Annotated in this window: 112 protein-coding genes, 2 pseudogenes and 6 other annotated features (2 of these 120 only partly in view); of the genes and pseudogenes, 95 read left to right on the forward strand and 19 right to left on the reverse strand. The window is 37.0% G+C overall.

From position 1 onward, the window contains the following. A protein-coding gene (locus AC1Q8N_RS09085; protein ID WP_098642471.1) for a MarR family winged helix-turn-helix transcriptional regulator crosses the window boundary here: on the reverse strand, positions 1-282 show its 5' portion. It extends 171 nt beyond the left edge of the window; 282 of the gene's 453 nt are visible here — the first part of the coding sequence; the start codon lies at positions 280-282; the stop codon falls past the left edge of the window. 415 nt (positions 283-697) lie between these two features. On the opposite strand from AC1Q8N_RS09085, the gene hemA reads away from it, so the two are divergent. From hemA to pheA, 32 genes are all read left to right on the forward strand, one after another. After that, complete coding sequence (gene hemA / locus AC1Q8N_RS09090; protein WP_048541348.1) at positions 698-2,032, forward strand: glutamyl-tRNA reductase; 1,335 nt, start codon at positions 698-700, stop codon at positions 2,030-2,032. Between the two features lie 17 nt (positions 2,033-2,049). Continuing rightward, complete coding sequence (locus tag AC1Q8N_RS09095) at positions 2,050-2,883, forward strand: cytochrome c biogenesis protein (RefSeq protein WP_000008998.1); 834 nt, start codon at positions 2,050-2,052, stop codon at positions 2,881-2,883. Between the two features lie 15 nt (positions 2,884-2,898). Further along, the gene (hemC, locus tag AC1Q8N_RS09100) at positions 2,899-3,828 is read left to right on the forward strand and encodes a hydroxymethylbilane synthase (RefSeq protein WP_048541350.1); all 930 of its coding nucleotides are present in this window, start codon (positions 2,899-2,901) and stop codon (positions 3,826-3,828) included. A gap of 2 nt (positions 3,829-3,830) precedes the next feature. Further along, on the forward strand, positions 3,831-4,583 hold the full coding sequence (gene hemD, locus AC1Q8N_RS09105; protein ID WP_048541352.1) for a uroporphyrinogen-III synthase: 753 nt from the start codon (positions 3,831-3,833) through the stop codon (positions 4,581-4,583). A gap of 20 nt (positions 4,584-4,603) precedes the next feature. Then, positions 4,604-5,593, forward strand: coding sequence for a porphobilinogen synthase (gene hemB / locus AC1Q8N_RS09110; protein WP_046958800.1), 990 nt, complete (start codon positions 4,604-4,606; stop codon positions 5,591-5,593). After that, complete coding sequence (hemL, locus tag AC1Q8N_RS09115; RefSeq protein WP_048541355.1) at positions 5,593-6,882, forward strand: glutamate-1-semialdehyde 2,1-aminomutase; 1,290 nt, start codon at positions 5,593-5,595, stop codon at positions 6,880-6,882. Before hemB ends, hemL begins: the two co-directional genes overlap by 1 nt. 109 nt (positions 6,883-6,991) lie before the next feature. Further along, on the forward strand, positions 6,992-7,969 hold the full coding sequence (spoVID, locus tag AC1Q8N_RS09120; protein ID WP_048541357.1) for a stage VI sporulation protein D: 978 nt from the start codon (positions 6,992-6,994) through the stop codon (positions 7,967-7,969). A gap of 62 nt (positions 7,970-8,031) precedes the next feature. After that, positions 8,032-9,057, forward strand: coding sequence for a spore coat protein YsxE (ysxE, locus tag AC1Q8N_RS09125; protein WP_048541358.1), 1,026 nt, complete (start codon positions 8,032-8,034; stop codon positions 9,055-9,057). A gap of 171 nt (positions 9,058-9,228) precedes the next feature. Beyond that, positions 9,229-9,461, forward strand: a binding site (T-box leader). A gap of 37 nt (positions 9,462-9,498) precedes the next feature. Then, positions 9,499-12,144, forward strand: coding sequence for a valine--tRNA ligase (locus AC1Q8N_RS09130; protein ID WP_493521170.1), 2,646 nt, complete (start codon positions 9,499-9,501; stop codon positions 12,142-12,144). A 92-nt stretch (positions 12,145-12,236) separates the two neighbouring features. Beyond that, complete coding sequence (locus tag AC1Q8N_RS09135; protein ID WP_048541360.1) at positions 12,237-13,538, forward strand: bifunctional folylpolyglutamate synthase/dihydrofolate synthase; 1,302 nt, start codon at positions 12,237-12,239, stop codon at positions 13,536-13,538. A gap of 165 nt (positions 13,539-13,703) precedes the next feature. After that, a complete protein-coding gene (locus tag AC1Q8N_RS09140) occupies positions 13,704-14,666 on the forward strand; it encodes a stage II sporulation protein B (protein WP_098642472.1) in 963 nt (320 codons plus the stop codon). A 220-nt stretch (positions 14,667-14,886) separates the two neighbouring features. Continuing rightward, the gene (locus AC1Q8N_RS09145) at positions 14,887-15,462 is read left to right on the forward strand and encodes a Maf family protein (protein WP_048541366.1); all 576 of its coding nucleotides are present in this window, start codon (positions 14,887-14,889) and stop codon (positions 15,460-15,462) included. Positions 15,463-15,509: 47 nt separating this feature from the next. Next, positions 15,510-16,187: a DNA repair protein RadC gene (gene radC, locus AC1Q8N_RS09150; RefSeq protein WP_046958808.1), complete on the forward strand. Its 678-nt coding sequence runs from the start codon at positions 15,510-15,512 to the stop codon at positions 16,185-16,187. A gap of 157 nt (positions 16,188-16,344) precedes the next feature. Further along, positions 16,345-17,364 carry a cell shape-determining protein MreB gene (mreB, locus tag AC1Q8N_RS09155; RefSeq protein WP_000466737.1) on the forward strand — a complete coding sequence of 340 codons (1,020 nt, stop codon included), beginning with the start codon at positions 16,345-16,347 and terminating at the stop codon, positions 17,362-17,364. A 41-nt stretch (positions 17,365-17,405) separates the two neighbouring features. After that, positions 17,406-18,257: a rod shape-determining protein MreC gene (gene mreC, locus AC1Q8N_RS09160; RefSeq protein ID WP_493521171.1), complete on the forward strand. Its 852-nt coding sequence runs from the start codon at positions 17,406-17,408 to the stop codon at positions 18,255-18,257. Positions 18,258-18,271: 14 nt separating this feature from the next. Then, positions 18,272-18,817: a rod shape-determining protein MreD gene (gene mreD / locus AC1Q8N_RS09165; protein WP_000975755.1), complete on the forward strand. Its 546-nt coding sequence runs from the start codon at positions 18,272-18,274 to the stop codon at positions 18,815-18,817. A gap of 35 nt (positions 18,818-18,852) precedes the next feature. Further along, entirely contained in the window at positions 18,853-19,539 is a 687-nt protein-coding gene (gene minC / locus AC1Q8N_RS09170; protein ID WP_000391511.1) for a septum site-determining protein MinC, read from the forward strand. Positions 19,540-19,541: 2 nt separating this feature from the next. Continuing rightward, entirely contained in the window at positions 19,542-20,339 is a 798-nt protein-coding gene (minD, locus tag AC1Q8N_RS09175; protein ID WP_000503312.1) for a septum site-determining protein MinD, read from the forward strand. 133 nt (positions 20,340-20,472) lie between these two features. Further along, positions 20,473-21,219: a stage IV sporulation protein SpoIVFA gene (gene spoIVFA, locus AC1Q8N_RS09180; protein ID WP_048541370.1), complete on the forward strand. Its 747-nt coding sequence runs from the start codon at positions 20,473-20,475 to the stop codon at positions 21,217-21,219. Next, positions 21,212-22,072, forward strand: coding sequence for a stage IV sporulation intramembrane metalloprotease SpoIVFB (spoIVFB, locus tag AC1Q8N_RS09185; protein ID WP_000599080.1), 861 nt, complete (start codon positions 21,212-21,214; stop codon positions 22,070-22,072). The genes spoIVFA and spoIVFB overlap by 8 nt, the downstream gene beginning before the upstream one ends. Positions 22,073-22,139: 67 nt before the next feature. Then, positions 22,140-23,528, forward strand: coding sequence for an Rne/Rng family ribonuclease (locus AC1Q8N_RS09190; RefSeq protein ID WP_098642473.1), 1,389 nt, complete (start codon positions 22,140-22,142; stop codon positions 23,526-23,528). Positions 23,529-23,605: 77 nt separating this feature from the next. Further along, positions 23,606-23,683 (forward strand) — a sequence feature (ribosomal protein L21 leader region). Between the two features lie 14 nt (positions 23,684-23,697). Next, positions 23,698-24,006 (forward strand): 50S ribosomal protein L21, encoded by a 309-nt coding sequence (rplU, locus tag AC1Q8N_RS09195; protein ID WP_000270907.1) that lies wholly within the window; start codon positions 23,698-23,700, stop codon positions 24,004-24,006. An 11-nt stretch (positions 24,007-24,017) separates the two neighbouring features. Further along, entirely contained in the window at positions 24,018-24,362 is a 345-nt protein-coding gene (locus AC1Q8N_RS09200) for a ribosomal-processing cysteine protease Prp (protein ID WP_001973720.1), read from the forward strand. A 3-nt stretch (positions 24,363-24,365) separates the two neighbouring features. Beyond that, positions 24,366-24,656: a 50S ribosomal protein L27 gene (rpmA, locus tag AC1Q8N_RS09205; protein ID WP_000944957.1), complete on the forward strand. Its 291-nt coding sequence runs from the start codon at positions 24,366-24,368 to the stop codon at positions 24,654-24,656. 63 nt (positions 24,657-24,719) lie between these two features. Next, positions 24,720-25,268, forward strand: coding sequence for a sporulation initiation phosphotransferase B (locus tag AC1Q8N_RS09210; protein ID WP_001003578.1), 549 nt, complete (start codon positions 24,720-24,722; stop codon positions 25,266-25,268). Further along, the gene (gene obgE / locus AC1Q8N_RS09215) at positions 25,268-26,551 is read left to right on the forward strand and encodes a GTPase ObgE (RefSeq protein WP_000497119.1); all 1,284 of its coding nucleotides are present in this window, start codon (positions 25,268-25,270) and stop codon (positions 26,549-26,551) included. The genes AC1Q8N_RS09210 and obgE overlap by 1 nt, the downstream gene beginning before the upstream one ends. Before the next feature lie 137 nt (positions 26,552-26,688). Then, a complete protein-coding gene (locus tag AC1Q8N_RS09220; RefSeq protein WP_000276710.1) occupies positions 26,689-27,396 on the forward strand; it encodes a response regulator transcription factor in 708 nt (235 codons plus the stop codon). Continuing rightward, positions 27,386-28,468 carry a HAMP domain-containing histidine kinase gene (locus tag AC1Q8N_RS09225; protein WP_098079535.1) on the forward strand — a complete coding sequence of 361 codons (1,083 nt, stop codon included), beginning with the start codon at positions 27,386-27,388 and terminating at the stop codon, positions 28,466-28,468. Before AC1Q8N_RS09220 ends, AC1Q8N_RS09225 begins: the two co-directional genes overlap by 11 nt. Before the next feature lie 93 nt (positions 28,469-28,561). Continuing rightward, a complete protein-coding gene (locus AC1Q8N_RS09230; RefSeq protein ID WP_000114530.1) occupies positions 28,562-29,338 on the forward strand; it encodes an ABC transporter ATP-binding protein in 777 nt (258 codons plus the stop codon). Further along, positions 29,313-31,235, forward strand: a complete 1,923-nt coding sequence (locus AC1Q8N_RS09235; protein WP_098681302.1) for an ABC transporter permease — start codon at positions 29,313-29,315, stop codon at positions 31,233-31,235. The genes AC1Q8N_RS09230 and AC1Q8N_RS09235 overlap by 26 nt, the downstream gene beginning before the upstream one ends. Positions 31,236-31,284: 49 nt before the next feature. Next, the gene (locus AC1Q8N_RS09240) at positions 31,285-33,195 is read left to right on the forward strand and encodes an ABC transporter permease (protein ID WP_048541379.1); all 1,911 of its coding nucleotides are present in this window, start codon (positions 31,285-31,287) and stop codon (positions 33,193-33,195) included. A 96-nt stretch (positions 33,196-33,291) separates the two neighbouring features. After that, positions 33,292-34,143, forward strand: coding sequence for a prephenate dehydratase (gene pheA / locus AC1Q8N_RS09245; RefSeq protein ID WP_048541381.1), 852 nt, complete (start codon positions 33,292-33,294; stop codon positions 34,141-34,143). 112 nt (positions 34,144-34,255) lie between these two features. On the opposite strand, the gene AC1Q8N_RS09250 is transcribed toward pheA, so the two are convergent. The 3 genes from AC1Q8N_RS09250 to AC1Q8N_RS09260 form a co-directional block, all read right to left on the reverse strand. Then, positions 34,256-34,903, reverse strand: a complete 648-nt coding sequence (locus tag AC1Q8N_RS09250) for an MOSC domain-containing protein (RefSeq protein WP_048541383.1) — start codon at positions 34,901-34,903, stop codon at positions 34,256-34,258. A gap of 83 nt (positions 34,904-34,986) precedes the next feature. Next, positions 34,987-35,529, reverse strand: coding sequence for a transcription repressor NadR (locus tag AC1Q8N_RS09255; RefSeq protein WP_000812272.1), 543 nt, complete (start codon positions 35,527-35,529; stop codon positions 34,987-34,989). Further along, positions 35,529-36,671, reverse strand: coding sequence for an IscS subfamily cysteine desulfurase (locus AC1Q8N_RS09260; RefSeq protein WP_088064471.1), 1,143 nt, complete (start codon positions 36,669-36,671; stop codon positions 35,529-35,531). The genes AC1Q8N_RS09255 and AC1Q8N_RS09260 overlap by 1 nt, the downstream gene beginning before the upstream one ends. 151 nt (positions 36,672-36,822) lie before the next feature. Here AC1Q8N_RS09260 and nadB point away from each other — a divergent pair, with 151 nt between their 5' ends. From nadB to AC1Q8N_RS09285, 5 genes and pseudogenes are all read left to right on the forward strand, one after another. Beyond that, positions 36,823-38,352 (forward strand): L-aspartate oxidase, encoded by a 1,530-nt coding sequence (gene nadB / locus AC1Q8N_RS09265; RefSeq protein ID WP_098079539.1) that lies wholly within the window; start codon positions 36,823-36,825, stop codon positions 38,350-38,352. A 19-nt stretch (positions 38,353-38,371) separates the two neighbouring features. Beyond that, positions 38,372-39,205 (forward strand): carboxylating nicotinate-nucleotide diphosphorylase, encoded by an 834-nt coding sequence (gene nadC, locus AC1Q8N_RS09270; protein ID WP_048541389.1) that lies wholly within the window; start codon positions 38,372-38,374, stop codon positions 39,203-39,205. Between the two features lie 30 nt (positions 39,206-39,235). Then, entirely contained in the window at positions 39,236-40,342 is a 1,107-nt protein-coding gene (gene nadA / locus AC1Q8N_RS09275; RefSeq protein ID WP_098079541.1) for a quinolinate synthase NadA, read from the forward strand. A gap of 226 nt (positions 40,343-40,568) precedes the next feature. Then, a pseudogene (gene safA, locus AC1Q8N_RS09280) lies at positions 40,569-40,725 on the forward strand (SafA/ExsA family spore coat assembly protein); the annotation flags it as partial. A gap of 1,966 nt (positions 40,726-42,691) precedes the next feature. Beyond that, positions 42,692-43,348: a YhcN/YlaJ family sporulation lipoprotein gene (locus AC1Q8N_RS09285; RefSeq protein WP_048541394.1), complete on the forward strand. Its 657-nt coding sequence runs from the start codon at positions 42,692-42,694 to the stop codon at positions 43,346-43,348. Between the two features lie 33 nt (positions 43,349-43,381). Here AC1Q8N_RS09285 and AC1Q8N_RS09290 read toward each other — a convergent pair whose 3' ends face one another. Further along, on the reverse strand, positions 43,382-43,825 hold the full coding sequence (locus tag AC1Q8N_RS09290; protein WP_081257175.1) for a branched-chain amino acid ABC transporter substrate-binding protein: 444 nt from the start codon (positions 43,823-43,825) through the stop codon (positions 43,382-43,384). A gap of 433 nt (positions 43,826-44,258) precedes the next feature. Between AC1Q8N_RS09290 and AC1Q8N_RS09295 the strand changes: the two genes are divergently transcribed. Next, a complete protein-coding gene (locus AC1Q8N_RS09295) occupies positions 44,259-44,789 on the forward strand; it encodes a BofC C-terminal domain-containing protein (RefSeq protein ID WP_046956297.1) in 531 nt (176 codons plus the stop codon). Between the two features lie 13 nt (positions 44,790-44,802). On the opposite strand, the gene AC1Q8N_RS09300 is transcribed toward AC1Q8N_RS09295, so the two are convergent. Beyond that, positions 44,803-45,747, reverse strand: coding sequence for an iron-hydroxamate ABC transporter substrate-binding protein (locus AC1Q8N_RS09300; protein ID WP_048541402.1), 945 nt, complete (start codon positions 45,745-45,747; stop codon positions 44,803-44,805). Between the two features lie 188 nt (positions 45,748-45,935). Here AC1Q8N_RS09300 and ruvA point away from each other — a divergent pair, with 188 nt between their 5' ends. Genes ruvA through yajC form a run of 6 tightly spaced genes read left to right on the forward strand, consistent with a single transcriptional unit; the run spans position 45,936 to position 50,269 of the window. Next, positions 45,936-46,553 (forward strand): Holliday junction DNA helicase RuvA, encoded by a 618-nt coding sequence (gene ruvA, locus AC1Q8N_RS09305; protein ID WP_000464511.1) that lies wholly within the window; start codon positions 45,936-45,938, stop codon positions 46,551-46,553. 5 nt (positions 46,554-46,558) lie between these two features. Then, positions 46,559-47,560, forward strand: coding sequence for a Holliday junction branch migration DNA helicase RuvB (gene ruvB / locus AC1Q8N_RS09310; RefSeq protein ID WP_000344467.1), 1,002 nt, complete (start codon positions 46,559-46,561; stop codon positions 47,558-47,560). Further along, the gene (locus AC1Q8N_RS09315; protein ID WP_000138163.1) at positions 47,557-47,757 is read left to right on the forward strand and encodes a DUF2905 domain-containing protein; all 201 of its coding nucleotides are present in this window, start codon (positions 47,557-47,559) and stop codon (positions 47,755-47,757) included. The genes ruvB and AC1Q8N_RS09315 overlap by 4 nt, the downstream gene beginning before the upstream one ends. 19 nt (positions 47,758-47,776) lie before the next feature. Next, a complete protein-coding gene (gene queA / locus AC1Q8N_RS09320; protein ID WP_098079997.1) occupies positions 47,777-48,829 on the forward strand; it encodes a tRNA preQ1(34) S-adenosylmethionine ribosyltransferase-isomerase QueA in 1,053 nt (350 codons plus the stop codon). Positions 48,830-48,841: 12 nt separating this feature from the next. Continuing rightward, positions 48,842-49,981, forward strand: coding sequence for a tRNA guanosine(34) transglycosylase Tgt (gene tgt, locus AC1Q8N_RS09325; protein ID WP_000125362.1), 1,140 nt, complete (start codon positions 48,842-48,844; stop codon positions 49,979-49,981). Between the two features lie 27 nt (positions 49,982-50,008). Further along, complete coding sequence (yajC, locus tag AC1Q8N_RS09330; protein WP_001068064.1) at positions 50,009-50,269, forward strand: preprotein translocase subunit YajC; 261 nt, start codon at positions 50,009-50,011, stop codon at positions 50,267-50,269. A gap of 36 nt (positions 50,270-50,305) precedes the next feature. On the opposite strand, the gene AC1Q8N_RS09335 is transcribed toward yajC, so the two are convergent. Then, on the reverse strand, positions 50,306-50,689 hold the full coding sequence (locus AC1Q8N_RS09335) for a TIGR04086 family membrane protein (protein WP_000349129.1): 384 nt from the start codon (positions 50,687-50,689) through the stop codon (positions 50,306-50,308). Between the two features lie 103 nt (positions 50,690-50,792). On the opposite strand from AC1Q8N_RS09335, the gene AC1Q8N_RS09340 reads away from it, so the two are divergent. Then, positions 50,793-51,440 carry a DUF421 domain-containing protein gene (locus AC1Q8N_RS09340; protein ID WP_048541407.1) on the forward strand — a complete coding sequence of 216 codons (648 nt, stop codon included), beginning with the start codon at positions 50,793-50,795 and terminating at the stop codon, positions 51,438-51,440. Between the two features lie 29 nt (positions 51,441-51,469). Here the strand turns inward: AC1Q8N_RS09340 and spoVB are convergent, their stop codons facing one another. Then, positions 51,470-53,029 (reverse strand): stage V sporulation protein B, encoded by a 1,560-nt coding sequence (gene spoVB / locus AC1Q8N_RS09345; RefSeq protein ID WP_048541409.1) that lies wholly within the window; start codon positions 53,027-53,029, stop codon positions 51,470-51,472. A 186-nt stretch (positions 53,030-53,215) separates the two neighbouring features. Between spoVB and AC1Q8N_RS09350 the strand changes: the two genes are divergently transcribed. From AC1Q8N_RS09350 to AC1Q8N_RS09400, 11 genes are all read left to right on the forward strand, one after another. Next, positions 53,216-53,500 (forward strand): post-transcriptional regulator, encoded by a 285-nt coding sequence (locus tag AC1Q8N_RS09350; protein WP_048541411.1) that lies wholly within the window; start codon positions 53,216-53,218, stop codon positions 53,498-53,500. A gap of 270 nt (positions 53,501-53,770) precedes the next feature. Then, the gene (gene secDF, locus AC1Q8N_RS09355) at positions 53,771-56,035 is read left to right on the forward strand and encodes a protein translocase subunit SecDF (protein ID WP_098079995.1); all 2,265 of its coding nucleotides are present in this window, start codon (positions 53,771-53,773) and stop codon (positions 56,033-56,035) included. A gap of 156 nt (positions 56,036-56,191) precedes the next feature. Beyond that, the gene (locus AC1Q8N_RS09360) at positions 56,192-57,085 is read left to right on the forward strand and encodes a cation diffusion facilitator family transporter (RefSeq protein WP_048541414.1); all 894 of its coding nucleotides are present in this window, start codon (positions 56,192-56,194) and stop codon (positions 57,083-57,085) included. Between the two features lie 101 nt (positions 57,086-57,186). Further along, positions 57,187-59,526, forward strand: coding sequence for a single-stranded-DNA-specific exonuclease RecJ (recJ, locus tag AC1Q8N_RS09365; protein WP_098079993.1), 2,340 nt, complete (start codon positions 57,187-57,189; stop codon positions 59,524-59,526). 47 nt (positions 59,527-59,573) lie between these two features. Continuing rightward, on the forward strand, positions 59,574-60,086 hold the full coding sequence (locus AC1Q8N_RS09370; RefSeq protein ID WP_000346221.1) for an adenine phosphoribosyltransferase: 513 nt from the start codon (positions 59,574-59,576) through the stop codon (positions 60,084-60,086). 210 nt (positions 60,087-60,296) lie between these two features. Next, positions 60,297-62,480 (forward strand): GTP diphosphokinase, encoded by a 2,184-nt coding sequence (relA, locus tag AC1Q8N_RS09375; RefSeq protein ID WP_001262796.1) that lies wholly within the window; start codon positions 60,297-60,299, stop codon positions 62,478-62,480. Positions 62,481-62,497: 17 nt separating this feature from the next. Next, positions 62,498-62,938, forward strand: coding sequence for a D-tyrosyl-tRNA(Tyr) deacylase (locus tag AC1Q8N_RS09380; RefSeq protein WP_001266955.1), 441 nt, complete (start codon positions 62,498-62,500; stop codon positions 62,936-62,938). 269 nt (positions 62,939-63,207) lie between these two features. Then, complete coding sequence (locus tag AC1Q8N_RS09385) at positions 63,208-63,384, forward strand: hypothetical protein (protein WP_001242605.1); 177 nt, start codon at positions 63,208-63,210, stop codon at positions 63,382-63,384. 54 nt (positions 63,385-63,438) lie between these two features. Beyond that, positions 63,439-63,670: a binding site (T-box leader), on the forward strand. Between the two features lie 68 nt (positions 63,671-63,738). Next, the gene (hisS, locus tag AC1Q8N_RS09390) at positions 63,739-65,010 is read left to right on the forward strand and encodes a histidine--tRNA ligase (RefSeq protein WP_048541569.1); all 1,272 of its coding nucleotides are present in this window, start codon (positions 63,739-63,741) and stop codon (positions 65,008-65,010) included. A 12-nt stretch (positions 65,011-65,022) separates the two neighbouring features. After that, complete coding sequence (aspS, locus tag AC1Q8N_RS09395; RefSeq protein WP_046958824.1) at positions 65,023-66,798, forward strand: aspartate--tRNA ligase; 1,776 nt, start codon at positions 65,023-65,025, stop codon at positions 66,796-66,798. Positions 66,799-67,305: 507 nt separating this feature from the next. Beyond that, positions 67,306-68,073 carry a tRNA threonylcarbamoyladenosine dehydratase gene (locus AC1Q8N_RS09400; protein WP_000903181.1) on the forward strand — a complete coding sequence of 256 codons (768 nt, stop codon included), beginning with the start codon at positions 67,306-67,308 and terminating at the stop codon, positions 68,071-68,073. 510 nt (positions 68,074-68,583) lie between these two features. Here AC1Q8N_RS09400 and AC1Q8N_RS09405 read toward each other — a convergent pair. Beyond that, the gene (locus tag AC1Q8N_RS09405) at positions 68,584-69,225 is read right to left on the reverse strand and encodes an RsfA family transcriptional regulator (RefSeq protein WP_048541421.1); all 642 of its coding nucleotides are present in this window, start codon (positions 69,223-69,225) and stop codon (positions 68,584-68,586) included. A 37-nt stretch (positions 69,226-69,262) separates the two neighbouring features. Continuing rightward, on the reverse strand, positions 69,263-70,549 hold the full coding sequence (locus AC1Q8N_RS09410; RefSeq protein WP_000812941.1) for a replication-associated recombination protein A: 1,287 nt from the start codon (positions 70,547-70,549) through the stop codon (positions 69,263-69,265). Positions 70,550-70,841: 292 nt separating this feature from the next. Here AC1Q8N_RS09410 and cymR point away from each other — a divergent pair, with 292 nt between their 5' ends. The 7 genes from cymR (at position 70,842) to AC1Q8N_RS09445 (ending at position 77,237) form a co-directional block, all read left to right on the forward strand. Further along, positions 70,842-71,258 (forward strand): cysteine metabolism transcriptional regulator CymR, encoded by a 417-nt coding sequence (gene cymR / locus AC1Q8N_RS09415; RefSeq protein WP_000704116.1) that lies wholly within the window; start codon positions 70,842-70,844, stop codon positions 71,256-71,258. Between the two features lie 35 nt (positions 71,259-71,293). Beyond that, positions 71,294-72,439, forward strand: coding sequence for a cysteine desulfurase family protein (locus AC1Q8N_RS09420; protein ID WP_048541423.1), 1,146 nt, complete (start codon positions 71,294-71,296; stop codon positions 72,437-72,439). 16 nt (positions 72,440-72,455) lie between these two features. Next, positions 72,456-73,571 (forward strand): tRNA 2-thiouridine(34) synthase MnmA, encoded by a 1,116-nt coding sequence (mnmA, locus tag AC1Q8N_RS09425; protein WP_001038022.1) that lies wholly within the window; start codon positions 72,456-72,458, stop codon positions 73,569-73,571. 110 nt (positions 73,572-73,681) lie between these two features. Then, on the forward strand, positions 73,682-74,341 hold the full coding sequence (locus AC1Q8N_RS09430) for a tetratricopeptide repeat protein (RefSeq protein ID WP_098079989.1): 660 nt from the start codon (positions 73,682-73,684) through the stop codon (positions 74,339-74,341). A gap of 96 nt (positions 74,342-74,437) precedes the next feature. After that, positions 74,438-76,774: an SF1B family DNA helicase RecD2 gene (gene recD2 / locus AC1Q8N_RS09435; RefSeq protein WP_048541427.1), complete on the forward strand. Its 2,337-nt coding sequence runs from the start codon at positions 74,438-74,440 to the stop codon at positions 76,772-76,774. A 127-nt stretch (positions 76,775-76,901) separates the two neighbouring features. Continuing rightward, positions 76,902-77,090, forward strand: coding sequence for a YrzR-like zinc ribbon domain (locus AC1Q8N_RS09440; RefSeq protein WP_000469281.1), 189 nt, complete (start codon positions 76,902-76,904; stop codon positions 77,088-77,090). Positions 77,091-77,108: 18 nt separating this feature from the next. Next, complete coding sequence (locus AC1Q8N_RS09445; protein WP_001053553.1) at positions 77,109-77,237, forward strand: YrzQ family protein; 129 nt, start codon at positions 77,109-77,111, stop codon at positions 77,235-77,237. A gap of 35 nt (positions 77,238-77,272) precedes the next feature. Here AC1Q8N_RS09445 and AC1Q8N_RS09450 read toward each other — a convergent pair whose 3' ends face one another. Further along, on the reverse strand, positions 77,273-77,485 hold the full coding sequence (locus AC1Q8N_RS09450) for a hypothetical protein (RefSeq protein WP_000242555.1): 213 nt from the start codon (positions 77,483-77,485) through the stop codon (positions 77,273-77,275). 176 nt (positions 77,486-77,661) lie between these two features. Here AC1Q8N_RS09450 and AC1Q8N_RS09455 point away from each other — a divergent pair, with 176 nt between their 5' ends. Next, complete coding sequence (locus AC1Q8N_RS09455; RefSeq protein WP_048541428.1) at positions 77,662-78,729, forward strand: AI-2E family transporter; 1,068 nt, start codon at positions 77,662-77,664, stop codon at positions 78,727-78,729. A 38-nt stretch (positions 78,730-78,767) separates the two neighbouring features. On the opposite strand, the gene AC1Q8N_RS09460 is transcribed toward AC1Q8N_RS09455, so the two are convergent. Further along, positions 78,768-79,112, reverse strand: a complete 345-nt coding sequence (locus AC1Q8N_RS09460) for a PH domain-containing protein (RefSeq protein WP_048541430.1) — start codon at positions 79,110-79,112, stop codon at positions 78,768-78,770. A 209-nt stretch (positions 79,113-79,321) separates the two neighbouring features. After that, positions 79,322-79,541 (forward strand) — a binding site (T-box leader). Between the two features lie 40 nt (positions 79,542-79,581). Between AC1Q8N_RS09460 and alaS the strand changes: the two genes are divergently transcribed. The 12 genes from alaS to AC1Q8N_RS09520 all read left to right on the forward strand — a co-directional run bounded on the left by alaS (position 79,582) and on the right by AC1Q8N_RS09520 (position 91,673). Continuing rightward, positions 79,582-82,224, forward strand: a complete 2,643-nt coding sequence (alaS, locus tag AC1Q8N_RS09465; RefSeq protein ID WP_048541432.1) for an alanine--tRNA ligase — start codon at positions 79,582-79,584, stop codon at positions 82,222-82,224. Between the two features lie 76 nt (positions 82,225-82,300). Beyond that, entirely contained in the window at positions 82,301-82,567 is a 267-nt protein-coding gene (locus tag AC1Q8N_RS09470; RefSeq protein WP_000348590.1) for an IreB family regulatory phosphoprotein, read from the forward strand. Between the two features lie 3 nt (positions 82,568-82,570). Then, positions 82,571-82,984 (forward strand): Holliday junction resolvase RuvX, encoded by a 414-nt coding sequence (ruvX, locus tag AC1Q8N_RS09475; RefSeq protein ID WP_001221204.1) that lies wholly within the window; start codon positions 82,571-82,573, stop codon positions 82,982-82,984. 12 nt (positions 82,985-82,996) lie between these two features. Continuing rightward, the gene (locus AC1Q8N_RS09480; protein WP_000392246.1) at positions 82,997-83,275 is read left to right on the forward strand and encodes a DUF1292 domain-containing protein; all 279 of its coding nucleotides are present in this window, start codon (positions 82,997-82,999) and stop codon (positions 83,273-83,275) included. 221 nt (positions 83,276-83,496) lie between these two features. Then, entirely contained in the window at positions 83,497-84,567 is a 1,071-nt protein-coding gene (gene mltG, locus AC1Q8N_RS09485; RefSeq protein WP_087985288.1) for an endolytic transglycosylase MltG, read from the forward strand. Positions 84,568-84,769: 202 nt separating this feature from the next. Beyond that, positions 84,770-85,411, forward strand: a complete 642-nt coding sequence (locus tag AC1Q8N_RS09490; protein ID WP_046956307.1) for an O-methyltransferase — start codon at positions 84,770-84,772, stop codon at positions 85,409-85,411. A gap of 7 nt (positions 85,412-85,418) precedes the next feature. Next, positions 85,419-86,348 carry a peptidase U32 family protein gene (locus AC1Q8N_RS09495; RefSeq protein WP_000742789.1) on the forward strand — a complete coding sequence of 310 codons (930 nt, stop codon included), beginning with the start codon at positions 85,419-85,421 and terminating at the stop codon, positions 86,346-86,348. An 18-nt stretch (positions 86,349-86,366) separates the two neighbouring features. Beyond that, on the forward strand, positions 86,367-87,647 hold the full coding sequence (locus AC1Q8N_RS09500; RefSeq protein WP_000217969.1) for a peptidase U32 family protein: 1,281 nt from the start codon (positions 86,367-86,369) through the stop codon (positions 87,645-87,647). A gap of 18 nt (positions 87,648-87,665) precedes the next feature. Further along, positions 87,666-88,304: a uridine kinase gene (gene udk / locus AC1Q8N_RS09505; RefSeq protein WP_000537082.1), complete on the forward strand. Its 639-nt coding sequence runs from the start codon at positions 87,666-87,668 to the stop codon at positions 88,302-88,304. Positions 88,305-88,583: 279 nt separating this feature from the next. Next, the gene (greA, locus tag AC1Q8N_RS09510; RefSeq protein WP_000179964.1) at positions 88,584-89,060 is read left to right on the forward strand and encodes a transcription elongation factor GreA; all 477 of its coding nucleotides are present in this window, start codon (positions 88,584-88,586) and stop codon (positions 89,058-89,060) included. A gap of 91 nt (positions 89,061-89,151) precedes the next feature. Beyond that, a complete protein-coding gene (locus AC1Q8N_RS09515) occupies positions 89,152-90,906 on the forward strand; it encodes a peptidoglycan D,D-transpeptidase FtsI family protein (RefSeq protein ID WP_098079987.1) in 1,755 nt (584 codons plus the stop codon). A 116-nt stretch (positions 90,907-91,022) separates the two neighbouring features. Next, positions 91,023-91,673 (forward strand): YrrS family protein, encoded by a 651-nt coding sequence (locus AC1Q8N_RS09520; RefSeq protein WP_000897090.1) that lies wholly within the window; start codon positions 91,023-91,025, stop codon positions 91,671-91,673. 35 nt (positions 91,674-91,708) lie between these two features. Here the strand turns inward: AC1Q8N_RS09520 and AC1Q8N_RS09525 are convergent, their stop codons facing one another. Beyond that, entirely contained in the window at positions 91,709-91,924 is a 216-nt protein-coding gene (locus tag AC1Q8N_RS09525) for a YrzA family protein (RefSeq protein ID WP_098079985.1), read from the reverse strand. Positions 91,925-92,060: 136 nt separating this feature from the next. On the opposite strand from AC1Q8N_RS09525, the gene AC1Q8N_RS09530 reads away from it, so the two are divergent. The 13 genes from AC1Q8N_RS09530 (at position 92,061) to AC1Q8N_RS09590 (ending at position 103,892) form a co-directional block, all read left to right on the forward strand. Then, complete coding sequence (locus AC1Q8N_RS09530) at positions 92,061-92,699, forward strand: class I SAM-dependent DNA methyltransferase (RefSeq protein WP_098079983.1); 639 nt, start codon at positions 92,061-92,063, stop codon at positions 92,697-92,699. Positions 92,700-92,713: 14 nt separating this feature from the next. After that, positions 92,714-93,409, forward strand: coding sequence for a 5'-methylthioadenosine/S-adenosylhomocysteine nucleosidase (gene mtnN / locus AC1Q8N_RS09535; RefSeq protein ID WP_493521172.1), 696 nt, complete (start codon positions 92,714-92,716; stop codon positions 93,407-93,409). A gap of 82 nt (positions 93,410-93,491) precedes the next feature. Beyond that, positions 93,492-94,415 (forward strand): O-acetylserine dependent cystathionine beta-synthase, encoded by a 924-nt coding sequence (locus tag AC1Q8N_RS09540; protein ID WP_098079981.1) that lies wholly within the window; start codon positions 93,492-93,494, stop codon positions 94,413-94,415. Between the two features lie 3 nt (positions 94,416-94,418). Beyond that, the gene (locus tag AC1Q8N_RS09545; RefSeq protein ID WP_098079979.1) at positions 94,419-95,552 is read left to right on the forward strand and encodes a bifunctional cystathionine gamma-lyase/homocysteine desulfhydrase; all 1,134 of its coding nucleotides are present in this window, start codon (positions 94,419-94,421) and stop codon (positions 95,550-95,552) included. Positions 95,553-95,812: 260 nt separating this feature from the next. Further along, positions 95,813-98,416 (forward strand): bifunctional acetaldehyde-CoA/alcohol dehydrogenase, encoded by a 2,604-nt coding sequence (gene adhE / locus AC1Q8N_RS09550; protein ID WP_098079977.1) that lies wholly within the window; start codon positions 95,813-95,815, stop codon positions 98,414-98,416. 126 nt (positions 98,417-98,542) lie between these two features. Continuing rightward, positions 98,543-98,770: a YrhC family protein gene (locus AC1Q8N_RS09555; RefSeq protein ID WP_000661459.1), complete on the forward strand. Its 228-nt coding sequence runs from the start codon at positions 98,543-98,545 to the stop codon at positions 98,768-98,770. A gap of 155 nt (positions 98,771-98,925) precedes the next feature. Further along, positions 98,926-99,873 (forward strand): ABC transporter substrate-binding protein, encoded by a 948-nt coding sequence (locus AC1Q8N_RS09560; protein ID WP_048541454.1) that lies wholly within the window; start codon positions 98,926-98,928, stop codon positions 99,871-99,873. A 5-nt stretch (positions 99,874-99,878) separates the two neighbouring features. Then, on the forward strand, positions 99,879-100,907 hold the full coding sequence (locus AC1Q8N_RS09565; RefSeq protein ID WP_048541456.1) for a FecCD family ABC transporter permease: 1,029 nt from the start codon (positions 99,879-99,881) through the stop codon (positions 100,905-100,907). Next, entirely contained in the window at positions 100,894-101,712 is an 819-nt protein-coding gene (locus tag AC1Q8N_RS09570) for an ABC transporter ATP-binding protein (protein WP_098079975.1), read from the forward strand. Before AC1Q8N_RS09565 ends, AC1Q8N_RS09570 begins: the two co-directional genes overlap by 14 nt. Next, on the forward strand, positions 101,679-102,074 hold the full coding sequence (locus AC1Q8N_RS09575) for an ankyrin repeat domain-containing protein (RefSeq protein WP_087985284.1): 396 nt from the start codon (positions 101,679-101,681) through the stop codon (positions 102,072-102,074). Before AC1Q8N_RS09570 ends, AC1Q8N_RS09575 begins: the two co-directional genes overlap by 34 nt. A 309-nt stretch (positions 102,075-102,383) precedes the next feature. Next, entirely contained in the window at positions 102,384-102,890 is a 507-nt protein-coding gene (locus AC1Q8N_RS09580; protein ID WP_048541460.1) for a GNAT family N-acetyltransferase, read from the forward strand. A 56-nt stretch (positions 102,891-102,946) separates the two neighbouring features. Further along, positions 102,947-103,405 (forward strand): GNAT family N-acetyltransferase, encoded by a 459-nt coding sequence (locus AC1Q8N_RS09585; protein ID WP_048541462.1) that lies wholly within the window; start codon positions 102,947-102,949, stop codon positions 103,403-103,405. A 109-nt stretch (positions 103,406-103,514) separates the two neighbouring features. Beyond that, positions 103,515-103,892: a hotdog family protein gene (locus AC1Q8N_RS09590; RefSeq protein WP_001101451.1), complete on the forward strand. Its 378-nt coding sequence runs from the start codon at positions 103,515-103,517 to the stop codon at positions 103,890-103,892. A 33-nt stretch (positions 103,893-103,925) separates the two neighbouring features. Here the strand turns inward: AC1Q8N_RS09590 and AC1Q8N_RS09595 are convergent, their stop codons facing one another. Then, positions 103,926-104,471: a helix-turn-helix domain-containing protein gene (locus AC1Q8N_RS09595; RefSeq protein ID WP_001020697.1), complete on the reverse strand. Its 546-nt coding sequence runs from the start codon at positions 104,469-104,471 to the stop codon at positions 103,926-103,928. Between the two features lie 156 nt (positions 104,472-104,627). Here AC1Q8N_RS09595 and AC1Q8N_RS09600 point away from each other — a divergent pair, with 156 nt between their 5' ends. Then, positions 104,628-105,032, forward strand: coding sequence for a DoxX family protein (locus AC1Q8N_RS09600; RefSeq protein ID WP_001071551.1), 405 nt, complete (start codon positions 104,628-104,630; stop codon positions 105,030-105,032). 21 nt (positions 105,033-105,053) lie between these two features. Further along, positions 105,054-105,911, forward strand: coding sequence for a VOC family protein (locus AC1Q8N_RS09605; protein WP_000009827.1), 858 nt, complete (start codon positions 105,054-105,056; stop codon positions 105,909-105,911). Between the two features lie 17 nt (positions 105,912-105,928). Here AC1Q8N_RS09605 and AC1Q8N_RS09610 read toward each other — a convergent pair whose 3' ends face one another. The 3 genes from AC1Q8N_RS09610 to AC1Q8N_RS09620 form a co-directional block, all read right to left on the reverse strand. Further along, positions 105,929-106,243, reverse strand: coding sequence for a 4a-hydroxytetrahydrobiopterin dehydratase (locus AC1Q8N_RS09610; protein WP_046957588.1), 315 nt, complete (start codon positions 106,241-106,243; stop codon positions 105,929-105,931). Continuing rightward, on the reverse strand, positions 106,224-107,978 hold the full coding sequence (locus AC1Q8N_RS09615) for an aromatic amino acid hydroxylase (RefSeq protein WP_098077922.1): 1,755 nt from the start codon (positions 107,976-107,978) through the stop codon (positions 106,224-106,226). The genes AC1Q8N_RS09610 and AC1Q8N_RS09615 overlap by 20 nt, the downstream gene beginning before the upstream one ends. Positions 107,979-108,140: 162 nt before the next feature. Then, positions 108,141-108,368, reverse strand: a binding site (T-box leader). Between the two features lie 51 nt (positions 108,369-108,419). Further along, positions 108,420-108,648, reverse strand: a binding site (T-box leader). Positions 108,649-108,717: 69 nt separating this feature from the next. Further along, a complete protein-coding gene (locus AC1Q8N_RS09620) occupies positions 108,718-111,465 on the reverse strand; it encodes a S8 family serine peptidase (RefSeq protein ID WP_098079972.1) in 2,748 nt (915 codons plus the stop codon). A 295-nt stretch (positions 111,466-111,760) separates the two neighbouring features. Between AC1Q8N_RS09620 and AC1Q8N_RS09625 the strand changes: the two genes are divergently transcribed. Then, complete coding sequence (locus AC1Q8N_RS09625; protein ID WP_098079970.1) at positions 111,761-112,999, forward strand: TolB family protein; 1,239 nt, start codon at positions 111,761-111,763, stop codon at positions 112,997-112,999. A 41-nt stretch (positions 113,000-113,040) separates the two neighbouring features. On the opposite strand, the gene AC1Q8N_RS09630 is transcribed toward AC1Q8N_RS09625, so the two are convergent. Together AC1Q8N_RS09630 and AC1Q8N_RS09635 are read right to left on the reverse strand one after the other, a co-directional pair. After that, positions 113,041-113,163: a DUF4023 domain-containing protein gene (locus tag AC1Q8N_RS09630; protein ID WP_000071861.1), complete on the reverse strand. Its 123-nt coding sequence runs from the start codon at positions 113,161-113,163 to the stop codon at positions 113,041-113,043. A 69-nt stretch (positions 113,164-113,232) separates the two neighbouring features. After that, positions 113,233-113,571 (reverse strand): hypothetical protein, encoded by a 339-nt coding sequence (locus AC1Q8N_RS09635; RefSeq protein WP_000871130.1) that lies wholly within the window; start codon positions 113,569-113,571, stop codon positions 113,233-113,235. A gap of 171 nt (positions 113,572-113,742) precedes the next feature. On the opposite strand from AC1Q8N_RS09635, the gene AC1Q8N_RS09640 reads away from it, so the two are divergent. The 3 genes and pseudogenes from AC1Q8N_RS09640 to AC1Q8N_RS09650 form a co-directional block, all read left to right on the forward strand. Next, positions 113,743-114,345 (forward strand): histidine phosphatase family protein, encoded by a 603-nt coding sequence (locus AC1Q8N_RS09640; protein WP_240514593.1) that lies wholly within the window; start codon positions 113,743-113,745, stop codon positions 114,343-114,345. 18 nt (positions 114,346-114,363) lie between these two features. Continuing rightward, a pseudogene (locus AC1Q8N_RS09645) lies at positions 114,364-115,052 on the forward strand (delta-aminolevulinic acid dehydratase). Between the two features lie 263 nt (positions 115,053-115,315). Further along, on the forward strand, positions 115,316-115,343 hold the start of the coding sequence (locus tag AC1Q8N_RS09650; RefSeq protein ID WP_048541475.1) for a DoxX family protein. The gene runs 473 nt beyond the window's last position; only the first 28 of its 501 coding nucleotides appear in the window; its start codon is at positions 115,316-115,318; the stop codon falls past the right edge of the window.

Genomic DNA, 115,343 nt, shown 5'->3' on the forward strand with positions numbered 1-115,343 from the left:
AACTTTGCGCTCATCTTCTTTGGAACGAACGCGTTTTACAAGTTTTAATGATTCCATTCGTTTTAACATAGGTGTTAATGTACCGGAATCTAAAAATAGACGTTCTCCAATTTCTTTTACTGTTAGTCCATCTTGCTCCCATAGTACGAGTAAAGTAATGTACTGAGGGTACGTAATACCCATCTCTTCTAAATATGGTCGATAAAAGCGGGTAACTTCTTTAGAACAGGCGTAAATAGAAAAACAAAGTTGGTTATCTAGATGTAAAGAATTCTCTGTCATACATAACTCCTTTCTAATTAAGTTGTGCACAATTTAATTTTATAAAATCAATATAACGAAAAAGAAATACAATGTCAAATACATTGTATTGAGAAAGTTTGTGCTACAATTTGGAACAATCATACATATTTTTCTTCATGATGAAAGAAGATAGGAAAGATGATGTTATAATTCATATGGAATAGTTTCCATCACTTGATTATGAGTGCTTTTTTTGGTAACGTACAAATAGAGTTATTAATTTATAATCATTATAAAGTAGAAAGTCTTTATTAGTTTTACTGAATCTCCTTTATTACATACGGAGAATAAATAAAAAATAATTGGTTGTTCACACGATTGTCAGATTCATAAGAGGAAAGTTGTATTATGATAGTAGATAAAGTGATAAAACGGGTGAAGGGGGACATGCTGCGTGCATATTCTTGTTGTTAGTGTAAATTATCGAACAGCCCCTGTAGAATTTCGTGAGAAACTCACATTTCAGGCAGCAGAGCTAGAGCAAGCAATGACTACATTACAAAATCAAAAGAGCGTGTTAGAGAATGTCATTGTATCAACTTGTAATCGCACTGAGATTTACGCTGTTGTCGATCAATTACACACGGGACGGTATTATATTAAGAAGTTTTTAGCTGATTGGTTTCAGCTTGAAATAGAAGAAGTCGCACCATATTTAACTATTTTTGAACAAGACGGTGCAATAGATCATTTATTCCGCGTGACGTGCGGTTTAGATTCTATGGTAGTTGGAGAAACACAGATTTTAGGCCAAATAAAAGATAGCTTTTTAGAAGCGCAACAAGTAAAAGCGACAGGCACAATTTTTAATGAGTTGTTTAAGCAGGTGGTTACGTTAGCGAAACGTGCGCACTCAGAAACGACGATTGGTGAAAGTGCGATGTCTGTTAGCTATGCTGCTGTTGAGCTCGGAAAGAAAATATTTGGTGAGTTAACAGATTGTCATGTGCTTATTCTTGGTGCTGGTAAGATGGGTGAACTGGCACTGCAAAACTTATATGGAAGCGGTGCTCGAAAAGTAACCGTCATGAATAGGACGTTTACGAAAGCGGAAGTAATGGCTGAGAAATATATGGGACATGCAAAGCCTTTAAGTGAATTGCAATGTGCATTATTAGAAGCAGATATTTTAATTAGTTCAACTGGTGCATCTGAATATGTCATTACGAAAGAGATGATGACAAAGGTAGAGAGAATGCGCTCTGGTCGTCCGTTATTTATGGTGGATATTGCAGTGCCACGTGATATTGATCCAGCGATTGATGAACTAGAAGGTTCTTTCTTATATGATATTGATGATTTGCAAGGAGTAGTGGAAGCGAATCGTGCTGAGCGTTTGAAAGAAGCAGAGAAAATTCAATTTATGATTGAAGAGGAAATTGTTTTATTTAAAACGTGGTTAAGTACACTTGGTGTTGTTCCGTTAATAGCAGCTCTTCGTGATAAGGCACTTGCTATCCAAAGTGAAACGATGGAAAGCTTGGAACGAAAAATACCGAATCTTAGTGATCGTGAGAGAAAAGTAATTAGTAAGCATACGAAAAGTATTATTAATCAATTATTAAAAGACCCAATTTTAGTAGCGAAAGAAATTGCTGCTGAAGAGGGAGCAGACGAAAAATTAGCGTTATTTGCAAAGATTTTCGACTTAGAAATGGAAGATGTAGAGAGTTGTGCGGAAGAAGTAGAACATAAAAGAGCGTGGACACCATCCGTTCCATCTTTATAATTTGGAAGGATGATCGGATGAGTTTTTTAAATAACAGTATTATTTATCATATTGCAATTATTTTATATGCTTGTAGCATTAGTTTATATTTTATAGATTATTTCCAAAGTAACCGAAAGGCGAACCGATTTGCTTTTTGGTTACTTTCGATTGTATGGGTTCTGCAGTCTATCTTTATGTTACTTAGGGCTACAGATTCAGAAACGAACCCTATATTAACTTTATTATCAGGGATTTATTTTTATGTTTGGCTATTGATTACGATGTCGTTAGTCATTAATCGATTTATGAGAATTGACTTTCTAGTCTTTTTTACAAATGTTGTCGCATTTGGCGTAAGCGCTTTTTCTATTTTTACACCGCTCGGAAAGATGTCGCCGGTACTGGCAGAGCAATTAGTTTCAGAACTTGTATATGTACATGTCGGTATGGCTATTATTTCTTATGCAACTTTCACTGTATCGTTCATTTTTTCTATTATGTATTTATTGCAATATCGCCTATTAAAAAAGAAAAAATGGAATGCGAGATTAAGAAGGTTAGGGAATTTACCGAAGCTAGAATCGATGTCTTACGGATTAAATTTATTTTCTGTTCCATTTTTCTTATTAGCTATTTTATTAGGATGCATATGGGGATATACGAAATTGGACAATTTCCATTGGTATGATACGAAAGTGATTGGGTCTTTTGTCGTTCTATTTGTATATTGTGCTGGCCTATATTTACGAGTGGCAGATGTGTTGCAAGGGAAGAAAATCGTGCAGTGGAACATCGGAGCATTTCTCGTAATGCTAATCAATATTTTTCTATTAAGCAGTTTATCCAACTTCCACTTTTGGTATTTATAATGAGGAGAGAGAATTATGCGCAAAATTATTGTAGGGTCACGAAAGAGTAAATTAGCATTAACGCAAACAAACTGGTTTATTGATCAGTTAAAAGCACTAGGTTTACCATATGAATTTGAAGTGAAAGAAATCGTCACAAAAGGTGATGTTATTTTAGATGTTACTCTTTCAAAAGTAGGCGGAAAAGGCTTGTTTGTTAAAGAGATTGAACATGCGTTACTTACGAAAGAAATTGATATGGCTGTACATAGTATGAAAGATATGCCGGCCGTACTTCCAGAAGGATTAATGATTGGTTGTACACCGAAGCGTGTTGACCCTCGTGATGCTTTTATCTCAAAAAGCGGAGCAGCGTTTGAAGAGTTAGCAGAAGGCGCTATTTTAGGTACGAGTAGTTTAAGACGCAGTGCACAATTATTAGCTGCGAGACCAGATTTACAAGTGAAGTGGATTCGAGGAAATATCGATACACGTTTACGTAAATTACAAGAAGAGGATTACGATGCAATCATTTTAGCAACAGCTGGATTACAAAGAATGGGCTGGGATAATGAAGTTATTACAGAACATTTAGATGAGACGTTATGTGTACCTGCTGTAGGACAAGGTGCATTAGCGATTGAATGCCGTGAGGATGATAAGGATTTACTACAGTTGTTAGCGCATATGAATGATGCAGTAACAGAAAGAACAGTGGCGGCAGAACGAGTATTTCTTCATAAACTTGAAGGTGGCTGCCAAGTTCCGATCGCTGGATATGCAACTCTTACAGAAAATGATGCAATCGAATTAACAGCTCTTGTCGGTTCTATGGACGGTTCTATTTTATTGAAAGAGACAGTAGTAGGAACTAATCCAGAGGAAGTAGGATTAGAGGCTGCGGACCGCTTAATTAAACAAGGCGCCAAAGAACTCATTCTTGCTGCAAATAAGGGGCAACAATAAATATGAACGCTCTCGCTGGCAAAACGGTATTAATTACACGTGCCCAGCATCAAGCGAAACAAATGAGTGTAGCGGTGAAAGAAAAGAGCGGAATTCCATTGGAAATTCCGCTTTTGCGTATGGAAGGTATGTCTCATAGGCAAATTCAACATATAGCAGGGCAACTGCATTCGTATGACTGGGTTATTTTTACGAGTAAAAATGGAGTAGCTTTTTTTCTAGATAGTTTGAGAAAGAAGCTACCCGCAAAGACTAAAATTGCTGCAGTAGGCGTGAAAACAAGGTTAGAGTTAGAAAAGCGGGGCTATCAAGTGGACTTCGTTCCAACTGCATTTGTTGCAGAAGTATTTGCAGAAGAGTTTGTAAAAAGACTAAGTGGAAACGAGTGCATTTTATTTCCGAAAGGGAATTTAGCAAGAGATGTAATTCCAGTTGCACTTCGCGAAATTGGTGTTTCTCTAGATGAGCTAATCGTATATGGTACGAAAGAGAATGTAGGGAAAAGGCAAGAGCTTATAGTAGCGTTAGAAGTAGGGAAAGTAGACATTATTACATTTACAAGCCCTTCAACTGTTACTAGTTTTGTTCGTTTACTTGAGGGTACAAACTGGAGAGAATGGACAAAAAACTGTACAATTGCTTGTATAGGGCCTATTACGGAAAAAGAGGCGATCCTTTATTTTCCACATGTTATTATGCCGAAAGAGTACACTGTAGAAGCATTACTACAATGCATTTGTGAATCTATAAAATAAAAGAATGGGGATAGAAATCTATGAACTCTTTACAATTTAATCGTCATCGTCGCTTAAGACAAAGCGGTAATATGCGTGCGCTTGTGCGTGAAACGTTTTTACATACGGAAGATTTTATTTACCCTATTTTTGTATTAGAAGGAGAAAATGTTCGTAATGAAGTGCCTTCTATGCCAGGCGTATATCAAATATCTTTAGATTTATTGCAAGCTGAAATGCAAGAGGTTGTTGATTTAGGTATTCGTTCTGTTATTGTATTTGGTTTACCTGCTGAAAAAGATGAAGTTGGATCATCAGCATATTGTGATCATGGAATTGTGCAACGTGCAATTAAGCAAATTAAAGGTGAATTCCCTGAGCTAGTAGTAGTTGCAGATACATGTTTATGTCAATTCACAAGCCATGGTCATTGCGGTGTAATTGAAGATGGTATTATTTTAAATGACGAGTCTCTTGCAGTTCTTGCGAAAACAGCTGTAAGCCAAGCGAAAGCAGGAGCGGACATTATTGCGCCATCAAACATGATGGACGGATTCGTAACAGCAATTCGCCATGCATTAGATGAAAATGGTTTTGGACACGTACCAGTAATGTCGTACGCTGTGAAATATTCATCAGCATTTTACGGACCATTCCGTGATGCGGCGCACGGTGCTCCGCAATTTGGTGATCGTAAAACATATCAAATGGATCCAGCGAACCGTATGGAAGCATTCCGTGAAGCAGAATCAGATGTAATGGAAGGGGCAGATTTCTTAATTGTAAAGCCAGCTCTTTCTTACTTAGATATCATTCGTGATGTGAAAAATAACTTTAATTTACCAGTCGTTGCTTATAACGTAAGTGGTGAATATTCGATGATTAAAGCAGCAGCGCAAAATGGTTGGATTAATGAAAAAGAAGTTGTACTTGAAAAATTAATTAGCATGAAACGTGCAGGAGCAGATTTAATTATTACGTATCATGCAAAAGATGCAGCAAGATGGTTACAAGAAGGAGGCGCTAAATAATGAAAAAGTTTGATAAGTCGATTGCGGCGTTTGAAGAGGCGCAAGATTTAATGCCTGGTGGCGTAAATAGTCCCGTTCGTGCTTTTAAGTCTGTTGGTATGAATCCGTTGTTTATGGAGCGCGGAAAAGGCTCTAAAGTATATGATATCGATGGAAATGAATACATCGATTACGTATTATCATGGGGTCCTTTAATTCATGGTCATGCGAATGATCGTGTTGTTGAAGCTTTAAAATCTGTTGCTGAAAGAGGAACAAGCTTCGGTGCCCCAACGGAAATTGAGAATAAATTAGCGAAACTTGTTATTGAGCGCGTACCATCAATTGAGATTGTACGTATGGTTAACTCTGGAACAGAAGCGACAATGAGTGCGCTACGTTTAGCTCGTGGTTATACAGGACGTAATAAAATTTTGAAATTCATCGGTTGTTACCACGGTCATGGTGATTCGTTATTAATTAAAGCGGGTTCTGGTGTGGCGACGCTAGGTTTACCAGATAGCCCAGGTGTACCAGAAGGTGTAGCGAAAAATACGATTACCGTAGCGTATAACGATTTAGAAAGTGTGAAATACGCTTTCGAACAATTTGGTGATGATATTGCTTGTATAATTGTAGAACCAGTAGCAGGAAATATGGGTGTTGTTCCTCCGCAACCAGGATTTTTAGAAGGTCTTCGTGAAGTAACAGAGCAAAATGGTGCATTGCTTATTTTTGATGAAGTCATGACAGGATTCCGAGTTGCTTATAATTGCGGACAAGGTTATTACGGTGTAACACCTGATTTAACTTGTTTAGGTAAAGTAATCGGTGGTGGCTTACCAGTAGGAGCATACGGTGGTAAAGCAGAAATTATGCGCCAAGTTGCACCGAGCGGACCGATTTACCAAGCAGGTACTTTATCAGGTAACCCACTTGCAATGGCAGCAGGTTATGAAACGTTAGTACAGTTAACGCCAGAATCATATGTAGAATTTGAGCGTAAAGCTGAAATGTTAGAAGCTGGCTTACGTAAAGCGGCTGAAAAACATGGCATTCCGCATCATATTAACCGTGCGGGTTCTATGATTGGTATCTTCTTTACAGATGAACAAGTTATTAATTACGATGCAGCAAAATCTTCAAACTTAGAATTCTTTGCGGCTTACTATCGTGAAATGGTAGAACAAGGTGTATTCTTGCCACCATCTCAATTCGAAGGCCTATTCTTATCGACAGCACATAGTGATGCAGATATTGAAGCGACGATTGCAGCAGCTGAAATTGCAATGTCAAAATTAAAAGCTTAATTGTTGAAAGAAAATCGCTCTCCATAAGGGGAGCGATTTTTTTTATTCATAAAGTCAGCTTTCCATACATAAATCTGTAATGACATATAGTTTGGGAGGGGGAAAAGAAGTGGCAACAGATCATTCATTACGTTTTTCATTAAAAGAATCTGTTTGGTTCCAAAAAGGACAGGAAGTCGAAGAACTTTTGTCAATTTCGTTAGATCCAGACGTTGAGATAGAAGAGCTTGATCATGAAGTTATCGTGAGAGGGCAATTAGATTTAACGGGAGAGTACGTTGCGCGGCAAGATGATTCGGCTTATTCATTAAGAGATTTATCGCCAGCGAAGTCGATTGATTATGTAGAAACAAGGGAAGATGGGGTTAATGAACTTGTTCATTCCTTTCCGCTTGAAATATCAATTCCGAGAAACCGTGTGAAAGTAATTGAAGAACTATATGTATCTATTGAGGAGTTTGATTATGAATTAAAGGAAAATGGTTGCTTACAATTATTAGCGGATATATCTATCACTGGTTTATGTGATGAAGAAAGAATCGAGGATGAAGAGGAAGAAACAGCGTATGCTGAGTTAGAGGCTGATTCCGCACAAGAAGATGAAAATAGACCCGCCATGCACGTAGAAGAACCAGTCTATAAGGAATCAGATGAGTGGGAAGATTACGCATTTGAACCGTTTCAACTAGAGGAAAGAAAAGAGCAGGAAGTAGAGGAAGAGGAAATAGAAGAACATGAATTTGTGGAGCGTGAAGAGGAGAAAGAATCAACGCCACAATTTGAATTGTTCGGAAGAAAAGATTTCAAGAAAGAAAAAGCGAAAAAACAAGAAGAGCAAGAAGAAGAAACGTATTCACAGCGAGATGAAAATGCACTTTATTTAACGAAAATATTTACGAAAGAACCGGAAGAAGAATTTACAAAGTTAAGAATGTATTTCGTGCAAGAAGGGGATACAATCGAATCTGTTGCAGACCGTTATGAAACGTCTGTACAAAACTTATATCGTGTCAATCAAACAGAAGATATATATTTAACTGCGGGACAAATTATTTATATTCCTGTTTCAAGGGCAAAAGCGAAATAAGTGAGTGTTTTCACTCACTTATTTTCCTAAAGGCAATGTTTTGAATAGAAAGGGTTATTCGTATGGATATTGAATTACGAAATCGCTATGAACCCATTGTAAGGCAATATAGATTGGATACACAGCATATGGAAGAGCACGGAAGTGTAACGAAAATTTACACGAATCAAGGTCCGTATGCGCTCAAGAAAATAGAAGACGGGAAGTTAGAGCGGAATAACTTTTTGCACCATATTCAATATTTGAAGGAGAACGGTTTTTCAAATTATGTACCTATATACCATGCGACGGATGGAAATTATATTTTAAGTGACGGGACGTATAATTATTATTTAATGCCTTGGTTAGAACGTGCGGAAGGCAATGGCGAGGATAATGATCAATACCATAAAATGTTTCAAACTCTCGGGACGTTACATCAAAAAACGGTGAAAGAAGAAACGTATACAGAAGAAGATTTAGAAAAACATTATACAAATATATCCGATCGCTGGGAGAATGATGGTGAGATGTTAGAAGAGTTTCTCGTAGAATCTGAAGCGAAGTGGTATATGTCTCCGTTTGAATTGCAATATTGTACGTACTATCATCATGTAATGAGGGCGCGTGAGTTTGCAATGAAGCAATTAACTGAGTGGAACGATGCGATGAAAGAAAAAGAAAAAACACGTATTACTTTTGTACATGGTAACGTATCGCTTAATCATTTCTTATTTGATTATGAACGGAATGGCTATTTTATTAGTTTAGAAAAATCGAAGTTTGCCACACCGGTGCAAGATATAGTAGGGTTTTATTCTCGGTCTTTAAATACGTATCCAATTGCGCGAAGTGATCGGTTTGAATGGTATCAAATGTACCAAAAAAATTTCCCTTTTACGAAAGAAGAGCAACTACTCATGTTTGCGTATATGACGTATCCATCGCAATTTATTCGGCAAATCCAGTCTTATAAGAAAAGAAGAGGGAGTCGCAATAAGGAAAATGAACTTCTCGGAGTAAAGAGCTTACAACAATCGCATTGGCTCGTTAGCAATATAGAATATTTCCTTTCGCAATTACAAGCTGCCCAGCAAGGGAACGGATAAAGTGAAACTTTAATCAGTGGGGGTCTTACTGCCCGCAAATAGCGGGATAAAGAAGATAAGTAGAGGATGCTACTTATCTTCTTTTTTTGCCCAAAAAGCCGTAGTATTAAATTTATCTTGACGAATAGGGTTTCGTTTTTTACACTATTGTATATAATAATTAACAATCATATAAATGCCTTGAAGGGGAAGAGTATAACAAGAAACGTCTTCAGAGAGGAGAATCATTAGCTGGGAGATTCTCTAGATAGTTATGTTAGAAGGTAGCCCTGGAGCATCTTTTCTGAACGGAATAGTTCTTATTAGGAAAAGACGGATTTGTCCGTTATCAAATTAAGAGTATAAGCAAATTCCTGAATTTGTTTGTAAATAAAGGTGGTACCGCGATGTCCCTCGTCCTTTTTGGATGAGGGGCATTTTTTATTTTAAGGAGGGAAAATAATGTCAAATACGGAAAAGAATTTACCAACTAAATATGATCATATGTCCGTTGAAGAAGGCCTTTATCAATGGTGGCTTGAAGGCAAATATTTCGAAGCAACAGGAGATGAGAAGAAACAACCATACACAATTGTAATTCCACCTCCGAACGTAACTGGTAAGTTACACTTAGGTCATGCTTGGGATACAACTCTTCAAGATATTTTAACTCGTACGAAGCGTATGCAAGGTTACGATGTATTATGGCTTCCAGGAATGGACCATGCGGGTATCGCAACACAAGCGAAAGTAGAAGGAAAACTTCGTGAAGAAGGTATTTCACGTTACGATCTTGGCCGTGAGAAATTCCTTGAAAAAGCTTGGGAATGGAAAGAGGAATACGCGTCTCACATTCGTCAACAATGGGGGAAAGTTGGTTTAGGACTAGACTATTCTCGCGAACGTTTCACATTAGATGAAGGTTTATCTGATGCGGTTAATAAAGTATTCGTTCAATTATACGAAAAAGGCTTAATTTACCGCGGTGAATATATTATCAACTGGGACCCAGCAACACGCACAGCTCTTTCTGATATTGAAGTAATTCATAAAGAAGTTCAAGGTGCATTCTACCATATGAACTATCCGTTAACAGATGGTTCTGGTCATATTCGTCTTGCGACTACTCGTCCAGAAACGATGCTTGGTGATACAGCAGTAGCGGTTCATCCAGAAGACGATCGTTACAAACATTTAATCGGAAAAACAGTTACACTTCCAATCGTAGGCCGTGAGATTCCGATTATTGCTGATGAGTACGTAGAAAAAGATTTCGGAACAGGCGTTGTAAAAATTACACCAGCTCATGACCCGAATGACTTTGAAGTAGGTAACCGTCATGACTTACCACGTATCTTAGTAATGGACGAAGACGGATCAATGAACGAAAAAGCTGGTAAGTATAACGGTATGGATCGTTTCGAATGCCGTAAAGCGTTAGTGAAGGACTTACAAGAAGCGGGCGTATTAGTAGAAATTGAGCCTCATATGCATTCAGTAGGTCATAGTGAGCGTAGTGGTGCAGTTGTTGAGCCTTACTTATCAACACAATGGTTCGTAAAAATGGCTCCACTTGCTGAGAAGGCAGTAGAGCTTCAACAAAAAGAAGAAGAGAAAGTAACGTTCGTACCAGAGCGTTTCGAAAACACATATTTACGCTGGATGGAAAACATTCACGACTGGTGTATTTCTCGTCAATTATGGTGGGGACACCGCATTCCAGCTTGGTATCATAAAGAAACTGGTGAAGTATACGTAGGTACAGAAGAGCCAGCAGATATTGAAAACTGGAATCAAGATAACGACGTACTGGATACATGGTTCAGTTCAGCGTTATGGCCGTTCTCAACACTTGGCTGGCCGGATGAAGATTCAGCAGACTTCAAACGTTACTATTCAACAGATGCACTAGTAACGGGTTATGACATCATCTTCTTCTGGGTATCTCGTATGATTTTCCAAGGTTTAGAGTTTACAGGCGAGCGTCCGTTTAAAGATGTATTAATTCACGGTTTAGTTCGTGATGAGCAAGGACGTAAAATGAGTAAATCTCTTGGTAACGGTATTGATCCAATGGATGTTATCGAGAAGTACGGTGCAGATGCAATGCGCTATTTCTTATCAACAGGAAGCGCACCAGGTCAAGATTTACGTTTCAGTATGGAAAAAGTAGAGTCTACTTGGAACTTCATTAATAAAATTTGGAACGCATCACGTTTCGTATTAATGAACATGGATGATATGAAGTATGAAGAAATCGATTTAACTGGGGAAAAATCAGTTGCGGATAAGTGGATTTTAACTCGCTTAAACGAAACAATCGAAAGCGTAACGCGTAACATGGATAAATATGAGTTCGGTGAAGCTGGTCGTTCATTATACAACTTCATTTGGGACGATTTCTGTGACTGGTACATTGAAATGGCGAAACTGCCACTATATGGTGAAGATGAAGCAGCTAAGAAAACAACTCGTTCTATTTTAGCTTACGTATTAGACCAAACAATGCGTCTATTACACCCATTCATGCCATTCGTAACAGAGAAGATTTGGCAACATTTACCGCATGAAGGCGAATCTATTACAGTAGCAGCATGGCCAACAGTTCGCGAAGATTTACAAGATACAGAAGCTGCGGCAGAAATGCACCTTCTAGTTGATATCATTCGCTCTGTTCGTAACATCCGTGCAGAAGTTAATACGCCAATGAGCAAAAAAGTTCAAATGCAAATTAAAGCAAAAGATGAGGCTGTACTTGCTCAACTTACGAAAAACAGCTCTTACATTGAGCGTTTCTGTAACCCAAGCGAATTAATAATTCAAACGGATTTACAAGCACCAGAAAAAGCAATGACTGCAATCGTATCAGGTGCAGAGTTATTCTTACCGTTAGCTGATCTTATCAATCTTGATGAAGAGAGAGCACGTCTTGAGAAAGAATTTGAGAAGTTCGACAAAGAAGTAGAACGTGTACAGAAGAAACTTTCAAACCAAGGTTTCGTAGCGAAAGCTCCTGCAGCAGTTATTGACGGAGAGCGTGCGAAAGAGCAAGACTACCTAGAAAAACGTGAAGCAGTTCGCCAACGTCTAGCAGATCTTGAAAAGTAAAATATTTTTTAGAGGCTCACTATATTGGTGAGTCTCTTTTCTTTGCGTATAATAGGAGTATGAAGGTTGTCTTTTGAAAGGGGAAAGCATACGTGATACATACATACGAAGAAGCGATAGGGTGGATTCATAGCCGATTGAAGTTTGGTATTAAACCAGGATTAGAAAGAATGAGATGGATGCTAGAAGAGCTCGGAAATCCAGAGCGTCACATAAAATGTGTTCATCTTGCTGGTACAAATGGAAAAGGTTCAACGTTAACATATATGCGCTACATGTTAGAAGATGCAAAATATAAGGTAGGAACATTTACCTCTCCATATATTGAAACATTTAACGAACGTATTAGTGTGAACGGGACACCAATTGCAGATGAAGAGATTACTGAACTTGTAAAGATGGTAAAGCCAGTCGTTGAAAAACTAGATGGGACAGATTTAGGGGAAGCGACTGAGTTTGAAATTATTACTGTTATGGCAATTTGTTATTTCGGTAAAGTTAATTTCTGTGATGTTGTTTTATTTGAAACAGGGCTTGGAGGGCGTTTTGATTCTACGAATGTTATTCATCCTGTTCTCACGATTATTACAAATATCGGCCACGATCATATGCATATTTTAGGGAATACACTAGGAGAAATTGCATATGAAAAGGCGGGGATTATTAAGTCTGGTGTTCCGGTTATTACTGGTGTACGAGATGAGGAAGCATTGCAAGTCATTCAAAAAGTTGCAAAGGAAAATCATGCAAACTTATACGAGATGGGCAAGCATTTTACAGTGTTACATAAACAGTCTGGCGAAGATGGAGAACAGTTCGATTTCATTTGTCCTTTCGCCACCTTTGAAGATGTGCGAATCTCAATGAAAGGTGTTCACCAAGTAGGAAACGCAGCACTTGCACTTATGGCAGTCATGTATGTCAAAACATACTTATCATTTTTAATTGAGGAAGAAGAAATAAGAACTGGATTACAGGAAGCGTATTGGATTGGGCGATTTGAAAAACTGCAAAGCAATCCAGATATTATTATAGATGGTGCCCATAACCCAGAAGGTATCGAAAGTCTTGTGAAAACAGTAGAATCACATTACAAAAATAAAAATGTAATAGTTTTATTTACTGCCCTAGGTGATAAACAATTGCATAATATGGTAGATCAATTAGAAACCATTGCCGATGAAATTATTTTTACAACATTCGCCTTTGATCGTGCTATTTCTGCTGACAAGCTTGCATCGTATTCAAAGAAAGAGTCAAAACTAGTTTTTGAAAATTGGAAAGAGGCAATTGATACGAAGGTTGAAATGATTGGAGAAAATGATGTTTTTATCATAACAGGTTCTCTTTATTTCATTTCGGAAGTTCGAAAATATATTTGCGAGAAAAACTAGATAGTCTTTGCTATCTAGTTTTTTTGTTCTACAAATGAAGTCAAATGCATACATATAAGATAAATATATAGGGTTATTTGGCGAATTCCTCTGACAAATATCTCGTTTTTTTGTGAAATGAATATGATATGATGCGGACAACGATAAGAGGTGAGGTGTGAGTGTATGGACAAGCAATCACGAACGATCTCAGTGAAAGTGAATGGAACCGAAGCGAAATATGAGGAGAAGAAGAAAGATGAATTTGAATGGATGGTAGTAGAAAGTGAAAGACCGAAAAACGTTGTTCCGTTTCAAAAAGCGAAATTGGTGTCTAAGGAAAAAAAACGAAAGAAGTGGAGCAATACGTTAATTGCAATCGTTGCAACTGCGATTGTTATTGGTACGGCTTTTGGGATGGGAATGCTACAGTTACTTAAAGGACAAGGTGCGACAGGGGGAAGCGAAGTAACAGCTTCGAAGCAGATGCGAAATGAAGAATCAAAGGTGGGCGGAACGGCAGAACAAACACCGGCACCAAAAGAGGAAAAACAAAAAGCACAGACAGGAACGTCATTAGATCCAATGAAATTATTTTTTGTGCAAGGAGGGATTTATTCTTCCGAAGAAAAGGGACAGGCCGCTCTTGAAGAGTGGAAAGGTAATGGAGGCGTTGCAGCTTTAAAACTGAGCGGTGATAAGTATGCATTAGTTGTTGGTATTGCTAGCGATGAACAAGGCATAAATCAATTAATGATGCAGTATAAAAATGATAATGTCTCCGTATTGAAAAAGAACTGGGATATAACAGATAAAGCATTACTTAAAGATGATAAAGAAGTTGGGGCATTTTTAACAAAAGTACAGCCATTATATACTCATTTAGCAAAATATGCTTCCAGCGTACAAGCTAGTGGAAAAAGTAATGCAAAAGATATAGGTGCGATTGAAAAAGAGTGGAAAGCAATTGAAAAAGAAGGGAAAAGTATGAAGCAGGAAGAAGCAAAGAAATTGTATATGTATACGTCAATAGCTGTGCAAACAGTGAAGGATGGAAAAGGTGATAAGGAATCTTTGGCGAAATTAAATCAAGTTATTATTGATGGTATACTTTCATATGAAAAAATTGTTTCCCAAAAGGTGAAATAATAGGATAATGAAGTGACGAAGGAAGAAGTATAGGTACTTCTTTCTTTTCTTTTGAATTTAGAGCAAAGTGCTTTCTCTATGGTAGGAATATAATCGTATTTTAGTAAAAAGTATTATTTTATTTAGAGAAAATAATACTTCTTTCATTTGTGGACAAACTATTCCTTTGATACGATTGATGTAAATGATTCTGCTTCATGTGAGAAAGGAAGGAGAAAATATGAGAAAAATTATTTTAGCATCAGGATCACCTCGCAGGAAGGAACTGCTTGAGTTAGCGGATGTACCATTTGAAATCATTGTAAGTGAAGTAGAAGAGACGATTGGTGCGTACTCATCACCTTCTGATATCGTTATGTCCCTCGCCCTGCAAAAAGCATCTGCGGTAGCAGAAAAGAATAGTGATTACATTGTGTTAGGTGCAGACACAATTGTTACATATGAATCGCGTATTCTTGGAAAGCCTTCTAATGAGGCTGAGGCGAAAGAAATGTTGCAATTATTATCAGGGAAAACACATGAAGTGTATACTGGTGTTGCAATTATAGCAAAAGACAAAACAGTCACTTTTTACGAGCGTACAGAAGTTACGTTTTGGGAATTAACAGAAGAGGAAATTGACGTATATGTTGCATCAAAAGAACCTCTTGATAAAGCAGGAAGTTATGGAATTCAAGGTAAAGGATCTATTTTTGTTCAACATATTCAAGGGGACTACTATAGTGTAGTCGGGTTACCAATTTCACGTCTTGTTCGGGAATTAAAACAATTTAATATTGATGTAACCCATGCGTAAAATTGCATGGGATTTTCTTTGAGAGAACAAATAAAAGGGGTGGAGAAATGAACGGTATTCGTGATGTTGTCAAAGAAGAACAGCCACGGGAGCGTTTATTGTTAGAAGGAGCTGGAAGTTTATCGAATCGGGAGCTTCTTGCTGTGTTACTTAGAACAGGTTCTAAAGAAGAAACAGTTTTAAAGTTATCAGATAAAATTTTACATCACTTTGATGGTTTACGTATGTTGAAAGATGCAACGTTAGAAGAGCTTGTCAGTATACATGGTGTTGGGATTGCAAAGGCAGCCCAGCTTATAGCTGCTTTTGAACTTGGTAGAAGAATGGTACGTTTAGAATATCAAAATAGATACAGCATTCGAAGCCCAGAAGATTGTGCGAGATATATGATGGAAGAAATGCGCTTCCTGCAACAGGAGCATTTTGTATGTTTATATTTGAACACAAAAAATCAAGTTATACATAGGCAAACGGTTTTCATTGGAAGTTTAAACACATCAATTGTACATCCAAGAGAAGTTTTTAAAGAAGCGTTCCGCCGCGCAGCAGCCTCTATCATATGTCTTCATAACCACCCTTCAGGAGACCCCACGCCGAGCCGAGAGGATATTGAAGTAACGAAACGCTTAGTAGAATGCGGCCAGATTATCGGAATTGAAGTGCTTGACCATATTATAATAGGTGACCATAAATTCGTGAGTTTAAAGGAAAAAGGTCATATTTAAGACTATGCTTTTTACTTATTTTGTTTTATAATGTGATTTATGAGTTTTTTGTAGAAATTTATCTACAAAAAGGATAAAGATATAAAAAACGTACTGTTTTTATAATATAAAGTAAGAAAAAATGAGTCCGTGAAAACAAGAAAGGAAGATAAATAATATGTTTGGATTTGGTGGCTTTACTCGCGATCTTGGAATAGATTTAGGAACTGCGAACACGCTTGTATATGTAAAAGGAAAAGGTGTAGTTTTACGTGAACCTTCAGTAGTAGCGTTACAAACTGATACGAAACAAATCGTTGCTGTAGGTAGCGATGCAAAACAAATGATTGGTCGTACACCAGGAAACGTTGTGGCACTTCGCCCGATGAAAGACGGTGTAATTGCTGATTACGAAACGACAGCAACAATGATGAAATATTACATTCAACAAGCTCAAAAATCAAATGGATTCTTCTCACGTAAGCCTTACGTAATGGTATGTGTACCTTCTGGTATTACAGCTGTAGAAAGACGTGCAGTAATCGATGCGACTCGTCAAGCGGGTGCTCGTGATGCTTATCCAATCGAAGAACCATTTGCAGCAGCAATTGGTGCGAACTTACCTGTTTGGGAACCAACTGGTAGTATGGTTGTTGATATCGGTGGCGGTACAACAGAAGTTGCAATCATTTCTTTAGGTGGTATTGTAACAAGTCAATCAGTTCGTGTTGCTGGTGATGATATGGACGATTCAATCATTCAGTACATTAAGAAAAGCTATAACTTAATGATTGGTGAAAGAACGGCTGAAGCATTAAAATTAGAAATCGGTTCTGCAGGCGAGCCAGAAGGTATCGAGCCTATGGAAATTCGCGGTCGTGATTTAGTAAGTGGTTTACCAAAAACAGTACTAATTCAGCCAGAAGAAATTGCAGATGCATTAAAAGATACAGTAGATGCAATTGTAGAATCTGTTAAAAATACGTTAGAGAAAACTCCACCTGAATTAGCGGCAGACATTATGGACCGTGGTATCGTATTAACAGGTGGCGGAGCATTACTACGTAATTTAGATAAAGTGATTAGTGAAGAAACAAATATGCCAGTCCTTGTTGCAGAAGACCCATTAGATTGCGTAGCAATTGGAACGGGTAAAGCATTAGACAATATCGATCTTTTCAAAACTGCTGCTCGATAATATTGCAAAATAAAAATCAATGAAATTAAGAGGGTGTGAACGTGCCACAGTTTTTCTTAAACAAAAGATTAATTGTTTTGTTAGTTAGTATTATTCTTCTCGTGGCATTGATTGGAATCTCATTGAAAGAACGGAACAGTTTAACATGGCCAGAGCAGTTTGTTAAAGACACTGTCGGTGTTGTAGAACGTGTATTCCAAAAGCCAGCGAAATACGTAGCTGGATTCTTCGAAAATGTAGAGGATGTAAAGCGCACGTATGAAGAGAATAAAGAATTAAAAGCAAAATTAGATAATTATGCAGGTCTATCAGGGAAAGTAAAACAATTAGAAGATGATAAAAAGAAGTTACAAGAGTTAACGGGTAAAAAAGAGTTGCCTAGTGATTATACTGAAATTCCAGCTACTGTCGGTTCTCGTAACCCGGATAAATGGTACGATCTAGTTGGAATTGATAAAGGGGCACAGCAAGGAATTAAAAAAGATATGGCTGTAGTAACTTCACAAGGTTTAGTTGGACGAGTGAAAAGTGTATCTCAGTTTACATCATCAGTAGAATTGCTAAGCTCTATGAGCCGAACAAATCGTGTTTCTGCTATCGTACAAGGTGATGAGAAAATCTTCGGATTGATTGAAGGTTACGACAAAGAAAAGCACTTACTTCTTTTTACAAAGATCGGCTCTGATGCTCAGGTAGCGAAAGATCAATTAGTTGTAACATCTGGACTGGGTGATATTTTCCCGAAAGGTCTTGTAATTGGAACAATCGTTGATGTTCAGCCGGATCCATACGGTTTAACAAAAACAGCTTATGTAAAACCTGCCGCTGATTTGAATGACGTAGAGCATGTTATGGTTGCGAAACGTGCAATACCTTCAGCGCCATTAGATTAGGAGGGGGAGAAGAGATGATGAAGATTTTAAAAAGAGCAGCTCTTCCTCTTTTGCTCCTTTTTGTTTTTCTATTTGAAAATATGTTTGCTACTATTGTTCCGACAGAGGTTTTTTGGAAAGACGGTATAGCAGCACCTCATTTCTTTATAATTGTATTATGTTTTATTACTGTGTACTATAGTCCGGTTCAAGGGATTTATTACGGACTCTTATTTGGTTTCTTATTTGATACCGTATACACAGAACTTGTCGGTATATATATATTTGCGTATCCGATTTTAGCTTATTTAGTTTATAGTGTGATGAAGATACTACAATTGAATTTATTTATTGTTGCTTCTATTGTACTAGCTAGCATTGTAGCACTAGAGTATTATGTGTATGGATTTTTAACTTTGTTAGGACGTACTCATATGTCAGCGTATGTCTTTTTCACAGATCGTCTCCTGTCTACTTTATTGCTAAATGCAATTTTCTTATTGATAGTTTGTTTCCCACTGAGACGATATTTAGTGCGTCTTTCAAAAGCGATGGAAGAAAAAGAAAAAAGGATTTTCTAATTTTATGTCGAATTGAATCGGTGGGGTGAACTTTAGTGGAAGAAAAAAAGCAACAAAATGTAACAATAAAAGGGACAAAAGACGGAATAACGCTTCATTTAGATGATTGTTGTTCATTCTCTGAATTACTGGAGGAACTGGATGAAAAGCTTTCTACACATTACTATGATGGTGATGGGCGCTCTTTAATTGAAGTGCATGTGAAAGTGGGAAATCGTTATTTAACAGAAGTCCAACAAGAAGAGATTCGTACGTTAATTCGTAATAAAAAGAATCTTGTTGTGGATTCAATTGAAAGTGATGTTATAACGAAAGCAGAAGCAATAGCTTGGAAAGAAGAAACAGAAATTGTCCCTATTTCCAAAATTGTTCGCTCTGGACAAGTTTTACATGTAAAAGGAAATTTATTGTTAATTGGAGATGTTAATCCAGGCGGAACGGTTATCGCTGGGGGGAATATTTTTGTCGTAGGATCATTAAGAGGAATTGCGCATGCTGGGTATTATGGGGATTCGGATGCCGTAATCGCTGCATCTGATATGAACCCGATGCAACTTCGAATTAGTGATGTGGCAATGCGGGCTCCGGAAGAGAAAGAAGACGGAGCGGAGGCGGCAGAATGTGCGTATATTAATGAGAACAATCACATTGTTGTCGATCGACTGCAACTTCTCACTCATCTTAGACCTAATTTAACAAAGTTAGAAAGGGGAATTGTATAGCTGTGGGAGAGGCAATAGTAATTACATCTGGAAAAGGCGGAGTAGGTAAAACTACAACGTCTGCGAACATTGGTACAGCCCTGGCGTTATCTGGAAAGAAAGTGTGCTTAATTGACACAGATATCGGTCTTCGAAACTTAGACGTAGTAATGGGGCTGGAAAATCGTATTGTATTTGATCTTGTTGATGTCGTTGAAGGGCGTTGCCGTTTACCTCAGGCGCTTATTAAAGATAAGCGTTTTGATGATCTTTATTTATTACCTGCAGCACAAACGAGTGATAAATCAGCGGTAACACCTGAACAAATGGATGAATTAATACAAGTATTACGTCAAGATTATGATTACATATTAATTGATTGTCCTGCGGGGATTGAGCAGGGATTTAAAAATGCGGTAGCTGGTGCGGATAAAGCAATCGTTGTTACGACGCCAGAAGTATCCTCAATGCGCGATGCGGATCGTATTATCGGGCTTTTAGAAAAAGAGGATATTGAACCACCAAAACTTGTTATTAATCGTGTGCGTAGTCATATGCTTCATGAGCAGGATATGTTAGATGTTGATGAAATCGTACGTACATTGTCAATCGAGCTTCTTGGTGTTGTCGAGGATGATGATGAAGTTATTCGTGCTACAAATACAGGTGAACCTGTAGCGTTGCAACCGAGCGGAAAAGCAGCGTTAGCTTATCGTAATATTGCAAGACGCTTGTTGGGTGAGAATGTACCATTGCAAGCATTTGGACAAGAAAAGGTATCGGTATTTACAAAGATGAAAAACTTCTTTGGAATCCGTTAAAAGCACTTCGCACATATGCGAAGTGCTTTCTTTTTTCTTCACACGAATATCTTCCTTTCTTAGCTCATACATATGTACAAACTGTATACAACTGTTTCTATTTAAATTAGCTTAACGAAAGAAAGGAGACAGTATGAAGAATAGTCGTGTAGAAGAAATTAAAAAACGGATTGCGAAAAGGAAGGCAGAGCAAGAAAGGATGGAGGAAGAGCAGTATTTTGCTGGAGGGAATTTTGATAGTGAAACAGTATTTATTGAAGAAGGAGAAAAGGAAATTCATCCTTTATTTCGAAAAGAAGTATTTTTCTTCAAATTTTTGTTATCAGCAATATTAGTTCTTTCTGTCGCTATTTTATATAAGAATGCACCCTCTTCTTTCGACGGTGCTAAAGCTGTTACAGAAAAAGTGATGAAAGAAGAATTTCAGTTTGCTACTGTAGCGAAATGGTACGAAAAGCAGTTTGGAAAACCGCTCGTATTTTATTCACCTACTGAGAAAAAAGAAGGAACTATTCAGCAAAAAGATTATGCCATCCCTGCTTCTGGAAAGGTGATGCAAGGGTTTCAAAAAAATGGCCAAGGTGTATTTGTTCAAACAGCTATAAATGCAACTGTTGAGTCAGTGAATGAAGGGCTAGTTGTTTTTGCAGGCAAGAAAGAGGAACTTGGTAATACGGTTCAAATTCAGCATGCAGATGGAACAGAATCGTGGTATGCGAATTTAAATGACATGACAGTGAAATTATATGATTACGTTTCAAAGAAACAAAAAATTGGAACGGTGAATAATGATGCGAATAATAAAAATGGTAAGTTTTATTTCGCGATAAAAAAGAATGAAAAATTTATTGACCCGATTCAGGTGATTTCATTTGATTAAATATAGAGAAGTTTTAACGAAGATTTCAGTGCATCCGTTGTTTTGGGTTATTATTGTCATTGGTATTTTTACGGCACGTTTTAAAGAGTTACTACTGTTATTTTGTATCGTTCTTATCCATGAACTTGGGCATGCCTTTGCGGCGGCACACTACAATTGGCGTATTAAAAAGATTCAACTTTTACCGTTTGGTGGTGTGGCTGAGCTTGAGGAGCATGGGAATAAGTCATTGAAAGAGGAGCTTGTTGTTGTAATTGCAGGGCCTATACAACATATTTGGATGATGGTGGTAGGTTATATAGTCTTTGAAGCTGGTTGGCTGGGTGCGGATTTATATTATTTCTTTATATGGAATAATATAATTATTTTAGCATTTAATTTACTACCTATTTGGCCGCTTGATGGTGGAAAAGTATTGTTTAACGTATTATCATATCGTTTTCCTTATTTACAAGCACATGAAAAGATGATGAAATTATCATGTGTTTTTTTTAGTGTAATACTAGTGTGGCAGTTACTTTGGAATAGTAACAATATTATGATGTGGGTACTACTCATATTTTTAGCGGTGTCGTTATATCAAGAGTGGAAACAAAGACAGTATGCCTTTATGCGTTTTTTATTAGAACGTTATTATGGGAACAAAAGAGGAATTGAAAAGATTGCACCTATTGAAGTGCAATCAGAAGATCATTTATATAAGATATTCACAAAATTTCGTAGAGGGTATAAGCACTCTATTATCGTCCATGGAAAATATAAAGAACATTACACATTGGATGAAAATGAATTACTCTATGCGTATTTTACTGAAAAACGAACAACTTCATCTGTTGAAGAATTAATCGGTTAGTGTTGACGATAGCACTAACCTTTTATTATTGTAAAAGCAAAGAAGATTATAAAGTGAGGAAAGAATTTTGAAAACGTTATATATGAACTATGCAGGATCGGAAAAACGCGTTGCAATTGAAGAGAAGAAAAAAATTGTTGAGTTTTTATGGAAACGAAATGAAGAACAAGAGATTGTTGGGCATATTTATGTTGGACGTATCGTAAGAACGATTGCTGGAATGAACGCAGCTTTTGTAAACATCGGTTTAGAAAAACATGCGTACCTTTCATACGATGATGTACCATCTTCTTATCGTATACATGAAGGGCAAGCAGTACTCGTGCAAGTTGTGAAAGAGGCAATTGATACGAAAGGGCCGAAATTGACGGCGAACGTAGAATTTACCGGGAAATATGTCGTTTATATGCCATATGATGAAATGCGTGCGGTTTCTCGGAAAATAAAAAACAATAAAAGAAGGCAACAGCTACTCCAAATTGAGGTAGAAGGGACAGGAGGTTATATTTTCCGCTCTGCTTCTGAAAAAGGAGAAATTGAAGAAATACAAGCTGAAATGCAAAGTTTACAGCAGTTATATGAAGAGCTAAAAAGAAAAGAGGGCCAAGGAAAGGCACCGTTACTACTTCATCGACCGGCGACCTTTTTAGATCGTGTATTCCAAGAGAATCCGATTGAAACGATTGAAAAAGTAGTTGTAGATACAAGAAGTATAGTAAAAGAATTAGAAGAAAAGGTCGGAAAAGAAAAAGTATCTTTTTATAATGAAAGATCTTCAATGTTTAACCATTTTGGAATAGAGCGTGAGATCGAGAAAGCACTTCAAAAAATTGTGTGGCTCCCGAATGGTGCTTATTTAATTGTGGAACAAATGGAGACGATGACTGTAATTGATGTGAATACGGGCAAGTTTACTGGAAAACAGAATTTACAAGATACAGTCCTTCGTACAAATGAAGTGGCAGCTGAAGAGATTGCACGTCAATTAAGACTGCGTGATATCGGTGGTATGATATTAATTGATTTTATTAATATGAAAAGAAGAGAAGATAAAGAAAAGGTAAGAGAATGTCTGATGGCTGCTATGCAAAATGATCGCACATATACAAGAGTGCTCGGTTTTACAGAGTTAGGGATTTTGGAGATGACACGTAAACGTAAGAAACATTCTTTACGCGACGTATTACTAGAAGAGTGTGTACCTTGCAAAGCGACGGGGTATGTAATGTCATATGAAACAATTGCGTATGAGTTAGAGAGAGAGCTAATCACATATGGAAATATAGAGGATGAGGCAGTATTAATCGCTGCGCCTAAAAAGTTGCAAAAACAATTTTTGCAAAAAGAATTACAAAAAAATATTCCATTTGAAATTTATTTCAAAGATGATATGATCGAAAAGTACGCAATTATTCGTTTTGGAAGTAAAACAGAAATTGTAGAACGGAAAAAATAGTTAGCAGAACATTTATTGACAACCGTCTATGATTCATGATAACATCTTTATGTTATAGTTTATAGCACCTAAACGGCTATATGCTACAACCGCACAAGACAGGTTCCCTAAAGACATTTATGTCTACCTCGTTTTTGGCGAGTCTTAGTAATTAAGAGGAGGTGCAAGTATGTACGCAATTATCGAAACAGGTGGAAAACAAATTAAAGTTGAAGCTGGTCAAGCAATCTACATTGAAAAATTAGATGTTGAAGCTGGTGAAACTGTTACTTTTGACAAAGTTCTTTTCGTTGGTGGCGAAAACGTTAAAGTTGGTAGCCCAGTTGTAGAAGGTGCAACAGTTACTGCGAAAGTTGAAAAACAAGGTCGCGCTAAGAAAATTATCGTTTTCAAATACAAAGCGAAAAAGAACAATCGTAAGAAACAAGGTCATCGTCAACCTTACACTAAGCTAGTTGTTGAAGCTATCAACGCTTAATCCAGGTTAACATGATTAAAATTACGATAAGTCGCACGAAATTAGGAAGTATCCAATCATTTAAAATGACTGGACATGCCGATTATGCGCCACATGGACAAGATCTTGTCTGTGCTGGAACTACAGCGGTTGTGTTTGGTTCTATAAATGCAGTGGAAGAACTTTGTAATGTGCAGGCAACTATTGAACTCGGAAGTGATGGCGGATTCTTAACGTATGAATTGCCTAATGATTTAGACGTTCATGCAGCAGAAAAAGCACAAACGCTTTTAGAAGGATTGGTTGTTTCGCTTAAGACGATCGAACTTGATTACGGAAAGTATATCCGTTTAATAGAAAAAGTGCAGGAGGTGTAACGTATGTTAAGATTAGATCTTCAGTTTTTCGCATCTAAGAAAGGTGTAGGTAGTACAAAGAACGGTCGTGACTCTCAGTCAAAACGTCTTGGTGCTAAACGCGCAGATGGTCAAACGGTTTCAGGTGGTTCAATTCTTTACCGTCAACGCGGTACAAAAATTTATCCAGGTGTTAACGTTGGTCGTGGTGGCGATGACACTTTATACGCGAAAGTTGACGGCGTAGTACGCTTTGAGCGTCTTGGCCGTGACCGCAAACAAGTGAGCGTATATCCTGTTGCTCAAGAAGCATAAGAACTCACGGAAAACTCTAACCTGAGTGCAGGTTAGAGTTTTTCTATATTAAGGGGTATCTAAATGAATGAAAAATGGACAATTATAGATGCATTGCGTCATTCAAGACATGATTGGCTCAATCGTATGCAGATGGTGAAAGGAAACCTTTCCCTTGGAAAAGTGGAAGAGATTCATAGTCTCATCGATCGTTTTGTCCAAGAAGCGAGACAAGAATCCAATCTGATAGGGCTATCAATGCCTTTATTTTCAGAGTGGATTTTAACATATAATTGGAAACAGCAGCCGTGCTTATTGGAGTACGAAGTATTAGGGAAATTACATAACTTATCTCACTTAGATGAGACTGTATGTATATGGACGAATCAATTTTTCTCAATACTTCAGCATAGTTTAGACGTATATGTTGAAAATTATGTTTGTATCACAATTGAATGTGACGCGGAGAATGCTCGTTTCTTTTTTGATTTTCGTGGTAAGCTAACGAGTGTAGAAGAACTACAGAATTGGCTTGCGAACCAAAACAATAAATGGTATTCCATTTCTTATACAGTACGAGACGAAGAAGTCTCAGTTATATTACAACCAATCGAAAAAAGTGTGGTGAAATAATGTTTGTAGATCAGGTCAAGATATATGTAAAAGGCGGCGACGGTGGTAACGGAATGGTTGCGTATCGTCGTGAGAAGTATGTACCTAAAGGTGGCCCAGCAGGTGGCGACGGTGGTAAAGGTGCAGATGTTGTTTTTGTTGTTGAGGAAGGCTTACGTACATTAATGGACTTCCGCTACCAACGTCATTTCAAAGCTGATCGTGGTCAGCATGGAATGAGTAAAGGTCAGCATGGTCGTAAATCTGAAGATTTAATCGTAAAGGTTCCACCGGGAACAATAGTAAAAGATGAAAAAACAGGTGAAATTCTTGCCGATTTAGTAACGCATGGACAAACAGCTGTAATCGCAAAGGGTGGCCGCGGTGGTCGTGGTAACTCACGTTTCGCAACACCGACGAACCCAGCGCCAGAAATCGCTGAGAACGGTGAACCAGGTCAAGAACGTGATGTCACGCTAGAACTTAAAGTGCTAGCAGATGTTGGACTTGTTGGATTCCCAAGTGTAGGTAAATCTACATTATTATCTGTTGTATCATCAGCGCGTCCGAAAATTGCAGAGTATCACTTTACAACAATCGTTCCGAATCTTGGTGTTGTTGAAACTGGTGATAACCGCAGCTTCGTTATGGCTGACCTTCCTGGACTAATTGAAGGTGCACATGCCGGCGTCGGACTTGGACACCAATTCTTACGTCATATTGAGCGTACACGTGTAATCGTGCATGTTATCGATATGTCTGGTTTAGAAGGCCGTGAGCCATATGAAGATTATGTAACAATCAATAGTGAACTAAAAGAATACAATATGCGTTTAACTGAGCGTCCACAAGTTGTTGTCGCAAACAAAATGGATATGCCAGGTGCAGAAGAAAACTTACAAGCATTTAAAGAAAAATTGGGAGACGAAGTGAAAATTTTCCCAATCTCAGCTGTAACGAAACAAGGTGTTCGTGACTTACTATTTGAAGTAGCGAACTTATTAGAAACAACACCAGAATTCCCAATGTACGATGATGTAGAAGAATCTGAAGCAAGTGTAATGTACAAATTTGAATCTGAATCTAATTTTGAAATTACACGCGAAAGTGATGGCACATTTGTTATTTCTGGTTATGATATTGAGAAAACATTCAAAATGACAGACTTCTCACGTGATGAATCTGTACGCCGATTTGCTCGTCAAATGCGTGGAATGGGTATTGATGAAGCCCTTCGTGCACGTGGTGCAGTAGACGGAGATATTGTAAAAATTCTTGAATATCAATTTGAATTTATCGATTAAGACTGCCGAAATATGGCAGTCTTTTTTTATTGTAAATGTCTGATTCATATAGGGAAAAATACCCACTAATTAAATTTTCAATTTATAATAGAACAAGGAGTAGCTTTGGAAGAATTTTTTATGGGGAGAAAACGAACATGTATAAAATATTAATTGTAGAAGACGATGAAAAAATAGCGGGAATATTAGAGGAGCATTTAGAAAGGTATGGCTATCAATCATTTAGAGCAAGTGATTTACGTCATATAAAAGATGAGTTCGTGAAAATAAATCCTCATCTCGTATTACTGGATATTAATTTACCATATTTTGATGGTTTTTATTGGTGTCGTCAAATTCGTACTGTATCGAATGCGCCGATTATTTTTGTTTCTGCAAGAACAGGGGAAATGGATCAAGTAATGGCGATCGAGAATGGCGGAGATGATTACATTACGAAGCCATTCCATTTAGATATTGTAATGGCTAAGGTGAAAAGTGCACTTCGCCGTGGCTATGGTGAGTATGCCTCTGTTGCTGAGAGTGATTGTTTAGGTGTAAATGGACTGTTGTTATTTCCGTCCCAGCACATTGTTGAGTGGCAGGGGCAACAAACGGAGCTGACAAAAAATGAATTTTACTTATTAGAATGTTTAATGAAACAAGCAAATCAATATGTAACGCGTGAAGAACTGTTAGAAGCCCTGTGGGACGAGGTAGCTTTTGTTGATGATAATACATTAACCGTAAATGTAAAACGCGTAAGGAAGAAACTAGAGGAGCTAGGCATTCAAAATGCAATTGTAACGAAACGCGGATATGGTTATGCGCTTCTTACAGAGTGGGGCGAAGGGCATGAAGGTTAAAAATTACCTCATGGACCGTTTTTCTTTACTTCTTTCTTATATTATTAGCCTTTGTTTATTTGGGCTCGTTTTGCAGTTGCAAAGTTTTTTAGAAAAAAGATCCATTGATTGGAGTACGTGGTTATATGGGCTTTTATTAGGGACAGTTGTATTTACTGTATACCTCATTTACGATTATCGAAAAAGAAGTGTATTTTTAAAAAGAATCGAAAAATATGTTGCTAGCGGAAATACATTACACGACTCTTTACTTATTGATACTTCTTATACGTCAGAGCAAGAGATGGTTGTTGAATCGTTTACGCTATTAAGACAGCAATATATGAATGAAGTTCATAAACAATATGCGAAAGAACAACAGCAAATGATATTTATGAACCAATGGATTCATCAAATGAAAACACCAGTATCGGTTATAGAATTGCTATTACAAAAGTTTGGTAAAGAGCATCGTGAAGCAAGAGCAACAGTTGAAAGTATTCGTGAAGAAAATAACCGCATACTAAATGGTTTAGATTTAGCGTTACATATGGCAAGGTTAGAGCAGTTTGCGAAAGATTATAAAGTAGAAGTAGTAAATGTGATAGATATCATTAGGGGTATTATTAATGAAAATAGAAAATCTTTCATTCAATCGTCTGTATTTCCGAAAGTGATGTTTGAGGAAGATACTTGTATGGTTGCATCTGATAGAAAATGGCTCAGTATTGCTATAGGTCAAATTGTTGTAAATGCAATTAAGTATACGAAAATTTCAGAAGCAGAGAAAAAGGAAATCCAATTTCAAATTGAAGAGAAAGATCAAAAAGTGTTACTACATATTATGGACAATGGAATCGGTATTCCAGAGCAAGATGTAAAGCGTATATTTGATCCATTTTTTACGGGGATAAATGGCCGTAAAACGAGAGAAGCGACTGGAATGGGTTTATATATTACGAAGGAAATTTGCGATAATTTACATCATGGAATGTATGTGCAATCGGCTGAAGGGGAAGGGACAACATTCACGTTCCAATTTGCAAAAGATGAAGAATATCATACATTAATGAGAAAAATGACAAAACTGTAAGATAATAAAACGTTTTGTAAGGGAAATCACTCGTTTCTTTTTCTTATTTTTCTTATAGTAAGTGTAAGAAGAAAACACATAGGGGGACTAGAAATGAGTGTTCTTGAAGTAAAAGGATTAACAAAAGTGTACCAATCAAAAGGTTCAGTAGCGACGACTGCTTTAAACGATATAAATTTTAAAATAGAAGAAGGCGAATTTGTAGGAATTATGGGGCCTTCAGGGAGCGGGAAAACAACGCTTTTAAACTTATTAGCAACAATTGATAAGCAAACTTCAGGTCATGTGCTTGTAAATGGTGAAGAAATTAATCAAATGCGTGCTGCAAAATTAGCGGAGTTTCGTCGTACACATTTAGGATTCATCTTCCAGGATTTTAACTTACTTGATACGTTATCGATTAAAGAAAATATCATTTTACCACTTGTAATGGCGAAGAAATCTGTAAATGAAATCGATGCGAAAGTGCTTGAGATTGCAAAGTTTTTAAACATCGAAGAAATTTTAAATAAAAAAGTATATGAAGTGTCAGGCGGACAACAACAACGTGCAGCAGCAGCGAGAGCGATCATTCATGAACCTACGCTAATTTTAGCGGATGAGCCAACTGGAAACTTAGATTCGAAGTCAGCAAAATCATTAATGAGTGCGTTGCAAGATTTACATGAACAAAAGAAAGTGACAATTGCAATGGTAACGCATGATCCAGTGGCGGCGAGTTATTGTGAACGTATTCTTTTCATTCGCGACGGAGAAATTTTCTCGGAAATACATAAAGGAAGAACGAAACAAGCCTTTTTCCAAGAAATTCTGGACGTACTTGCGATGCTAGGAGGAGAATATCATGAACTTTCGCCAGCTCGCGCTTAATAACGTAAAAGGAAATTGGCGTAATTATAAAGCTTTCCTTATTAGTAGCTGTTTATCGATTGTCGTATTTTTCATGTATGCTTCCTTTATTTATCATCCAGATGTCGTAAGTGGTAATATTAGTATGAGGGAGATGATCTCAAAAGGGCTAGAATCGATGAATTATATTGTAGTCATCTTCTCAGCACTCTTTATTTTATATGCAAATTCAACATTTTTACGAGCAAGAAAAAAAGAGTTTGGTCTATTAACATTAATAGGTGGAACAAAATCTCAACTTGGCCGAATGATTATATTAGAACAGCTTATGTTAGGTAGCATTGCAATTGTAGTAGGTATTGGGCTTGGCATGCTTTGTTCAAAGTTATTTTTCCAAGCATTAAGCGTAATATTGAAAATAGATAAAACACTTCCACTCGTATGGAATAGTAAAGCAGTTTTGATTACAGCAGGTGTATACTTTATTCTATTTTTAATCTTATCATTGTTTAGTGTTTGGACAGTAGGGCGCTTGCAAATTATTGATTTATTAAGAGAAGCAAGAAAACAAAAAGTAGAACCTTTTGCATTTACATCGTTATGTGTAGTTGGTATAGGATGTATTATTGTTGCATATGTACTGAGCTTCCAAGTGACATTTATGAATTTTATCATTCTGTTTTTACCGATTGTAGGGCTGACGATAGGCGGAACTTATTTACTGTTTACACAAGGTAGTACAGTCGTATTAAAAGCATTGCAAAAAAGAAAAAGATCTTTTTATACATATCCAAATATGTTCGTACTTAGCAATCTTATTTATAAAATGAAAGATAATGCTCGTTTTCTATTTGTAATTTCTATCATTACGGCCGTTGTATCTTCAGCAGTTGGTACACTGTACGTATTTTTTGAGGATATGAGTTATAAGGCAGTAACTAGTACCCCGCATGCTATTTCGTATGAGGAAAAGGGAATAAATACGCATAATGTCATAAAAGAAGGAAAGGCAAAAGAATTAATAAAAAAACACGGATTTGAAGAAGCGCGAGAAGTAATGTACGTAAAACTTCCTGGAACTCAAAAAATCACGATGTTTAACAGTGAACATGAAGTACCGATGGCGATTGTTTCAGAAAAAGAATATAATGCTGAAGTACGTAAACAAAAGAGAGAGCAAGTTAGAGAAGTTCATAATGCACCAGGTAGTGCAACGATGGTCGTAATGGATATGGCGAACGATATGATGAAGATAGATCGTACGAAACCGTATGAAATTAAAATTAACGGACAAACGCAGTCTGTTCAATTAAATGATCCAACTTCATTTTCTGTTTTTAATGATAGTGAATATCTCATTGTGAATGATCAAGATTTTGAGAAATACGCAAAGCTCGTACCAGATGAAGAAAAGACGAAATATTACGGTTATTATATAGAAGACTGGAAAAGTACGGAAGACCTTGTGTTAGATTTGAAAAAGGAAATTGCACCAGATAAGCAAGGGGAATTAAATAACTCGGTGTTTGCTTATAAAAATATAAGGGAATCAGGAGCAATTACGATGTTTATCGGTTTCTTCGTAGCTGTACTGTTCTTCTTTTTCGCTTGTAGTATGACATACTTTAAATGGTTTAACGATAAAGAACAAGATCGTATTCAATTTAAATCGTTAAAGAGAATCGGTATGACAGATAAAGAAATTCGTAAAATTGCGATTCGACAAATGGGCGTTATCTTCTTTATCCCAATTTTGATCGGTGCAATTCATAGTGGATTTGCTCTTCATACGTTAGGGAAAATGCTTTATATTGATTTATGGAAATCAGGTGCGATTGTAATTGGAGCATACATTGTAGCTTCTGCGATTTACTTTATGATCGCGCAAAGGGGATATTTGAAACACGTGCAAAGCTAGAGAAACCTCTAGCTTTTTGCCTATGTAGTAAGTTATAGGGGGACGATAGATGAACATTCGGCAACTAGCGCTGCAAAATATAAAAGGAAATTGGCGTAATTATAAAGTGTTTTTCTTAAGTAGTTGTTTTGCGATATTTGCGTCTTTTGCATACATGTCTGTCATTGTACATCCGTATATGCAAGAGACGATGTGGTATCAAAACGTACGCTGGGGACTTATCATATGTAATGTTATAATTATTTCTTTTTTCGTCATATTTATTTTGTACGCTACTTCTATTTTCATAGAGGCACGTAAGAAAGAATTAGGATTATATATGTTAATGGGAGCAACGAAATCTAACGTAATAGGAGTGATTATGACCGAGCAAATATTGATCGGGGTATTTGCTAATATTTTCGGTATTGGGCTTGGTATGATCTTCTTAAAGCTCTTTTTCATGGTGTTTAGTATGTTATTGGGGCTTCCGAAAGAACTCCCTGTCATATTTGATGTGAGAGCAATTGGGGGAACGTTTATTACGTATATGTTCGTATTTGTTGTTTTATCTTTTATAAGTGCTTTACGAATATGGAATATAAAAATCATTCGGTTATTGAAAGAATTTCGAGCAGATAAAAAAGAGAAGAAAACATCAATGTGGCTTTGTATATTCGGCTTTATTTGTTTAGGGATAGGATATGCGTTAGCGTTACAAGCGACGGTGACAACGATAGCATTCTATTTTTTCCCTGTGTCTATACTTGTCTTTTTCGGAACGTATTTTTCTTTTACACACGGCACTGCTCAAATATTAGAAATGATAAAACGAAATAAAAAGATTATGTATACATACCCGTATTTATTTATAGTGAATCAATTGTCACATCGAATGAAGGAAAATGGTCGTTTTTTCTTTCTAATGTCAATGGCAACGACGTTTGTAGTTACGGCAACAGGTACGGTATTTTTATATTTTTCTGGTATGCAAGATATGTGGCGGGGCGGGGGAGTACACTCATTTTCTTACATAGAAAAAGGTACTTCTTCTCATGAAGTCTTTGCGGAAGGTGCGGTTGAACAATTATTGCATCAATATGGGTATAATGATTTTCAAACTATGAGTTTTGTTGGAGTGTATGCATCTTTTCAGTCCAATAAGGGAGAAACAGAAGTAGCGCCGCTCATTAAAGAAAGTGAATACAATCAAGAGGCAAGAAAACAAAAACAGAAAACGTATCATCCTAAAAAAGGAACAGTTACACTCGTTTATTATAGTAAATACAATTATCCGTATATGTATGATCAAAAAGAAATCCAACTACAAGTAATAAATCAAACATATTCATTCGTATTTAACGGGCAGAAGGAAGGAGTTCAATTTAACCATCATCCTTCGCACATTAATGGTCTGTTCTTCGTCATGCATGATGAAGACTTTGACAGTATAGCAAATCAGGTTCCTGATTCTGAAAAAATGATATATAGAGGCTATACATTACCAAATATCGAAAATACGAAGAAATTAAATGAAGATTTACGGAAACATATGAAACAAGATAATAATGCATTTCGAAGCAATATGGAGTTATATGTAAATATGAAAGAAGGCGGCGATATTACTCTATTTTTAGGCTCATTTATTAGTATATTATTCTTTCTTACTTCATGTAGCATCGTATATTTTAAATGGTTTCATAACATTTCATCGGATCGTAAAGGGTACGGGGCGCTCTCTAAGCTTGGAATGACGAAAGAAGAAGTGTGGAAAATTTCCCGTTGGCAATTGTGTATGCTATTTTTTACGCCAATTATAGTAGGAAGTATGCATAGTGCAGTTGCGCTATATACGTTTCATAATACGATCTTTATGGATGGTTCATTAAGAAAAGTAGGCTTGTTTATTCTGTGTTATATCGCTGCATGCATCGTTTATTTCTTTTTCGCTCAAAGAGAATATAGGAAACATTTAGACTAGCGAATGCTAGTCTTTTTTAAATATTCGAAATTTACATAGAAGAATATAAAAAAGTATGGTATAACAGTAAGAAAACGAAAAAGAGGGGAAAAGACGATGATTCGAGTAGGATATTTAGGACCGGAAGCAACATTTACAAATATGGCGGTGAGTCGTTTTTTTCCGGAAGCAGAGCATGTACCGTATCGCACGATTCCAGACTGTATTGATGCAGCTGCAAATGGAAATGTAGACTTCGCAGTTGTACCGTTAGAAAATGCCATAGAAGGTTCAGTGAATATAACGGTTGATTATCTTGTACATGAGCAGCCGCTCTCCATTGTAGGAGAAATTACAGTACCGATTCAGCAACATTTACTTGTACATCCGCAGTATGCAGAAGTGTGGGAAGAAGTATATGCAGTGCATTCTCATCCGCACGCTATTGCACAATGTCATAAGTTTTTAAATGAAGAATTAAAAGGGGTAACCGTCCGAGATATGACATCAACAAGTGCCGCTGCGCAATATGTGAAAGAACACCCTGAAGAAAAAATCGCTGCCATTGCAAATGAAGCAGCCGCAGAAAAATACGGATTAACGATCGTAAGAAGTAGCATTCATACGCATAAAAATAATCATACACGCTTCCTCGTTCTCCATAAGAAAAAGAGAGCAATACTCCCGGATAACGGAGAAAACCGAGGAGAGAAAACGACGCTTATGATAACGTTACCTGCTGATTATGCAGGGGCGCTATATCAAGTGTTATCAGCTTTCGCATGGAGAAAATTAAACTTATCAAAAATCGAATCGCGTCCGATGAAAACAGGTCTTGGAAATTACTTTTTCTTAATCGATGTCGATAAAGCATACGATGATGTATTATTACCAGGCGTAACGATGGAACTTGAAGCACTCGGCTTTTCTGTGACTGTGCTTGGGAGTTATTCTTCTTATTGGTTGTAAGAGAGGTGGATGAACTGTCGACATTTCCCTTCTAATCGCTGGTATAATTTCATCAGATAATACATTTTGTGATAGATAAATAGAATCCCACCTATAAATGGTGGGATTCTATTTATTTTAACTTCGCAAGACGATCCTCTAACTGCCCACGCCAAATATCGGCTAGTTCTGGAACAGCAAGAATCTTTTCGATGCCATCTTTATCTTTTCTATTATGAAAATAAATTTCGTTAGAGAACAATACAGAAACATTGCGCGGTTGACGTTCTAGTAATGTAATTTTAGAATCTTTACGTACAGTACCTTCTTGAAGAACGCGACATAGATAACCAGTAAATCCAGTTGCTACAATGCGCGGCAGTATGCCAGGAATACCAAGGCGTTTTGAAATTGTGCTACAAGGTACTCTCGCTTGTGTCACTTGAATGATTGCTTCACCTAGTTGATATGTATCTCCGATGCAAACATCACGCTCTAACATATTTGTTACGGTAATGTTTTCGCCAAATGTGGAAGCTGGAAGCGTAGTTTGAAATTCTTCTTCCCATAGTGCGTAATGTTCGTGTGGGTACACACAAACTGCGCGGTCAGGTCCTCCGTGGTGTTTTAAATCCGCCACATCATCACCACGAAATCCATCTTTTGAGAGAAAAGCTTCTTCTGCAAGTTCTTTACATATACCAGTAATCATTTCTTTATCTTCGCTATATTTCATTTGTTTTGGTTTGCCAATGCTAAAGTGAACGAGTTCAATTCCCATGTTTGATCCCCTTTACAATTGATTACAATATTATATCACTAAAAAAGCACAGAGAATGATAAAAACTCTGTGCTTTACATGAATTAATAAACGAGAAATCCTGCTTTATCTAGTGCCTCGCAAGCAGCGTCTAATTTCTCTTTTGAATCTGCCTCAATTGTATGTAAGTGAATACCATCTGTTAGTTGCGAAAGATAGGAAGCATTCGTGTTTTCAATTTTTTGTAAATATTGCTCTACATCAAAGCGATTACTTACCATGATGGACGCTGTTAAGTCACCGTATACAGGATGCTCAACTTTTACATCTTTAATCGTAACGCCGTGGTCAACAAGCATTGTAAGTTCTTGACGTACTTCCGCTGGTTTATGTTGGCATACAATTACGCGTTCGAAAGCTTGTTGTTTCTCTTGTGGTTTTAAATATAAATACCCTTGAGCAGTCGCAATAATTGGTTCGTTTCGTGCTTTAAGCAAGGAAATATCTTGCACGATAACTTGTCTACTTACATTTGTCTTTTTCGATAGTTCATTCCCAGATAACGGTTCATTTGCAGCGAGAAGCCACTGAAGGATAAGTTGTCGTCTTTCTTCACCTAAAATCTTTTTTTGTTCATTTTGTTTCATTATGATTTAACACCTCTATAAAATTGATTTCCAATTGTGTGTAGTGCATGAATAGTAGTATCAATTTGATCTTTCGTTGTTTGTTGTCCGAAAGAGAAGCGAACATATTGTTTTGCCTCTTCATACGTTTTTCCAATTGCAAGCATTGTTTTCGAAGGTTCTTGTTTACCGACTTGGCAAGCACTTCCAGTGGAAATGGCAATACCATGGCGATTACATTCTAGCATTGTATATTGACCTTCTATTCCTTTTATTGTAACCCCAACAATATGTGGTAAACAAGAAGTAGAATGACCTTCTACTTGAATTTCTAGAGGAAGCGCTTGTAAATGTCTTAAAAAGTAGGATCGTAACTCTTTAAAACGTAAGCTCTCTTCTTGTTGATTTTTTAATATATTCTCAGCAGCTGTTAAAAAAGATGCGATGCCAGGAACGTTTACTGTACCTGGGCGAAATCCTTTTTCATGAGAAGTTCCCGGAAATATTTGTGCCCAGCGAACTTGGGGATTTATATAGCAAGCGCCAACACCCTTTGGTCCGTATATTTTATGTGCTGAAACAGAGAGACTATCAATTCCCATCTCAAAAACATTGATAGGAAGTTTACCAAATGTTTGTACACAATCTGAATGAAATAAAACGTTATATTTTTTTAAAAGTGCCCCGATCTCTGTGATGTTTTGAACGGTTCCGATTTCAGAGTTTCCATGCTGTATGCTTGCTAGAACAGTATTTTCTGTAATGGCTGTTTCTAAATCATCTAAATGAATTAGCCCACCTTCATCAACAGGAATTTCAGTAATGGTATACCCTTCTGATTGTAAGGATTGAAAATAACTTCGAATGGATGCATGTTCCATAGGTGTCGTAATAATGTGCTTCTTATTTCGAGCATTGAGAAGGGATTGAATCGCAAGGTAGTTGGATTCCGAGCCGCCGCTTGTGAAGAATACCCCTTGTTCCTTTCCGCCAATCATTTCAGCAAATGTTTTTCGGCAAACTTGTAATAAAGAAGAGGCTGTTCCTCCAATATCATGTAAACTTTGTTCATTTCCGAAGTATTGCGATGCTGCTTTCATATATGTGTGTAATGCTTCTTCACTCATAGGTGTAGTAGCTGCATAGTCAAGATATATCATCATGTAAGTTCCTCTCCCTAGTAAGAGTTACATTTCTTGTATTTTTTAAATGGTAGTGAAAATAAGAATTATAAAAAACTCTTGTCATTATTTTAAAACTATGTAAATATAGGTGTCAAGACAGTTGAAAAGTGTAAAGTAGGAGGCAACAATTATGCCAAGTGCAGATGTCTTAATTATTGGAAGTGGCGTTGCGGCACTTCGTGTTGCGAAAGAGATTTGTCACGAAAAGAATGTGATTATTATCACAAAGGAAACAAATCGTAATAATAATACATATTTAGCGCAAGGTGGAATTGCCGCAGCAGTTGCAACATATGACAATCCAAATGATCATTTTGAAGATACGTTAGTAGCAGGATGTCATTATAACAATGAAGATGTGGTCCGTTATTTAGTCGAGGAAGGACCGAAAGAAATGAATAATCTCATTGAAAATGGAATGAAATTTGATGGAGATGAAACGGGTCCTCATCTTGGAAAAGAAGGCGCACATCGAAAGTGTCGTATTTTACATGCAGGTGGCGATGCAACAGGAAAGAATTTATTAGAGCATTTCATTCAAGAAGTAGCTCCGCACGTTACGGTAGTGGAACAGGAAATGGTGCTCGATTTTATTATAGAAAATGATAAATGTGTTGGAGTTTTAACAAGAACTAGTGAAGGGAAGTTGAAGCGTTACGTTGCAGATTATACGGTGTTAGCAACAGGTGGGATTGGCGGTTTATACGCCTTTACTTCTAACGATAAGACAATTACGGGTGATGGACTTGCGATGGTGTACCGCGCAGGCGGGGAGCTCGTAGATTTAGAGTTTGTACAGTTTCATCCAACAATGTTATACGCGAACGGGCGATGCTGCGGCCTCGTCTCTGAAGCTGTCCGTGGTGAAGGAGCTATCCTTATGAATGGAAAAGGGCAGCGTTTTATGATGAATATACACCCTGATCACGATCTCGCACCACGTGATGTAGTAGCAAGAGCGATTCATGAGCAGCTTTTGGCGGGTGAACAAGTGTATGTAAATATCGAGTCTATCCAAAATTTCGAAGAACGTTTTCCGACTGTATCATCATTGTGTAAAAAGAATGGTGTCGATATAAATGAAAAACGCATTCCAGTCGTACCCGGTGCTCATTTTCATATGGGCGGCGTGAAAACGAACTGTGATGGAGAGACGTCCATTCCAAATTTATATGCGGTCGGTGAAGTAGCTTGTAATGGTGTTCATGGAGCAAATAGATTAGCAAGTAATTCATTATTAGAAGGTCTTGTGTTTGGAAAAAGAATAGGACAACATATTTTAACCAAAGCGACAAAAGAAAGCTGGAACAACGTGGCTGAGAAGGAAAAGAAGTTTATCGTTCTGAATCATTTGCCGGCGAAAGAAGAAATACAAGAATGCATGATGAAATATGTTGGGATTGTACGAACAGAGCAAAGTTTATCTTATGCAAAGAGATGGCTTAGTAAGTACGGTGTTCGAAATATGATATTACAACATAATGCTCTTACAAATGAAGAGATAACACTTATTAATATGTTAACAGCCTGTGAGCTTATAGTCGTGTCAGCTTTGCAAAGAGAAGAAAGTATTGGTGGCCATTATCGAAATGACTATCCAGATAGAAATAGCGTAAAAAAAGAGATCGTTCGAGTGAGAAGAAAACTACAACTTGTGTGATGAAGGGAAGAGGGGCTCTATGAACACGATAAAAGTGAAAGAAGCATTAAATCGATTTTTTCTAGAAGATATAGGAGAAAGAGATGTAACATCTCAGCTTATTTTTCCAGACAATTTACTTTCAAAAGGAACGTTTCTTGCGAAGGATACAGGTGTCTTTGCGGGGCGTTTAGTAATTGAAGAAGGATTTAAATTAATTGATGAAAGAATTGAAGTGGCGCTTCATAAAAAAGATGGAGATCTTGTAGAAAAAGGCGAAATAATAGCAACTGCGCAAGGACCAATTGCTTCGTTATTGACGGCAGAGCGCGTTATATTAAACGTTATCCAGCGTATGAGCGGGATAGCTACGATGACACATAAAGCTGTTCTTGCTTTAGATAGCGGCCATACACGTATTTGCGATACGCGAAAAACGATGCCAGGGCTACGCATGTTTGATAAGTATGCAGTTGTGTGCGGAGGCGGATTTAATCACCGTTTCGGTTTATATGACGGTGTCATGATTAAAGACAATCATATTGCTTTTGCTGGTTCTATTACGAAAGCTGTTACATCGGTGAAAGAAAAATTAGGACATATGGTGAAAGTAGAAGTGGAAACAGAAACGGAGGAGCAAGTGAGAGAGGCTGTAGCTGCTGGTGCAGATATTATTATGTTTGATAATCGTAAGCCAGATGAGATCCGGGAGTTTTCAAAGATTGTACCAAGTGCCATCGTTACGGAAGCATCAGGAGGCATTACAATTGAAGATTTATCGAAATATGGAAAAACAGGGGTCGATTATATTTCACTTGGAGCGTTAACACATTCAGTGAAAGCACTTGATATTAGTTTCAATATTGAGGCGTAAGGAAAGTGGCTTAGAGGGGGAAAAAGGAATATGAGTATTTTAGAAAAAGTGCAACCGATTGAAACGATGTTACCAGAGCGTTATTACACGATGACAACAGAAGAAATGGAAAAGCGTGTTCGTGAAATTAAAGAAAAAATGGGGGGAACATTATTTATTCCAGGACATCATTACCAAAAAGATGAAGTGGTACAATTTTCTGATGCAGCAGGAGATTCACTTCAGCTTGCACAAGTTGCAGCGAGCAATAAAGAAGCGAAATATATTGTATTTTGCGGTGTACACTTTATGGCAGAAACAGCAGATATGTTAACGACAGATAATCAAATCGTTATTTTGCCAGATATGCGTGCAGGTTGTTCGATGGCAGATATGGCAGATATTGAACAAACAGAAAGGGCATGGAAAGAGCTCGCAAAATTATTTGGAGATACGATGATTCCGTTAACATATGTTAACTCTACAGCTGCAATTAAAGCGTTTTGTGGTCGTAATGGCGGAGCAACAGTAACTTCTTCTAATGCAAAACAAATGGTGTCTTGGGCATTTACACAAAAAGAGCGTCTTGTCTTTTTACCGGATCAACATTTAGGAAGAAATACAGCATACGATTTAGGTATCCCATTAGATAAAATGGCAGTATGGGACCCACATACAGATTCATTAGAGTACGATGGAGATATAGAAGGAATTCAAGTGATTTTATGGAAAGGGCATTGTTCGGTTCATCAAAACTTTACAGTGAAAAACATTGAGAATGTACGGAAAAATCATCCGGATATGAATATTATTGTACATCCAGAATGTTGTTATGAGGTCGTTGATGCTTCGGATTACGCAGGATCAACGAAATATATTATTGATATGATTGAAGCAGCGCCACCTGGAAGTAAATGGGCAATTGGTACAGAGATGAATTTAGTGAACCGAATTATTCAGCAACATCCAGATAAAGAGATTGTTTCACTTAATCCATTTATGTGTCCGTGTTTAACGATGAACCGAATTGATCTGCCGCACTTATTATGGGTGCTTGAAACGGTAGAAAGAGGAGAAGAAATTAACGTTATTAGCGTAGATAAACAAGTGACTGAAGAAGCGGTTCTTGCATTAAATCGTATGTTAGAGCGTGTGTAAAGCAACGGTATTTCTGTTGCTTTTTTTCATGCATATAATCATAACGAGAACGAAATGGGCATACATTGTTTTGAAGAAATCATTGCGATTTTTTTATACTTATTCCACTTCGAACTATATTGGAAATAGAAGAAGTGTTAAAAGTGAAAAGAAGTTCATGTTATTTAGAAGGTGTTACTTCATGAGATTTGTTACTTATAGATAAGTTATACAGGAGGGGGAAAATTTGAAAATTCATATCGTGCAAAAAGGGGATACCCTTTGGAAAATTGCGAAAAAGTACGGAGTGGATTTTGATACGTTGAAAAATACAAATACACAACTTAGTAATCCAGATTTAATCATGCCAGGTATGAAAATTAAAGTACCATCAAACAGCGTTCACGTGAAACAACATGCTGGAGCAGGTTCATCACCTCCAAAACAATACGTAAAAGAAGTACAACAAAAAGAATTTGCAGCAACGCCAACTCCGCTTGGAATAGAGGATGAGGAAGAAGTTACGTATCAATCAGCGCCAATTACACAGCAACCTGCTATGCAACAAACACAAAAAGAAGTGCAAGTAAAACCACAAAAAGAAGTACAGGTAAAACCACAGAAGGAAGTGCAAGTAAAACCACAAAAAGAAGTACAGGTAAAACCACAGAAGGAAGTGCAAGTGAAACAGCAAAAAGAAGTACAGGTAAAGCCACAAAAAGAGGTGCAAAAAGAAAAGCCAATTCAAATGGAAAAACCAGTTGAAAAACCATCTGTTATTCAAAAACCACCTGTTATAGAAAAACAAAAACCAGCAGAAAAAGAAAACACGAAGTTTTCGATAAATGTATTACCACAGCCGCCGCAACCACCAATAAAAGCAAAAAAAGAATATAAAATTTCAGATGTAATTAAAAAAGGAAGCGAGTTAATTGCTCCTCAAATTACTAAAATGAAACCTAATAACATCATTTCTCCGCAAACGAAAAAAGATAATATCGTGTCACCGCAAGTAAAGAAAGAAAATGTAGGGAATATCGTGTCACCGCAAGTGAAGAAAGAAAATGTAGGGAATATCGTGTCACCGCAAGTGAAGAAAGAAAATGTAGGGAATATCGTGTCACCACAAGTAAAGAAAGAAAATATAGGAAACATAGTATCACCACAAGTAAAGAAAGAAAATGTAGGAAACATAGTATCACCACAAGTAAAGAAAGAAAATATAGGAAACATAGTATCACCACAAGTAAAGAAAGAAAATGTAGGAAATATAGTGTCACCAAATGTATCGAAAGAGAATGTAGTCATTCCGCAAGTAATACCGCCAAATATTCAAGTACCAAACATCATGCCAATGTTGGATAACAATCAGCCACCAAACATCATGCCAATGTTGGATAATAATCAACCACCAAATATGATGCCAATCATGGATAATAACCCAATACCAAACATCATGCCAATGTTGGATAATAATCAACCACCAAATACGATGCCAATCATGGATAACAACCAAATGCCAAATACGATGCCAATCATGGATAACAACCAAATGCCAAACATGATGCCGATAATGGATAACAACCAAATGCCAAATATGATGCCGATAATGGATAACAACCAAATGCCAAACATGATGCCAATCATGGATAATAATCAAATGCCAAACATGATGCCAGTCATGGATAATAATCAAATGCCAAATATGATGCCAATCATGGATAACAATCAAATGCCGAATATGATGCCGATAATGGATAATAATCAAATGCCAAATATGATGCCGATAATGGATAATAATCAACCACCGAATATGATGCCATATCAAATGCCATACCAACAGCCTATGATGCCGCCTAATCCGTATTATCAACAACAAAATCCGTATCAAATGCCATATCAGCAAGGAGCACCGTTTGGACCGCAATATATGTCTATGCCGAATCCAAATATGATGCCAATGGATAATAATATGCCGCCGCTCGTACAAGGTGAGGAAGATTGTGGATGCGGAGGAGAGAGTAGGTTATATAGTCCTCAACCCGGAGGACCGCAATACGCAAATCCTTTATATTATCAACCAACTCAATCGGCATATGCGCCACAGCCAGGAACGATGTATTATCAACCAGATCCACCAAATGTATTTGGAGATCCAGTTTCAGAAGAAGAGGACGAAGAGGAAGTTTAAAAAAGGTGGGATTATTCCCGCCTTTTTTTTATGTAGAGTCGTTCTGAAAATGGAAGATTTACATCAAATGTTAGAAAATCCCCAGTGAAATATTAACAGTGTAAAAACCTTCTCTGTTACTCATCATAAGAGGGAGCTTTTCAGAAGAGAAGCTCATTCTAACAGAGGGGGTTTTTGTATTGAATACGAAAGTAAAAGTGATTGCTGCTTCTTTGTTAGTTACCAGTGCATTAGCTGCATGTGGTACACCAAAAGATAACAATGCAATGGATGGACGTAACTACAATTACGAGCGTACATCTTATAACGATACACACCAGTACCGTGATAATGTAACGCGTAATGATCGTTATACAGATTATGTAACATATAGAAATGGTCGTAACGATACAGGATATAACAATTATTACCGCGATGTAAATTACAACGGTCAAATTGCTAACCCGCATCCAACACGTAATATTACAATGAACAATTCATACATTAACAATGATGGTAAAACAGCAGAAAAAATAACAAATCGTGTAAAGCGTATGAATAACGTAGACCGCGTGTCTACAGTTGTATATGGAAACGATGTGGCGATTGCGGTAAAACCGCGTAATCCAGTATCGAATGAAACGGCACTTGCAAACGAAGTTCGTCAAGCCGTTGCAAATGAAGTTGGAAACAGAAATGTATATGTTTCTGTAAGAAATGACATGTTTACTCGTGTCGATGCAATGAGTACACGCCTACGTAATGGTACAGTTACAAACGATTTTAATCGTGATATAGGGAATATGTTCCGAGACATTCGTTACGGTTTAACTGGTACTACTGGTACTATGCGATAGCAAAATAAAAGAGGAAGGGGGAGCCCTTCCTCTTTATTCATCATTGTCTTGTAAACGACGTTTTTTAATGAAATAACTAATGGAATAAGAAATTAAAAAACATATAAAGAAAATACTACCTGTTAGAATAGCCTCAAAGAGAGGTCTTTCTGGACTGAAAATAATATAAATAATGGCTATAATAGTTCCTACAATAAGAGAGCGTAAAATAATTTTGTAATAAGGAGTTAACTTTATATCCTTTTCGCCTTCTTCTACATCGATAGAAACGCTTAACTGTAAATAACTAAGTACAATACTTGTAAGGATAAATAATAACCATAATGGAGATTTCGTAATTTGATCCATTCCTTCAGTGAATCCGATATATCCTAAAATGCCAATTATACCAAGCGATTGAAAAAGAAAGGCAATACGTATGTTTTTTAATGTTTTCAGAATGAGACGTTCATCCTTTATTTTTTTCACAATATCCATCTCCTGTTTATTATGATTTCGCTGTTATATTAATTGTAACATATATATTGCATTTATCAATTTATAATTTACATAAAGTTTGTTTGGGTGAAAGAGGAAATAAAATATTTTTATAAACATGTTGCACTTATACTTTATTAATGTTATATTAGCAAAGCGATGAGCTAATTTACGTAAGACGAGAGATATGCTTAAGTGCTAAACACGCGAATGTGGTCGCCTGGTTTCTCGCCGTAAACGCATCAAGACGCCTGCTTTGCAGGCGTCTTTCATTTTATATAAAAACAAATGCTAATGCAGATAAAGATAAAACTTTATCTGCATTTTTTTATTTTCGAGAGAAATGTAATACGGTCATTTATATGGATAAAACCCCCATTTCCGGAAAAACTACTAATGAAAGTTTGATCTTGCCTAAAAGAGGTGAACGGAAATGAAATGGATACTGATTGCGATGCAAGCTTTCGTTATGATGTTTTGTTTCGTTTATGAAACGAATGTGAAGGCGGAAGGGCCAGTACCAGAAGTAACAGAAAAAGAGCCGGAAGTTACAATTTTATTAGAGCGAATGTATGTTGATGGAGAAGTAAGCGAGGAAATATTTACAGAAAAAGTAGCGGACTTAGAAAAGTTTTTACAGCAGTATAAAGAATGGCAGCTCGTTGATCGTGATGATGTACAAATTGTATTACAAAAGAAAGTTGATGATATTTCTCCGTTATTAAAGACGAGCGGTTATTTCGGTGTGTCAGAGGAAGGGATATTACAAATTTTCAAAGGTGTACCGAAAAGTGATAATGCGATTCATTCCTTCTTTCAAATTGATATGAAAAAGCTTGAGAGTTATGAGCGTGCGAAATTGAAGCGTGGTATTCGCATTAAATCAAAAGAAGGTTTTGTGAAGACGATTGAAAAAATGAAGCAATACGCAGTGCAAAGTAAGAAAAAAAGCAGCTCGTGGTGAGCTGCTTTTTTTCTTACTTGTTTTTATCTAAAATTTGTTTTGCGATTTCATCGATTAGCATATCTTTTCCAATTGGATTGAAAGCTTTCGTATTGAAGATTTCATTCGATACTTCATATACGTGATTGTTTTTAACTGCTTTATTGTCTTTCCAAACGGCACTGTTTTTATAGTCTTCGTAAACTTTATCAGCTTCGCCGCCGAAGTTTACAATAAACATTTGGTCAGGATGGAATGCAACAAGACCTTCTAACGATACTTGTGCCATCGTTTGTTTTAAATCTGTACCTTTTGTTGCTGGAAGTTTTAAGTCATTAAAGATGATGTCACCGTATCCGAAGCTACCGTATACACGGAAGTTTTGTGGTGTAACTGCGACGAACATAAAGTTCTCATCTTTTGTTTTTTCTTTAATTTTTTTAGATAAAGAGTCTGCTTTTTTATCGTAGTCTGCAATCCATTTGTCTGCTTTCTTTTCTTCGTCAAATAGTTTACCTACTTCTTTAAACTTACCGCGCCAGTCTTCTAAGTTTGTTTCTAAAACAACTGTTGGTGCAACCTTTTCTAATTGATCATAGATCTTCAATTGACGATTATTTAAAATAATTAAGTCTGGTTTTAATGCAGTAACAGCTTCTAGATCAACTTTAGGTGCCCAGTACCACCCTACTGCTTTTACTCCGTCTAATTTTTCTGTTAAATGATTTTGGATTTTATCTTTATATGTGTTTGCTGTACCAACAGGTTTGTGTCCAAGAAGTAATAATTCTTCTGTTGATCCAGAAAGGTCAACAATTCTCTTTGGATTTACTGGAATTGTAGCTTCTCCTTTAGCGTGTTTTACAACTTTTGTTTTCAGTTGTTCTTTCGCTTTCGATTCTTCTTTTTGAGAAGAACAGCCAACGATAGAAAGAACAACTAGCATAATAGTAAATAAAATAAATAGCTTCTGTTTCATCCTGATGTAACCCCTTTAATTAATATTGATAATCATTATCGACTTCTGTATATTAAGGTGCTTCATACTTTCTGTCAATGGAAAATAACAGAAGTTTCAAATAGGGAACATTTGTTGGGGTAGTCTCGCTTTTCTATCATTAAATATGTTAAAATGGAATACATGATTTAAGAGGGAGAGATCGTATTTTGTTTGAATATGTTACAGGTTACGTGGAGTATGTAGGACCGGAATATGTCGTAATTGACCATAATGGAATTGGTTATCAAATTTTCACACCAAATCCGTATGTATTTCAAAGAAGTAAGCAAGAAATCCGTGTCTATACATATCATTATGTGAGAGAAGATATTATGGCACTTTACGGGTTTAAAACACGTGAAGAGCGTTTATTATTTACAAAGTTGTTAGGTGTGTCTGGTATTGGACCAAAAGGCGCTCTTGCAATTTTAGCGTCTGGTCAAACAGGACAGGTCGTTCAAGCGATTGAACACGAAGACGAGAAGTTTTTAGTGAAGTTCCCGGGCGTCGGAAAGAAAACAGCACGCCAAATGATTTTAGATTTAAAAGGAAAACTAGCTGATGTCGTGCCAGATGCATTTGTTGATTTATTCTCAGACACAGAACGTTTTGATGAGAAGAAAGGTTCATCAGCTGAGCTTGATGAGGCGCTGGAAGCTCTGCGCGCACTTGGATACGCAGAACGAGAAGTTTCTCGCGTTGTACCAGAGTTATTAAAAGAATCATTAACGACGGATCAGTATATTAAAAAGGCACTTAGTCTTTTACTAAATGGTAAGAGGTGAGTATAATGGACGAACGTCTCCTTTCAGGGGAATCTGCATATGAAGATTCGGATTTAGAATATTCATTACGGCCACAGACGCTCCGTCAGTATATTGGCCAAGATAAAGCGAAACATAATTTAGAAGTGTTTATTGAAGCAGCGAAAATGCGTGAAGAAACGTTAGATCATGTGCTTCTATATGGACCACCAGGACTTGGTAAAACGACGCTTGCCAATATTATTGCCAATGAAATGGGCGTAAATGTTAGAACAACTTCAGGTCCAGCAATTGAAAGGCCGGGAGATTTAGCAGCTGTATTAACAGCACTTCAGCCGGGTGATGTATTATTTATTGATGAAATTCATCGTTTGCATAGGTCGATTGAAGAAGTGTTATATCCTGCGATGGAAGATTTTTGCCTTGATATCGTAATTGGAAAAGGGCCATCAGCACGGTCTGTACGTTTAGATTTACCGCCATTTACATTAGTTGGAGCAACGACCCGTGCGGGGGCATTATCAGCGCCGCTTCGTGACCGTTTCGGTGTACTTTCAAGATTAGAGTATTACACAGTAGATCAGCTTTCTGAGATTGTTGAACGTACAGCAGAAGTATTCGAAGTTGAAATTGATTCGTTAGCCGCACTAGAAATTGCAAGACGTGCTCGTGGTACACCTCGTATTGCGAATCGTTTATTACGACGTGTACGAGATTTCGCACAAGTTCGTGGTAACGGAACGGTTACGATGGAAATTACACAAATGGCGTTAGAACTACTGCAAGTAGATAAATTAGGTCTAGATCATATCGATCATAAATTATTGCTTGGTATTATTGAGAAATTCCGTGGTGGCCCAGTCGGATTAGAAACGGTTTCGGCAACGATTGGAGAAGAATCTCATACGATTGAAGATGTATATGAGCCATATTTATTACAAATTGGCTTTTTACAACGAACGCCAAGAGGCCGAATCGTAACGCCGCTTGCATATGAGCATTTCGGAATGGAGATGCCAAAAGTATGACGGAGATGCCAAAGCTGCTTATTACAGCTGGTATTTTGCTCATTGTTGTTGGATTAGCTTGGAAGTTCATAGGAAGGCTTCCAGGCGATATTTTTGTGAAAAAAGGTAACGTTACCTTTTATTTTCCTGTCATTACATGTATTGTGTTAAGTATTGTATTATCTTTTATTATGTATATAATAAATCGATTTAAATAAGAAATAGGTGGATATATTTATGGATATTAATCTGTTTGATTTTCATTTACCAGAAGAACTTATTGCACAAATCCCATTAGAAGATCGTGAAACATCAAGATTAATGGTGTTAGATCGTGAAACAGGCGATATTGAGCATAAACATTTTACAGACATTCTTTCTTACTTACATGAGGGGGATTGCTTAGTTTTAAATGAAACGAAAGTTATGCCTGCTCGTTTGCACGGTGTGAAAGAAGATACAGGCGCGCACATTGAAGTACTTCTTCTAAAACAAGAAGAAGGCGATAAGTGGGAAACGCTTGTTAAGCCAGCGAAACGTGTAAAAGAAGGAACTGTTATCTCTTTTGGCGAAGGGAAATTAAAAGCAACTTGCATAGGAACTGCAGATCAAGGTGGACGTCATCTTGAATTTTCATATGACGGCATCTTCTATGAAATTTTAGATGAACTTGGGGAAATGCCACTTCCTCCATATATTAAAGAGACGCTAGAAAATCGCGATCGCTATCAAACAGTATATGCGAAAGAAATCGGTTCAGCAGCGGCGCCGACTGCGGGACTTCACTTTACAGAAGAGTTACTGGAGAAGTTAAAACAAAAAGGCGTCGGGTTAGCTTTCATTACACTTCACGTAGGACTTGGAACATTTAGACCAGTTTCTGCAGATACGATTGAAGAACACCATATGCACGCAGAATATTACCATATGTCTGAAGAGACAGCGGCGTTATTAAATCGCGTGAAAGAGAATGGTGGACGTATTATTACGGTAGGTACGACTTCAACTCGTACGTTAGAAACAATTGCGACAGATCATAACGGTAAGCTTTGTGCTGCTTCTGGATGGACAGACATTTTTATGTACCCAGGTTATGAATTTAAAGCAATTGATGGTTTAATTACAAACTTCCATTTACCGAAATCAACATTAATTATGCTTGTAAGTGCATTTGCAAATAGAGATAATGTACTTCATGCTTATAATGAAGCAGTAAAAGAAAAATATCGTTTCTTTAGCTTCGGTGATGCAATGTTCGTTGCATCTCACGCTAAAATGGGAAACAAATAAAAGGAGTAAATTATGACAGCAATTCGTTATGAATTTATTAAAACTTGTAAACAAACAGGTGCCCGTTTAGGACGTGTACATACGCCGCACGGTTCATTTGATACACCAACATTTATGCCAGTTGGTACACTTGCAACAGTTAAGACAATGTCACCAGAAGAATTAAAAGCAATGGATTCTGGCATTATTTTAAGTAATACGTATCATTTATGGCTACGCCCAGGTCACGAAATTATTCGTGAAGCAGGTGGTTTGCATAAATTTATGAACTGGGATCGTGCGATCTTAACGGACTCTGGTGGTTTCCAAGTATTCAGTTTAAGTGACTTCCGTCGCATTGAAGAGGAAGGCGTTCACTTCCGTAACCACTTAAATGGAGATAAATTATTCTTATCACCAGAAAAAGCGATGGAAATTCAAAATGCATTAGGATCTGATATTATGATGGCATTTGATGAGTGTCCACCTTTCCCGGCTACTTTTGAATATATGAAGAAATCTGTAGAACGTACAAGCCGCTGGGCAGAACGTTGTTTAAAAGCGCATGAACGTCCACAAGATCAAGGTTTATTCGGTATTGTACAAGGCGGAGAGTTCGAAGAGCTTCGTCGTCAAAGTGCAAAAGACCTTGTTTCAATGGACTTCCCTGGTTACGCTGTAGGTGGTTTATCTGTAGGTGAACCGAAAGATATTATGAACCGTGTACTTGAGTTTACAACACCACTTCTTCCAGATAATAAGCCACGTTACTTAATGGGAGTAGGTTCTCCTGACTCGTTAATCGATGGTGCAATTCGTGGTATTGATATGTTTGACTGCGTACTTCCAACTCGTATCGCTCGAAATGGTACATGCATGACAAGTGAAGGCCGTCTAGTTGTAAAAAATGCGAAATTTGCAAGAGACTTCGGTCCGCTTGATCCAAATTGTGATTGCTATACATGTAAAAATTACTCTCGTGCGTACATTCGTCACTTAATGAAATGTGATGAAACGTTTGGAATTCGTTTAACGTCTTATCACAACCTTCATTTTCTGTTAAACTTAATGGAGCAGGTGAGACAAGCTATTCGTGAAGACCGTCTTGGCGATTTCCGCGAAGAATTCTTTGAACAGTATGGCTTTAATAAACCGAATGCTAAAAACTTCTAATACATAATTTAAAAGGAGGAACAAAAGATGAATCCAGGTATGATGAATATCGTTATGATCGTTGCGATGTTTGCGATTTTCTATTTCTTATTAATTCGCCCGCAACAAAAGCGTCAAAAAGCAGTTGCTCAAATGCAAAATGAGTTAGCAAAAGGTGATGCTATCGTAACAATCGGTGGTTTACACGGTACAATCGAATCAGTAGATGAGACGAAAATCGTTATTAAATCTGGTGGTTCACACTTAACTTTCGATCGTAATGCGATTCGTGAAGTTGTGAAAAACTAATGAGAAAGGCCCTGCATGAAATGTGCAGGGCCTTTTTTAGTTATTTTGTTTTGACATATTTACCCCGAAAATACCACCGAGTGTACTCGCGCCCATTAATGCTAATTGATAAAGTAACTGGGAGTTCGATAAAGTTTGAGAGAAGCCTAAATAGTTAACTAGAAAAACAAGTATAGCGAATGTAAGACCTGTTGTGAAACCTACTAGCCAACCTTTCCCTTGTGCTTTTTTGCCGGCAGTAAATCCGGATATAAGCATAGATAAAAGAGCTAGTATAAAAATAGTAACGGCTAATGTCTCTTCAGTCATATCTGTAAACTTTAATAAAAGAGCCATAACCATGCTAATAATTGATGCGAAAATTAATAAGGTAATGATACCAAAGCCAATTGCGGTTGATAATTTTTTCGTTCCATCCATTTATACATTCCCCCTTTTTAATACAAGCATATTTTCTTTTTGCCCAAGTTAGACTAGTTTATTTTTTATAGGGGAGTCTATACGTAAAAAAGGAGATGTAGAAATGGAATGGGTATCAATCATTGGCCGGACGATGCTTTTGTATATCATCATATTAATTATTTTTCGTCTTATGGGTAAACGTGAAATTGGAGAGTTAAGTGTATTAGATTTAGTCGTATTCATTATGCTTGGGGAAATGGCTGTAGTCGCAATTGAAAATACCGATAAATCACTTTGGCACCAATTAGTTCCGATGACTTTTCTTATGTGTATACAGATTATTTTGTCAGTCATTTCATTAAAGTTTCAACGATTTCGGCATTTAATAGAAGGTGAGCCGGCTATTCTTGTAAATGCGGGGAAAATTGATGAAAAGAAGATGAGAAAGCAGCGTTATAATATAGATGATTTATTGATGCAATTAAGGGAGCAAGGAGTTGGAGATATCCGAGATGTAGAATACGCTATTTTAGAACCATCTGGGAAGTTATCTGTCTTTCAAAAACAAAAAGGCGGGCAGGATACATTGCATTTTACTCTTCCTCTTATTATTGATGGAGAAATTCAATTGAATCATTTACAAATGATTGAACATACAGACGAATGGCTCATTGGAAAATTAAAAAACTTAGGTTATAACGATATCACACAAATTTTATACTGCAGCTTTCAAAACGGACAATTTTTTGTTGATTTGAAAGAAAACTAGAGGCTTACTATATGAAATAGTAAGCCCGTTTACTTCAAAAATGAAAGTTTTCGAATGATTGGAAGTCGACTTAATTCTTCTTTTCGAATGAGTTTGAAAGTGAAGAGGAGGATAATATAAACGATTGTTGTTAAAGTGATTTCCCATAATGTTTGTACGCCGAGTGAATGAGAGAAAATTATATATTTATGAAGGTAAAAACCGAAAGCGCCTGCAATACCGATAGCAAGTCCGCCAAAAATGTAGTCTTTTGCGTAAATAGTAAATGTAATTTTCTTTAAAACAGTAGCGTAATGAAGGAATGTTACCGTCACTATATTTGCTGCAATTGCAAGGGCAACCCCCATCATTTGAAAATCTGGCCTTGAAGCTAGTACAAAAATAACGATTAATTTCACGATGGCGCCAATAAATGTATTCATCATTGCAGCTCTTGCTAAGTTTAAAGCTTGTAGAACAGAGGTAAGTGGACTTTGAAAGTAATGAAATAAAAAGCAAGGTGCAAGAAGCTGGATAAATGCTGTTGCACTATCCGATCCATACATAAGAGTTAAAATAGGAGAAGCGAATACGTATAATATAACGACTGACCACCCACCAGTAATTAATGAGATCCGAAGAGCTTGTTGGAGGCGGTGTTCCACTAATTTATGCTGTCTTTTAGCCATCGCTTCACTAATAGATGGAACGAGTGCTGTAGAAAGAGCGTATGTAATAAATGCTGGCAGTGATAGAAGTGGGAATGCATAACCGTTTAATATACCGTATTGCTGGGTTGCGACAGAGGCAGCAACTCCGGCAATCGCTAAGCTTTGCATAACAACGATAGGCTCAAAAAAATATGAAACGGAACCGATTAAACGACTTCCTGTAGTTGGAAGGGCAATATCCATAAGAGAATAAAATGTACCCTTGCTCTCCTTTACAGTAGTGAAAAATCCAGAGCGTATAGATAAATGTTTTTCGCGCTGGAATAAAGTGAGTAAAAATAATAACGATGCAACTTCACCGAGAACGGCTGATAACATAGCGCCAGCTGCAGCATATTCTACACCGTAAGGTAAAAATAACTGAATGCATATAGCGATAATTGTAATGCGGACAACTTGTTCTATAACTTGAGCATAAGCGCTAGGTTTCATATTTTGTTTCCCTTGGAAATAACCGCGTAAAACAGAAGAAACAGCAATAACAGGAACGACAGGTAAAATGGCCATTAATGGATAGTACGTTCGTTCATCAGTTAATAATGTTTTTGCTAAAATAGGTGTAAGGAGCATAATTCCGATTGTTAAAATGATACTAATAACGGATGTAACAGCTAATGATACTGTTAATATTTTTTTAACTCTTTGTTTATCGTTCACAGCTTCCGCTTCTGCTACAAATTTTGCGATTGCGACAGGAAGGCCGATTTGTGTTAATGTAATTGCTAGAATGAATGTAGGAACGGCCATCATATAAAGGCCAACACCTTCTTCCCCTAAAATACGTGCCATTACAATCCGGTTAATAAATCCAAGGATTTTGGTAATAAAGCCGGCTATCATTAAAATAAATGCACCTTTTAAAAAGCTTTGTCTCGTCATGGTCTTCTCCTACCTTCTCAAAATCAGTGGAATGATTTACAATAATTTATATGCACGTATGAGACAAGAATGACAAGCATTTAAGAGAGTGAAGTATGAGAGTGCTCTTGAAAGTAGTTATTGCTGTCCATTAGAGCGGGATTAAAAGCGACTTTTCGTGCTGAAATAAGAAGGAGATGTTTATGTATGTTAGAAAAAGAGGCTTTGGTAGAATCATACCGCGGACAGTTACAAGTCGTTTTAGAAAGCAAAGTAGAAGAGTTTCACATGTTCGGTTATGACCGAGTAACAGATGATGATATTTGGAAGTTTCTTAAAGTGAAGAAGTGGAAAAAAATAAACAGTGATGTTAGATTATATGAATTAGTAAATGATGTATTAAGAGTAAGTACTAATGAATATATGAATTATTTAACTGTTGAAGCATATCAAGCGCCACTTTGGTCATTTGATGAATATGAAAATAAATAACCGACTGCAATTGGTTTGTTCTTCCTTTTGCAGTATAATGATAGGTATTGATAATGAGGAAATAATTATGTCTAAGATTATATATAAAGGGGGTAGTGAAGAGAAAAAATAAATAATGAAAGTGTAGGTATTGTGAAAAACTTACCGACACAGCTAGTGAGGAACTAGCAAAATTATAGAAAGGAAGTCTACTAACTAGGCGTATGCACACGTGTAAAAGTAAATCGTAAGAGATTTATTTAAAGTGTTAGTAGCAGAAAGAGGGTACATATGGCAAAGCGTGGTACGAGAATTGCCGCCTTTTTCCTCATCGTTTTATTAATCGGTGGAGTAATTGGTGCGGCAGGAAAAGACATAGCAAAAGGAATTAGTCTAGGACTAGACCTTCGCGGTGGTTTTGAAATTCTATATGAAGTAAAACCAGCCAAAAAAGGTGATAAAATCGATCGAGACGTACTTGTAAGTACAGTAGGGGCTCTTGAAAATCGTGTCAATGTTCTAGGTGTAAGTGAGCCGAACATTCAAATCGAAGGGCAAGATCGAATTCGCGTACAGCTTGCTGGTGTACAAGATCAGCAAAAAGCACGTGAAATGTTATCAACACAAGCGAAATTAACATTCCGTGATGTAGATGACAACCTTCTTATGGACGGAACGGATTTAAAAGGCGGCGGAGCGAAGCAAACATTTGATGAGCAAGGCCGTGCGAGCGTAGGTCTTACACTAAAAAGCGCTGATAAATTCCGTGAAGTAACTGAAAAAATTTCAAAAATGCCACCACCAACGAATTTAATGGTAATTTGGCTTGATTTTGAAGAAGGAAAAGATTCGTACAAAGCAGAATCTGCAAAACCGAATCCGAAGTTCTTATCAGCAGCAACAGTAAGCCAAGTGTTTAATCAAGCTGAAGTATCTATCGTAGGTGGAAACTTCACAGTTGAAAGTGCGAAACAACTTTCATCTTTATTAAATGCAGGCGCACTTCCTGTTGATTTAAAAGAAATGTATTCAACATCAGTTGGAGCGAAATTTGGACAACAAGCGTTAGAACAAACAATTTTCGCTAGTGCGATCGGTATCGCTCTTATTTTCTTATTTATGCTTGTATTCTACCGTTTACCAGGAATTGTAGCGGTTATTATGTTAGGTTTATACATTTTTGTTACATTACTTGTCTTTAACTGGATGCATGCAGTGCTTACGTTGCCAGGTATTGCGGCGTTAGTGCTCGGGGTAGGTATCGCAGTTGATGCGAATATTATTACGTACGAGAGATTGAAAGAAGAGCTGAAAATTGGTAAGTCAATGATGTCAGCATTCCGTGCTGGTAACCATCGTTCATTAGCAACAATTTTAGATGCAAACGTTACGACTCTTGCAGCAGCTGGTGTGTTATTTGTTTATGGTAATAGCTCTGTAAAAGGATTCGCAACAAGTTTAATCGTAAGTATTTTAGTCGGTTTCGTTACGAACGTATTCGGTACTCGTTTCTTACTAGGATTACTTGTAAAGAGCCGTTACTTCGATAAAAAACCAGCATACTTTGGTGTGAAACAAAAGGATATTATTCCATTAACAAAAGGTGTAGTACATCCACCGACAAGATTTGATCGTATTAACTTCGTAAATATCGGTCATAAATTCCTTGTTTTCTCGATTGTAGTTGTAATTGCAGGTGCAATTATACTACCAATTTTCAAATTGAATCTTGGTATTGACTTTGCGAGTGGTACACGTATCGACTTGCAATCAAAACAATCAGTGACTGTATCAGATGTTCATAAAGATTTTAAAGAATTGAACATTGATGTGAAGGAAGAAAATATTGTACCTACTGGAGATGACAATAAAGGTTTCGCCGTTCGTACTTTAGGTGTTCTATCAAAAGATGAAATTGCGAAAACAAAAACATTCTTCCATGATAAATACGGTACAGATCCAAACGTAAGTACAGTTTCACCGACAATCGGTAAAGAGATTGCACGAAATGCATTTATCGCAGTATTAATTGCTTCTGCGGTTATCATTTTATACGTAAGTATTCGATTCCGATTTACGTACGCATTATCTGCAGTACTTGCATTATTACATGATGCGTTCGTTATGATTGTTATATTTAGTATTTTCCAATTAGAGGTAGACTTAACGTTTATCGCTGCGGTATTAACAATCATCGGTTATTCTATTAATGACTCGATTGTTACATTTGATAGAAACCGTGAATTATACAAACAGAAAAAACGAGTTCGCGATATAAAAGACTTAGAAGAAATCGTAAATGCAAGTATTCGCCAAACGCTTGGTCGTTCAATTAACACCGTATTAACAGTGTTATTCCCAGTAATTGCGTTACTTATCTTCGGTAGTGAGTCATTACGTAACTTCTCGTTTGCGTTACTTGTTGGATTAGTTGTAGGTACGTACTCTTCTGTTTTCGTTGCTTCTCAAATTTGGTTAATGCTTGAAAACCGTCGTTTGAAAAAGGGAAAAAATAAGAAAAAGGTTGAGAAAGTAGAATCTGAACCGCAAGTATAAAAAAGATGATGTCTCTTTATGAGGCATCTCTTTTTTCGTTTGTGGATACAATAAGATAGCAACTTTTTAACAGAAGGGATATGGGGAAAACTGGTGTTGTTATCACTGTTTTTGTTACAATAAAAAGATAGGTTAAGAAAAGAAGGGATTTTAATTATGGAAAAAGATGAACGTTTTAAACAGGCCGAGTTTGGTGCTATTGTCGGGATCGTTGGTAATATTATATTAGCGATTGTAAAGGCGGTAATTGGTTATATTGGGAACAGTAAAGCGCTATTAGCGGATGCCGTGCATTCTGCATCAGATGTAATTGGTTCACTCGCTGTATTGTTTGGATTGCGAGCAGCGAAGCAACCGCCCGATGAAGATCACCCGTACGGTCATGGTAAAGCGGAATCGATTTCAGCGATTATTGTTGCAGTATTATTATTTATTGTGGGAATTGAGATAGCGATTTCGTCTATAAAAGCTTTTTCGCAGGAACTAGAACCACCGAAGGGAATTACGATTTTTGCTGTTGTTCTTTCAATTATCGTGAAAGAAGGAATGTTTCAATATAAATTCCGATTAGGGAAGAGGGTAAATAGTGATGCAATTATTGCAAATGCATATGAACATCGTTCGGATGTATTTTCTTCAATTGCAGCTTTAATCGGTATTTGTGCAGCGATTATTGGTGGTAAGCTCGGGTTAGATTGGCTTGTATATGCCGATCCAATTGCAGGATTATTTGTTTCACTTCTTGTTGCAAAAATGGCATGGAGTATTGGGGCAGAAGCAATTCATGCAACGCTTGATCATGTTCTTCATGAGGAAGATGTTGTTCCGCTTAGAGAAGCAGTACTTCAAATAGACGGTGTGAAAAAAATCGGTTCTTTATATGCAAGGGAGCATGGTCATTACGTTATTGTCGATATTAAAGTTTCTGTAGATCCATACATTACTGTAGAAGAAGGGCACCGCATTGGAAAGCATGTGAAAGAAACGCTTATGGAACAAGATAACGTACAAAATGTGTTTGTACATATAAATCCGTATTCTCCAAATTAAACATTATTAACATTTTAGTATATAGATATTGCAGCGTAGTTTGCATTATATTGTCACCCCTTAATCTGTCTTGTATAATGAACAGGTTAAGGGGTGATTTCGTGTTACAACCGAAGACGCGTTGGAAAGAAAAAGAATATAATGACGAGCGAGTGAGTGAATTAGCAAGTAAATTAAAATTATCACCACTTGTCGTTTCGTTATTCCTCGGTAGAGGACTAGATACAGAAGATAAGATTTTAGATTTTTTAAATACAGAAAATCAAGAATTTCATGATCCATTTTTATTAGAAGGAATGGATAGAACGGTAGAACGTGTCAATAAGGCGATTCAAAATGCAGAGCAAATATTAATATTTGGTGACTACGATGCGGACGGAGTAAGTAGTACGACTGTGTTATATCTTGCTTTGCAAGAATTAGGTGCAAATGTAGAATTTTATATCCCAAACCGTTTCACAGAAGGTTATGGACCAAACGAAGAAGCATTTCGTTGGGCGCATAGCGCAGGATTCTCACTAATTATTACTGTCGATACTGGTATCGCAGCAGTACATGAAGCGAAGGTAGCGAAGGAGCTTGGAATAGATCTTATTATTACAGATCACCATGAGCCACCACCAGAATTGCCAGAAGCACTTGCGATTATTCATCCGAAATTAGATGGCGGTGTATATCCGTTTCACTATTTAGCTGGTGTAGGTGTTGCATTTAAAGTTGCACATGCACTACTAGGTCGTGTACCAGAACATTTATTAGAAATTGCAGTAATTGGTACAGTAGCCGATTTAGTGTCACTTCATGGTGAGAATAGATTGCTAGTGAAGCGCGGTTTAAAACATATGCGCATGACGAAAAATATCGGACTAAAGGCGCTATTTAAAGTTGCTAACGTTTCGCAAAGTGAAATTACAGAAGAGAGCATTGGATTCTCACTCGCACCACGTATTAATGCAGTTGGCCGTTTAGAAGATGCTACGCCGGCTGTACATCTTTTATTATCAGATGATCCAGAAGAAGCGAAAGAGCTAGCTGAAGAAATTGATGAGCTGAACAAACTGCGAAAAGATATTGTAAAGCAAATTACAGAAGAAGCTATCGCTGAAGTGGAAAATAATTTCCCGCCAGAAGACAATAAAGTACTAGTACTGGCAAAAGAAGGCTGGAATCCAGGTGTAATTGGAATTGTCGCATCTAAATTAGTGGAACGTTTTTATCGTCCAACGATTGTATTATGCATTGATCCTGTAAAAGAAACAGCAAAAGGTTCAGCACGTAGTATTGCAGGATTTGATTTGTTTGCAAACTTGTCAGATTGTAGAGAGTTATTGCCACACTTCGGAGGGCATCCGATGGCAGCGGGAATGACGCTACATATGAATGATGTAGATGAATTGCGCCGCCGCTTAAATGAACAAGCAGAGGTAATTTTAACAGAAGAAGATTTTATTCCAATTACAGCTGTTGATGTCTTTTGTAAAGTGGAGGATGTAACACTGGCAGCAATTGAAGACATGCAAAAGTTAGCGCCATTTGGTGTTGGGAATCCAAAACCGCGTATTGCAGTGAAGGATGCAGAGTTAGAAAGTATTCGTGCAATCGGATCAGATGGCTCTCATTTGAAAATGGCTCTTCGCGATGGACAAGCGACACTGGATACAATCGGATTTGGATTTGGTGCGTATGCGAAAGAAATTTCTCCAGTTGCAAAGGTATCTGTAATAGGAGAAGCATCTATCAATGAATGGAATAATTTTAAGAAGCCGCAATTAATGGTACAAGATATTGCTGTAGAGGCATGGCAATTATTTGATTGGCGTAGTATGCGTAACGTAGAAGCGAATGTATCAGAACTTCCGAAAGAAAAAATAACGATGGTGTATTTTTCTGAAGAGGTATTGAATAAATTTTCTTTAGAAGACTATAAAGAGCATATGATGCATGCATCAGAAGTGACTCATTTAGACGATCAATACATCGTGTTACTTGATTTGCCAAAAGGAACAGATGAATTACGAGATTTATTTAAAGTGGGGTTCCCGTCGCGAATTTATACGCTATTTTATCAAGAGAATAATCATTTATTTAGTACTGTTCCAACGAGGGAACATTTTAAATGGTACTATTCTTTCTTGAGCCAAAAAGCACCATTTTCTTTAAGACAATATGGAGAACAACTATGTCGACATAAAGGTTGGTCAAAAGATACAGTAAATTTCATGACACAGGTGTTTTTTGAGTTAGAATTTGTTACAATAAAAGATGGCGTCATTTTTATGGCAGACAAAAAACAAAAGCGTGATTTAATTGAATCGAACACATATCGTGAGAAAATGAACCACTTACAATTAGAAAAAGAATTGGTTTATAGCACATATCAGCAACTATATACATGGTTTGAAACGATTCGTAATCATAAAGAAGTAGAACAGTTAGGGTAAAGGATTTGTATTTACAAACCTTTTAGATCTGAGGAGGATTCAGAAATATGGATTTCAAGCAACATATCGCAATTGTACCGGATTATCCAAAAGAAGGTATTGTATTTAAAGACATTACACCGTTAATGAACGACGGTAAAGCATACAAAGCAGCAACAGATGCAATCGTTGAGTATGCAAAGAAAAGAGACATTGACGTTGTAGTAGGGCCAGAAGCACGTGGCTTTATTATCGGTTGCCCAGTTTCTTATGCGTTAGAAGTAGGTTTTGCACCAGTTCGTAAATTAGGGAAATTACCACGTGAAGTAATTACAGTTGACTACGGTAAAGAATATGGTAAAGATGTTTTAACAATCCATAAAGATGCAATTAAGCCAGGTCAACGCGTATTGATTACAGATGATCTATTAGCTACAGGTGGAACAATTGAAGCGACAATTAAGCTAGTTGAAGAACTTGGCGGAGTTGTAGCAGGAATTGCATTCTTAGTAGAACTTACTTACTTAGATGGTCGTAAAATGTTAGATGGTTACGATGTATTAGTATTAGAAAAATACTAATCACTATATAGGTAAAACTACGGTGATAAAAAGTACCCGTGAATCTCTTGGAGAGGAGCGGGTACTTTTGTATAATTGCACAAAAAAATAAGGTGAAATGTCAGTAAAATCTTTTCCTTTTCACAATTCACAATCATTAGGTTATAATGATAGAATATAATTTATTCTACTTAATTAAGATAAAGTCAATTTTCAATAAAAGGTGATTCGATGGCAAATGAGCAGGTACTAACAGCTGAACAGGTACTCGAGAAAGCAAGTCAATATTTAGCAGATGAAGATATTGAGCTAGTGGCACGTGCCTATGAATATGCACGTGATGCGCATAGCGAACAATACAGAAAATCGGGTGAACCGTACATTATTCATCCAATTCAAGTTGCAGGTATTTTAGTTGATTTACACATGGATCCAGCTACAGTATCAGCAGGTTTCTTACATGATGTAGTGGAAGATACAGAAATTACATTAGAAGATATTGAACGGGAATTTAATAAAGAAATTGCTATGCTTGTCGATGGTGTAACAAAGCTCGGAAAGATTAAATATAAATCTCATGAGCAACAACAAGCAGAAAACCATCGCAAAATGTTTATTGCAATGGCTCAAGATATTCGAGTTATTTTAATTAAACTAGCTGATCGTCTTCATAACATGCGTACATTGAAACATTTGCCTCAAGAGAAGCAGCGTCGCATTGCAAATGAAACGTTAGAAATCTTTGCACCTTTAGCACATAGACTCGGAATTAGTACTATTAAATGGGAGCTAGAGGATACGTCACTTCGCTATTTAAATCCACAGCAATACTATCGTATTGTAAATTTAATGAAGCGTAAACGTGCAGAGCGTGAAGAATATTTAGACGAAGTAATGACTGGTATTCGTGAGAAATTAAAAGAAGTTGCAATTCAACCTGAGATTTCTGGAAGACCAAAGCATATTTACAGTATTTATCGTAAAATGGCACTGCAAAATAAACAGTTCAATGAAATTTACGATTTATTAGCTGTACGTGTCGTTGTAAATAGTATTAAAGATTGTTATGCGGTACTTGGAATTATTCATACGTGCTGGAAGCCGATGCCAGGTCGTTTTAAAGATTATATTGCGATGCCGAAAGCAAATCTATATCAATCTCTTCATACGACTGTAATTGGGCCGAAAGGTGATCCGCTTGAAGTGCAAATTCGTACGAAAGAAATGCATGAGATTGCAGAATTCGGAATCGCGGCGCACTGGGCGTATAAAGAAGGAAAAACAGCAGAAACAACAGGTACATTAGAGAAGAAACTTACATGGTTCCGTCAAATATTAGAATGGCAAAATGAAGCTTCTAATGCAGAAGAGTTTATGGAGTCATTAAAAATTGATTTATTCTCTGACATGGTATTCGTCTTTACACCGAAAGGCGACGTAATGGAATTGCCACTTGGATCTGTTCCGATTGACTTTTCGTATCGTGTCCATTCGGAGATTGGAAATAAAACAATTGGTGCAAAAGTAAACGGCAAAATGGTGACGCTTGATTATAAATTAAAAACTGGTGACATCATTGAAATTTTAACATCGAAACATTCGTATGGGCCAAGTCAAGACTGGGTGAAACTTGCTCAAACATCTCATGCGAAAAACAAAATACGTCAATTCTTTAAGAAGCAACGTAGAGATGAAAATATTGAAAAAGGCCGTGAACTTGTTGAAAAAGAAGTGCGTAGCCTAGAGTATGAGATGAAAGAAGTGTTAGCTCCTGACAATTTAAAACGTGTTGCCGAGAAGTTCAATTTTGCAAATGAAGAAGATATGTTTGCAGCAGTTGGATATAGCGGGATTACAGCGTCGCAAATTGTTACGCGACTAACGGACAAATTCCGTAAGCAACGTGAAGAAGAAGAAATCGTTGAAGTTAAAGAAGTTCGTAAACCGATGAAAATTCGAAAATGGGATTCTGGCGTTAAAGTAAGTGGTGCGGATAATTTATTAATTCGTTTATCAAAATGCTGTAACCCGGTTCCAGGTGATGATATCGTTGGGTATATTACGAAAGGCCGAGGTGTATCGATTCACCGCCGTGATTGTGTAAATGTTCATACAGAAGAAGCTATAGAACGTTTATTGGAAGTAGAGTGGGAAGGTAGTCCTGAAAAAGAAATTGAGTATAACGTTGATATTGAAATTTCAGGTTACGATCGCCGTGGCTTATTAAATGAAGTATTACAAGCTGTTACAGAGACGAAAACGTATATTTCGGCAGTTTCTGGTAGAAGTGACCGTAATAAGATGGCGACAATTAATATGTCAATCTCTATTCGTAACTTACAGCACTTGAAAAAAGTAGTAGAACGCATTAAACGTGTTCCAGAAATTTATGCAGTACGACGCATGATGCATTAATAGGGAGTGTAGAAAAGATGAGAGTTGTTTTACAACGATCAAAAGAAGCGTCTGTCACAGTAGACGGTGAGATCGTAGGACAAATTCCGTTCGGTTTAACATTACTAGTTGGCATTACGCATGAAGATACAGAAAAAGATGCAACCTACATTGCAGAAAAAATTGCGAACTTACGTATTTTTGAAGATGAGAGTGGAAAGATGAACCATTCTGTACTTGATGTAGAAGGACAAGTTCTATCAATTTCGCAATTCACATTATACGGAGATTGCCGCAAGGGAAGACGTCCCAACTTTATGGATGCTGCCAAACCTGATTATGCAGAGCGTTTATATGATTTCTTTAATGAGGAAGTTCGTAAGCAAGGATTGCATGTAGAAACAGGGAAGTTCGGAGCAATGATGGATGTTTCTTTAATCAATGATGGTCCGGTGACCTTAATTGTGGATAGTAAATAGTGTTGCTTAAAAAAGAGGGGATTATATAATCCCCTCTTTTTTATACATTGTTGTATGTTTTGTTCATTTATCTCGCTATTTTTGGGAGATCCACTGCCCGTCGAAGCCTGATTAGTGAGGGCTAATAATGAGTGGCGATGGACAAAACCCTTATTCATTAAAGTTTCACTTTATTTGGAATCAATAGCTGTTTCAATTATGTATAACTCTTTCATCAATATGGAACAATAAAAAGTAAAACATCTATATTGAATGTGAGGGATATACGTATGCGTATGAATGAAAAAGGGCATTCTGTTACAAATGGTGCAAATCAACTGTTTAACGTAAATTTTCATGATTTTATTTCAAAAGAGCAAAACAATACTTCAATGGAGCTTGCTTCTGAGTTTGGGATTTCTCTTCAAGATGTAAAGCGCCTAAAGAAGCAGATTGAACGCTCTTAGAGTACTTGACAATCCTACTCAACAAACGTATAGTAATTTTATATTTACATATGAATATAACCGTTGATAGAGAAGAGTAAATGAGACACACATGGAAAGAGAAGAAATGTCTTAGGCTGAAAACATTTCTGCATGATGACTGATTGAATGACACTCTAGAGGTTTCAACTTGAACGGCATATATGCTTAGTAGGGAATGAACGCACATTTAAGCGTTATTAAAAAAGTGGAAGCATACGTGCTTCAATTAGGGTGGCACCACGGGTATAATACTCTCGTCCCTACTGTTCAAACAGTAGAGGCGGGAGTTTTTTATTTTTATTAAGATTAAAACAATTTGAGGAGGAACTGAATATGTCTATTCAAATCCCACGCGGAACGCAAGATATTCTTCCAGGTAGCGTTGAGTTATGGCAGTATATCGAAGGACAAGCACGCGAAATTTGCCGTCGTTACAACTATAAAGAAATTCGTACACCAATTTTTGAACACACTGAGCTATTTTTACGTGGTGTTGGTGATACGACAGATATCGTACAAAAAGAAATGTACTCATTCCAAGATCGTGGAGAGCGCAGTTTAACATTACGTCCAGAAGGTACTGCACCTGTTGTACGTTCTTACGTTGAAAACAAAATGTTCGGTGATGCAACACAACCAACGAAATTATACTATATTGGTCAAATGTTCCGTTACGAAAGACCACAAGCAGGTCGCTATCGTCAATTCGTACAATTCGGTATTGAAGCAATCGGTAGTAACGATCCTGCGATTGATGCAGAAGTAATTGCACTTGCTGTAGAGTTTTACCGCGGCATGGGCTTAAAAAATATTAAAGTTGTATTAAACAGTTTAGGTGATGCGGCGAGCCGTCAAGCGCACCGCGATGCGTTAATCGCACACTTTGAGCCACGTATCGGCGAGTTCTGTTCTGACTGTCAATCTCGTCTAGAAAAGAACCCTCTTCGTATTTTAGATTGTAAGAAGGACCGTAACCATGAATTAATGGGAACAGCACCATCTATTACAGAATACTTAAACGAAGATTCAGCAGTATACTACGACAAAGTTCAAGGACTATTAACGATGATGGATGTTCCGTTTGAAAAAGATCCGAACTTAGTACGTGGTTTAGACTACTATCAACACACTGTTTTTGAAATTATGAGTGAGGCAGAAGGTTTCGGTGCTATCACTACATTAAGCGGTGGTGGCCGTTACAACGGACTTGTACAAGAAATCGGTGGACCGGAAATGCCAGGTATCGGTTTTGCGATGAGTATCGAACGTTTAATTATGGCGCTAAAAGCTGAAAACATCGAATTACCAATTGAACATAGTATTGATTGTTATGTTGTAGCGCTTGGTGAAAAAGCGAAAGACCATGCTGCGAAAGTTGCGTTTGATCTTCGTAAAGCTGGATTATCAGTTGAAAAAGATTATTTAGACCGTAAAATGAAAGCACAATTTAAATCAGCAGATCGTCTAAAGGCGAAATTTGTAGCTGTATTAGGGGAAGATGAGCTAGATAAAGGCATCATTAACTTAAAAGATATGGCAACAGGCGAACAAGAAGAAGTAGCATTAGATGTATTTGCTTCATACGTAGCAGAGAAATTAATATAGGGGGAACTTACAGTGGCTGAAAGAACACATGCATGTGGAAAAGTAACAGTAGAAGCAGTTGGACAAACAGTTCAATTAAAAGGTTGGGTACAAAAACGCCGTGATTTAGGTGGATTAATCTTTATCGACTTACGTGACCGTACAGGTATCGTGCAAGTTGTATTTAACCCAGAAACATCAAAAGAAGCGTTAGAAATAGCAGAAACTATTCGTAGTGAATACGTATTGCACGTAGAAGGTACAGTTGTTGAGCGGGGTGAAGGCGCAATTAATGACAATATGGCAACGGGTCGTATTGAAGTACAAGCAACGAAAGTAAACGTATTAAATGCAGCAAAAACAACGCCAATCATTATTGCTGATGATACAGATGCATCAGAAGATGTGCGTTTAAAATATCGTTATTTAGACTTACGTCGTCCTGCAATGTTTAACACATTCAAAATGCGTCACGACGTAACGAAAACAATTCGTAACTTCTTAGACACAGAAGAGTTCTTAGAAGTGGAAACACCAATTTTAACGAAGAGTACACCAGAAGGAGCTCGTGACTATTTAGTACCAAGTCGTGTACATGATGGTGAATTCTATGCGTTACCACAGTCTCCACAATTATTTAAACAGCTTCTTATGGTCGGCGGATTTGAGCGTTATTATCAAGTAGCACGTTGTTTCCGTGACGAAGATTTACGTGCAGACCGTCAACCAGAATTCACGCAAATCGATATCGAAGCTTCATTCTTAACACAAGATGAAATTTTAGATATGATGGAGCGCATGATGACGAAAGTTATGAAGGATGCAAAAGGTGTAGAAGTGAGTGCACCATTCCCTCGTATGAAATATGCTGATGCAATGGCTCGTTACGGTTCTGATAAGCCAGATACACGCTTTGAAATGGAACTAACAGACCTATCTGAATTTGCAGTAGGTTGTGGTTTTAAAGTATTTACAAGTGCTGTAGAAAGTGGCGGACAAGTAAAAGCAATTAATGCAAAAGGTGCTGCGAGCAAATACTCTCGTAAAGATATCGATGCATTAACTGAATTCGTAAAAGTATACGGTGCAAAAGGTCTAGCTTGGCTTAAAGTGGAAGAGGACGGCTTAAAAGGACCGATTGCGAAATTCTTCGGTGAAGAAGAAGCAAACGCGTTAATGGCTACATTAGAAGCTACTGCTGGCGACTTATTACTATTCGTAGCAGATAAGAAGAGCGTTGTCGCAGATAGCTTAGGTGCACTTCGTTTACGTCTAGGTAAAGAGCTTGAGTTAATCGATGAAAGTAAATTTAACTTCCTATGGGTAACGGATTGGCCACTTCTTGAGTACGATGAAGATGCAGATCGTTACTTCGCAGCTCACCACCCATTCACAATGCCATTCCGTGAAGATGTTGAGCTATTAGAAACAGCACCAGAAAAAGCACGTGCACAAGCATATGACCTTGTATTAAATGGCTATGAGCTTGGTGGTGGATCACTTCGTATTTACGAGCGTGACGTACAAGAAAAAATGTTCAAAGCACTTGGATTCTCACAAGAAGAAGCACAAGAGCAATTCGGATTCTTATTAGAAGCATTCGAATACGGTACTCCACCACATGGTGGTATCGCATTAGGTTTAGACCGTCTTGTTATGTTACTTGCAGGCCGTACGAACCTTCGTGATACAATTGCATTCCCGAAAACAGCAAGCGCAAGCTGCTTATTAACAGAAGCTCCAAGCCCAGTTGCAGAAGCACAGCTTGAAGAGTTAAACTTAAAATTAAGCTTAAAAGAAGAGAAGTAAGAATAAAGTCTAGATGGTTATACTATAGCCGTCTAGACTTTTTTTGAGAGGTTGTTTAAAAAGTTCGGTTTAGATAACTGTCGCATCTCATCGTTACGTATGCTAGTCCGGTGCTCGAGTAGTACTCTTACACTGCGCTCCTCCTAGCACACGTGCCTCGATCTGCTCGGTTCTCTAAATCCTCCTTTTTAAGCGTATATTGAAAGGGTTGTTTAAAAAGTCCGGTTTAGATAACTGTCGCATCTCATCGTTACGTATGCTAGTCCGGTGCTCGAGTAGTACTCCTACACTGCGCTCCTCCTAGCACACGTGCCTCGATCTGCTCGGTTCTCTAAATCCTCCTTTTTAAACGTATATTGAAAGGGTTGTTTAAAAAGTCCGGTTTACACTATGTTTTTATTCTCGAAATATGTATTTTTAGGAATTCTATAACTTTTTCTATACAAATAGTCGGAAAAACGCTAGAATACATGATAGACCATTTTTGTAATAGGAGTGTAGAGCTGAATGTTACATCAATTTTCACGTAATGAATTAGCCTTCGGTAAAGAAGGACTTGAAATATTAAAAAATAGTACAGTCGGTATTTTAGGAATTGGCGGCGTAGGGTCATTTTCGGCAGAGGCGTTAGCACGCTCTGGCGTAGGACGTCTCGTATTAGTCGATAAAGACGTTGTAGATATTACAAACGTAAACCGTCAAATTCACGCGTTAGTATCTACTGTAGGACGTTCAAAAGTAGAATTAATGAAAGAGCGTATCGCAGACATTAATCCAGAGTGTGAAGTAATTGGACTAGAAATGTTTTATACTGATGAAACATATGAAGAGTTCTTCAAACATGGATTGGATTTCGTAGTAGATGCATCTGATACGATTACGTTCAAAATTCATTTAATTAAACAGTGCTTACGTCGAAAAATTAAAATTATCTCATGCATGGGTGCAGCAAATAAAATGGACCCAACTCGTTTCCGTATTGCGGACATCTCTAAAACACATACAGATCCAATTGCGAAAGTAATTCGTACGAAGCTTCGTAAAGATGGTATTAAAAAAGGTGTAAAAGTTGTCTTCTCTGACGAAAACCCAATCGTAATTCGTGAAGAAGTACGTAAAGAAATCGTACCAGACGAAAATGCAAAAATTCGTAAAGCGAAATTACCACCTTCATCAAATGCATTCGTACCATCTGTGGCAGGCCTAATTATGGCAAGTCACGTTGTACGTGAACGTATTAAAAACGTTGAAGTGAAGCGTGTAGGGCAAGAATAAAAAGAAAGCATATATCCGTCTAGGGTATATGCTTTTTCTAATTATGTTTTAAAGAATCGCAGATATTTGCAATACTAATAATTCGAATGTAAGTAATCCTAATAAAGAATAATCGTATTTATCCGACTTATAGGCGGAAGTCTTTTTTAAACTCTGAATGGTAAAAAGTCCTAATGTTAGAACGAGAATACCGAGTGTTATTTTGAAGACTACTAATGAAATGGCAATTAGCTCCTTTCAATCGTAATGTTTATAGTAACATTTAAGTTAAATATATCTAATTAACCCTATAAATTTCCTTTTATGACAAATCGACTTGTTTTGTCAATATTTGTTGGTAAATCGATATCTCTTGTCGAATAGTTGATATAATTAAAAAAATCGTTGATATATTGTAAGTTACGATATATATATTTGAAAAATCGTCGATATAATTTCATTTACCAATATATCATTCACAGAAAAAATAAACAGGGATGTCACTTAGTCAAAAAAGTGACATCCCTGTTTTTAATTCTCTGCAGAATAAATAATATCTAAATTTCCATTTTGATCTGTTTTGAAAATGGGAGCGATCTGTTCTTCTTGTTCTTCAACCGAAACGAGTTTTCGAGCACGGTCCATAATTCTAACAAGCATTGCATAATCTTCTTCGATTGCTTGTTGTTTTTTTGAGAGTACCGCTAATTTTGCTTCCAGTTCATGATTCGTTTTTTTCAAAGTCGTGAGCTGAGCTTGTAATACTTCATTTTCAGTTTGTAACTTTGCGAGTGAAGGGTTGGTATGCTCTAAGTTTTGCAAAAACGAGATGACATGTTGCATTGTAAGATCCTGTTTGTTTGGCATAATATCTTCTGAGAACTCGGCATCAATTACGAGTTGTTTCGTTTGCGTGAAATGCTCTTTTTCTATTTTAGCTTCAGAGCGTTTTAATTCTTTACGTTGTTTTTTTGCAAGTTGCACCGCATCTTCGTAATTTGGTCTTACTTCAGCATTCCATCTAAATCCGCAAGCTGCGGAAGTGCGGTTCAATGTATCGCCGACTTCATCGAATGCTTTTATTTGTGTGCTACCGCTGCGAATATGTCGTAAAACAGTTTCTGCTAAAAGGAGATCGTCTTCTTTTGTCCATGCATCTTGACGTGTTTTCATAAGCGAAGCCTCCATAATGGTGACGTTTTCGCTTAGGTTACCCTTTATTTTTCGTTTTATTCGAACTTTGTAATCTTTCATATACAGTAGAAAGTGCTTGCTCAAATTTCCCTGTCGTTTTCGGTTTATAATATTGTTTGTTTTTTATTTTATCAGGTAAGTATTGTTGTTGTACCCATCCATTTGGATGGTCGTGTGGATACAAGTATCCAATGCCTCTTCCAAGTGATTCTGCGCCTTTGTAATGACTATCTTTTAAATGACTTGGAATGTCGCCTGTTTGACCGTTACGTAAATCGTGTAATGCAGTATCAAGTGCTTTGTAAGCTGAGTTTGATTTTGGTGATAAGCAAAGCTCGATAACAGCATTTGCAAGTGGTATGCGTGCCTCCGGGAATCCAACTCGTTCAGCGGATTCTATAGCTGCTAGTGTACGAGGTCCGGCTTGCGGGCTAGCAAGTCCGATATCTTCATATGCCATAATAAGAAGACGTCTACCAATGCTTTGTAAATCACCAGCTTCAATAAGACGTGCTAAATAATGAAGTGCTGCATTTACATCACTTCCGCGCACCGATTTTTGAAATGCCGATAATACGTCATAATGAGCATCTCCACCTTTGTCGTGAACGAAGCTCTTTTTTTGCAAGCATTCTTCTGCAATTTCTAGCGTAATTACCGCAGCTTTTTCGTCCGTTGTAAAGCTAGATAAAACAGCTAGTTCAAGTGCATTATAAGCAGAACGCATATCTCCACCAGATGCATTTGCAAAGTGATGTAATGCTTCCGGCGTAACCGTTACATCATATTCCCCAAGACCTTTTTCTTTATCTTCAAGTGCTCGTTTTAAGCCAATTAAAAGATCATCTTCTGTTAATGCGTGTAATTCGAAGATTTGACAACGACTTCGAATAGCAGAATTAATAGCATGGAACGGATTACTCGTTGTTGCACCGATTAAGGTAAGGAGTCCGCTTTCTAAATGAGGTAATAGAAAATCCTGTTTTGCTTTATCTAGACGGTGTACTTCATCTAAAATTAAAACGAGGTGTCGATGCATCTTTGCTTCTTGTACGACAACTTCCATATCTTTTTTATTATGAGTAACAGCGTTTAATAGGCGAAAAGGGGTTCCAGTACTTCCTGCAATTGCGCTCGCAATGGATGTTTTTCCTGTGCCTGGAGGGCCGTATAAAATCATAGATTGAAAATGATTTGCTTGGACCATTCGCCATAAAATTTTTCCTTCACCAACTAAATGTTGTTGTCCGATAATTTCTTGAATATTTGTAGGGCGCATTCGATGTGCGAGTGGTTGTTTCATTTTTACCGTCTCCCTTAATGTATAATCTCTTTCTATCGTATCATTTTTTTTAGTGGAATTTGAAATAGGATGCTGTTTTGTGGAAAAAATGAATATAAATATTTTCATTTTTCTTTCAATTGTAATAATTTCCGAGTTTTTCAATGTGATTTTATGTTATCATTTTGATACACAAGTTGAAATTTCTTATAATACTATATTATGCTATAATTTCATAGGATTTTAAATTGTGTTCTTTTATAAATAAGATATAACCAATAGAAGTGAAAATTTGAAAAGAGGTGCAAAATAGATGAAGATTTCAACGAAAGGCCGCTACGGCTTAACAATTATGATCGATCTTGCAAAAAAGTTTGGTGAAGGTCCAATTTCCTTAAAATCAATTGCGCAGGCACATGATTTATCGGAACATTACTTAGAGCAATTAATTTCACCACTTCGTAACGCTCGTCTAGTAAAGAGTACGCGCGGGGCATATGGCGGATATGTATTGTCTGATCAGCCAGCTAACATTACAGCTGGGGATGTAATCCGTGTATTAGAGGGTCCGATTAGTGTTGTAGAAATGATAGAAGAAGAGGAACCAGCACAACGCCAATTATGGATGCGTGTTCGTGATGCGGTGCAAGAAGTGTTAGATAGTACAACGTTAGAAGATTTAGTACGTTATGAGGAAGAAAATCACGGGGGCTATATGTTTTACATTTAATTCCTTGTGAAACGATTTGGAAAGAAGGAGATTTAATGGAACGCATTTACTTAGATCATGCTGCGACATCTCCGACTCACCCAGAAGTGGTCGAAAAGATGATTCCATATATGACAGAAACATTCGGAAATCCGTCTAGTATTCACTTTTATGGACGTCAAACGCGCCATGCAGTAGATGAGGCGAGACGCGCGTGTGCACGTAGCATTCATGCGAATCCGAATGAAATTATATTTACGAGCGGTGGTACAGAAGCTGATAATTTAGCACTTATCGGTGTAGCGCGTGCAAACCGTCATAAAGGTAACCATATTATAACGACGCAAATTGAACATCATGCAATTTTGCATACGTGTGAACTGTTAGAGCGTGAAGGGTTTGAAGTGACATATTTACCTGTCGATGAAACAGGACGCGTTCAAGTTTCTGACATAAAAAAGGCATTAACAGAAGAGACAATTCTCGTATCTGTTATGTTTGGGAATAATGAAGTTGGGACGATGCAGCCAATTGCGGAAATAGGTAAGTTGTTAAAAGAGCATCAAGCTTATTTCCATACAGATGCGGTACAGGCATACGGTTTAGTAGAAATAGATGTGAAAGAGTTTGGTATTGATTTATTATCAATTTCAGCTCATAAAATTAACGGGCCAAAAGGTGTCGGGTTCCTATACGCTGGTGCAAATGTGAAATTTGAACCGTTATTAATAGGCGGGGAGCAAGAAAGAAAACGCCGTGCTGGTACTGAAAATGTACCGAGTATTGCCGGGCTTCAGCATGCGATTTTGTTAGCTGAAAAAACTCGTGAGCAAAAAAATGCCCAATATGAAGAGTTTAAAGATATAATGGTATCTGTCTTCAAAAATGAAGGCATTACTTTCGAGGTAAACGGAAACTTAGAATATCGCTTACCACATGTGTTTAATATTAGTTTTACAGGAATGAACATTGAACCGTTTCTTGTGAACTTAGATTTAGCTGGCATTGCAGTATCAAGTGGTTCGGCTTGTACAGCTGGTTCGATTGATCCATCACATGTATTAGTAGCGATGTTCGGAAAAGACTCCGATCAAATACGTTCATCCGTACGCTTTAGCTTCGGACTTGGAAATACGAAAGAGCAAATTGAGAAAGCGGCGTACGAAACAGTGAAAATCGTGAAGCGATTAACACAAAATTAGCATGGGAGGTGACATGATGAACAAACTACCTCAAGAAACACGCGTTGTCATCGGGATGTCCGGTGGCGTCGATTCATCTGTAGCAGCTCTTTTATTAAAAGAGCAAGGTTATGATGTAATCGGAATTTTTATGAAAAACTGGGATGATACAGATGAGAATGGTGTCTGCACAGCAACAGAAGATTACAATGATGTAATTGAAGTGTGTAACCAAATTGGCATTCCGTATTATGCAGTAAACTTTGAAAAACAATACTGGGATAAAGTATTTACGTACTTCTTAGATGAGTACCGAGCTGGTCGTACACCAAACCCAGATGTAATGTGTAACAAAGAAATTAAATTTAAAGCATTTTTAGAGCATGCGATTGCGCTTGGTGCTGATTATGTAGCGACAGGTCATTATGCACGCGTTGCTTATATGGACGGCGAATATAAAATGCTTCGCGGCGTTGATGATAATAAAGACCAAACGTATTTCTTGAATCAATTAAGCCAAGAGCAATTATCAAAAACGATGTTCCCATTAGGTGAATTAAAGAAACCGCAAATTCGTGAAATGGCGACAGAAGCTGGTTTAGCGACAGCGGCGAAGAAAGATAGTACTGGTATTTGCTTTATCGGTGAGCGTAACTTTAAAGATTTCTTAAGCAACTATTTACCAGCGCAACCAGGTGTGATGCAAACATTATCTGGTGAAGTGAAAGGAAAACATGACGGTTTAATGTACTATACAATTGGACAACGTCATGGTCTTGGTATTGGTGGTAACGGTGATCCGTGGTTTGCTGTTGGGAAAAACTTGAAAGAAAACATTTTATATGTTGATCAAGGATTCCATAACGAACTTCTATATGGTGATGAAGTTATTGCTACGAATATCGGCTGGGTAAGTAATGAAGCGAAAGAAAAAGAATTTAAGTGCACAGCGAAATTCCGTTATCGTCAAGAAGACAATAAAGTAACGGTTCAAATCGTTGATGAAAATACAGTTCGTATTCTTTGTGATGAGCCAATTCGTGCAATTACACCAGGACAAGCAGTTGTTTTCTATGATGGAGATGAGTGCTTAGGCGGTGCTACAATTGATGAAGTATATCGTAGTGGTAAGAAATTGGATTATTTAGGATAAAATGAGAAGCCTCTGCCGATTAGCGGTTAGAGGTTTCTTTTACATAAAGCGAATTTTCGTTCGCTTGGAAAATACATTCTTTGTTATAATTTGTTGTAGAGGTGAAGGACATGTCAAACAAACTTGAAACAGGTATTCAATATATGCAAGAAGGAAACTGGGAAGAAGCTGCTAAAAATTTCACAGAAGCAATCGAAGAAAATCCGAAAGATGCGCTTGGATACATTAATTTTGCGAACTTATTAGATGTACTAGGTGATAGTGAAAGAGCAATTTTATTTTATAAACGTGCAGTAGAATTAGATGATAAATCTGCAGCTGCTTATTATGGATTAGGAAATGTATATTACGGTCAAGAGCAATTTGCAGAGGCAAAGGCTGTATTTGAACAAGCGATGCAAGCGGGATTACAATCAGCTGATGTAACATTTATGTTAGGTATTACACATGTGCAGCTTGGAAATGATCGTCTTGCACTTCCATTTTTACAAAGAGCAACAGAATTAGATGAAAACGATGTAGAAGCTGTGTTCCAGTGCGGACTTTGCTTTGCACGTTTAGAACATATTCAAGAGGCGAAACCTTATTTTGAAAAGGTATTAGAAATGGATGAAGAGCATGCAGATGCGTATTATAATTTAGGTGTTGCGTACGTATTTGAAGAAAATAACGAGAAGGCTCTTACTTTATTTAAGAAAGCAACTGAAATTCAGCCAGATCACTTTTTAGCTGGTAATGGTGTTCGTTTATTGGAGCAAGAAGCTGAATAAGATGAAAATATAGTTTAATGGGTAGTTATCCCTCATCTAAATAGGTGGGGGATGTACTGCTCATTAAAGTGAAACGAACCGGAAAGGAGAGGAAAGATGGGAAATCAACATGCAATGGATTTGTTTGAGGAAGATAAAAAGTTTATAAAAGCGCAAGTTCTTCATACCATTTTCCACAACGAAGAAAACCTCTATTCCGTTGTCAGTATGAAAGTCATTGAGACGAATGAAACGTACGACGAAAAAAAAGTGATGATAAACGGTCATTTTCCCCGCATGCATGAAGATGAAGTGTTTACATTGACAGGGCATTTTAAAGACCATCCGAAGTATGGGAAACAATATTTAGTTGAAACATTTAAGAAAGAGTTACCGCAAACAAAAGCTGGTATGGTGCAATATTTAGCGAGTGATTTATTTAAAGGGATAGGAAAGCGTACAGCTGAAAAAATTGTGGATCATCTTGGGGAACATGCCATCTCTAAAATTATGGATGATCCGGATGCGTTAAATGGTGTTGTCAATAAGCAAAAAGCTCAAGAAATATATGAGACAATTGTTGAACATCAAGGACTAGAGAAAGTAATGAGTTTTTTAAATGGTTACGGTTTTGGAACGAAGCTTTCTATTAAGATTTACCAGCAATATAAAGAGATGACATTAGAAGTGATTCGTAATAATCCGTATAAGCTTATTGAAGAAGTGGACGGGATTGGATTTGGAAGAGCGGATGATATAGGACGTGCGTTAGGTATATCGGGTAATCATAATGACCGTGTACGTGCGGGTTGTTTTTATACGTTAGAGAATGTTTCATTGCAACTTGGTCATGTTTATATGGGGAAAAATCAACTTGTAAGAGAAACGATGTCACTTTTAAATAATCAAGAAGGAAGAGTGACCGAGGAAGACATTGTAGCTTGCGTTGAAATGATGCAAAGTGAAGGGAAAGTTATCATAGAAGAAGAACGAGTGTATTTAGCATCGTTATTCTACTCTGAAAAAGGTGTTGTAAAGTCTATTCGCAGGCTTATGAATCAGGAGGAAACACCTTCATTTCCTGAAGCAGAAGTGTTAAAGACGTTAGGTCAAATTGAAGAACAACTGAATGTACAGTATGCACCGTTTCAGCAAGAAGCGATTCAAACGGCACTTCATAAACCGATGATGTTATTGACAGGTGGACCAGGAACAGGGAAAACAACAGTTATTAAAGGAATTGTTGAAATGTATGCGTCACTTCACGGCCTATCGTTAAATCCGAATGAATACAGTGACGATAATCCATTTCCGATATTATTAACGGCCCCAACAGGAAGAGCAGCGAAGCGAATGAGTGAATCAACAGGGCTTCCAGCTTGTACAATTCACCGTTTACTTGGCTGGACCCCAGAAGGGTCTTTCCAGCGTAATGAAACGGATCCGGTACAAGGGAAATTGCTTATTATTGATGAATTTTCAATGGTTGATATTTGGCTTGCAAATCAGCTGTTTAAATCATTGCCGACTAACATTCAAGTTATCGTTGTAGGTGATGAAGATCAATTACCATCTGTAGGACCTGGACAAGTGTTGAAAGATTTATTGAATGCAGGTGCAGTTCCAACAGTGAAGCTTACTGAAATTTATCGTCAAGCGGAAGGCTCATCTGTTATTCAACTTGCCCATGCGATAAAAAATGGAACGCTCCCACCAGATTTAGCGCAAAATCAAAAAGATCGTTCATTTATCGGCTGTACAGGAGCTCAAATTGTTGAGGTTGTTAAGAAGGTTTGTGAAAATGCTAAGACAAAAGGGTTTAGCGCAAGAGATGTACAAGTACTGGCCCCGATGTATCGTGGCCCTGCCGGTATTAATGTACTAAACGAAGCGTTGCAAGAAGTGTTTAATCCGAAAAGGGAAAAGAGTAAAGAAATTGCTTACGGTGATGTTGTATACCGAAGAGGCGATAAAGTACTGCAACTCGTTAATCAACCGGAGAGCCAAGTGTTTAATGGTGATATCGGAGAAATTGTTTCGGTGTTTTATGCGAAAGAGAACGTTGAACAACAAGATATGATTATCGTTTCATTTGATGGAATTGAGGTAACGTATACAAAGCCAGACTTAAATCAAATTACACATGCCTATTGCTGCTCGATTCATAAATCGCAAGGTAGTGAGTTTCCGATTGTGATTATGCCGATAGTGAAAAGTTACAATCGTATGTTACGTCGTAATTTAATTTACACTGGTATTACAAGAAGTAAAAAGTTCCTCATTATTTGCGGTGAGGAAGCAGCTTTCCAATCTGGTGTAAATCGCCTTGATGATGCAATGCGTCAAACGACTTTAGCGAATCGTTTGCAAGAATCACAAGGAGAAGTACAGATGGTAACAGTTAATGGCGAAGAAATGGACGTGGAAAACATTTCACCGTATGATTTCATGTAACAAGGTGAAATTATATAGTGAAACTTTCAAACGTATAACGTTGAAAGGCTCCAGCAATGTATAAATGAATGCGGTTTGGACATAATGGCGAATAGAATCTGGGAGACTGTAAGGAGATGAAAGCCATATGTTCATTTGTCCAAATTGCAAAGGGAAAGACATTGGAAAAATAGGTGTCAACCAATTTTATTGCTGGAATTGTTATATCGAATTATCGGTTTCAAAAGGGAAAATCCATACGCATCAAGTAGAGGAAGATGGTTCATTAAGCTCTCTTGATGATTTATTTGATGAGAACGAAAGAACAATCGGATAACGAAAAGGGGGATTTACTTTGAATCTACGCAATTCATTAATCGCATTAGGTGTTGGAGCGGCAGCATATCAATATGCTCGCAAGCAAGATGTATTTTCAAAACGCAATATGAAAAAAGCACGTAAGATGATTAAATCTTATTTATAAGCGCAAAAAACTCCCTTCATGATAAGGGAGTTTTTTTATGCACTTGTATGTAAATATAAAAGTCCAATTTCAGAGAAGAGATAAGATAGGCCGTAACATCCAACGCCAAGCATTCCGTAATGAAATAACTGCTTCGCCCTTTCTTTTCGCGAGGAACGAATAAAGAAACCTTTCCAAATCCCAAACCCGATACAAACCCATTCAAGAATCATAAAAAGTGCTGATAATACGAGCATAAATAAAACCATTATTAGCCCTCCTGATTATATTGTTTCATGCTGCATTCTCAGGGGTGGTTGTCCTTGTTATGTTATGTATATGTATGTCTTTACAAAACAGTATGGTCTGCACGAAAAGATTTTAAAACTTTTGCACATAACCTACCCTGTTTATTTTCAAAATAAAGGTGGAGGAGGTTTTTCGTGTGAAGAATCTTAAAATCATTTGGATATATCGTTTAGGGTTATTGTTACTTGTATTTCTTTGTTTACTTGTCTTTTTAAAAATTAAGCCGCTATGGGCACCGATTATTTTTGTATTTAAAGTGGCAATTACACCGTTTCTTATTGCATGCTTTATTGCGTATTTATTACATCCTTTAATTGAAAAAATTCATAAAGAAGGGATGCCACGTACACTTGCTATCTTGCTTATTTACATCCTTTTCTTTGGCGGAATTGGTTATGGGATTTATAAAGGAACGCCAGTTGTTATTAAACAGTTACAAGAGATTAATGAACAATTTCCGCAGTTTACAAAAATGTATGATTCTTGGATGGATGGCGTCACAGAACAAACAGCAAATTTCCCATCATTTATTCATGAAAAGGTGAAACAAATTTTTGTTGGTGTAGAAACGAAGATACAATCACTTTTAAATAAAGTGATGAGTACGGCTCGTGGCGTACTGGATTCGTTGCTTATTATTTTCTTAATACCGTTCATTGTATTTTACATATTAAAAGATTACGGTGAATTTTATCACATCTTTTGGAAACTAGTCCCAAGTAAGTGGCGTAGTACAGGGCAAATGCTGGCGAAAGAAATTGATAAGTCACTCGGAAGTTATATTCGAGGACAGTTGTTTGTTTGCTTAGTATTAGGGGGAGTATCTGTTCTTTCCTTTTGGTTTATCGGTATGAAATATCCACTATTACTCGGCATTATTATTGGGGTAACGGATATAATCCCGTACTTCGGTCCTATTTTAGGGGCGATTCCGACATTGATGATTGCGGCAACGGTATCAACGAGTTTACTCATTAAGGCGGGAATTACGATTGCTATTTTGCAGTTTTTGGAAAGTAACATTTTATCACCTTACATCGTTGGTAAGTCACTTCGTATGCATCCTGTTATTATTATGCTTGCATTACTAGTTGGAGGAGAGATAGCTGGGATTGTAGGATTACTAATATCAGTTCCAATTTTAGCGGTTATTCGTACAGTGATTGTTCATGTAAGACCTCTTTGGAAAAAAGAAGATGTGTAATATGAAAGCCCTCAACTTATAAAAGTAGAGGGCTTTCATTATGTAGAGAGTTGCTCGTGTATTTGTTGAACGAGAGAGCTTACATCATTTGTTTGAATATGCTTTATTTTTTTCCATTCATTATCGTACATAAATATAATTTGATTGCTGAAAAGCCGCTTTTGCTCTTTTAGATTAGAAATGTTTGCAAAAGAGTACTCTTCAAATATTGGGTTCTTACTTACATCTGGTCCATAAAAGAAGAGCCGTTTGTTCGTTAAAATTAACAGTCCTGGTCTTGCAACGGAACGATAAATAAATATATCTAATGAACATGCAGTGTAAAATAATATCGTTTCGTCAGTCGTTAATATGTTTTTAGCCTTGTTCAATAAAGTTGTCATTTTGCTCACTCCTTTATTATTGATAATTTAATTATAACAAAAAAAATATTCTGAAAAAAATATAGAGGTAGTACAATTTATTAATAAATGCATAATATATTGAAAGGCTGTTAAGAATGAATAGTAGAATAACTATGGTTAATGCAATATAAATGATTATCTACATTGACAAACTTAAGAGAATTCTATTATATTTAGTCATATAATACATTAAATCAATGACGGAAAAAGTACGTTACAGTCCATTTATAGAGAGAAGCTTCCATATGGCTGAAAGAAGCTTTAAATGAAGGGTAACAGAAAGCTAATCCTGAGAGCAGCTAATCACTGCCGTCTTGCCACGTTACGGCACCATGAGGTGATGAATTGATTGTTATAATAATCAATTCATAATTAGGGTGGTATCGCGAGTTAACTCTCGTCCCTTTTATAGGGGCGGGAGTTTTTTATATTTAAGGAGGAAAATACAATGAAACAACTAACAGGCGCACAAATTCGTCAAATGTTTTTAGACTTTTTCCAAGAAAAAGGACATGCAGTAGAACCTAGTGCATCACTAGTTCCGCATGAAGATCCATCTCTGTTATGGATTAACAGTGGTGTAGCGACATTAAAAAAATATTTTGATGGACGTGTAATCCCGCAAAATCCACGTATTACAAATGCCCAAAAATCAATTCGTACAAACGATATTGAAAATGTAGGGAAAACAGCTCGTCACCATACATTCTTTGAAATGTTAGGAAACTTCTCAATCGGTGATTACTTTAAAGAAGAAGCAATTACTTGGGCTTGGGAATTCTTAACGAGCGACAAATGGATCGGATTCGATAAAGAATTACTATCAGTTACAATCCATCCAGAAGATGAAGAAGCATTCACAATTTGGAATGAAAAAATGGGTGTTCCAAAAGAGCGCATCATCCGTTTAGAAGAAAACTTCTGGGATATCGGTGAAGGACCAAGCGGACCGAATACAGAGATTTTCTATGACCGCGGAGAAGCTTATGGTAATGACTTTAGTGACCCAGAATTATATCCAGGCGGAGAAAACGAGCGTTACTTAGAAGTATGGAACCTTGTATTCTCTCAATTTAACCATAATCCAGACGGTTCATATACACCGCTTCCTAAGAAAAACATCGATACAGGGATGGGTCTAGAGCGTATGACATCTATCGTTCAAGATGTACCTACAAACTTTGATACAGACTTATTCATGCCGATGATTGGCGCAACAGAATCAATTTCTGGTGAGAAGTATCGTAATGGTGACTTAGAAAAAGATATGGCGTTTAAAGTAATTGCTGACCATATCCGTACAGTAACATTTGCTGTAGGTGACGGTGCTCTTCCATCTAACGAAGGCCGTGGTTATGTATTACGTCGTTTATTACGCCGCGCGGTTCGTTATTCGAAAAAATTAAACATCAACCGTCCATTCATGTTTGAATTAGTGCCGGTTGTTGGAGAGGTAATGAAAGACTTCTACCCAGAAGTACTTGAAAAGAAAGATTTCATAGCAAAAGTTGTGAAAAATGAAGAAGAGCGTTTCCATGAAACACTTCATGATGGGGAAGCAATTTTAGCTGAAGTTATCACAAAAGCAAAAGAAGAAAAAACAACTGTTATTTCTGGAGTAGATGCGTTCCGTCTATATGACACATATGGTTTCCCGATTGAATTAACAGAAGAATATGCAGAAGAAGCTGGTATGACAGTTGATCAGGAAGGCTTTGAAAGTGAAATGGAAAAACAACGTGAGCGCGCACGTGCTGCTCGTCAAGACGTTGATTCTATGCAAGTTCAAGGCGGTGTCCTTGGAGAAGTGAAAGTAGCGAGCGAGTTCGTTGGTTACGGTACAGTTGCAACAGAAAGTAACGTTGTTGCACTTGTGAAAAACGGCGAATACACAGATAGCTTACAAGCTGGTGAAGAAGGGCAATTAATGCTTGATGTAACACCATTCTATGCTGAGAGCGGTGGGCAAATTGCAGACCGTGGTTACCTTCTTGCTGACGGCGTGAAAGTACTTGTAAAAGACGTACAAAAAGCACCAAATGGTCAAAACTTACACAAAGTTGTTGTTGAAGAAGGTACATTAACGAAAGATGCGGCTGTGAAAGCTATTATCGACACGAAAAACCGTAGTAGCGTTGTGAAAAACCATACAGCAACTCACTTACTACACCAAGCATTAAAAGACGTACTTGGAACGCATGTTAACCAAGCAGGTTCTCTTGTAACTTCTGAACGTTTACGCTTTGATTTCTCTCACTTCGGTCAAGTACAAGCTGACGAATTAGAAAAAATTGAGCGTATCGTAAACGAGAAAATTTGGGAAAGTATTGATGTTGAGATTTCTCAAAAAGCAATTGAAGAAGCGAAAGAAATGGGCGCAATGGCATTATTCGGTGAAAAATACGGTGATGTTGTACGCGTTGTACAAGTAGGCGATTATAGCTTAGAGCTTTGCGGTGGTTGTCACGTTGATAACACAGCTTCAATTGGTATTTTCAAAATCGTTGCTGAGTCTGGTATCGGTGCAGGAACGCGTCGTATTGAAGCAGTAACTGGTAAATCTGCATACGAATTAATGAACGATCAAGTAGGTTTATTAAAAGAAGCAGCAGGAAAAATGAAAACAAACCCGAAAGATATTTTAACAAGAGTGGATGGTTTATTTGCTGAAGTAAAACAACTTCAAAAAGAAAACGAATCTCTTGCTGCAAAATTAAGCAATATTGAAGCTGGAAACTTAACTGATTCAGTAATGACAGTTGATGGCGTAAACGTATTAGCAGCGAAGGTAAACGTTGCAGATATGAACAACTTACGTACGATGATGGATGACCTGAAAAATAAATTAGAGTCTGCAGTTGTCGTATTAGCGTCTGTAAATGATGATAAAGTAAACATCTTAGCTGGCGTAACGAAAGATTTAATTAGCCAAGGTTACCATGCTGGTAAACTTGTGAAAGAAGTAGCTTCTCGTTGTGGCGGCGGTGGTGGTGGCCGTCCTGACATGGCTCAAGCAGGCGGTAAAAACCCAGCGCAAGTTGAGGAAGCTTTAGCATTTGTACAAGAGTACGTTAAATCTGTTTCAAAATAAAGAGATAGTAGTGTACAATGGTAGGGAGAGGAGAAGTTCTTCTCCCTATACTTACTATATAAGTGAGGTGCTTGAAATGGACGGTTTTGATAAAACAATGAAGTTTAGCATTCAAGATGAAAAACAGAGTGTCCATGTAAATGATGTACTTTTAACTGTGTATGATGCACTTCAAGAAAAAGGCTATAATCCGATTAACCAAATCGTCGGTTATTTATTAAGTGGAGACCCAGCATACATACCTCGCCATAAAGATGCACGAAGCATCATTCGCAAGCTTGAACGTGATGAGTTAATTGAAGAGCTTGTGAAATCGTACTTGAAACATCATCGTGAGGAGTAGTTTATGCGGATATTAGGTTTAGATGTAGGTACAAAAACAGTCGGAGTTGCAATGAGCGACGAAATGGGCTGGACAGCGCAAGGGCTGGAAACAATCAGGATTAACGAAGAACGAGGTCACTTTGGTTTTGATCGTATTTCTGAGTTAGTAAAGCAGTACAATGTGGACAAAATAGTAGTAGGTTTACCTAAAAATATGAATGGTACAATTGGCCCACGTGGTGAAGCGTGCCAGCAATTTGCAGAAAACCTGCGAAATCTGTTACAATTAGAAGTTGTAATGTGGGACGAGCGTTTGTCAACGATGGCAGCGGAACGTCTGCTCATTTCAGCTGATGTGAGTCGTAAGAAGCGAAAACAGGTAATTGATAAGATGGCTGCAGTCGTAATCTTACAAGGATTTTTAGATAGTAAATAAGAGGTGACCAAAATGGAAGAAAATCAAATTACAATTGTAGACGAAAAAGGTAACGAACATTTATGTGAAATTATTTTCACTTTTGATGCTGAAAAATTTGGCAAAAAATCATACGTAGTCTTCTCTCCAATCGGTGAAGTAGACGAAGATGGAGACCAAATTTATGATGCAATGGCTTATGAGCAAAATGAAGAAGAGGGCGGAAGTTTACTTCCAATCGAATCTGAAGAAGAGTGGGAAATGGTACAAGAAATGTTCAACACTCTAGCTGATGAGCAAGAAGCTGAATAATAAGTACTGAAAAGGTGGACGACATATAGTCCACCTTTTTTTATATGTAAAATGAAAGATTTTTTGTCGAAACCGTGTAATCCTTTGTAGTATAATGAGACGGATTGTAGAAAAATAAAATGTCTATCTAAAAAAAAGATAAATAAATTTATTGTGTTTTTATATCGTGTTGTATAGAAAGATATACATACGGTCTACAATTTAATTAAGGAGGAAGAGTGTTGATAGAGAATCAAGTGAAAAAAAAGCGTAGACGTCTTTTTTTATTTTCGATTATTGCACTGCTTTTAGTTTGTGGTTCAGTCTATGCGTATATTTCATCCGCATTAGGACCAGTTGATAGCGGGAATAAAAAAGAGATTGAAGTAGAAATTCCAAAAGGATCATCTACTAGTAAAATTGGTGAGATTTTAGAAGAAAAAGGTGCTGTGAAAAACGGTACAGTTTTTAGTTTTTATACAAAGGCTAAATCTAAAAATTTACAAGCGGGTACATATTTATTAAATCCTTCAATGAGTGCCTCAGATGTTATTGAACAAATGTCATCTGGTAATGTACATCGTCCAGCTCTTTATAAAGTGACGATAAAAGAAGGTGCACAAGTAACTGAAATTGCAGAAACGGTTGCAAACGAATTAAAGTGGAATAAAGATGATGTCGTACGTCAATTAAACGATAAAGCATTTATTCAAAAAATGCAGCAAAAGTATCCGAAGTTGTTAACGGATAAAATCTTTGATAGCAATATTAAATATCCATTAGAAGGTTATTTATATCCTGCGACGTACTCTTTCTATAAAAAAGATACGACGTTAGAAGAAATTGTAATTCCAATGCTTGAGAAAACGAATGCAATCATTGTTCAAAACGAGGCAAAAATGAAAGCGAAAAACTGGGATGTTCATCAGCTTTTAACATTGTCTTCACTTATTGAAGAAGAGGCAACAGGCTTTACAGATCGTCAAAAAATCTCTAGTGTCTTTTATAATCGTTTGGAAAAAGGTATGCCCCTGCAAACTGATCCAACGGTATTATATGCACTTGGAAAGCATAAACAACGTGTATTATACGAAGATTTAAAGGTAAACTCACCGTACAATACGTATGTTGTGAAAGGATTGCCGGTTGGTCCGATCGCAAACTCTGGTAAACATTCAGTGGAAGCGGCGTTAGAGCCTGCACAAACAGATTATTATTATTTCTTAGCTGCACCAACTGGTGAAGTGTACTATGCGAAAACATTGGAAGAGCATAATGCATTAAAGCAAAAATATATTACGAAAAAACAGTGAAATGGGGAGGGATAGCGAAAAATGTCGCACATCCCTCTTTTTTGTGGTAAAATATATCGGGTTAAAAACTGGCAGAAGAATCGTTTTTAATATCAAAACGGGACGTACAAGCTAAGGATGAAGCTGGCTTGTATTTTTATTGCATTCTATGTGTGAAAAGACGTCATAGAGGCACTTCTCCATGTAAATAAGGAGGACCATTATGGAGGATGCAGTTAACGAGTACCTATTATCATTTATTGATCCGAAAGATAAATTAATTCTTGAAATGGAAGATTATGCGAAAGAAAATCATGTGCCGATTATGGATCGACTTGGAATGGAATTTATGTTGCAATTTTTACGTTTAATTGGACCAAAAAGCATTTTAGAGCTTGGTACAGCAATTGGTTATTCTAGTATTCGTATGATGCAAGCTATTCCAAATTCTCGTATTGTGACAGTTGAACGCAATCGCGAGCGATATGAAAAAGCACTTGAATATATAGAACGTTCATCAGTTAAAGAGCGTATTTCTGTTATTTACGGTGATGCGTTAGAAACAGGTGAGCAAGTAGAAGAACATGGAACGTTTGACGTTATTTTTATTGATGCAGCAAAAGGACAATATCGTCGCTTTTTTGACTTATATGAACCGTTATTAAACCCTGGTGGCGTAATTATTTCAGATAATGTTATGTACCATGGCCTTGTAACGACAAAAGAGAAAATTGAAAACAGACGTACACGTGGTTTAATCCGTCGTATTAAGACGTACAATGAATGGCTTATGAACCATGAAGGATATGATACAACGATTTTCCCAATTGGTGATGGAGTAGCTGTTAGTAAAAAGAGAGGGTGACCAAGGTATGAAGAAACCTGAATTGTTAGTAACGCCAAAAGCAGTAGTGGATATCGAACCTCTTGCGAAAGCAGGAGCAGATGCGGTAATGATCGGTGAGCAAAAGTTCGGTTTACGTTTAGCAGGGGAATTTTCACGTGAAGATGTGAAACAAGCTGTGAAGATTGCGCATGAAAATGGTGTGAAAGTATACGTAGCAATGAACGCTATGTTCCACAATGATAAAGTAGACGAATTAACAGATTATGTTGCATTTTTAAACGAAGTAAGTGTAGATGCAATTGTTTTCGGAGACCCAGCAGTATTAATGGCGGTCCGAGAGGTAGCGCCAAATATGCAATTGCACTGGAATACAGAAACAACAGCAACAAACTGGTTTACTTGTAACTACTGGGGACAAAGAGGAGCAAAACGCGCTGTATTAGCTCGTGAGCTTAGCTTAGATGAGATTGTTGAATTAAAAGAAAATGCTGAAGTGGAACTTGAAGTACAAATTCACGGTATGACTTGTATGTTCCAATCGAAGCGTTCCTTAGTAGGAAACTACTTTGAGTATCAAGGACGTAATCTTGACATTGAAAAGAAAAAATATGAAGAGAATATGTTCTTATATGACCCAGAGCGTAACAATAAATATCCAATTTATGAAGATGAAAATGGTACTCACATTATGAGTCCAAACGATATTTGTTTCATCGATGAGTTAGAAGAACTAATTGACGCTGAAGTCGCTAGCTTAAAAGTTGATGGTGTACTAAAAAGCTCTGCATACATTATTGAGGTAACGAAGAAATATCGTAAAGCAATTGATTTATGTGTAGAAGATCGTGATGCGTATTATGACGTGAAAGACGATTTATATAAAGAGATAGAAGAAATGCAACCAGTAAATCGTCCGTTAGATACAGGATTCTTCTTTAAAGAGACGGTTTACTAAACGAGGAGGGTGTAGGAAATGACTGTACAAGAAATTTCACGAGTAATCGATGGCAAACGCGTTATTGTGAAGAAACCTGAACTGTTAATCCCTGCGGGTAACTTAGAAAAATTAAAAGTAGCTATCCATTATGGGGCAGATGCTGTATATTTAGGTGGACAAGAATTTGGTCTTCGTTCGAATGCAGGTAACTTTACACTGGAAGAAATGGCAGAAGGTGTTGAATTTGCAAAGAAATATGGAGCAAAAATATATGTAACAACAAATATCTTTGCACATAATGAAAATATGGACGGGCTAGAGGAATATTTAAAAGGGATTGAAAAAGCTGGCGTAACGGGAATTATCGTTGCTGATCCGCTTATTATTGAGACTTGTAAACGTGTAGCGCCTTCTGTTGAAGTGCATTTAAGTACACAACAATCACTATCCAACTGGAAAGCAGCACAGTATTGGAAAGAAGAAGGTTTACATCGTCTTGTATTAGCTCGTGAAGCAAGCTATGAAGAAATGAAAGAAATTAAAGAAAAAGTGGATATTGAAATTGAAGCATTCGTCCATGGTGCAATGTGTATCGCATATTCAGGCCGATGTACGTTAAGTAACCATATGACAGCACGTGACTCTAACCGTGGTGGTTGTTGTCAATCTTGCCGTTGGGACTATGATTTAGTTCAAACAGTATCACAACATAAAGATGCAAAAGAGCTTCCTCTATTCCAAGAAGAAGATGCTCACTTTGCAATGAGTCCAAAAGATTTAAATTTAATTTTATCAATTCCGAAAATGATTGAAATTGGAATTGATAGCTTAAAAGTTGAAGGACGTATGAAATCAATCCATTACGTAGCAACTGTAGCAACGGTATACCGTAAAGTAATTGATGCGTATTGTGCGGATCCGGATAATTTTGAGTTTAAACAAGAATGGTTAGATGAGCTTGATAAATGTGCAAATCGTGATACAGCTCCCGCATTCTTTGAAGGGGTTCCAGGACATCAAGAGCAAATGTTTGGAAATCATAGTAAGAAAACAACGTATGATTTCGCTGGTTTAGTGTTAGATTATAATGAAGAAACAGGCATCGTAACGATTGAGCAACGTAATCATTTCAAACCAGGACATGAAGTGGAGTTCTTTGGGCCAGAAATAGAAAACTTTACGCAGACGGTGGAGAAAATTTGGGATGAGGATGGAAACGAATTAGATGCAGCGAGACATCCGCTGCAAATCGTGAAATTCAAAGTGGATCAACCAGTGTATGTGAATAATATGATGCGCAAAAGCATACTTCAATAAGAAAGAGTTGATAGTCGAATGGGGACGAATAAGCCTGTTGTAATTGGAATTGCTGGTGGTTCGGGATCAGGTAAAACGAGTGTAACGAAAGCGATTTTTGACCATTTTAAAGGTCATTCTATTTTAATCTTAGAGCAAGATTATTATTACAAAGATCAAAGCCATTTACCAATGGAAGAGCGTTTAAAAACAAATTATGATCATCCGCTTGCGTTTGATAATGATCTGTTAATTGAACATTTGCAGCAGTTACTTGCATATGAGCAAATTGATAAGCCTGTATATGACTATACATTGCATACGCGTTCAGAAGAAGTTATTCCAGTTGAGCCGAAAGATGTAATCATTTTAGAAGGAATTCTTATTTTAGAAGACCCACGTCTTTGTGAGTTAATGGACATTAAGCTATTCGTTGATACAGATGCAGATCTTCGTATTTTACGCCGCATGCAGCGTGATATTAAGGAACGCGGCCGTACGATGGATTCAGTTATTGATCAATACGTAAGTGTTGTACGTCCAATGCACAATCAATTTATTGAGCCTTCTAAGAAATTTGCGGATATTATTATCCCTGAAGGTGGACAAAACCATGTTGCAATTGATATTATGGTGACAAAAATTGCAACAATTCTTGAACAAAAAGTAAATTTGTAATAGCATAGTAAAAGATATACGATAGGAAGGGATTTTTTCCCTTCCTATCGAATACAATGAAACATGCAACCTCATCTATATATAGGTGAGGGCATATTTATATCAACTTTCCATACATATCTTCTTTATATAAAGAGGAATTGGGAATACGGGGTTGTATGTGACAACTCCGCTAGTACAGGTGTGCTAGAAACCTCCGCTATACATATAAGTGGGGGAGTTTTCATATGGAACTCCTCTTTTTTTTCGGGGGATTGGTATATAAAAGGAGTGGAAAATATGGCAACAGAAAAAACATACCCTATGACGCAAGAGGGTAAGCAAAAGCTAGAGAACGAACTTGAAGATTTAAAAACGGTAAAACGTAAAGAGGTTGTAGAGCGAATTAAGATTGCACGTAGCTTCGGAGATCTTTCTGAGAACTCTGAGTACGATGCAGCGAAAGATGAGCAAGCGTTCGTAGAAGGACGTATTACACAATTAGAAAACATGATTCGTAACGCAGTTATCATCACAGATAACGGCGAAGAGTCTACAGTTGTTACATTAGGTAAAACAGTAACATTTAAAGAGTTACCAGGTGGAGATGAAGAATCTTACACAATCGTAGGTAGCGCAGAAGCAGATCCATTTGAAGGAAGAATTTCTAACGATTCTCCAATTGCAAAAAGCTTATTAGGTAAGCAAATTGGTGAGAAGGTAGCAATCCAAACTCCAGGTGGAGAAATGCAAGTAGAGATTATCTCTGTAAAATAATAAAAAATCACTCGTGTAAAAGCGAGTGATTTTTTTATTTGTATAAAAGATGAAACACTCCGTCCAAACTATAATAGACGAGGTGTTTTTTATGAAAATAAAACGGAGAATTACAATTGTTTTAATTTGTTTTATATGTATCATGTTTATTTTACTTTGTCGTTTAATTCAAATACAAATTATAGATACAGAATCATTTACAGATCGTAAGATAAATTTAATTGAAAAAAGTGTTACACAACGGACGCAGTCCATTACGGTAGATGATGGACGAGGCCATTTTATAGATCGGAACGGTAAGGAAATAGGTGAGAAAAAGTATCCTGTTTTAATTATTTTTCCATTTCTACAAATAAAAAATGACATGTTAGAGAAAATTGCGCATATCATTGGTGTGTCGAGACAAGAGATTGAAAGTCAAATGAAAGACAAGAAAAGTGCATTTATCATGCAAAGGGGAAATGGTCCATTTCGCTTGGCACGAGAGCAGATGGAGAAGATAAATCAATTAAATGTATTAGGTATTGTAGCAGCTGAAGTTCGTTTACGGCAAACTGGCAGGGTGAATCATTTAATTGGCGATGTGGGGGAGAATGAACGAGAATTTCAAAAACGATACGGAGAAGTAAGAAAAATTTCAAGGCAAACGCCAATTGGTATTTCAGGATTGCAGCAATCATTTGATGAATTTCTTTTGACCGATGGAGAGGCAAAAGTATTGTATCAAGTGGACCGACAAGGGGAACCGATTTTTGGAAAACAAGCAAAATATACTGCTCCTGGAAATCCGTTTTATCCAGTGACGATTCAAACAACTTTACATAACAGGTTACAGCAAAAAGCAGAAGAAGTGCTTGAAGCAAGCGAAATAAAGAAGGGGGGATTAGTATTACTTGATGTAAAGACAAATGAAATTTTAGCGATGGTCAGTAAACCATCTGTGCAGGTGAAGGATGAGCGTTTATATACAACTACACTTGAAAATCAAATGTTGACACCACATTTTCCTGGTTCTGTTTTTAAAACAATAGTTGCAGCGGCAGTGATTGATCAAAATGAAAATGTGTTTAATCGTACATTTAATTGTAATCAAGATTTATATGGTGAAGACCACCCACAGGTTATGATGGGTACACTTAGTTTTAAAGAGAGCTTTGCTAGAAGCTGTAACAGGACATTTTCAGAGTTAGGTAATGAGCTAATACAAAAGGATAAGATGGTGTTAGAAACTTACGTAGCGGCGTTAGGAGCCGCTAGTAAGGTTGGATGGAAAGATTCTGTATTTCATACAACTCATTTTGAGCAAATGCCAGAGGAGAAGAGGGTTACGATTTGGGGTAGTGAAGGAAATAAGAATAGTAAAAAGGCGGTAGCGCAAACAGCAATTGGACAGAAAGATGTACGTATGTCACCTCTAGCGATTGCAAATATGATGGCGACGATTGCTAGAGGTGGAGAAAAGATGGAAGTGAAAGCTGTGGAAAAAATAATGTATAAAAATGGAACGGACTTCTATACATTTGAAGACCATACATTAGGTGGAAAACAGCTTTCCTATGAAACGGTGAAAACATTACAAGAGTTATTAAGGGGCGTTGTAACAACGGAGAAAGGAACAGGAGCAGCATTCAGGTCGTTACCACTAAGTGTTGCCGGAAAATCTGGGACAGCGCAAACAGGAAAAGGGATGAAAGTGAATCGTTGGTTTGCAGGTTATTTTCCATATGAAAATCCAAGATATGCTTTAGTTGTCGTGGATATAGAAACGAATAGCAATGTAAATAAAGTTACACCTATTTTCAAAGCTATCGTAGAATCAATCTATCGATTAGAGAATGAAAAGTAATCTTGCAATTCATAGTGAAATGTTTTCATTTCGTGAAAATATTATTGTAAATGTTCAACCTTTCTAGATTTAATGTTACAATAGCAAGTATGAAAAACTGCATGGAGGTTTGAAGAATGGCAGGAGGATCTAGATTCCAACAGAAACAACAAAAACGTCGTCAAAACGGTGTTTTAAATATTGCAATTGCAATTGTATTAATATTAGTAGCTATTGTATCATATCAATTGTTTGTTCCTGAAAGAAAAGAGCAAGCGTCTTCTAGTGATAAAAAAGTAGCTCAGCAAACAACAAAAGAGAATAAAGCTGAGAAAGCTAAAGGCAAAGAAGAGACGAAGAAGAACGAGCAAGATAAGACAGAGGCTAAGAAGCAGGAAGAAGAAGAGAAGCAAAAGGCTGAGGAAGAACAGAAAAAAGCTGAAGAAGAAGCGAAAGCTAACGAGAAAGCACCAGCTGAAAAAACACAGTCACAGGCAACAGATGCTTATACGAAATCTTCTTGGAAGCCAGTAGGTACAGAGCAAGGTGCAACACCTGCGATGACGTTTAAAAAAGGTACAGCAGATTGGAATGAGATGAATCAAGCGATTTCAGCTGCAATTGACGTTCCAGTAAATCAATTAGTTATCCATAGAATTGGAAATAACGGTAAGAATAAAGCTTACGGTAACGTACAAGATAAACAATCAGGTAAAAAATATTATGTGAATATTGATTGGGTAGAAAATGAGGGCTGGAAACCAGTACTTGTTCAAACTCTAAACTAAAAAAGAGAGGCTCCTTAAGAGCTTCTCTTTTTTAGTTAGCGTAATTTCTTTAATTTAAAATGAACAACCGCGCTATAATATGGTCTTTTGCTTTCGGGATCCATAACCGTTTGATGCGAGATGTGATGAACTTCAAGCATAAGTGCTTTATTATTATCGATTTGTTCGCTAATTTTTCGTTCCAAAGAAGCTAAGTCTCCTGCTTCGAAAAACTCTACTTTATCTTCTAACATTTCAAAGGTAAATGACACGAAGACGACCCCTCTCCTATGTAATCAACTATAGTGTAACAAAGAAAAGAAGGAAATACCATGTACATTTCAATTGACATTTTTAGCAAGAGGGCATATCATACTGATAAAACCGATAAGAAAAAGGGGAATTTTTATGGGGACAGAATTTAATGGTTTATTTGATGAGTGGGCTCATACGTACGACTCATTCGTACAAGGCGAAGATATACAATATAAAGAAGTTTTCGCTCGTTATGAGGATATTCTAGAGGATGTAGTTAACAAGTCATTTGGTAATGTATTAGAATTTGGTGTTGGTACTGGAAATTTAACAAGTAAATTATTACTTGCTGGCCACATAGTTTACGGTATAGAACCGTCACGTGAAATGCGCATGATTGCAAAAGAGAAATTGCCGCAAGAGTTTTCGATTACAGAAGGTGATTTTCTTTCGTTTGAAGTTCCAAATTCAATTGATACCATTGTAAGCACCTATGCATTTCATCATTTAACAGATGATGAAAAAAATGTAGCGATTGCGAACTATAGTCAATTGCTAAACAAAGGTGGTAAAATAGTGTTTGCTGATACGATATTTGCAGATCAAGATGCATATGATAAAACTGTTGAAACAGCAAAACAAAGAGGTTTCCATCAGTTAGCGAACGATTTGCAAACGGAATATTATACACGTATTCCAATCATGCAGTCTATTTTTGAAAACAATGGCTTCCATGTAACGTTTACGAGATTAAATCATTTCGTTTGGGTAATGGAGGCAACTAAGCAATAGAAAGAGGGATTAGATTGAGAATTGCTGTAATTGGAGCAATGGAAGAAGAAGTACGTATTTTACGTGACAAATTAGAACAAGCAGAAACAGAAACGGTTGCGGGTTGTGAATTTACGAAAGGACAATTAGCAGGACATGAAGTAATCTTGTTAAAGTCTGGTATTGGTAAAGTAAATGCAGCGATGTCAACGACAATTTTATTAGAAAGATATAAGCCTGAAAAAGTAATTAATACTGGTTCAGCTGGTGGCTTCCATCATTCTCTAAACGTTGGAGATGTAGTTATTTCAACAGAAGTTCGTCATCATGACGTAGATGTAACAGTATTTAACTATGAGTATGGTCAAGTACCAGGAATGCCGCCTGCATTTAAAGCTGATGAAGCATTAGTTGCATTAGCTGAGAAATGTATGCAGGCAGAAGAAAATATTCAAGTTGTAAAAGGTATGATTGCAACAGGTGATTCATTTATGAGTGATCCGAACCGCGTTGCAGCAATCCGTGATAAATTTGAAGACCTTTATGCAGTAGAAATGGAAGCAGCAGCTGTTGCACAAGTATGCCACCAATATGAAGTTCCGTTTGTTATTATTCGTGCACTTTCTGATATTGCTGGTAAAGAATCAAATGTTTCATTTGATCAATTTTTAGATCAAGCAGCTCTTCATTCTACAAACTTTATCGTAAAAGTATTAGAAGAGTTAAAGTAATGTAACAAAAAGGCAACTGTCTCATATAAAGAAAATACATACAGTTGCCTTTTCTTTATTGGCAAATAAGGGGGAGAACACGATGAATGTATATCGTGGAGTTCATGAGTTGATTGGTCATACACCAATTGTAGAAATTACTCGTTTTTCACTTCCAGAAGGGGTCCGTTTATTTGCAAAGCTTGAATTTTATAACCCAGGTGGAAGCGTTAAGGACCGTTTAGGAAGAGAATTAATCGAAGATGCGCTAGAAAAAGGGCTTGTTACCCAGGGTGGAACAATTATTGAACCAACTGCTGGAAATACTGGTATTGGACTGGCACTTGCAGCGTTACAACATGATTTACGCGTTATTGTTTGTGTACCAGAGAAATTTAGTATTGAAAAACAAGAATTAATGAAAGCACTAGGCGCAACGGTCGTGCATACACCGACTGAGCAAGGAATGACCGGCGCAATTGCAAAAGCAAAAGAATTAGTAAATGAAATACCGAATTCATACTCTCCAAGTCAGTTTGCGAATGAAGCAAACCCGCGTGCTTATTTCAAAACACTAGGTCCTGAACTTTGGTCGGCACTTAGCGGAGAGATTAACATATTTGTTGCAGGAGCAGGAACTGGTGGTACATTCATGGGGACTGCATCTTATTTGAAAGAAAAAAATGTAGATATAAAAACGGTTATTGTGGAACCAGAAGGATCCATTTTAAATGGTGGTAAAGCTGGTTCGCATGAAACAGAAGGGATCGGCCTTGAATTCATCCCGCCATTTTTGAAAACATCTTATTTTGATGAAATTCATACAATTTCTGATCGAAATGCATTTTTACGAGTAAAGGAATTAGCGCAAAAAGAAGGACTGCTTGTTGGGAGCTCTTCAGGAGCAGCATTTCATGCAAGTTTACTTGAAGCAGAGCAAGCGGCACCAGGTACAAATATTGTAACGATTTTTCCTGATAGTAGTGAGCGTTATTTAAGTAAAGACATATACAAAGGATGGGAATAAAAAATGAGAGCAAAGACAAAGTTAATTCATGGTATTCGCATAGGAGAACCTTCAACTGGATCTGTAAATGTACCGATTTATCAAACAAGTACGTACAAACAAGAAGCAGTTGGTAAGCATCAAGGATATGAATATTCACGTACAGGCAACCCAACACGTGCAGCTTTAGAAGAAATGATTGCAGTATTAGAAAACGGTCATGCTGGTTTTGCATTTGGTTCAGGAATGGCTGCTATTACAGCTACAATTATGTTGTTCTCAAAAGGTGACCACGTTATTTTAACAGATGATGTGTATGGTGGAACGTACCGCGTTATCACGAAAGTATTAAATCGCTTCGGTATTGAGCATACATTTGTAGATACAACCAACTTAGAGGAAGTTATAGAAGCAATTCGTCCGAATACGAAAGCGATTTATGTGGAAACACCAACGAACCCATTACTGAAAATTACTGATATTAAGAAAATATCTACTCTTGCTAAAGAGAAAGATTTATTAACAATTATCGATAACACATTCATGACGCCATATTGGCAGTCGCCGATTACTTTAGGAGCAGACATTGTACTTCATAGTGCAACGAAATATTTAGGAGGTCATAGTGACGTAGTTGCAGGCCTAGTAGTTGTAAATAGCCCGCAATTAGCAGAAGACCTTCACTTTGTACAAAACTCAACAGGAGGCATTCTTGGCCCACAAGATAGCTTCTTACTACTTCGTGGTTTAAAAACATTAGGAATTCGAATGGAAGAGCATGAAACGAATTCACGCGCAATTGCCGAGTTTTTAAATAACCATCCAAAAGTAAATAAAGTATATTACCCAGGTCTTGCATCACATCAAAACCATGAACTAGCGACAGAACAAGCAAATGGATTTGGTGCTATTATCTCATTTGATGTAGATAGCGAAGAAACATTAAATAAAGTACTTGAGAAATTACAATACTTTACACTTGCTGAAAGTTTAGGAGCAGTAGAAAGTTTAATTTCTATTCCATCTCAAATGACACATGCATCAATCCCAGCAGATCGTCGTAAAGAGCTAGGAATTACAGATACATTAATTCGAATTTCTGTCGGTATTGAAGATGGTGAAGATTTAATTGAAGATTTAGCACAAGCACTAGCATAATAAAAATGCACTGCTCATATAGGCAGTGCATTTTTATTACATCACTTTTGTGAAATGTTTCACAAAATAGACATACACAAATGAAATTATTTCATGTATATTAAATTCATGAAATGTTAATCACGAACAAACTTGTGAAACGTTTCACAAACAATGAGGTTCATGTAGGAAAGCAACTCTATTTTTTTTGCGCTAATCGGGACTTATTATGACCTATAGGGTCTTATTTAGTCCATAATAGCAGAATAGGAGGAATTTACATGGTAGTCAAAGAGAAAGTTGTAAATGAAATGCAGGAAGTAAAAGAGATGATTGATACGTTAGTGAATAACGGTCGAAAGGCTTTACAAGCATTAGAAAGTTTTACACAAGAGCAAATTGACAACATTGTTCACGAAATGGCATTAGCAGGTGTGGATCAACATATGCCACTTGCAAAGTTGGCTGTTGAAGAAACAGGTCGTGGTGTATATGAAGATAAATGTATTAAAAATATTTTTGCTACTGAATATATTTGGCATAGCATAAAAAAAGATAAAACAGTAGGGATTATCCACGAAGATCCTCATGAAGAAATAATAGAAATTGCGGAACCTGTCGGTGTAGTAGCTGGGGTAACGCCAGTAACGAATCCAACGTCGACAACAATGTTTAAAGCATTGATCGCGATAAAAACGAGAAATCCAATTATTTTCGCATTTCATCCTTCAGCACAAAGCTGTTCCATTGCAGCAGCGAAAACAGTATATGACGCTGCGGTGAAGGCCGGGGCACCAAAACATTGTATTCAGTGGATTGAAAGACCTTCTGTCGAAGCAACGAAACAATTAATGAACCATGAAGGGGTTGCACTTGTTTTGGCCACTGGAGGAGCAGGTATGGTGAAATCAGCTTATTCTACTGGAAAACCAGCGCTAGGTGTAGGTCCTGGTAATGTACCATGCTATATAGAGAAATCAGCGCATATAAAACGAGCTGTTAATGATTTAATTTTATCAAAAACATTTGATAACGGTATGATTTGTGCATCAGAACAAGCAATCATTGTAGATAAGGAAATTTATGATGATGTGAAAAAAGAAATGATTGCAAACAATTGTTACTTTGTAACAGAAGAAGAGAGAAGAAAATTAGAAAAGCTTGTTATTAATGAAAATACATGTGCAGTAAATAGTGATATTGTAGGGAAATCAGCACAGTACATTGCCGCATTAGTTGGAATTACTGTGCCTGAAAATACAAAAATGCTTGTAGCTGAAATACAAGGTATCGGAGCAGCATATCCACTATCTCGTGAGAAACTGAGTCCAGTATTAGCTTGTGTAAAAGCAAATTCACTAGAAGAGGGACTTACATATTGCGAAGACATGTTAGACCTCGGTGGTTTAGGACATTCAGCAGTCATTCATTCTACAAATAAAGAAGTACAAAAACAATTTGGATTACGTATGAAAGCTTGCCGTCTTATTGTAAACGCCCCTTCATCACAAGGTGGAATCGGTGACATATATAATGGATTTATTCCATCACTTACGCTTGGTTGCGGCTCGTATGGGAAAAACTCAGTTTCTCAAAACGTAACAGCGACGCATTTATTAAATATAAAAAGGTTGGCAAATAGAAAAAAGAATATGCAGTGGTTTAAATTACCACCAAAAATTTATTTTGAAAAACATGCGACAGCATATTTAGCAAATATGCCTAACATTTCACACGCATTTATTGTAACGGATCCAGGAATGGTTGAGCACGGATATGTAGATACGGTTACGCATTATTTACGTAAACATGCAAATGATGTAAAAGTCGAAGTTTTCTTTGAGGTCGAGCCAGATCCATCAGATGAAACTGTGTTTAAAGGTGCGGAAATGATGAGAAGTTTTAAGCCAGATGTAATTATCGCACTTGGTGGTGGTTCAGCTATGGATGCAGCGAAAGGGATGTGGCTTTTCTATGAGCACCCAGAAACAACATTCTATGGAATTAAACAGAAGTTTTTAGATATAAGAAAACGTACATGTAAATATCCGGAATTAGGAAGTAAGGCGCAGTTTGTTGCCATTCCAACAACATCAGGAACAGGATCAGAAGTGACACCATTTGCGGTTATTACAGATAAGAAAAATAATATAAAGTATCCGCTCGCGGATTATGAATTAACACCAGATGTAGCAATTGTTGATCCACAGTTTGTAATGACAGTACCACCACATGTAACAGCAGACACTGGGATGGACGTATTAACGCATGCAATCGAGGCGTATGTGTCTGTTCTAGCAAATGACTATACAGATGGATTAGCATTAAAGGCCATTGATCTCGTATTTAAATATTTACCAAGAGCATTTAAAGATGGAAATGACGAAGAAGCACGAGAAAAAATGCATAATGCTTCTGCAATCGCAGGGATGGCATTTGCAAATGCTTTCCTAGGCATTAATCACAGCTTAGCACATAAAATTGGACCAGAATTTCACATTCCGCATGGGCGTGCGAATGCAATTCTTATGCCGCACGTAGTTCGCTATAATGCTATTAAGCCAAGAAAACACGCATTGTTCCCAAAATATGAGCACTTTGTAGCTGATGAACGCTATGCACATATCGCGAGAATGCTCGGGCTTCCAGCAGGCTCGACAGCAGAAGGTGTGGAATCACTCGTCCAAGCAATTATTGAGCTTGGAAAAAGCTTAAATATAAATATGAGTATTGCAGGACAAGGAGTTGCTAAAGACCAATTTGAAGAGGTTGTTGGATTATTAGCAGAAAGAGCTTTTGAAGATCAATGTACAACAGCTAATCCAAAATTACCTCTCATTTCAGAGCTGAAAGAAATTTATATGGAAGCATATAAAGGTGAGTAATGGTTATGAAAGGGTCGCAATAAAGCGGCTCTTTTTCTTTTGGAAAACATCTCCCAGAATGGCTGTATTTACTGGTCTTTAAGTTTAATAGAATATGATACAGTGAAATGGAGGAGTGAGAATATAATGAAAGAATTACAAGGGAAAATAGAAGATTATACTCGGTTCGGACAAATTCTTCTCGCTGTAAGTACATTGTTAATGGTTGGCTTATTGATTCCGAATGGAGCAAAAGAAACAATACAATCTTTTGTTATGATGGGGAGCACCATTATATTTTTAAGTTTATCATTCTTTTTCTTTCAGCGTGTGAAAGTGATGCGAGATCAGTTAGAGGGAAATGAATGTGAGTAATATTATGAAATAGAGCACTACAAAAAGAACGAATCTTTTTGTAGTGCTTTTTGTTTTTGTAAAAAATGTATGCGGTTTATATTGACAATGATAATCCTTATCAATTAAAGTAGAATAGTAGTTAATGATTATCATTATCAGTTAGAGGTGAAAGAATGAAAAAATCTATTACGCTATTCACAGCGATTTTATCTATTTTTTTCTTGTTAATAGGTTGCAATGCAAAGGGAGACGAAAAAGCATCTGCAACAAAAACAGAAAAAGGAAAAGAGAAAATCGAAGTTACCGACCTATCAGGAAGAAAGGTAACATTCGATAAAGTGCCAGAGAGTTTTGCAACATTAAGTATGGGAGACATGAATATTATTCATGCTTTAGGCGGAAAAATAGTAGGTCGTCCGGATGCAAAAATAACTCTTCCAGAGGATGTAAAGAAAGTACAAGTAATCGGGAATGCACATCAACCGAATTTTGAGCAAATCGCTAGTTTAAAACCGGATGTACTTATTGCTAACAATGGGTTTCAAAAGAATGTTCCAACGGTTGAAGGACAAGGAACGAAAGTAATGATTTCTTCTGCGAATTCTGTACAAGATATTCAAAAGAATATTGAACTATATGGAACGATAATGAAGAAAGAAGATAAAGCAAAAGAACTTAATCAAAAAATTAATGATCAAATGAAGACATATGAGAAAAAGAGTGATGTGAAAGCACTGTTAGTATACGGAGCACCAGGTACTTATTTAGCAGCATTACCAACATCTTTATCAGGTAATATTTTAGAAAAAACAGGCGGAAAAAATATTGCAGCTGATTTTCCGGAAATGAAGGAATATCCGCAATATGCGCAGCTAAGTGTAGAACGTATTATTGAGGCAAATCCAGATGTGATTTATTTAATTACACATGGAGATCCAAATAGCGTTAAAAAAGCATTTGAAGGCGAAATGATGAAAAATGAAGCGTGGAAAAATTTAGATGCAGTAAAACAAAATCGTGTAGTTATTTTGCCACCAGACTTATTTGGATCAAATCCTGGAACAAAAGTTACAGAAGCAATGGACTTTATGTATAAAAGTATACAAGATGTAAGGAAATGATAAGTATGGAAAGTAGTGAAGTAGTAAGGGAAAAGGAACATCCTTTTGCGAAAAAAAGATGGATAATAGCAGTTACTTTAGTTGTATTAACGATTCTAGGTCTTTTTTATGGTCTTTTCGCAGGAAGCCTATCCTTTTCTTTACGAGAAATTCTAACAGGGATACAAGATGAAGGTTCGACGGTTCATCGAATTGTATGGGACCTTCGTATACCGAGAGTGCTCGTTGGATTTATAGTAGGAACATGTTTAGCAGCATCTGGTGCACTGCTGCAAGGGGTTATGAGAAATCCTCTTGCAGACCCTGGTATTATCGGGGTTTCATCTGGAGCAGGCCTTGTAGCAATTGTAATTATGATTTTATTCCCTCAGCATATGGCATTTTTACCGCTCGGGGCGTTTATAGGAGCTTTCATAACGGCGATGGTCATTTATGCTTTATCATGGCAAAAAGGGGCGCCGCCTTCAAGGATTGTCTTAGTAGGTGTATCAATCAATGCATTAATTGGTGCAGCGACGTCAGCGTTAATGTTATTACATAGTGACAAAGTACAATCGGTGTTACCCTGGTTAGCAGGTGGCATTGGTGGTGTAAGTTGGGCGCATTTAAACATGATTATTTATTATGCAATATTCGCTATTATATTAGCCTTCTTTGGTATAAAGCATATTCGAGTATTAATGCTTGGAGATGAAATGGCGAAATTATTAGGTCATAACGTGGAGAAAAGCCGGTTTTATTTAATAGTAGTAAGTACACTATTAGCTGGAATTGCAGTTAGTGTTTCTGGTCTTATTGGATTTGTCGGACTTGTTGTACCACATATGTTACGTTTATTAGTTGGAAATGACTATAAATATTTACTGCCATTATCATGCCTTGGCGGAGGTATATTACTTGTTTTCGCGGATGCGATAGCTCGAAGTTGGTTCGATCCAATTGAATTGCCTGTTGGTATTTTATTATCCTTCTTAGGCGGTCCGTTCTTCTTATATTTAATTCATAGAGGAGGAAGACAACGTGATTTCCGTTAATAAAGTGTTTTACGCACATTCTGAAAGATTTCAAATGCAAAATATGAATGTACATATTAAAGCTGGAGAGGTCGTTAGTTTAATTGGACCGAATGGATCGGGGAAATCTACTTTGCTTCGTTTAATGGCAAGACTACTTAAACAAAGCGAAGGGGATATCATTTTAGATGGAAAAAGTATTCATACGATGAAAAGTGCCGATGTAGCGAAGCAATTAGCGATGTTACCACAAATGCATGATCATAAATTAGATTTAACAGTGAAAGAATTAATCGAATTTGGAAGGGGACCTCATAAATCATGGAGAGATCGCTTAAATAAAGACGATGAAGAAATTGTTGATTGGGCATTGTCTGTTACAAATCTTGAAGGATATGAATATCGTCTTTTACAATCTCTATCAGGAGGAGAAAGACAACGTGCCTGGATTGCAATGACGCTAGCACAACGTACAAATGTCTTATTATTAGATGAGCCAACAACCTTTTTAGATATCGTTCATCAGTTGGAAGTAATGGAACTTGTGAAACGGTTAAACGAGGAGTTTGGCATGACAATTGTAATGGTTTTACATGATATTAATCAAGCGGCTCAATATAGTGATCGTTTACTCGTATTAAAGCGAGGGCAGCTTCAGTATGACGGTATACCAGAAGAAGTGTTATGTCATGAAATGTTTCAACGTGTGTTCGGCATAGAGGTAGATATTTTTCAAGGAAGTGACAAGCCATTTTTTACACCAAAACGAATTTCTAAAAAAGGAGGAGCAAGATGCGAACAGAAGAATGTATTACCACTGAGTTAGTAAGAGAATTTGTTATGGCAGCTCACGGAGATTTAGAAAAAGTACAAGAACTGTTGGCTGAATCGCCAAGCTTACTTCATGCCTCTTACAATTGGGGCGGATCAGATTGGGAAAGTGCGTTAGGAGCGGCGGCACATGTAGGTCGTAAAGATATTGCTCTCTATTTACTAGAAAAGGGTGCTCGAATGGACATTTTTGCGGCCGCGATGCTTGGAGAATTAGAAGTTGTACAAGCTATTTTAGTAGCACAACCAGAGGCATTGCGTGCATCGGGTCCACATGGTATTTCCCTTCTTCAACATGCACGAATGGGTGGAGAACAAGCACAGCGTGTATTTGAGTACTTAACGGTGATCTCTTAATGACCGCAAAGGTTCTTATGTGCGGTAAACTTTTCACTTTCATATAATTGAAAAGTTTACCGCCCGTTAGAACGGGATAAGTATCTAGTATATTTGAAAATCCTACACCCCCTCAATTGTAGTTTTCTTTATGCTAGTTATGATATGGAGGCAGTAGACAATATTTGTCTACTGCCTTTTTTAGATTCTTGGGAGATTGAATATTCTGTATTTTATTCTTGGTTCATTTATAATAGATAGTAACATTTTAGTATACATACAAAACATGATCGTGTAGTTAAGTACAAATTCGTGGGAAGGAGTGCAGAGATGTTTCATACAGATCATTTACAAATTCGCAAATATACAATGGATGACTTGCAGTTCTATGCTTCGCTATGGGGAAATGAGAAGGTAATGCGCTATATTGGAAATGGGACGTTAAAAACATATATGCAATGTAAAAAAAGTTTGGAGGAGTGGGTGATTCCTAGCTATAAAAACGGTCTTGGTTTATTTGTATTGATTGAAAAGGAAACGGGAATACGAATTGGTCATGCAGGGTTAGTAAAGCAGCAGATAGATGGAAAAGAAGAAATTGAAATTGGTTATTGGTTATTACCTCAGTATTGGGGAAAAGGGTATGCGAAAGAAGCAGCGGCAGCATTTCGAGACTATGGTTTCCAAGCGTTACGAATGAATAAATTAATTTCTCTTATTAATCCGGATCACCCCGCCTCAATCTTTGTTGCTAGAAAAACAGGGCTTAGTTATGAGAAAACAACTTCATTTCATGGGATGGACGTTCTTGTTTATTCCATTAAACGCGTTGGATGAAAAAAGGTAAATTTCATCTTTTGAAGAATGGTATATAAAAATAAAGGGGGGATTACATGTATATTTATCATAATGGCCTTATTATTCGTGAGGGAACGAATGGTGTGCCAGCATATGCAATTAAAACTTTATTCGAAGATGCTGGTTGGGGTAATGATGATATCCCTTCTTGGCAAATTGAAAAATTCACGATAGCATTTGAAAATTCAACATGGGCATTCACAATTTGGGATGAAGAAGAGATGATTGCGATGGTTAGAGTCATTTCTGATGGAATCATGATCGCGAACATAGTAAATTTAGTTGTGAAATGTGAATATAGAGGGAAGGGGTTAGGTAAGAAACTTGTCGCTCTTTGTTTGCAAAAGTTGCCACATGGAGACTGGTTTGCACATACATCTGCGAGTAATTTTGATTTTTATAGAAGTTGTGGTTTTGAGGTGAGAGAGTTATCGAGAAATGGAACATGTGCGTACTACGGGTATCAAGTAGCAAAAAAAGATGGGCACCGATAAAAGTAAGATGGTGTAGAAAAAGGATCGCTATTTTAATAATAGAAACTGAACTGAGACTCATTTTATGATAAAATAAAAGAAAATTCTGTTTATTAAACGGGGGATAAAAATGAATGTAAAAGTTGGGGATGTATTTAAATACGAAAGAAGATTTACTGAGGAAGAGGTTTTTGAATTTGCAAATATTACAGGAGATAAAGGTAGGCATCATATGGAATATGATGAAAAAGGACGTTTAATGGTTCATGGTTTATTAACCGCTAGTATTGGAACAAAAGTAGGAGAAGAATTACATTACATAGCAAGAGAATTAGTAAGTGAGTTTATTAGACCGGTTTTTACAGGAGATACGATCACTTGTGAACTAACTTTGACAAATATTGAACAGATGGAAGGATATAAAAAGGTTTCAATCGAGTCAGTTTATCGCAATCAACATGAAAAAACTGTACTAGTTGGGACAAGTTATGGCGTTATAAGGGGATAAAAAAGAAGCCTGATTTACAGGCTTCTTTTTTATTTAATAAACACGTTTTCGATTTTCTGCATGACTAGAGATGAGTAATAATGCAGTTTCTTCTCCTATATTACGAACGATATGAGGAACACATGCATTCCAAGAGAAAGAATCACCCTCTTCTACAATTGCAATATCTTCTCCATGTTGAACTTCTAGTTTTCCGCGTAATACAAGGTGACATTCTTCCCCTTCATGGGCATTTGGTATATTTTCTTTCGGAAACCCAGCAGGAATTTCCACGAGGTTTAGGCGGAGGCCACCTTGCTCTGCAACATGTTCAATTCTTTGTTCATCTTTTCCGTATACACTGTATTTACGCTCTACCTTTTTAACAACTTTCAACCGATCTTTTTGTTCTAATAATAAATAGGGAAGGGGAACGTTTAAAAAATTGGAGATTGTTTCTAAAGTTGAGATAGATGGTGATGTTTTATTATTTTCAACCTGACTCATAAATCCTTTAGAAAGACCTGTTCCCTCACAAATTTGTGCGATTGTTATGCCTCTACGTTGACGAATTTCACGTATTGCAGAACCAATATTCATAAAATCAAGCTCCTTTTTGTAAACAACTATTTGTATCATAGCAAAAAAAATATATTTTTTCCCAGTGAAAATGAATTGACGAATAAAAAAAATTAGTGTATGTTTTGTAATGTAAATAAAAGTTTTGTATAAGAAAACTATAAAGGAGAGAATGAAATGAATCAACATATCGGTAACTTAATTATTCGTATCGTGTTAGGGGTAACATTCTTTATGCACGGTTTAACAAAATTCCAATCGGGGATTGACAATATTGCAGGGTGGTTTACAAGCATTGGTTTACCAGGAGGTCTTGCATACGGTGTAGCAACAGCGGAAGTAGTTGGTGGTATATTGTTAATTCTAGGTTTAGGTGTAAGATATATTGGATTATTATTTGCACTTGTAATGGTTGGAGCAATTGTAAAAGTAAAATGGTCAGCTGGTTTATTAGGAGATGGAAAAAATCCTGGCTTCGAATTAGAACTTGCATTGTTAGCAATGGGTGCGTACTTATTTGTTGCGAAAGCAGACGGTTTTGTAGATAATTTCTTAAAAGAGAGAATGTTAAAGAAGAACTAAATTAAATGGGGGGCTAACAAGATGAGTTTTCAACTTCATCCCGACACAACACTTGATGTTGTTCATTTATATGTATCAAATATAAAGAAATCACTAGAGTTTTATACAGAAGTACTAAGTATGAAAGTACTAAAAGAAGATGAAATGGTTGTTACATTTGGCAATGAAAATAACGAACCACTCCTTATCATTGAAGAAAAGAAAGAAGCTCTACCAAAGCAAAGAGGGAGAACGGGGTTATATCATTACGCAATCTTATTACCAAGCAGACAGGATTTAGCGAATATTCTTCGTCATCTTGTAGAAATGGTATATCCACTGCACGGCGGAGCCGACCATTACTTTAGTGAGGCCCTTTATTTAGCTGATCCAGATGGAAACGGGATTGAAATTTATCATGATCGCCAAAAAGAAGTTTGGCGTGATGAGAATGGAGAACTACCATTTGTTAGTAACCCGTTAGCTGGTGAAGAACTATTACAGCAAGGAAGTACATGGAATGGATTTCCGGCGGGTACTGTGATGGGACATATTCATCTCCATGTAGCTGATTTGGAAGAAGCGAAACGTTTCTATGTGGATGGTCTTGGTTTTGAAGTAACAATCCCAGCTCGTAATGGAGCGTTGTTCGTATCGGCAGGTGGCTATCATCACCATATCGGTTTAAATACGTGGCAAGGTGAAGAAATACCGCCGCAAATGCCAAATTCCGTCGGCTTGAAATATTTCACAATTGTACTAGCGGATGAAAAACAAAAAGAGCAAGTATGTGAAAGCTTAAAAAATATTGGCAAAGTCGCTACGTACAAAGATGGAATATTACAAGCCCAGGATCCATTTGGACATTGTATTCATTTCAAAATAAAAGGAGAAGCCTAAAAAAGGCTTCTCTTTTTTTACTTTCTTATAATTGCTTTTTCGTTTTGTAAAAATAGTTCATCAAACTGCTTTGCAAGCTCAAAATCTAGTTTCGTTAAACCTTTTGCATTCCAAGATGACAAAGTAATAATGACTGCTTTATACTGGATAAGGATAAATGGATGGTGATTACGTTCTTCTGATAGTTTGGCGGCTTCAGAGACAAATTCGACTCCTTTTAAATAGTCGGAAAACATATATTTTCGTTCAATCCATTTTTCATCTTTTATCATCCATTTATCCACCTTTAATAATTCCCCTTGAACTTCTTCTTCAGTTAATCGTAGCATCATTTTTCACATCCTTTACATGCAGTAGTGCAAGACCATTGTTAATAAGGCGTGTTACAGCTTCGTCAGTTGTGAAAGTAGAAAGTTGTTGTAATAATGCTGCTGATGTTTCGTGTCCTTTGTTATGCTCTAAAAGTAATTCTAATATTTCAAGGCGAAGCAGCCATTCTTTCGGATAAAATTTATTTAATACCTCTTGAATTGCTACTAATTGATCGACATGTGCGTCGTGTAAAATACCTCCACCTCGAATATCACGAACTGTTTGATACATACGATCCAGCTCAGTTAATGCAAGAGGTGCTGGAGTTTCCTCTGTTTCTTCATCAATTGGGAAAAATGATGCTGCATCTGCGGCACCTGGGAATACGGAAGTAATTGTTGAACCAACAGCCATATCAAATGCGCCCCATGAAGCATCAAATAAAACACGGTCGTTATAAGTAACTGTGCAATTGATAAAGGAAATAAGCGCAATTTTCTTATTGTTTTTTACAATATCTGTTACTTTTCCTTTTACATGAATACCACTTGCAAAAGTGAATGCTGCTTCATTTCCGATTGTAATTCCTAATGATTGTAGTTGTTCATCTGTACAATTTTCTAATGCAATATTTTCAGTGAGTAATCCAATTGGTGTTCCAAAGCCGTCACTGTGTACAGACGTAGAATGATTCGCTAGCTGTTTATTGTGAATTGCTAATGCTGTTGGTGAATTTGTTCGCATGTAAATCACTTTACCTGCATCGTTTTCAATTGTCTCGCTGAATGTACCTGTAATCTGTAATCCACTAGTTAGTTCAGCAGTTGCATAGTTTTCAGAGCGAATCGCTTTTTCTAAACCTTCCTTTCCACCTGTTTTAAAGGCCATCGTTTCAGCAAATGTCTCAAGTGCTTCAGTCAGCTCTTCAAATGATTCACAAACAAATAGTTGAGGTTGCATTTTTGTTACGTCATAAGTTGTTCCAGTACATGCTTCTATAGAAAATGGAACCTTTTCTACAGCGTCTGTTAAGCAATGTTTGCTTTCGCCAACAGAGGAAAGGAGACCAGCGCCATATATTTTTGGAGCGTCTATACTTCCGATTAAGCCATATTCTACTGTCCACCAGAAAAGACGCGAAATTTGTTCCGCTTCTGATAAGCCAGAAACTAAGTTTTGTTTTTCAATTACATTATTTTCAGCAGCTGTAACTTCATCAGGCGTAGAAGTAGGGCTTTCTTTTACAATCGTTAATGTACGAACAGCTTCGAATGCATCATGTTCTTCTTTTGTAGAGAAAGCTTTTGCACCAATTTGCCCAAATCGTTTCACATATTTTGCATATGTAGGATCAAGTAAAATAGGTGCGTGTCCTGCTGCTTCGTGTACGATATCTGGAGCAGGTGTATACTCGATGTTTTCTACTTTGCGAATATCTGTTGCGATTGGTAATAATCCGTGTCCTTGAAAATCAAAGAAGGCTACGCCAGGAATAAGCCCGTCAATCGTTACAGCACCCCAGCCACTTGGTGCTAAACACTCATTCATTTCTTCTACCTTTGGAATTGCATCTATATTAATACCAGATGATTGTAATCCGTTCACATAGGCTGGATGAGCAACGTCTTTTAAGAAACTATGATTTTGTCTCATAATGTAACGCCACACAGCGTGATTCACCGGTGTGTATTGATCATAATGCTGCGTGGATACGAATGGTTTTAAATGTGATGGAATTTCTGTTTTCTTTGTCATTTAGACATCCTCCTTTTTTTAAATAAAATTAAGTATCGGTTTTGTATAGCTTGTATCACCCCCTTTCAAAATTGTAAGCGCTTATAAAATTTTATCATAAGATTCGGAATTATTTAACATTTGTTTCTGTGAGAAATAGAAAAAGCCCCTATCGGAAAATCCGATAGGGGCGAAAGAATCGCGGTACCACCCTATTTGTAAGTGAAAATATACTTACATCTCAATTAATGATAACGGAAAAACTCCGTCTTTTCCTTCATGCCTATAAGCACTACGAAAAAGAAGCTCCAGAATTGTAATTCATACTTATATATGTGCTAATTTCCACCGACCATTAGCTCTCTGTAACAGGGATATAAGATACTACTGCGATTCTTTCAACGCGTATATTATGAAATTATGTAAAAGGATGGACGCAAAAAAGTCCCTATCGGAAAATCCGATAGGGACGATAAAAATCGCGGTACCACCCTATTTGTAAACAAGTAATTGTTTACCACTCACTTTAAGATAACGGAAAAATCCGTCTTTCTCTTCATGCATAAAAAGCATTACGGGAAAGAAGCTCCAGAATTGTAATTCACGCTTGTATATGTACTGATTCGCACCAACCATCAGTTCTCTGAGACAGGGATATAAGTCGCTACTAGTATTCCTTCAAAGCCGATATATAATTCGTTCAACTAAACTATGTTTTGTATTATAAAACTATATTTAAAAAATTGTCAACAATAATTTTTTATTTTACATTTAAATCAACATTTAAATTAGATGTATTTCCAGCTGCATCTGTTGCTACAATGTGAATTGTATTCTTTCCTTGTTGTAATTGATTACGATCGAAATAAATTCCGTAGTTTTTCTCCCATGTGTTTAAGAATGCACTCTCCCATACACCATTTCCGTTAATCTCATATTGTATTCCCACTGGAATACCAGGTGCAATCCAACCAGATTCTGTCATCCAATCTAGTAGAATATCATCAACGTTTCCTCTAATAATAAGATTTTCTTGATCAATTTCGTGAGTTAACTTAGGTGCTGTTCGATCGATAAATACAGCTCCTGTTTGCTTTGTTTCTCCACCAGAGTTAGAAGCAACGGCTTCGATTTGGTATAAGCCATCAGGCAACGGAGATCCGTCTGCTCTTGTACCATTCCATTTGAAAGATTTATAACCTGGTGTTTCGTTTTTACCTTGATATACCTTACCTTGATATGTCACACGGTCTTTCGTGATTAAATTGGCATGAAACGCTATATCTTCAACTGGTGTAACTAAATAGTAATTGATTAGGTTGTCATCTAATATTTTGTCATTATTTGGACTGAAAGTAGAATTAACGATTTCAAGGCCATCAATACGCTTGTATTCTTTCGGATCGATACTAAATGTAAATGGAATACGCATTTCTTCCGTTTTCCCTTGCTCTTTTACATACAGATTCCCTGTATATACGCCTTGCGGTAAGGAGCTATCTACAGTAATAGTAAAAGGTTTTTCAATGTTACTATTCGGTTTCATACTAATAGAAGAAGGGAAAGAAGTTTGGATTTTTGTTTTTGTATCTAGTAATTCAATACGAGTTGAAAAGTTTTTCTTTTTGTTAGAAAGATTTTGTAACGTAATATTTTGTGTTAGTTTCACTTTACCGCTATTTGGTTTAATAAGACCGAAACTTACATTGTTCGGTTTCACTAACGCATCCGTTTGAGCTGCTTTCGGAATGTTAATTAAACCTGATCCTTGTGCCATAACAGGATATGTATTTTCATTGACATCCTTTAATGTTTTTGCAGTGTTGGCAAGAGCAGATTTCAATTGTTCTGTCGTCCAATCAGGATGCATTTGACGTAGTAAGGCAACGGCTCCTGCTACTTGTGGCGCAGCCATACTTGTTCCGTTGTGAGATTCATAGCCACCCCTTGGTACCGTACTAGTAATTTGTACTCCAGGTGCAACAACATCAGGTTTTATGAGCCAACTTCCTTGTGATGGTCCTCTGGAACTAAAGTTACCAATAAGTTCTGTTTTGTTCGGTTGTCCAATTTTTATATTTTTCTTTCTTTTTGTAATTAAATTTTTCAACTCTTCACCATTTGTATTTGATAGTTGCATAACTGGAAGAGCTATCTCTTCACGGCCAAAATATTCAGGCATAATATTAATTTCTTTTTCATTAGAAATTAGTAGCACCCCGATAGCTCCAGCTTGTTTCGCTTGTTCTGCCTTTACTAACGTGCTTGAAGTTCCTTGTAAAACAAGGACGAACTTCCCTTTCACATCTTGTTTAGCGTAATCACTTGAATTACCGTAGCCAACATAGACAAGCTGAGCATCGTTTCCTACTTGGAAATCTGCTTTTGATAACGGTAATCCTTGGTAAGATTTATTAGAACCAGCTACTTGGAATGCTGGGAACGGAATAGAAACAGTTGATGCGCCAACAGAGATGACACTACGTGCGTTACCAGGAGCATCAACAGACCAAGGTTTTGGTCCATCATTTCCATTTGAAACAACTGCAGTAACACCAAGTTTTGCTGCGCGTTCTAACGTCATTGTTACAGGTTGATCAGGGACATTCAAATCTTGACCGAGAGATAAATTTAAAACGTCAGCACCATCTTGAATAGCGCGCTCAATACCTTGAATAATATCATCGGTCGTACCAGTTCCACCATCGTTCATGACACGGTAAGCGAGTATAGAAGCATTCGGAGCAACGCCTTTAATTTTTCCGTTACCAGCAATAATACCAGCTACATGAGTACCGTGTACGTTACCATCCATCGGATCGTTATCCTCATCGACTGTATCGTATCCACCGATATAGTTTGCTTGTAAGTCGGGGTGTGTGTAGTCTACGCCAGAATCAATAATAGCGACTTTCATACCTTTTCCATCAAGCGGTTTGCCAGATGGATCTTTTAAATTCCATGCTTCAGGTGCACCGATTGTCGGTCCGCCAATATTTGGCGCTTCTTCTTTAGTAGCGCTTTTTGCTGTTTCATGCAATTTATATGTTAAGTTCGGATAAACAGCTTTTACTTCGGGTAAAGAAGCTAAAGCAGCAACTTGATCTCCTGGGATAGAAATAGAGAATCCAGAAAATAATGTGCTATACGTTTCTTTTATCTTTGCTTTTGGTGCTTTTTCTCTAATTTTCTTTGTTGTATCCTCTTGCGCCTTTTTTAGTTGTGCATGGTATGATTGCACATTTCCATTTTTTAAATCTGGAGCATGCTGAATGTTACTTTGTGAAGCGAGCGGAGCATGTTGCAATTCTACAATGACTGAAATTTCTTTTGATGTTTTTGTTTCAACATTTTGCGCGATTTTGTTTTCTCCCCATTGCTCAATATTCGCTTTTAACTGTGGACTAAATTGCTTCTCCTTTTGCAGCGATTCAGCATGCGCGCTTAAAGCTCCAAAACTAGAAAAGACAAGCGCCATACTTAATAGTGCAGATGTAGTTTTTTTCATTGAAACTCCCCCTAATAAAAAGTGCCAATATTCCGAAAAGTTATCTTACATTTTTGTTTTGAAATATAAAATCGAATGTTGGATAAACTATACTTTCGACATAATTCATACCAATCCTCTTTGAATTAAAAATTTTTCGGGAAATTTTTTGGGATTATGTCGAATGGCTAATATTCAGCGAGGAAAGCCCATTCTTATTGGGGATAAATCCACAATAATTCTGCAATTAATAAGGAGTGAAATTCGCATATAGTAAGTGGAATATGAGGAATGCTATAAGAAAATGGAGGAACGTATGAAAAAAATTATCGTGAGTAGTAGTGTGGTTTTTTTTATTTTTTTATCTTCAATTTTTAGTACTAGTGCGGAACATAATGGGGTGAAGGTTGCTTTTATTCGTCATCATGATCTTTGGGTTAAAATTGATGGAAAAGAAAAACAAATAACAAAAGGCGAGTACATAACAGGGCCGAAATGGTCTCATGATGGAGAATGGATTTCTTATGCTAAAGGAAAGAAGCAAAACACCTTGGAGTTGTACCGACTGGAAGATGGAAAAAAAGTTAGGCCATTGCAATCTGAGGTATCGAATTATCAATGGTCACCGAAAGAGAATATAATTGCATTTGTATTTGCAAATACATTAAATACGTTTGATGTCAAAAATAAGAATACAGATTTTGAAAATGTGTCAGCTGGTGTAGGTGATTATGCATGGTACCCTGATGGAAAGAAGTTTCTTGTATCTTCTGAAGCACACTTACTTCCAACAGGATGGACAGGAGCTCAGCTATATGAAGTGCAAAAAGATGCACATATGAATCCTCACAAAATGAAGCATTTGTATGCATTACCAAATGAACATGATGATTTTCTAGCGCTAGTTGCAAGTGGATTTGAGTGGTCACCGGATCAAAGGTGGATTTCATTTTTAGCGGTACCGACAGCTTCGTGGTCAGCTGATAGTAATACGCTTTGCTTAGTTCGAGCAGATGGCAGTCGCTTTGAAAAGGTAGATCAAATGTTATTAAACACGCAATGGTTCAAATGGGCGCCATCCAAGAATATTTTAGCTTATATTGAAGGAAGCGGAAGAGTTGCGTTAGAGAATAAACATTTAAAAGTAAAAGAGTTGCCGGCACTTCAGCAGAACACCTTTACGCCGAAAGGATATGTCGATTGGGATTTTGTATGGAAGAACGATAAAGTAATGATCGTTTCACGAGCAAAAGAGGCAGGGATAGAAACTCCGCCAGAAAAAAGGCCACTGCCATCCTTATATGAGATCGATAGTACAAGCGACGAACAACATCAAATCACAAAGCCACCCCATAAGCAAGGTGACTATCATCCCATCTTTATGAAGAAGAACAATCAATTAATATGGATACGTTCAGACCGTAAGAAAGCCAATGTATGGCTTTCCAGTAGTGATGGAAATCAGGAAAAGAAGTGGATTGAAAATATAGATGTACCAGAATGGTATTATGAGAAATGGAACTGGGAAAATGTCATATCGGTAAAAGAAGAATAAAAAACCTGCCTAAAAGATAATTTTAGGCAGGTTTTTTATTCTTATTTATGTGTTTTATTTGGCTTTTTTTTCGCGGGGTTTCCGTTTCCCTGACGCTTTCTATTTTGTTCATCTTTTGCTTGTTTTTCATGTAGTGTATCTAAAAAGTCATTCGAGTTACTCATTTTTATATCGCTCCTTTCATTTCGTCCTAATTACTATAACCATTTAGGAGGATAATCATGAGATAAAAGTTAAGCGCTTAATTTTCTTCGATAGTATACGTAAAATATGCCATACGTAATAAATAGCATAAGTAAAACTTGTAACTCTACATTTTCTTTTAAAATAGTTGCGACAGAAGATGGTAAGTAAGGTGATGTATTACTCGTTCCTAAACCTAACCATTTGTTTAAGAGGTTAATGATACAAAACATGAAAACACCAGACCAGCTTGCAATAATTGCCTTCTGCTTAATTTTTGTTTCACGTTCATCATCTGTAATCCAAGGATTAGCAGTTTTATCACTATTAAAAAATCCATTTATGTATCCCCATATGATCATTCCGATAAAGGCGATAATCCATTTCATATTTGTGATTCACCTCTCTCTTGTAAAAAGTATTTTACATATTATAATTGTAATGTTTTTCAATTAATTGTGTCAAATGTTTTTTACATACCAGTTTTTCATATAGCAGGAATAAAGAATGAGATAGGGAAGAAATATGTAAGAGGATTTCATAGAGAGAGGAGGCTGGGTATGAAGCTTGTCTTTGTTCGGCACGGAGAAGGTGAACATACAAAGGATTTGCCTTCAAGTTTACAAGTGCTTCATCCTCCATTAACGGATGAGGGAAAGAATCAGGCTAAATTACTTCAATGCAATGTGCCATTACAAGAAACGGATATATTAATTGTTAGTCCTACACGTAGAACTTTACAAACAGCGGCAATATGGAGTGCGAAAGTAGTTTGTCAAAAAATCGTCCATCCATATGTATCCCCACGTATTTTTCCTTATCGAGAAGGAGCGAAAACATTACCATGTGATGACATAATAGATCAGGAAATGATAGCAAATTTATTTCCACATTTTTCGATAGAGAAAAGTACAAATAAGAAGTTATGGACGGAAGGTATAAATACTATTTCAGAAAATCGTTTTCAGCAAATAGTAGATGAATTTCTTCTTTGGTGTTATGAGCTAGGTGCTGAAAGAATTTGCATTGTATCTCACGACGGGACAATTACAGCGTATAGGCAATATGTACAGAAAGTCGTTTTAACTAGATCTGATTTTTTGCAAGAAACGGGTATATATGAAATGGATGTATCTTTTAAAAGTCTGATTGATGAGATCTAATTATAGGATGGAAGGTGTATGTTGAATGTTGCATTAGTAGTTGGTTTCAATTCGGATTTAGAGGCGCAATCAATCCGAGCATCGCTTGAATATTTTGGGGCAAAAGTTGTAACATACTGGATTGGTAGACCGAGAGAGTTCATTAATATTCTTTCTGGAAAGGGTTTATATAATGATATCAATTATGTTATTTTTTGCTTTCATGGTGAGGAAGGAGAGTTTGTCATGGAAGAGTTAGGTGAAGATATATATGAGCAAGATGAACCGAGGGGATACTTTGGTGCAGCAGAAATTTATCCCGCGTTAACGGACAGTAAAACTCCCACCTCAAAATTCAGTTGGAGCAAAGAAGTTAGGTGGGAGATCAACTGTCCGTAAACGTCCGATTGGTTCAACTAATAATCAGTGGGGGATGAACAAAACCCCCACTGATTAAAGTTTCACTTTATAAATATGCAAAATTGCATAATACACATATTGTAAATAGCGGGTGTACGTTAGGGGAGCGAAAACTAGCAGAATCTTTCTTACATAGTGGGGCGAAATCGTATATTGGATCGATAGATTATGTAGATGGGAATGCAGCACTTATGTTTACAATACGCTTATTTTATGGGCTTATTAGCCATGAAAAAACGTTAGAAGATGCTTTTCAAGAGGCGAAATTAATCGATGAGGAGACACGTACATTTCAATTCTATAAATAGTGAAAATGCATTTATTCTATATTTGAATAAATGCGTTTCACATTTAACTCACATTTTTTTTACATTTTCTTCAATGAAAATGATTATCACCTATGGTATGATATGTTCAAGTTTTTACAGGTAATAAAAGTTACTATATAAACGTTAGTTTTTAATGTTTCATACACATGTCACGAATTATTCATAATTAACATTTGAAAAATAAGTAACTAATGTTATTATATTATCTGTAACTAACTTAATTACAACTTTAGGAGGAAGATATGGTTATTCAATTTTTAAGAGAAAACA

Source organism: Bacillus sp. GW823-FHT06B01 (genome assembly GCF_058952315.1).

Excerpts from the sequence above, each read along its gene's own strand:
- AC1Q8N_RS09095 (WP_000008998.1), top strand. The coding sequence starts at position 2,050 with ATGAGTTTTTTAAATAACAGTATTATTTATCATATTGCAATTATTTTA.
- hemC (WP_048541350.1), top strand. The coding sequence starts at position 2,899 with ATGCGCAAAATTATTGTAGGGTCACGAAAGAGTAAATTAGCATTAACG.
- hemD (WP_048541352.1), top strand. The coding sequence starts at position 3,831 with ATGAACGCTCTCGCTGGCAAAACGGTATTAATTACACGTGCCCAGCAT.
- hemB (WP_046958800.1), top strand. The coding sequence starts at position 4,604 with ATGAACTCTTTACAATTTAATCGTCATCGTCGCTTAAGACAAAGCGGT.
- hemL (WP_048541355.1), top strand. The coding sequence starts at position 5,593 with ATGAAAAAGTTTGATAAGTCGATTGCGGCGTTTGAAGAGGCGCAAGAT.
- ysxE (WP_048541358.1), top strand. The coding sequence starts at position 8,032 with ATGGATATTGAATTACGAAATCGCTATGAACCCATTGTAAGGCAATAT.
- AC1Q8N_RS09130 (WP_493521170.1), top strand. The coding sequence starts at position 9,499 with ATGTCAAATACGGAAAAGAATTTACCAACTAAATATGATCATATGTCC.
- AC1Q8N_RS09140 (WP_098642472.1), top strand. The coding sequence starts at position 13,704 with ATGGACAAGCAATCACGAACGATCTCAGTGAAAGTGAATGGAACCGAA.
- AC1Q8N_RS09145 (WP_048541366.1), top strand. The coding sequence starts at position 14,887 with ATGAGAAAAATTATTTTAGCATCAGGATCACCTCGCAGGAAGGAACTG.
- radC (WP_046958808.1), top strand. The coding sequence starts at position 15,510 with ATGAACGGTATTCGTGATGTTGTCAAAGAAGAACAGCCACGGGAGCGT.
- mreB (WP_000466737.1), top strand. The coding sequence starts at position 16,345 with ATGTTTGGATTTGGTGGCTTTACTCGCGATCTTGGAATAGATTTAGGA.
- mreD (WP_000975755.1), top strand. The coding sequence starts at position 18,272 with ATGATGAAGATTTTAAAAAGAGCAGCTCTTCCTCTTTTGCTCCTTTTT.
- spoIVFA (WP_048541370.1), top strand. The coding sequence starts at position 20,473 with ATGAAGAATAGTCGTGTAGAAGAAATTAAAAAACGGATTGCGAAAAGG.
- rplU (WP_000270907.1), top strand. The coding sequence starts at position 23,698 with ATGTACGCAATTATCGAAACAGGTGGAAAACAAATTAAAGTTGAAGCT.
- AC1Q8N_RS09200 (WP_001973720.1), top strand. The coding sequence starts at position 24,018 with ATGATTAAAATTACGATAAGTCGCACGAAATTAGGAAGTATCCAATCA.
- rpmA (WP_000944957.1), top strand. The coding sequence starts at position 24,366 with ATGTTAAGATTAGATCTTCAGTTTTTCGCATCTAAGAAAGGTGTAGGT.
- AC1Q8N_RS09210 (WP_001003578.1), top strand. The coding sequence starts at position 24,720 with ATGAATGAAAAATGGACAATTATAGATGCATTGCGTCATTCAAGACAT.
- obgE (WP_000497119.1), top strand. The coding sequence starts at position 25,268 with ATGTTTGTAGATCAGGTCAAGATATATGTAAAAGGCGGCGACGGTGGT.
- AC1Q8N_RS09220 (WP_000276710.1), top strand. The coding sequence starts at position 26,689 with ATGTATAAAATATTAATTGTAGAAGACGATGAAAAAATAGCGGGAATA.
- AC1Q8N_RS09225 (WP_098079535.1), top strand. The coding sequence starts at position 27,386 with ATGAAGGTTAAAAATTACCTCATGGACCGTTTTTCTTTACTTCTTTCT.
- AC1Q8N_RS09230 (WP_000114530.1), top strand. The coding sequence starts at position 28,562 with ATGAGTGTTCTTGAAGTAAAAGGATTAACAAAAGTGTACCAATCAAAA.
- AC1Q8N_RS09235 (WP_098681302.1), top strand. The coding sequence starts at position 29,313 with ATGAACTTTCGCCAGCTCGCGCTTAATAACGTAAAAGGAAATTGGCGT.
- AC1Q8N_RS09240 (WP_048541379.1), top strand. The coding sequence starts at position 31,285 with ATGAACATTCGGCAACTAGCGCTGCAAAATATAAAAGGAAATTGGCGT.
- pheA (WP_048541381.1), top strand. The coding sequence starts at position 33,292 with ATGATTCGAGTAGGATATTTAGGACCGGAAGCAACATTTACAAATATG.
- AC1Q8N_RS09250 (WP_048541383.1), bottom strand. The coding sequence starts at position 34,903 with ATGGGAATTGAACTCGTTCACTTTAGCATTGGCAAACCAAAACAAATG.
- AC1Q8N_RS09255 (WP_000812272.1), bottom strand. The coding sequence starts at position 35,529 with ATGAAACAAAATGAACAAAAAAAGATTTTAGGTGAAGAAAGACGACAA.
- AC1Q8N_RS09260 (WP_088064471.1), bottom strand. The coding sequence starts at position 36,671 with ATGATGATATATCTTGACTATGCAGCTACTACACCTATGAGTGAAGAA.
- nadB (WP_098079539.1), top strand. The coding sequence starts at position 36,823 with ATGCCAAGTGCAGATGTCTTAATTATTGGAAGTGGCGTTGCGGCACTT.
- nadC (WP_048541389.1), top strand. The coding sequence starts at position 38,372 with ATGAACACGATAAAAGTGAAAGAAGCATTAAATCGATTTTTTCTAGAA.
- nadA (WP_098079541.1), top strand. The coding sequence starts at position 39,236 with ATGAGTATTTTAGAAAAAGTGCAACCGATTGAAACGATGTTACCAGAG.
- AC1Q8N_RS09290 (WP_081257175.1), bottom strand. The coding sequence starts at position 43,825 with ATGGATATTGTGAAAAAAATAAAGGATGAACGTCTCATTCTGAAAACA.
- AC1Q8N_RS09295 (WP_046956297.1), top strand. The coding sequence starts at position 44,259 with ATGAAATGGATACTGATTGCGATGCAAGCTTTCGTTATGATGTTTTGT.
- AC1Q8N_RS09300 (WP_048541402.1), bottom strand. The coding sequence starts at position 45,747 with ATGAAACAGAAGCTATTTATTTTATTTACTATTATGCTAGTTGTTCTT.
- ruvB (WP_000344467.1), top strand. The coding sequence starts at position 46,559 with ATGGACGAACGTCTCCTTTCAGGGGAATCTGCATATGAAGATTCGGAT.
- AC1Q8N_RS09315 (WP_000138163.1), top strand. The coding sequence starts at position 47,557 with ATGACGGAGATGCCAAAGCTGCTTATTACAGCTGGTATTTTGCTCATT.
- queA (WP_098079997.1), top strand. The coding sequence starts at position 47,777 with ATGGATATTAATCTGTTTGATTTTCATTTACCAGAAGAACTTATTGCA.
- tgt (WP_000125362.1), top strand. The coding sequence starts at position 48,842 with ATGACAGCAATTCGTTATGAATTTATTAAAACTTGTAAACAAACAGGT.
- yajC (WP_001068064.1), top strand. The coding sequence starts at position 50,009 with ATGAATCCAGGTATGATGAATATCGTTATGATCGTTGCGATGTTTGCG.
- AC1Q8N_RS09335 (WP_000349129.1), bottom strand. The coding sequence starts at position 50,689 with ATGGATGGAACGAAAAAATTATCAACCGCAATTGGCTTTGGTATCATT.
- AC1Q8N_RS09340 (WP_048541407.1), top strand. The coding sequence starts at position 50,793 with ATGGAATGGGTATCAATCATTGGCCGGACGATGCTTTTGTATATCATC.
- spoVB (WP_048541409.1), bottom strand. The coding sequence starts at position 53,029 with ATGACGAGACAAAGCTTTTTAAAAGGTGCATTTATTTTAATGATAGCC.
- AC1Q8N_RS09350 (WP_048541411.1), top strand. The coding sequence starts at position 53,216 with ATGTTAGAAAAAGAGGCTTTGGTAGAATCATACCGCGGACAGTTACAA.
- secDF (WP_098079995.1), top strand. The coding sequence starts at position 53,771 with ATGGCAAAGCGTGGTACGAGAATTGCCGCCTTTTTCCTCATCGTTTTA.
- AC1Q8N_RS09360 (WP_048541414.1), top strand. The coding sequence starts at position 56,192 with ATGGAAAAAGATGAACGTTTTAAACAGGCCGAGTTTGGTGCTATTGTC.
- AC1Q8N_RS09370 (WP_000346221.1), top strand. The coding sequence starts at position 59,574 with ATGGATTTCAAGCAACATATCGCAATTGTACCGGATTATCCAAAAGAA.
- relA (WP_001262796.1), top strand. The coding sequence starts at position 60,297 with ATGGCAAATGAGCAGGTACTAACAGCTGAACAGGTACTCGAGAAAGCA.
- AC1Q8N_RS09380 (WP_001266955.1), top strand. The coding sequence starts at position 62,498 with ATGAGAGTTGTTTTACAACGATCAAAAGAAGCGTCTGTCACAGTAGAC.
- AC1Q8N_RS09385 (WP_001242605.1), top strand. The coding sequence starts at position 63,208 with ATGCGTATGAATGAAAAAGGGCATTCTGTTACAAATGGTGCAAATCAA.
- hisS (WP_048541569.1), top strand. The coding sequence starts at position 63,739 with ATGTCTATTCAAATCCCACGCGGAACGCAAGATATTCTTCCAGGTAGC.
- AC1Q8N_RS09400 (WP_000903181.1), top strand. The coding sequence starts at position 67,306 with ATGTTACATCAATTTTCACGTAATGAATTAGCCTTCGGTAAAGAAGGA.
- AC1Q8N_RS09405 (WP_048541421.1), bottom strand. The coding sequence starts at position 69,225 with ATGAAAACACGTCAAGATGCATGGACAAAAGAAGACGATCTCCTTTTA.
- AC1Q8N_RS09410 (WP_000812941.1), bottom strand. The coding sequence starts at position 70,549 with ATGAAACAACCACTCGCACATCGAATGCGCCCTACAAATATTCAAGAA.
- cymR (WP_000704116.1), top strand. The coding sequence starts at position 70,842 with ATGAAGATTTCAACGAAAGGCCGCTACGGCTTAACAATTATGATCGAT.
- AC1Q8N_RS09420 (WP_048541423.1), top strand. The coding sequence starts at position 71,294 with ATGGAACGCATTTACTTAGATCATGCTGCGACATCTCCGACTCACCCA.
- mnmA (WP_001038022.1), top strand. The coding sequence starts at position 72,456 with ATGAACAAACTACCTCAAGAAACACGCGTTGTCATCGGGATGTCCGGT.
- AC1Q8N_RS09430 (WP_098079989.1), top strand. The coding sequence starts at position 73,682 with ATGTCAAACAAACTTGAAACAGGTATTCAATATATGCAAGAAGGAAAC.
- recD2 (WP_048541427.1), top strand. The coding sequence starts at position 74,438 with ATGGGAAATCAACATGCAATGGATTTGTTTGAGGAAGATAAAAAGTTT.
- AC1Q8N_RS09440 (WP_000469281.1), top strand. The coding sequence starts at position 76,902 with ATGTTCATTTGTCCAAATTGCAAAGGGAAAGACATTGGAAAAATAGGT.
- AC1Q8N_RS09450 (WP_000242555.1), bottom strand. The coding sequence starts at position 77,485 with ATGGTTTTATTTATGCTCGTATTATCAGCACTTTTTATGATTCTTGAA.
- AC1Q8N_RS09460 (WP_048541430.1), bottom strand. The coding sequence starts at position 79,112 with ATGACAACTTTATTGAACAAGGCTAAAAACATATTAACGACTGACGAA.
- alaS (WP_048541432.1), top strand. The coding sequence starts at position 79,582 with ATGAAACAACTAACAGGCGCACAAATTCGTCAAATGTTTTTAGACTTT.
- AC1Q8N_RS09470 (WP_000348590.1), top strand. The coding sequence starts at position 82,301 with ATGGACGGTTTTGATAAAACAATGAAGTTTAGCATTCAAGATGAAAAA.
- ruvX (WP_001221204.1), top strand. The coding sequence starts at position 82,571 with ATGCGGATATTAGGTTTAGATGTAGGTACAAAAACAGTCGGAGTTGCA.
- AC1Q8N_RS09480 (WP_000392246.1), top strand. The coding sequence starts at position 82,997 with ATGGAAGAAAATCAAATTACAATTGTAGACGAAAAAGGTAACGAACAT.
- AC1Q8N_RS09490 (WP_046956307.1), top strand. The coding sequence starts at position 84,770 with ATGGAGGATGCAGTTAACGAGTACCTATTATCATTTATTGATCCGAAA.
- AC1Q8N_RS09495 (WP_000742789.1), top strand. The coding sequence starts at position 85,419 with ATGAAGAAACCTGAATTGTTAGTAACGCCAAAAGCAGTAGTGGATATC.
- AC1Q8N_RS09500 (WP_000217969.1), top strand. The coding sequence starts at position 86,367 with ATGACTGTACAAGAAATTTCACGAGTAATCGATGGCAAACGCGTTATT.
- udk (WP_000537082.1), top strand. The coding sequence starts at position 87,666 with ATGGGGACGAATAAGCCTGTTGTAATTGGAATTGCTGGTGGTTCGGGA.
- greA (WP_000179964.1), top strand. The coding sequence starts at position 88,584 with ATGGCAACAGAAAAAACATACCCTATGACGCAAGAGGGTAAGCAAAAG.
- AC1Q8N_RS09515 (WP_098079987.1), top strand. The coding sequence starts at position 89,152 with ATGAAAATAAAACGGAGAATTACAATTGTTTTAATTTGTTTTATATGT.
- AC1Q8N_RS09520 (WP_000897090.1), top strand. The coding sequence starts at position 91,023 with ATGGCAGGAGGATCTAGATTCCAACAGAAACAACAAAAACGTCGTCAA.
- AC1Q8N_RS09530 (WP_098079983.1), top strand. The coding sequence starts at position 92,061 with ATGGGGACAGAATTTAATGGTTTATTTGATGAGTGGGCTCATACGTAC.
- AC1Q8N_RS09540 (WP_098079981.1), top strand. The coding sequence starts at position 93,492 with ATGAATGTATATCGTGGAGTTCATGAGTTGATTGGTCATACACCAATT.
- AC1Q8N_RS09545 (WP_098079979.1), top strand. The coding sequence starts at position 94,419 with ATGAGAGCAAAGACAAAGTTAATTCATGGTATTCGCATAGGAGAACCT.
- adhE (WP_098079977.1), top strand. The coding sequence starts at position 95,813 with ATGGTAGTCAAAGAGAAAGTTGTAAATGAAATGCAGGAAGTAAAAGAG.
- AC1Q8N_RS09555 (WP_000661459.1), top strand. The coding sequence starts at position 98,543 with ATGAAAGAATTACAAGGGAAAATAGAAGATTATACTCGGTTCGGACAA.
- AC1Q8N_RS09560 (WP_048541454.1), top strand. The coding sequence starts at position 98,926 with ATGAAAAAATCTATTACGCTATTCACAGCGATTTTATCTATTTTTTTC.
- AC1Q8N_RS09565 (WP_048541456.1), top strand. The coding sequence starts at position 99,879 with ATGGAAAGTAGTGAAGTAGTAAGGGAAAAGGAACATCCTTTTGCGAAA.
- AC1Q8N_RS09575 (WP_087985284.1), top strand. The coding sequence starts at position 101,679 with ATGCGAACAGAAGAATGTATTACCACTGAGTTAGTAAGAGAATTTGTT.
- AC1Q8N_RS09580 (WP_048541460.1), top strand. The coding sequence starts at position 102,384 with ATGTTTCATACAGATCATTTACAAATTCGCAAATATACAATGGATGAC.
- AC1Q8N_RS09585 (WP_048541462.1), top strand. The coding sequence starts at position 102,947 with ATGTATATTTATCATAATGGCCTTATTATTCGTGAGGGAACGAATGGT.
- AC1Q8N_RS09590 (WP_001101451.1), top strand. The coding sequence starts at position 103,515 with ATGAATGTAAAAGTTGGGGATGTATTTAAATACGAAAGAAGATTTACT.
- AC1Q8N_RS09595 (WP_001020697.1), bottom strand. The coding sequence starts at position 104,471 with ATGAATATTGGTTCTGCAATACGTGAAATTCGTCAACGTAGAGGCATA.
- AC1Q8N_RS09600 (WP_001071551.1), top strand. The coding sequence starts at position 104,628 with ATGAATCAACATATCGGTAACTTAATTATTCGTATCGTGTTAGGGGTA.
- AC1Q8N_RS09605 (WP_000009827.1), top strand. The coding sequence starts at position 105,054 with ATGAGTTTTCAACTTCATCCCGACACAACACTTGATGTTGTTCATTTA.
- AC1Q8N_RS09610 (WP_046957588.1), bottom strand. The coding sequence starts at position 106,243 with ATGATGCTACGATTAACTGAAGAAGAAGTTCAAGGGGAATTATTAAAG.
- AC1Q8N_RS09615 (WP_098077922.1), bottom strand. The coding sequence starts at position 107,978 with ATGACAAAGAAAACAGAAATTCCATCACATTTAAAACCATTCGTATCC.
- AC1Q8N_RS09620 (WP_098079972.1), bottom strand. The coding sequence starts at position 111,465 with ATGAAAAAAACTACATCTGCACTATTAAGTATGGCGCTTGTCTTTTCT.
- AC1Q8N_RS09625 (WP_098079970.1), top strand. The coding sequence starts at position 111,761 with ATGAAAAAAATTATCGTGAGTAGTAGTGTGGTTTTTTTTATTTTTTTA.
- AC1Q8N_RS09630 (WP_000071861.1), bottom strand. The coding sequence starts at position 113,163 with ATGAGTAACTCGAATGACTTTTTAGATACACTACATGAAAAACAAGCA.
- AC1Q8N_RS09635 (WP_000871130.1), bottom strand. The coding sequence starts at position 113,571 with ATGAAATGGATTATCGCCTTTATCGGAATGATCATATGGGGATACATA.
- AC1Q8N_RS09640 (WP_240514593.1), top strand. The coding sequence starts at position 113,743 with ATGAAGCTTGTCTTTGTTCGGCACGGAGAAGGTGAACATACAAAGGAT.